The sequence below is a fragment of the Paraburkholderia sp. CNPSo 3272 genome (assembly GCF_024206495.1).
GTDB lineage: Bacteria > Pseudomonadota > Gammaproteobacteria > Burkholderiales > Burkholderiaceae > Paraburkholderia.
Genome location: NZ_JAMBPQ010000017.1, coordinates 56,280 through 148,037, shown reverse-complemented (window position 1 = coordinate 148,037; position 91,758 = coordinate 56,280). Strand labels below are relative to the sequence as shown.

Here is a 91,758-nt window from a genome sequence, read left to right as displayed (position 1 = left end):
GCCACATCGTGCGGCGCGCTCTCTACATGGCGTGCGTCGCAGCTCAACGGGCCAATCCCCAGATCAAGGCGTTTTGCGATCAGTTACGCGCCAGAGGCAAAAAGACCAAGGTCGCATTCATCGCCGGCATGCGCAAGCTGCTCACCCAACTCAACGCCATGATGCGGGATGCCATTCCCTGGAATCCCCCCAAAGCGTGATTTCTTGGGGCTTGCCCCTTGACCTTCAATACAGTTGCTTTCTTTGCCGTGCGCCCCGAAGGAAGTCCCCTTGGGGGACAAAGAAAGTAGGTGCCGCCCCGCACAGGGGCAACGCATGCATACCGACGCGAACACAAGGAACCGCCGAAAGCAGCCAGAAACCGCGCGCAGCGCCCATCACCTGACCTTCACAGCCACAAAGCTCCTCGCATTGTTCCGCTGAATCAGCAGCGACATGCTCTTCGTCGCCTTCGCCTCAAGCGCCACAGCTTGCTCCTGCGATTCCACCAGCGTGTCATCGAGCGACAGCACGACGTCTCCTGCGCGCACACCCGCGCTCGCAGCGGGTCCAGTCGAGGCTTCCACCATCAAACCAAGCGGTAACCCGGTCGAGCGCTTTTCCTCGGCGCTCAGCGCATGCGCGATCAGACCAAGGCGGTCTGCGGCATGGCGCTGGGCCTGCGCTGTCGCGGCGGCGGGCTGCGCGGCCGGGTCCGTCATCACCGTTTTGACGGCGTGCACGTCAGACGGTGGCGCCTTGCTCACCGGGTCTGCTACGGCGGGCGCGACTGGCGCGTCGGTCTTCTCCGCCGCCTGTGCGGCTTCGGTTGCCTGTGCCGCAGTCGCCCCGGCGGTCCCTGCTGCTGCCGTCGCTCCCGCGGCCGCCGCAGTCGCATCCGCATCCGCCGCCTTCGCCGCGAACGCCGTGTTCGAGAAGCCCGCCACCGCGGGCTGGCGGTTGCGGATCACCTTCAGCGACGCCGGCGTGGCCGGCGGCACGGCAGCGAGCGCGGCGGCGAGCGTCGCGGCCCGGTCGACAGGCTTGCTGCCGACCTGCACGATCACGTCGCCGGTCCGGATGCCCGCTTTGCCGATGGGTGAGCCAGGATCGACGGCGTCGACGAGCGCGCCGCCCGCATGCGGCAAGCCGAGCGCCGCCGCAAGCCCGGGACTCACGTCCTCGACCTGCATGCCGAACGTGCGGATCGTGCCGCCACTGCCCGCACTCGCTGCGTTAGCCGCAGTGGCGCTGCCGGCGGGCGCCGCCTTGCGCGCCTGCAACTGGGCGCGGAACTGGTTGGCGGCGTCGATCGGAATCGCGAAGGTCAGGCCCTGGTAGCGGCCGCCGTCCGCATAAATCTGCACGCCGATGCCGATCACCTCGCCCGCGCGATTGAAGATCGGGCCGCCGGAATTGTCGGGGTTGACCGCGACGTCGGTCTGCAGGAACGGGAACGCGTTGCCGTCGGGCAGCGTGCGCGAGGTCGCGCTGAGGATGCCCGTCGTCACGGTGTTCTGGTAGCTGTCCGGCGACCCGATCGACAGCACCGGCTCGCCGGCGTGCACCTTCGCCGTTTCGGCGAGCTTCACGAATGGCAGATCGTGGCCCTCGATCTGCAGCACGGCAACGTCGCTTTGCGGGTCGACGGCGACGACCTCCGCCTTGAACTCGCGCTTGTCCGTGAGCCGCACGGTCACTTGCTCGGCGTTGTCGACGATATGCGCCGTGGTGAGCACGACGCCATCGGGGCTGACGATGAAGCCCGAGCCCGCGCCCGTCATCACGCGCGGTCCGCCGGCCTCGGCGTCAGATGCCGGCTTCGGCGCGCGCCGGAAGAACGCGAAGAAAGGATCGGCATCGTCGATGGCTTCCTGCTCGGGCGGCGCGGACGGGTCGTCGGTGCTGCGCGCGATCACGTGCACGACGGCCGGGCCGTAGCGCTCGGCGAGCGAGAAGAAGTCGGGCGCGGCCACGGCCGCCGGCGCGGTCGCCTCGGCGGTGGCCTTCGGCGCAGCGGCTTTGTCGCCAGCCGCCTTGTCGCCAGCCGCCTTGTCGCTAGCTGCCGTATCGCTAGCCGCCTTGTCGTGAGCGGCCTTGTCGTTAGCCGCCTTATTGGCGGCGGCTTTGTTGGCAGGCGCTTTGGCGGCGGCCGGAGGCGGCGTTGCGGCGTTCGCCTCGTAACAGAAAGCGCTGGCGAGCGCGAGGGCAAGCGCCGCCGCAGGGCGCGAAGTGCGGGCGAAGATCAGGCGGAGCACAGCACACCTCCCAGTGGTCATCGTGCTGGCGGGCGGAACGCGAACGCGGATAGCAAACGAGTGCCGACGACCATAGTGTAGTCACGCCACAAGACAATTGGGGGGCAGGGTTTGTCCTGTAGCGCACGCAAATCGGCACGCACGCGTCACAGTGGATGCGCGGCGCATCGAACATGGCGCCTGGCCGACTTTGCGGCTGGTCAGGACGATCACGGAAGGGAGGGCGCGGCGCAGAGAAAGGCGCGCGAGACGCCCCGCTCGTCGCGAGCGGGGCGTTCGGCGGTGGCGGGGGGCAGCGGGATCCGGCGATCGATTTCAGCTACCCGAATACAAGTTGCAGAAGCTCACCGGCCCGACACATGTCGTCGTGTGGGGTGCGCCGGCGTCGCTCGTGCCCTGCATGGGTGCGCCCATGCCGCTGGGTTCCTGCTGTTGATGCTGTGCCTTCGCACGCGCGACTTGTTGCGCTGAGATGGGGCTCACGTCGGGATACGAGCTATCGGTCACGAATTGCGAACCGTTGGCCTGCGCTTCGATCAACTGTTCGCGCACCTGGGCACGCGTGAGTCCCTGCGCTGATGCGGTGGATGCGGCGCCGATGCAAGCGGTCACGGCGAGCAAGGCGAAAAGCGGGCGGCGGATGATCATTTCGAACTCCTGATTAAATGGCATGGTTCGGCGACCGGCTGAAGCACGGTCGAATCAACGGAGACTGCAATGGGTATACTGCCGCGGGCGAGCTGTTATTCCCGTGGAGTTGTCGCCGAGGGGAGTTTTTCTATGTGAGCTGCACCTGGAGCCAATGCGGCAGACCCACGTCGATCAGGCTGACGCCAAAGAGCGCGAGCGCACCGCCAAACAGCAGAACGAGCGGACTGACCCGAGTTCTGAGCAGCGCGCAAAGCGACACGACGGCAATGGCCTTCGCGGGCAGGCCGCCGTTGAGCGACTTGAGCAGCACCCAGCCCGCCGCGAGCATCATGCCGGCCGCGATGGGCCGCAGGCCGCGCTCGAGCGCCAATTGCCACGCCGCGCCCTGATATCGGCCCCAGATATGCGTGACGCCGTAGATGAGGATAGCGGTTGGCAGCAGGAGCGCGGCGGTCGCCACGAGCGCGCCCCAGAACCCGGCAACCTGCCAGCCGATCAACGTGACGAGCAGCGAGCCCGGGCCCGGCGCCATGCGCGAAATCGCGAAGTCGGCGGCGAATTGCGAATGCGTCATCCACGGATGCACGTCCACGACCTGGCGCTGGATTTCGGCGATGATCGCCTGGCCGCCGCCGATCGTCACGAGCGAAAGTGGCGCGAAAATGGCGGCTAGCTGACCGAGCAGGCGTGCCTTCATCGCGCACTTCGGCGGATCGCCACGTATTCGTAGAGCACGCTCACGGTGCCGCCTGCCACGACCACCCACACCAGCGACATACGCAGAATGCCGATCGCAACAAAGGTCGCTGCCATCAGCAGCAGCGGAAGCACCTGCCGCCGCACGCGCCGTGCGGTGACGACACCCATCGACAGCGACAAGCCCGTGGCCGCCGCGGCGGCGCCTGCGATGAGAATCTGGGTGAGCGGATGGAAGATGAGCGCGCCGACCACGCTGCCGATCACGACGATCAGGCATGCGGGCGGCACGACGATGCCTGTTACGGCCACGGCGGCGCCGCGCCAGCCCAGCAACCGGTGCCCGATCCAGATCGCCATGTTTTTCACGTTGATACCGGGCAGCGCCTGCGAGATGGCGAGCCCGTTGAGAAAGTCCTCTTCGCTGATCCAGTTGCGATCCTGAACGAATTCGCGCAACAGCCAGCCGCTCAAACCGCCGCCAAAGCTCGTCATGCCAATGCGGCTGAAAATCAGAAAGAGTCCGAACAGCGTGGGGCGCGGGGAGGCGTTTGGCGTGGAAGCAGTCACGGGGATGACGGAAGGCGGGTCATGCCGAACGGTTCGGCGATCGTCTCGTGCGGCGGTGGCCGAAATTATAGCGCCGCAACACGCGTGACGCCGTGCACCTGGCGGTGCGTGGTCACGCAAAACTCAGGACGACGCCGGGGCCGTTATGATGGTCGGACTCGCAGCGGCTCCATCGCTGTGATCGCTGTGATCGCTGTGATCGCTGTAACTGCGCTGTCCGCCGTGTGCCGCCTGGCGTGACGTGAACAAAACGCCTTGCCGCCATTGCTCATGCCCAGGAAAAAGACCAGCGTCTGGTTCAAAGGTCTCGAACTGCTCACCCGCATGAGCGCACCGCGACCGAAGAAAAAGGTCGCCGTACGCAAAACGGCGCCGGCCAAGGCCGCGCAGGTCGCGAGGCCGGCAGCCAAACCGGCGAAGCGCGCCGGGAAGGCGCACGTGGGGCGTGCGCAGCCGGCGGGTACGGCCGGCAGATGGATCCGCTCCTATCATTCCGCGCCGCCCAGGGCCGGGCATCTCGTCAACCATCTCGCCTATGCGCTCTATTTGCCCGCGGGCGCGGCTCGTGGCACGGGCCTGCCGCTCGTGGTCATGCTGCACGGCTGCAAGCAGACGGCGGAGTCGTTCGCCGCGGGCACGCGGGTTTGCCGGCTGGCGGATCGCGCAGGCTTCGCCGTGCTGCTTCCCGAGCAGGCGAAAACGGCGCACGCACAGCGATGCTGGCACTGGCACGGCGATCATGCGCAGTCGGAGGCGCCGGCGGTTGCCTCGCTCGTCGATGCCATCGCGCGCGAGCACGGATTCGATCGCGAGCGCGTCTACCTTGCCGGCATCTCGGCGGGGGCGGGTCTCGCGTCCGTGCTCGCGATGCGCCATCCGTTGCGCTTCGCGGCCGTGGGCCTGCATTCGGGCCCGGTTTTCGGCGCGGCCAGTTCCACCATGACCGCGATGAGCGTCATGCGCCACGGCAGCCGCGAAGACCCGGTGCATCTGGTCGATGCCGCTCTCGACGTCGCCGCCCATCCCGGTGTGCCGGCCTTCATCGTGCAGGGCGAAATCGACGCGGTCGTGGCGAGGCGCAACGCCGTGCAGCTCGGCATGCAGTTCGCGCGTATCAACCGGCTGCTCGACGCGCAGGGCGAATTGCGCGTCGGCGAGATCCGGACCCATAGCCGTGACGCGGTGGCGTACACCGACTATGTCAAGTCGGGCAGGCTCGTCGTGCGTGTGTGCGTGGTTCGCGGTCTCGGGCACGCATGGAGCGGCGGCGATCCGCGCGAAGCGTTTCATTCGGACCGGGGCCCCGACGCAATGGCGATGATGTGGCAGTTCTTCCGGCGGCAACACCGAAGCGCGGCAGATGAAATGGTGTGAGCGGGGCGTTAGCCCTCGCTTGCGCGGCGCACTCTCGCCGGTAGCAGCATGGCCGCCGCGAAGCACAGTAGATGCAGGCCGCAGAGCGCCGCGAACGCCAGCAGGAATTGCCGCGGTTCGGCAGCGGAGGAACTCGGCACGGCCAGGGAAACGGCGATGGAAACTAGCGTCGTTGCGACCGGGCCACCCATTCTCTGGGCGATATTCAACGCGGTGTTCGCCACCGGAAGCCGTGCTTTCGGCATGCGGGCATACGCGGCCGAAATCGAAGGAATGCTAATGGTTCCCTGACCGACACCGGCGATAAAGAGGCTGGCCATCGCGAGGCCGGTGAAGAGCGCATGGCCGCTCATCCACAGGAACGGCAGAGTGGCGACGAGCGCCAGCAGCGCGCCGCCCGCCGCGAGCGCGCGGCAGCCCAGCCGCTCGGTGAGAAACCCCATGCAGGCGAACGAGGCCATCATGCCCGCGCCCGTCGCCGCGAGCAGCCAGCCCGCGTGCGCGGCGCTCAGGCCGCAGCCCGCTATCAGGTAGAGCGGCACGGCAAGCTGCCGTCCATACATGATGCCGTTGGCGAAGAACTGCGTGATGGCGGGAACCGCGAACATTCGGTCCGCAAAGAGGCGTACGTCGATTAGCGCCGACGTTGGCCGGCGTAGCGAGTGCCACACGAATCCCGCGAGGAGCGCGGTGCCGGCTAGCAGAATCCCCGCGCCTCCGGCGTGCATGGCGCTCTGGAATCCATAGACGAGTGCGGCGAGCCCCGGCGAAATCAAAGCGAAGCCCGCGAAATCGAAGCGGCGTTTGTGGGGTTCACCGGCGTCGGGCTCGAGCAGGAGCACGGCCAGCGTGACGCCGAGTATGCCGACCGGCACGTTGATCAAGAAGAGCCAGGGCCAGGCGGCCCGCGCCAGCACGGCGCCGGCGAGCACCGGGCCGAGAATCGGCCCGAGCAGGATAGGCAGCGTGGCGTAGCCCATCACGCGCTCCATGTTCTTGCCCGCGACGCGTCCGATCATCATCTGCGCCATGGGTGCGAGCACCCCGGCCACCAAACCCTGAACGATGCGCGCGCCGATCAGTTCCCCCATGGTTTGCGCCGCGCCGCACAGCACGGAGGCGAGCGTGAAGGCCGTAAAGGCGAAGAGATAGAGCCGCTTCGCACCGACGCGGTCCACCAGCCAGCCGTTGAGCGCAAGCACGAGCGCCATCGCCAGCAGGTAGCCGCTCATGATCCACTGCGTCGTGGCAACGGGCGAGTGGAGCGCATGGCCGATGGCCGAGAGCGAGACGTTCACGAGCGTCGAATCCATCTGCGCCATGAAAGAGCCGATGGAGACGACGACGGCGACCTTCCAGACGGATGCGGGAATCCGCTTGTCGGGGGCGCTGGGCTCACGGGTGCCGGTCATCGTTCAGCCAGCCTTCTCATGATGTCGCCCGCCTTGAAAAGCGTGGCGCGCTCGTCTTCGTCGAGGGTCGCGATGGCTTGCGAGAGCCAGAGCTGTTTCGCGTCGCGGGTGCGCCTGCGTAGTTGCCTGCCCTTTTGCGTCAGCTCGATCACCAACTGACGGCCGTCGGTCGCGTGCGGCGTACGCGTGACGAGGGCCATTTGTTCGAGCGCCGCGACGGTGGCGCCCATCGACTGGGGCCGCATGCCTTCGGCGCGCGCGAGCGCGGCAATCGTGGCGGGGCCGTCGTTGGCGAGCCGCGACATGACGACGGACTCGGTCATCGAGAGCGATCCCGCATCAGACTCGTTGCGCGTGCGCCGCACGAGCATGCCGATCGCCTGCATGAGGTCGATGACGGCGGGTTCGGGGGATTTGGCAGACATGGCGACTCACGCGGATTCGGCTCGGGTACGTCATCGAATCATGAAGATAAACAGCCAGGCTTGCAAGGTTACCTGTTAAAAACTGAAGGGCGCGAAGAGAGCGATGCGAAACGGCTAACGCCAGACGCGCACCATTGAGGCGTATGCTTGCCGTCAAACGACGGCATTCAACCCCGATGGAGACACGCATGGCGGCACTTCAAATCGACGATGTCCCGGCCGCGATCCGGCAGGCCAAGCGCATGTTGCGCGCGCAACTGCCGAACTATCGCGAAGTGTTCGAGGAGGTCGCGCAGGCCATAGGCAAACAAGCGCGGCACATCGCCCGGCTGCGCGAGGCGGGCGAGGCCGTGATCCCGGAGATTGCGTTCGCCGACATCCAGGCGCAGCGCGTGAACCCCGAGGCGATCGCGCTCGTGAAAGCGCGCGGCGCCTGTGTGATCCGCCGTGTGTTCGAGCCGGAGCAGGCCGCGCGCTGGGACGCCGAAATTGCCGAGTACGTGGCGCGCAACGATCTCGACGCGCGTGCCGCCCAACGCGCGGCGCAACGCAACGCCCTCCCGCCGCAGGCGAGCCGCCCGTTGATCTACGGGCTCTACTGGTCGCGCCCGCAGGTGCAGGCACGCGAGTCCGCCGAACTGACGGCCGCGCGCGTGTTCCTGAACCGCCTCTGGCGCCATGAGAGCGAAGGGCGCGTGCATTTCGATCCTGATGTCGTACCCGCCTACGCGGACCGTCTGCGGCGCCGGCCGCCGGGAACGGCCGCGCCCGGCCTCGCCGCGCATTGCGACGGCGGCGCGGTCGAGCGCTGGGTCGACGAGAATTTTCGCCAGGTCTATCGCCACGTCTTCTCTGGCGACTGGCGGCGCTACGACCCGTTCGACGGCGCGTACCGCACGAACGCGAGCGAGATTCCCTCGCGCATCGCCTCTTCGATGTTCCGCACTTTCCAGGGCTGGACTGCGCTCACACCGCAGGGCCCCGGCGACGGCACGCTGCAGATCGTGCCCATCGCCAACGCCATGGCGTACGTCCTCTTGCGCGCGCTGCAGGACGACGTGGCCGAAGACGACCTGTGCGGCGCCCAGCCGGGCCGCGGGCTGCCGATTCGCCCCGAATGGCATGCGCCGCTGATCGATGCGTTGACATCGATTCCCCACATGCAGGCCGGCGACACCGTGTTCTGGCACTGCGACGTGATTCACTCAGTGGAAGACGAGCACCGAGGCAGCGGCTACAGCAACGTGATGTACATCCCGGCCACGCCGGGTTGCGCGAAGAACGACGCCTATTTACAGCGCCAGCTGCCGAGCTTTCTCGAAGGCCGAAGCCCGCCGGACTTTCCCGCCGAGCATATCGAGGCCGATCTGGCGGACCGGGCGGGCGTGGCCGATCTCACGCCGCTCGGCCGCACCCAGCTCGGCTTGCCCGGCGTTGCTTAACATGGGCACGTGACCCGCGCGTGTCGGCGCATCGATTCGCGCGCTTGCCTGTAAAAGCACGCGTATGGCATGCTGTGCGCCGATCAACCGGCCATGACGACCATGGATTTCGCTTCGTCCGTCGCAACGTATGGCGCCGACCTGTCGGGCCTCATTTGCGGTTTTCGCTTCACGCCCGGCCAGCCCGGCCAGCCCGTCACGTGCGACGATGTACTCGAGGCGCTGCGGCCCCCGCACGAGAGCGGCGAGCCGCAGGCCGCGCGCGACGACACGTTTTACTGGCTGCACTTCAATCTCGCCCACGCCGCGGCGCAACCGTGGATGCGCGCGCATCTCGATCTGCCCGACGCCTTCTTCGAGATGCTCGTGGAAGGCTCGCACTCCACGCGTATCGAACACGTGGACAACGGGCTCTTCGCCGTGGTCAACGACGTGATGTTCGATTTCGAACTCACGCCTTCGCAGATCGCGACGCTCTGGTCGTACACGCACGAGCGCGTTCTCATCACGGCGCGCCTGAAGCCGCTGCGCTCCATCGACCGTCTGCGCGGCTATGTGCGCAACGGCGAGACCTTCCGCTCGCCGGCCGAGCTGCTGATCCATCTAATGCGCGACCAGGCCGACCTCATGGTGGAGATCGTGCGCCGCACGAGCGTCGACGTCGATCGCGCCGAGGACCAGTTTCTCGCCTCGCGCCGCAACGCGAGCCGCCATGAACTCGCGGCCATGCGGCGCATCCTGGTGCGCCTGCAACGCATGCTCGCGCCGGAGCCAGGCTCGATTTTCCGTCTACTCGCGCGCCCGCCGCGCTGGCTGCTGACACCCGACATGCAGGACCTGCGCGAGGCGACCGAGGAGTTCTCGCTCGTGCTGGGCGACATGGCCGGACTCGTCGAGCGCATCAAGCTCCTGCAGGAAGAAATTGCCGCGCGGCTCGAAGAGCAGAACAACCGCACGCTCTTCACGCTCACGCTCGTCACCGTACTCGCGCTGCCCATCAATATCGTCGCGGGCTTCTTCGGCATGAACGTGGGCGGCATTCCGCTCGCGGAAAACCGCCATGGCTTCTGGCTCATGGTGGTGCTGGTCGCGACCTTCACGGCGCTGCTGGGCTGGTGGGTGTTCCGCCGGCGCGGCGACACCTGAGGCTTGCGGGGCAGCCGCAGGACTGCCGGCGCGCGCGATACAACCGACGGCCTCACGCGTCCGGGCATGATCGGCGCTCACGTTAGCTGACATTGGCGTGCGCCGGGCACCGCGCGCGTGCGCGGCGAGCACGTTGGTGTATGTTGGCGTCATACCGTAGCCGTCCCCATGACGGTCCTGGTGCGGAGGACGCCTTGCCCGAAGTCTCGCCCAACCCCGGCGCGGTCCGCTCGCGAGTCTGGCGTTTGCTCGTGCTGCTGGTCGTGGCGCTGATTCCGATCCTGCTGTGTGTGGTGCTCGGGCGTTACGAGGCCGAACGCATTGCGCAGCGCGAGGCGAGCCTCGCTTCCACGTTTATCGTCGGGCAGGTGGTCGCGATCGTCGAGACGGCGCAGAGCGCGGCGCGCTCGTTCGCGCCGCGTGCCAACGAAGCGTGCGACACGCTCTCGCGGGATCTCACGCGCAAGGCCGCCACCGTGCCCTATGTGCGCACGCTCAATATCCTTTACGAAGGCCGCGTCGACTGCTCGTCCGCGTACTCGCAACAGGCGGTTCCCAATGGAGGCTGGCTCACAGGCAGCGTGCCGGCCTCGCAGGACGAATGGCTCCTGATCGTCGAGGACACGCCGATGGTGCGCAACCGCCCCTCGCTGCTGGTGGGCGTGGCGGGTGAAGCGGGGCGCGCGGTCGTGGCCGTGGTGGACGTGCAGTACCTGCTGGATCTGCTGCATGGCGCGGCGCCGCTCGCGGTGTTTCGCCAGGCCGAGCTGAGGGTGGGCGAGGGCACCGTGCTGCGCGAAGCCATGGCGCTCGTGAACGTGCGCGGCGCGCCGTTGCTGGTCGAGGTGCAAAAGCGCATGGCGGGCGCCACGATCGATCTGAAGATCTACGGGCGGCCCGAGCGCATTCTGGAAAACTGGCGCGCCTTGTTGCTGCGCTACATGCCGTGGGCGGCTGCCCTCTCCGCGTGGCTCGTCTGGCTCGTGAGCCGCTTGCAGCAAAGCGGGCAGTCGCGCCGCGAACAACTGCTGCGAGCCATACGCGCGAACGAATTCCATGTCGAATATCAGCCGCTCTACGGCGTCGAAACGGGGCGCTGCGAGGGCGTGGAGGCGTTGCTGCGCTGGGTGCGGCCAGGCACGGGCGCGATCCGTCCGGACGAGTTCATTCAGGTAGCCGAAGAAGAGCACGTGATCGTGCCGCTCACGCAGCATCTGCTGAAGCTCATCGAGCGCGACGTCGCCACATGGGAGGTCGCGCCGGGCTTTCACCTCGGTGTCAACTTCGCGCCCGAGCATCTGTCGGGCGTACAGCTCGTGAGCGACGTGCAGGCGCTGCGCACGGCCGTGGCGCCGCACGGCGCGACGATCACGCTGGAGATCACCGAGCGTACGCTGGTGCGCAATACCGAGCAGGCGCGCAGCAATCTGGTGACCTTGCGGCGCGAGGGCGTGAGGGTCGCCATCGACGACTTCGGGATGGGATATTGCTCGCTCTCGTATCTCGAGAAATTTCCGTTCGATATCCTGAAGATCGATCGCGGCTTCGTGCTGACCATCGATGCCCAAGGCAGCAAGGCGGCCGTGCTCGACGCCATTATCGATCTCGCGCATAGCCTTGGCGCGCGGCTCGTCGCCGAGGGGGTGGAAACGCAGGTGCAGCGCGACTATCTGTGCGCGCGCGGCGTCACCTATATCCAGGGCTTTTTCTACGCGAGACCCATGCCCTCGGAGGCGTTCGTGCGCTGGTATCGCGCGAACGGGGCGCATATGTCGCCCAATCCGCACATGACGGCCGGCACATAGCGCGTGCGCGAAACACGCCCGCGTATTCCCGCCGGCGTGATTTGCTTAGCGCCAAACATCGGTTCTGCGAACGCGTGCGGCCGGGTAGCATCATCGCTTCGATGGCTGCGCCTGTGGGCGCATGCCCCACGCCAACACGGAAGCGCTGAACATGACTCGCCCCACGCCGCCCCGGCCCTATGGCCGCCGCCACTTCCTCGCCACGCTGGGCGCGACGCTTGCCGGCGCGGCGCTGCCCGCAACGGCGCTCGCCAAATATCAGCCCGACCAGTTCCGCATCGGCTACCAGAAGGCCGCGAGTACGCTCGTGCTGCTCAAGGCCAACGGCACGCTCGAAACGCGCCTCGCGCCGCTCGGCATCAAGGTGTCGTGGACCGAATTCCCGGCCGGCCCGCAATTGCTCGAAGGCCTGAACGTGGGCGCGATCGACTTCGGCTACGTGGGCGAGGCACCGCCCGTGTTTGCCCAGGCGGCGGGTGCGGACTTCGTCTACACGGCGTATGAGTTGCCCACGCCGCACGCGGAAGGCGTGGTGGTGGCGAAAAACTCGCCGATCCATGACGTGGCAGGACTGAAGGGCAGGAAGATCGGCCTGAATCGCGGCTCGGACGTGCACTGGTTTCTCGTTGCGCTGCTGCAGAAGCACGGCCTTTCGATCGGCGACGTGCAGCCGGTGTATCTGCCGCCCGCCGACGCGCGCGCGGCGCTGCAAAGCGGCGCCATCGATGCGTGGGCGATCTGGGACCCGTTCCTCGCGGCCGTGGAATCGCAGGACGGCGCACGCCTGCTTGCCGACGCCAGCGGCGTGGCGAGCCATCATCAGTTCTTCCTGAGCCAGCGCGAATTCGCGCAAAACCGCAAGGACGCGCTGGCGATCGCGCTGGACGAACTCGGCAAGACGGGGCAATGGGTGCGCGCCAACACGGCGGCAGCGGCCGCGAAACTCTCACCGATCCTGGGCCTCGATGCGGCGACGATCCAGACCGGCCTCACGCACTACGCGCATGAGTACCGGCCTATCGACGCCGCCGTGATCGCGCAGCAGCAGAAGATCGCGGACACGTTCTACGACCTGAAAATCATTCCGCGCCGCGTGGTGACGAAGGACGCCGTGCTTGCTTGACTGCATGAGCACGGGCGATCCCGTGCTCATGCAACGCCAGGGCTTAGTGCTGCGACGACCAGCCCTTGTAGCTGCCCACGTTGTCGCGCGTGACGAGCTGCGGCGTCATTTCGATCATCGGATTGGCAGGCTTCTTGCCGTTCATGATGTCGTAGCCCACCTGCACGGCCGTTTGCGCCATCTTCCACGGGTCCTGGCTGGCCGAAGCCTGCACCAGCGTATCGCTCTTGAGCGCCGTTTCGATATCGGGCGCGCCGTCCACTGACGTAATCACGATGTTGCTGCGATGCAGCTGCTTCGCGGCAAGGTCGCTGCCGATGGCTTGCGGATCGTTGATGGCGAACACGCCGGCGATCTTCGGAAAGCGCGTCAGGTAGCCCTGCATCACGTTCATGCCGCCTTCGCGCGAGCCCTTGGCGTCCTGATCGTCGGAGAGGATCTTGATGCCGGGCGTCTTGGCGAGCACCTGCTTGCAGCCGTTCACGCGGTCGATCACGGCCGAGACCTGCGGCCCGTTCTGGATGATCACGTTGCCGGTGTTGTTGATCTTCTTCGCGAGGTATTCGCACGAAATCGCGCCGGCCTTCACGTTGTCGGTCTGCACGGTGGCGTCGGCGCCCGCGGCGGCCACGTCCACGGCCATCACCACGATGCCAGCCGCCTGCGCCTTCTTCACCGCCGGCAAGATCGCCTTTGGATCGGTCGCGTTCAGGAGAATCATGTCGACGTGAGCCGAAATGAAGTTGTCGATCTGCGTGAACTGCTTGTTGAGGTCGTAGTCGGCGGAAACGGCCGTGACCTTGGCATTCGGGTTGATCTGTTTGGCCTTCGCTTCCGCACCCTGAACGATCGTCACGAAGTAGGGGTTGCCGAGCGAACCCACGGTGATGCCGATCGACTTGAGCTGCTTGTCGGCGGCATGCGCGCCTTGCAGTGCGAAACCGAACGTGAGGGCGGCAGCGGCGAGAACGACTTTTTTCTTGAACATGAGGTTGTCTCCTGAGGGGTCCTGTTTGGGTGCTTTCCGGGCGAGCGCAGCAGGACCGCCTGCGCTCGGCCTGTTTCCGGCTGATGCTGGTTCGAATCTACGCTTAGGTGCGGGCCGAGCCGCGCTGGCGGTAGCGGTCGAGGGCCACGGCGCCGACGATCACGAGGCCCTTGATGATGTACTGCCAGATGTCCGACACGCCGAGCAGCACGAGGCCATTGGTGAGGACGGCGATGATGAGCGCGCCGATCAGCGTGCCGATGATCGAGCCCACGCCGCCCACGAAGCTCGTGCCGCCCAGAATCACCGCGGCGATCGCGTCGAGTTCGTACGACTGGCCCAGTTGCAGGCCGTTGGCTGCGTAGAGACGGGCCGCCGACATCACCGCGCCGAGACCCGCGAGCAGGCCCGACACGGCATAGACGAACATCTCGATGCCCCACACCTTGATGCCCGAGAGGCGCGCCGCTTCCGGGTTGCCGCCCACCGAGTAGATGCGCAGGCCGAGCACGGTACGGCGCAGCACGAACCACGAGCCGGCCACCACCACGAGCGCGATGATCACGAGCCAGGGCACGCCGAGCACCGTGCCGTTGCCGATGAAGGCGAACGACAGTTGCGGGTTGAAGATCGTCGTGTCGTGACCCATGAGGCGCGCGATGCCGCGCACCGCCGTGAGCGAGCCGAGCGTGACGATGAACGGCGGCAGGCGCAGGAGCGCGATGAGCGCGCCGTTGATGAGGCCGAAGCCGAGGCCCACCGCGAGCGCCATGGGCACGCCGACCCAGCCCCAACCCGCGAAGTTCGATCCGATCATGGCGGCCATCGCAGCGGCAGCCAGCACCGAACCCACCGAAAGGTCGATGCCGCCCGTGAGGATCACGAAGGTCATACCGGCGGCGAGCACGATGTTGATCGACGCCTGCTGCGTGACGATCGAAAGATTCTCCAGCGTGAAGAAGCCATCGGTGAGCAGACCGAAGCCGATACACAGCAGCACCAGCACCGGCAGCATGCCGGCGGTGCGCACGAGCGATTTCATGCGCTGGCGATGACCGTCGACCGCGACGCTGCGAGCGGGTTGAGCGCCTTGCGCGGGCTGTGTGGGCGAGGCCGCGACACCGTGCCGGGGAAGAATGCTTTTCATGTCGTACTCCTGATGGACGTTTCTTGCGAAGTCGGTGAAGGTCAAGCGGCTTCGTCGAGCGGGTGCTGCGAGCCAGTGGCGAGTTCGATGATCGCCTCCTGGCTGATGGGTTTGCCGGTGTAGCCGCCAAGCTCGCCGGCGAACACGCCTTCGCGCATGACGAGCACGCGGTCGGCCACGCCGATGATCTCGGGCAGCTCGCTCGAAATCACGATGATGCCCACGCCGGTCTTGGCGAGGTCGTTGATGATGCGGTAGATCTCGGACTTGGCGCCGATATCGACGCCGCGCGTGGGCTCGTCGAGAATCAGCACGCGCGGCTTCGTTTCCAGCAGGCGCGAAAGCAGCACCTTCTGCTGGTTGCCGCCCGAGAGCGCGCCCACGTTCACGCGCGCGTTCGGCACGCGAATGGAGAGCGAGCGGATGGCTTCCTTCGCACGCTCGCCGCCGCGCGCGAGGTCGAGCACGCCCATGCGCGCGTCGCGCCCGGCCACGGCGACGTTGATGTTGTCGCGCACGCTCATGTCGAGAAAGAGGCCCTGATGCTTGCGGTCTTCGGTCAGGTAGACGAGGCCCGAGTTGATCGCGTCGCGCGGCGTGTGCACGTTGAGGGTCTTGCCGTCGATGGCGATCTCGCCGCGCACGCGCGGCTCCGCGCCGAAGATGAGGCGCGCAAGCTCGGTGCGGCCCGCGCCCACGAGGCCCGCAATGCCGAGCACTTCGCCCGCGTGCAGGTCGAGGCTGCAGCCGCGCACGCGCTTGTCGTCGGCCACATCGCGCACGGTCAGCACGACCTTGCCCGGATCGTAGGGCGCGTGCGCCTTTTTGTAGAAGCCCGAAATATCGCGGCCCACCATCATGCTCACCAGGCTCTCCGCGTTGAGCGCGTCGCGCATCAGCGTGCCCACGTAGCTGCCGTCGCGCAGCACGGAAACGCGGTCGGAGAGCTCGTACACCTCGGCCATGCGGTGACTGATGTAGATGATCGCAAGCCCTTCGTCGCGCAGCTGGTTGATAAGCTTGAAAAGACGTTCCGTTTCGCGCGAGGAAAGCGGCGTGGTGGGCTCGTCCATCACGATGATGCGTGCGTCGCTATGCACGGCGCGTGCGATTTCCACCAGCTGACGCTCGGCGATGGAAAGCGAGCCGACCAGCGTGGTGGGCCCGAAGCTCGCACCGAGGCGCTTGAGCACGTCTTCGCAGCCGCGCTCCATGGCGCGCCGGTCGACCGTGCCGAAGCGGCGGCCGCCCTTGCGCAGTTCGCGGCCCGCATGAATGTTCTCCGCAACGGAGAGATTGGGCGCGAGGCTCAGCTCCTGATAGATCACGGCCACGCCCAGCGCGCGCGACGCATGCGGCCCGTCGATCACGACCGGCTTGCCCTCGATGAGAATTTCGCCGCCGGGATCGGCCTGGTAGGCGCCCGAGAGAATCTTCATCAGCGTGGACTTGCCCGCGCCGTTCTCGCCCATGAGCGAGTGGACCTCGCCGGGGTAGACGGTGAGGCGCACATTGTCGAGTGCGCGCACGCCGGGGAAGGTCTTGGTGATGCCCCGCATTTCCAGCAGCGGCGGCGTGGACTCAGAGGGCGACATGGCTCTCCTCCTGCGCTTGTGCGTAAGTTTGTGCGCCGGCGCCCATGAGGATGCCCGCGCGCGGCGAAAAGTTGAAGAACATGGGGAGCGTGGCCGCGCCGAGCGCCCCCGCATCGGGACCGAAGGTGCCGCGCACCAGGGCCGGCGTGCCGCGCGCCTCGGGCGCGGTGGCTGCAACCGCGAGGCGCAGGCGCTGCATGAGCGTGTCGATGAGGCCCGCGTCCACGTCGGCGTCGAGCACCACGGCCGGCACGTCGAGCACGCAGAACGCCGAGCGCAGCGCGGGCGCGAGCGCATCGATGCAGTCGTCGAGCCATTCCTGCACGCCGGGGTGGCCGCGCGCGATGCATGCTTCCAGATCGGCGCGGCTGTCGATCGTCTCGCCGCAATACTGCAGATGGCGGCGCAGCGCGATGAGCGACGCGCGCGACAGCAGGATGTCCCACTGACCGGGCGGCTTGTGCGCCGAGGGCAGGCGGCTCGGCGGCACGGGCATCACCGCGAAATCGCCCGCGTTGCCGGTGAGGCCGCGCACGCAGTCGCCGTCGATGGCGATGCCGCCGCCGATCGCCGGGCCGAGAAACAGGTAGAGGAAGTCGTCGCGCTGGCGCCCACAGCCGTAGAAGATCTCGGCGATGGCGGCCGCGTTGCCGTCGTTTTCGCTGAACACGGGCAGCGCCGTGGCGCGAGCGAGTTCGCCTGCGAAATCGACGTCGTTCCACACGCGGAAGGTATCGGCTGGCAGGCCCAGTTCGCGCAGCCAGCTGCCGAGGTTGTACGGCTGCGCCACGCCGATGCCGGCGAGGCGGCTGCGTTCCTCGATCGTGAGGAGCCCCAATAGCTCGGCGATGTCGCGCTGCACGATCTCCTGCGCGACCGAAGGTTGCGGCAGCAGCATGTCGCGCGAGCGGCGCTCGATCATTTGCCCCGCGAAATCCACGAGCACGGTTTCGATGTTGGTCCGGTCGAGCCGCACGCCGATGGCGAACGCGCCGCGCGGCGAGAGGCGCAGGAGCGAGGCGGGCTGCCCGCGCTGGCCGTCGCGGCGGCCGCTCACCTCGATCAGGCCATTGGCCGTGAGCGACGTGATGATGGTGCCCACCGCCGTGCTGGTGAGATTCGCGAGACGCGCGAGATCGGCCTTCGACGCCTCGCCCGCGCGACGCAGCGCCTGAAGCAGCAGGCGTTCGTTGAAGCGGCGGACGTTGGCGGAATTGCTGCCCTGACCGACATGCGGACTTCTCACGTGTCTCCTCCGGTCCCGTTGCAAAACTGAAGAGGTCGGCGCGGTTGAAGTGCGTGGCCGACTAAATAAATCAAGTTGATTTATTTAATGCCAAAAATCGGGAGCTGTCAGCCTGGGGAAATCCCGTTATGGATAAAGGGGCGGGATGTTGGGGCCGCGTACGATGCGGTCCCCGATGCAAAAGCTTAGGAGACTTTTGCCGCGAAGGGGAAGAAGCGGGGAGCGAGCAGCAGGCGTGCCCGCGCGTTCGGCTGGCGCGCGGGCTGTCGAGGCGTGGGGCCAGTGTTACGAGCGCGCTTCGCTCGCGTCGCGGCAAGCAAACCACCGGCGCGCCGTGCGCGGCGGCTCTGCGCTTTCCGCCACCTCGCGCCACCAGCGCTCCCCACGATGCGGCTCGACCAGATCGAGCCGCTCCCCCATGCGCGGCGTGGAGAGCGTCACGCCGCGTGCGAGCGCGAGGCCGGTCACGCGTTCGAACGGGTCCTGCCAGCGATGCATTGCGAGATCGAACGTGCCGTTGTGGATCGGCACGAGCCACTCGCCGCGCAAATCCACGTGCGCCTGCACCGTTTCCTCGGGCTGCATGTGGACGTAGGGCCATTGCGGGTCGTACGCGCCGGTCTCGATGAAGGTTGCGTCGAACGGGCCGAGCCGCTCGCCGATCGTGCGAAAGCCGTCGAAGTAGCCGGTGTCGCCGCTGAAGAACACGCGCAAGTCGGCGTCGGCGATCACCCACGAAGCCCACAGCGTGCTGTTGCCGTCGAACAGGCTGCGCCCCGAGAAATGCTGCGCCGGGGTAGCGGTGAACTCGACGCCCTCGACATTCGCGCCTTGCCACCAGTCGAACTGGCGCACCTTCGCACCGTCGATGCCCCATTCGATCAGCCGGTCGCCCACGCCGAGCGGCGTGAGAAACACGCCCGTCGTGGCGGCGAGCGCGAGCACGGTTTCGCGGTCGAGGTGGTCGTAATGGTCGTGCGAGAGGATCACGCCGCGCAACGGCGGCAGATCGGCAAGCGCGATGGGCGGCGCATGAAAACGCTTCGGCCCGAGCTTGCGGAACGGCGAAGCGCGCTCGGCGAATACCGGGTCGGTGAGCCAGAAGTGGCCGCGCAGCTTGAAGAGCAGCGTGGAATGGCCGAGCCGGTAGACGCTGCGGTCGGGCGCGGCCTCGAGCTCCTCGCGCGTGAGCGCCTGAACGGGCAGCGCGCTAGCGGGCATGGTGCCGCCCGGCTTGTGGAAGATCATGTTCCACATGATCTTCAGCGTCTTGCCAAGCCCCTCGGCCGGCCGCGGACGCACATTGCGAAAGCGCTCGCCATCGTGTTGCGGCGAGGTGGACGAGAGCTCGCGGCCGCGTTGTGCGGCGCTCAGGCCCAAGGTACGGCTCAGCGATGCGAAAGGCGAGGTCATGTCGGCGGCTGCCTTTGGAACAGGAAGTAGACTGCACAGTGTAGTTTATTCGGGCGAAAAGTAAACTGTCTGGTGTAAGATTTGGGAATGGATTGCCTCTCAGCCACCCCTCAGCGCCTGACCGACCGCAAGCGCGCCGCCATCGTCGCGGCGGCCATCGACGAATTTCTGGCCTCGGGCTTCGACGCCACGAGCATGGACCGTATTGCGGCGCGCGCGAGCGTCTCGAAGCGCACGGTCTACAACCATTTCCCGAGCAAGGAGGCGCTGTTCGCGTCGATCCTCTGCCAGCTCTGGGACGCGAGCGCGACTGCCGACGCGCCGGCCTACCGCGCCGGCGAGCCGCTGCGCACGCAGCTCGTCGAGTTGCTGATGCGCAAGCTGCGGCTCCTGAACGACGAGGCGTTCTTCAAGCTCGCGCGCGTGGCGATCGCGGCGGGCATCCACTCGCCCGAGCGCGCGCGCGACATGGTGGCCCGCATTGGCGAGCGCGAAGAGGACCTGACCGTCTGGGTGCGCGCCGCCGCCGCCGATGGCCGCCTGAAAACGACCGACCCGGCATTCGCCTCGCAGCAGCTGCACGGCATCGTGAAGGCGTTCGCTTTCTGGCCGCAGGTTGCGATGGGGCAGCCCCCGCTCGACGACGCGCAGCAGCGTCAGGTCGCCGAGTCGTCCGCCGATCTCTTCCTCGCGCGTTACGCGTGAGCGCCTGACCGCGCGCGGCCCCAACGCGCAACGGTTCTTCTGGAATAGACTCTTGCCTTTCAGGATCGCGGGCTGACTGAGAGGACACCCACATGCCATTCATGCTGCTCATCGCCGAGCCGCGCGGCCAGCGCGACACGCGCGCGCCATCCGAAGGCGAGGCGCTTTACGCGCGCATGGTCGCGTTCGCCGAAGAACTCGCCGCCGAGGGCACGCTAATCGACGCGCACGCGCTCACATCCGACACCGGCGGCGCACGCGTGCAGGTGCGCGAAGGCCGCACGAGCATCGTCGACGGCCCGTTCGCCGAGGCGAAGGAGATGATCGGCGGCTTCTTCCTTGTCGATTGCGCAACGCGCGCCGAGGCGCTTGCCATTGCGCAGCGCTGTCCCGCGGCGCAATGGGCGAGCGTCGAAGTGCGCGAAACCGGTCCGTGTTTCCGCTGAGGCGGCGCCTCGCCAGGTAGTTTCCCCAGGCACGCAAAACATTTCGCTGTCCGTTGTCGATTTCCGTGCGCCCCGCGCGTCGTGTTCATGAGCGCATCAACCGGTGCCGCTTGCTTCGAACCACCCCGAACGCCACATTCAGGAGAAGACAATGCGATTCATGATCATGGTGCGCGCCAACGCGCTGACCGAAGCGGGCGAGCCGCCCGACGACGTGGAAGTATTCGCCGAGATGGCCCGCTATCACGAGGAACTGGCGAAGGCCGGCGTGCTGCTCGACGCCTCGGGCCTGCAGCCCAGCTCGCGTGGCTTTCGCGTGCACTATACGAACGGCAGGCCCACGATCCTCGACGGTCCGTTCGCCGACACGAAGGAGCTGATCGCCGGCTATACGCTGATCCAGGTCCGCTCGCGCGACGAAGCGCTCGAATGGGCGCGCCGGTTCCCGTCGCCGTTCGGCAAGCAGACCGAAGGCGAGGTCGAAGTGCGGCAGCTCTATGAGCTGGACGAACTTCCGCAGTGCGAGGGCGTCGAGAGTTTTCGCCAGCTGCAGGAACAACGTAAGGCGTCCTGAGCATTTAATCGATCATCGTGAGGCTTCAAAACATGCATAAGCACATCTTCGTCAATCTGGGCGTGCGCGATCTCAAGCGCTCGATGGACTTCTTCGGCCAGCTCGGCTTTAAGTTCGACCCGAAATTCACCAATGACCAGGCCGCCTGCATGGTGCTGGGCGAGAACATCTACGCCATGCTGCTCACCCTCGATTTCATGCGCGGCTTCACCGACAAGGCGCTCGTGGACGCCCGCGAAAGCACCGAGGTGCTGACCTGTCTTTCGTGCGTGTCGCGCGAGGAAGTGGACGGGCTCGTCGACAAGGCACTCGCGGCGGGCGGCACCTCGAAGCGTCCGCCGATGGAGTGCGGCACCGACATGTACGGCCGCAGCTTCGAAGACCCCGACGGCCACATCTGGGAACTGATGTACATGTCGCCGGCGGCGATCAAAAAGGGCGCACACGGTTCGTGACGCAAACGCGCGACCCTCACGACCCATTCACGGCAACGCGCCGCGCGGTCGAGGCCGTGTGGCGCATCGAGTCGGCGAAGGTGATCGCCCACGCCGCGCGCATCGTGCGCGACGTGGGCGTGGCCGAGGAAATCGCGCAGGACGCGTTCGTCGCCGCGCTGGAAAGCTGGCCCGCGAGCGGCATTCCCGAGAACCCCGGAGCGTGGCTCATGACCGCCGCGAAACATCGCGCGCTCGACCGGCTGCGTCGCGCGGCCTCGCATGCCCGCGCGCACGAGGCGCTGGGCGCGGATCTCGAAGCGCTCGAAGCGCACTTCGCGCCCGACTTCGTGGAGGCGCTCGACGCCGCGCGCGAGGACGAGATCGGCGACGATCTGCTGCGGCTCGTGTTCGTGGCGTGCCATCCGGTGTTGCCGAAGGAGGGACGCGCCGCGCTCACGCTGCGTCTGCTGGGCGGCCTCACCACGGCTGAGATCGGGCGCGCGTTCCTCGTGCCCGAGGCAACCGTCGCGCAGCGCATCGTGCGGGCCAAGCGCACGCTCGCGGCGGCGAAGGTTCCGTTCGAAGTGCCGCGCGTGGCCGACCTCGAACCGCGACTTGCTTCGGTATTCGAAGTAATTTATCTGATCTTCAACGAGGGCTATGCAGCCACGGCGGGCCCGGACTGGACACGGCCCGCGCTGTGCGAAGAAGCGCTGCGCCTTGGCCGCATGCTGGCGGAACTCGTTCCGCTCGAGGGCGAGGCGCACGGCCTCGTCGCGTTGATGGAGCTGCAGGCTTCACGCCTGCCCGCGCGGGTGGACCGCGCCGGGCGCGCCGTGCTGCTCGCCGACCAGGACCGCAGCCGCTGGGACGCGCTACTGATTCGGCGCGGGCTTGCCGCGATCGCGCGCGGTGCTGCCTGCGCCGGTGCGCCGGGCACGTACGCGCTGCAGGCGGCGCTGGCGGCTTGCCATGCGTGCGCGCCGAGCGCGGCGGCGACCGACTGGGCGCAGATCGTCTCGATCTACGACGTGCTGCTCGAACTCGACGCGTCGCCCGTCGTGCGACTGAATCGCGCCGTGGCGGTGGGGATGGCGCAGGGACCGCAAGCGGCGCTCGATCTCGTCGATGCGCTTTGCGCGGAACCCTCGCTGCGTCACTATCCGTGGCTGCCGGCCGCACGCGGCGATCTGCTCGCGAAACTGGCGCGCCATGGCGAAGCCCGCGCGGAATTCGAGCGCGCGGCCGCGCTCACGCAAAACGCGCGCGACCGCGAAGTGCTGCTGACGCGGGCGCAATCGTGCGCGCCGCGCGCTTGAGGGAGCGTCTTCGGAAGGGTCAACGCTTGCACTTCTGAAATATCGGGGCACAACGCTTGCTACCCGTGCGCGCTAACCATTCACTTTGCGCGGACCGGCGCGCAGGCTCCCGATGATTTCAAAAGCGACGATTCTGGCGGTTTCGTGCTCGGCCTTGCTGGGCACGGCGTGTGTGCATCTCGGTCCAACGCGCTTGCGCGCCGATCAGGTCGATTACGCAAGAGCACTCGGCGATGCAAAAAAACGCGGAATACTCGCGGCCGTGATCGGTTTGCGTTACGGCGACGCGCCCGCCTTTCTCACGGTGAGTTCGATCATCGCCGCGTATCAATTCGATTCGACGGCGGGCGTCACGGGCAATATCGGCTCAGGCGCGCAGCCGGACTATGCGCTTGCAACCGGTAATATCTCCTGGTCGAATCGCCCGACTTTCACGTTCACCCCAACCACGGGCGAAGCGTTCGCCTCGGCGTACATCCGGCCGCTCGCGCCGGAACTCATGATGCCTCTCGCCGAAGGCGGCATGCCGGTCGATCTGCTGCTGCGTATCGGCGCGCAATCGATCGGCGGACTGCAGAATGGCAGCGCACTAGGCGGAGAGGGCAGCGCGGGCTCGGCGGGTTTCTTCCAGTTGCTGCAGGCGCTGCGCCGCCTGCAACTGGCTGGCGAACTGAACGTGGAGTCGCGCAGCGAGAACGGCAAGAACACGGTGTTTCTCGCGCTCGGCGCGACGAACAGCGCGCAGTCGCCGCAAGTTTCGGCGGACCTGGCTCGCGTGCGCGAACTGCTGCATCTCGCGGCGGACACGCGTACTTACGAGATCGTCTATGGGCCTTCGGCGCAGGGCGGCAATCGCATTCCCATGGTGACGCGCTCGGTGCTCGGCATCCTCACGAATATCGGCGCGCAGGTGCAGGTGCCTGACGCCCAGGTGCAGAGCGGCGCGACGAAACCGACCGTCGGGCTGATTGGGGGCGAAACGCGGCCAATCATCATCGTGCACCAGGGGCCGAAGGCGCCCGCGGACGCCTATGTCGCGATCGAGTACGAGGGCACCGCGTATTGGGTCGAGCGCGCCGACTTCGACTCGAAATACGCGTTCACGGTCCTGCAGAACCTGATGGCGCTCGCGGAGGCCGACACGAGCAGCAAGGCGCCGGTCGTGACGATTCCCGCGAACTAGGCTTGCGCTTCCTCGCTACGCAAAGCGCTTGCGCGCGAACATCGCAAGGTCGATGCGGCTTTCGCCTTGCGTGATGCGCTCGGCCAGCGCCTCGCCGATCGCGCTGGCGAACTTGAAACCATGTCCGGAAAAACCGGTCGCCACGTGCACGTTCGGGCAGGTGAGCACGCGGTCGATGATGAAATGCTCGTCCGGCGTCATGTCGTATTCGCAGGCGCGGCCCACGCTCAGCTTGCCCGCGCCCGGCAAGTAGCGATCCAGGAAGGCTTGCAGATCGCCGAGATCGCTCGGCTCGGCGCCGAATGGCGCAAGCGGTGCGTCCGCCGCGATGGGCTTGCCGGTGTCGTGGCGGCCCAGTTTGAGGCCGCTGCCGTCGAGATCCGGAAACCCGTAATAGCCGCCCGCTTCCGAGGCGACGAAAAAGCCCGGGAAGCGCTCCGGCGCAAAGAGGCCGGGCTCGCCCTCGAACCACGCGAAACACTTGCGCACGCGCGTGACCGGAACCTCGAGGCCCAGCGGCGCGAGTAGATCGGGAGTCGATTTGCCGGCGCACACGATCAAGTCGCGCGCGGTGAATTTTTCGTTCCTGTCGGTCCAGACGTTGACGCTTTCCCGCCCGTGACACTCGATGCGCGTGACGCGCGTATTCGTGCCCAGCGTTGCGCCGAGCGCAGTCGCGAGCTGGCGGTAAGTGCTGATGGCGCGCTCGCAATAGAGCACGCCCGCGCCGGGTTCGAAGTTCGCGATCTGCTCTGGCCGCAACCGCCACGCGGGCCAGCGTTTGCCGGCAGCGGCGGCGTCGAGCGTTTCCAGCGGGATGCCGTGGCTGGCGGCGCTCGCCTGCACCTCGCGCATGAACGCGTCGTCGGGCGAGCCGATATTGACGACGCCCGTGCGCACGAAAAGGGCAGTCTGCGTTTGCTGCTCGAGGTCTTCCCAAAGCTGCTGGGCGCGCAAGGCGAGCGGCACGTAAGCGGCGCCTTCGCCATAGGCGTGGCGAATGAGGCGCGTCGCGCCGTGATGCGCACCCTGATCGTGCGGTGGATCGCCGGCGTCGAGCACCAGTACCTTGTTGCCCAGACGGCTCAGGTAATAGCCAGCCGCCATGCCCATCGAACCTGCACCGACGATGAGCGTGTCGAAATGTCGATTGCTTGCGTTTGTGTCCTGCATGTAGTGCCCCGTGCGCGCCGCGGCGCGCGAACGTGTGTGCGTGTCGCGCGCCCGCAGAGCGGGACGGGCGCAACGTAAGGGCATTCATTGTCGGCGCTTCGCCCGCACCTGTCGAGCGAGGCCCGGCGCGCGCAGGGTCAGGCCCGGGCGCGCCGCTTGCGCGGCCCCGTGGACATGCGCGTAATGAGCTCGGGCGGCGGCCCGAGCACCATGGGCGGCTGCTGCTCCGGTTCGTCGATCAGCCGGATCAGGCTGCGGATCGACAGTTCGGCCACGGCCTCGGTCTGGATCGCGACCGTGGTGAGGGCGGGACGCATCTGGTGGGCGAGCTGAATGTCGGTGATGCCGATCACGGACACGTCGTCGGGCACGGCGCGCCCCATGCTGACCAATGCCTGAATCGCACCGATCGCGAGCAGGTCGTTGGTCGCGAAGATCGCGCTCACGCGCGGGTGCTGCGAGAGCAATTGCTGGCAGGCCGCGTAGCCGGAGTCGATCGAGTCGCGCACCTGCATCTGCGCCACGTTCGCGGGATCTACGCCGCCTTCGCGCAAGGCCGTTCGGAATCCTTCCGAACGGGCGTCCTGCAGGCCGCCGCAGCCGTCGCCGATCAGCATGGAAATATTTCGGTGTCCCAACTCAAGCAGATGCTGCGCCGCGAGTGCGCCTGCGCGCGCGAAGTCCACGGCCACGCACGGCAGCACGGGCGGATTCTCGGGATGCTCCCACATCGCCAGCAGAATGGGGCCGTTGTGCATGGCCGAGATGCACAGTTCGTTCATGGCGATGTCGGTGTTCATCACGAGCACCCCGTCCGCGAAGGTGCCCGCGATCTGGTTCAGGTAGGCGCGGCCGATTTGTGCGTCGTCGTCGGTGTTGCAGACCATCAGGAAGTGGCCCGCCTTGCGCGCGGCGCGCTCGGCCGCGAGGACGAACTCGGGATAGAACGGGTTGGAGATGTTCGAGAGCATGAGCGCGAGCGTGGACGAGCGCCCCTGCGCGAGCGCGCGCGCGTTGAGGTTGGGCCGGTAGCCCAGTTCGGCGATGGCCTGCAGCACACGCTCGGCCGTCTCGGGACGAACCTTCTCGCGGTTGCGCAGCACGTTCGAAACGGTAGCCGCCGTGACGCGTGCGCGCCGCGCGACTTCTGACAAGGTGACCATGTCGGACCTTTCCCACATTCAGGGAAGATGATTCAGATGTTGCAATGCTGCGGCCGGGTTTGCTACTTTTCTCCCACAACATCAACGGAGACAACGAATGCGCGATTATGCCGGATTCGAATTTAAGCGGTTAAATGGCCGCCGCGCAAGGGCTACGGGAAGTTTTCCGCGTAAAAATTTAAGCGCTTAAATTCGAGGCGAGAACATGGCGACGATACAGCTTTCGGGCGTCGGCAAACGCTACGGCGATCATCCGCCCGTGGTGCGGCGTGTCGACCTCGACATCGGGAATCACGAGTTTTGCGTGTTCCTCGGGCCTTCCGGCTGCGGCAAGTCCACCCTGCTGCGCATGATCGCGGGCCTCGAAGAATTGAGCGAAGGCGAACTGCGCATCGGTTCGCGCCTGGTGACGGACGTGCCCGCGGCCGAGCGCGGCGTGGCGATGGTGTTCCAGAGCTACGCGCTCTTTCCGCACATGACGGTGTTCGACAACATCGCGTTCGGCCTGAAGATCGCCAAGGTGCCGAAAGCCGAGATCGAGCGGCGCGTGCGCGACGCCGCGCGCAGCCTGCAACTGGAGGCGCTGCTTGACCGGCATCCCAAGGCGTTGTCGGGCGGGCAGCGGCAGCGCGTCGCCATCGGCCGCGCTATCGTGCGCGAGCCCGGGGTGTTCCTGTTCGACGAACCGCTTTCCAATCTCGACGCCGCGTTGCGCAGCCATACGCGCATCGAGATCGCGCGCCTGCACCAGCGCTTCACGGATGCGAGCGTCGTGTATGTCACGCACGACCAGGTGGAGGCGATGACGCTCGCCGACCGTATCGTGCTGCTGCACGCGGGCGCCGACATGGAGCGCCACGGCAGCGTGGCGCAAAGCGGCGCGCCGCTCGATCTCTATCACCACCCGAAGTCACGCTTCGTGGCCGGGTTCATCGGCTCGCCGCGCATGAACTTCATCGACGCGACTGTCGATTCGGCGGATGAAGAGGGCGTGCGCGTCACGCTCGAAGGCGGGCAGACGCTGCTCGCCTGCGTGGACGGCCGCGCATTGCAGCGCGGCCAGCCGGTCACGCTTGGCGTGCGGCCCGAGCATCTGCGGTTGACTGGCGACGATCAATCGATTGCGTGCGCAACGGTGCTTGCCGAGCGCCTGGGCGAACATAGCTATCTGCATGCGGACCATGCGGCGGGTACGCTCGTGGCGAAGGCGCCGGGAGATTCGCCTGTTGGCGTGGGCGAACGCATTCGCGTGCATGTGCCACCGCAGGCGTGCCATCTGTTCGACGGCGAAGGCGCAGCTTTGCGCCGGCTCGCGGCAGCGCACGCGCCGGCGCTGGGCTGATTTCGTTATACCCCGCCGGCAGAGCGGGTCACCAGGTCTGGCGGCGCGAGTGCCGTCAGTCGACAAAGGCAGTCCAACAGCATGTTGGATGGATCGACACAGGAGACAACAGATGTTTTCCAATCGCTTGAAAACGTTCGGTTCGCTGGCCCGCGCCTCGGCCGCCGTTGCGATCGCGGCGGCGACAGCGTTCACGAGCATGGCTGCCGACGCCGGGACGCTCACCGTCAACGTATCGGCGCGCGCCAACCAGCGCTCGACGTGGCAAGACGCCTTCGACCAGTTCAAGAAAGCCAATCCCGACGTCGACCTCAAGGTCTCCTATATAACAGAGGAGGCCTACAAGGTGCAGATGGGCGGCTGGCTCGCGACCGATCCGCCCGATGTGGTGTCGTGGCACGACGGCGAGCGCATGGCTTATTACGCCGAGCGCGGCCTGCTGGAAGACCTCTCCCCGGACTGGGCCAAAAACGGCTGGAACGACCAGTACGCATCGGTGAAAAGTGCGTCCACCTGGAACGGCAAGCAGTATGCCGCGCCGCTGGGCTATGACGCGTATGGCTTCTTCTATCGCAAGGACCTGTTCGCCAAGGCCGGCATCAAGTCCGAGCCGAAGACCTTCGACGAATTGCTGGAAAGTTGCAAGAAGCTCAACGCCATCGGTGTGCAGCCCATCGCCGTTGCCGCGCGCGACAGCTGGACACTCGCGGCCTGGTTCGACTATCTGGACCTGCGCATCAACGGCAACGAGTTCCACCAGAAGCTGATGGCCGGCCAGATTCCTTATACGGATCCGCGCGTGAAGAAGGTGTACACCACGTGGAAGACGCTGATGGACAACCATTGCTTCATGGAGAACGCGCTGTCCTACGACGTGGACTCGATCGCGCCGGTGCTCGTGAACGGCAAGGCGGCGATGATGCTGATGGGTACGTTCTTCTCGGCCAGCTTTCCGGAGAACATGAAGCAGAACGTGGGCTTCTTCCGCTTCCCGATCATCGACGCCAATGTGCCGACGGCCGAAGACGGTCCCGTGAACGTGCTGCTCATTCCTGCAAAGGCCAGGAACAAGGCCGATGCGCGCCGACTGCTCGCCTTCATGGAAACGCCCGCGATCAACGCAGAACTCGCGCACGGCTGGGGGCAGCTGCCTTCGAACAACAAGTCGGCCGAGCCTGACGATCCCATCTCCAAGGTGGGCTTCCAGACGCTCGCGAGCACGCGCGGCGGCATTGCGCAGTTCTACGACCGCGACATGCAGAAGGAAATGGCCGACGAAGGCATGAAGGCCATGCAGCAGTTCTACAGCGATCCGTCGCAACTCGATACGCTGCTTGCGCGCCTCGAAACGACGCGTCAGCGCATCTATCACAAGTAAAGCCGCGGTGCGACCGGTGCATTACGCCGCCGGCCGCACCTTCTTCGATCACCGGCGAGACTTCACCATGTCCGATACCTTGGCGCGCCCCGTTGGGGCGGCGCGGCCGCGTCGCGTCTCAACTGTGCGGCGGCAGCAGAATCGCGCCGCGCTGTTTTTCCTGCTGCCGGGCTGCGCGCTCTTCACGCTGTGCGTCGTCTACCCGATCATCAGCAGCATTACGCTCAGCTTCTATAACTGGGACGGCATGACCGCGAAGACGTTCGTCGGCCTCGCCAATTACGTCGAGCTGTTCCAGACCGATACGTTCTATACCGCGCTCAAGAACAATCTGCTGTGGCTCGTGTTCTTCCTGATCGCGCCGCCGCTCGGTCTCGTATTCGCGCTCTATCTGAACCAGCATGTGCGCGGCATACGCGCAGTGAAGTCGCTGTTCTTCGCGCCTTTCGTGCTTTCGGGTGTGGTGGTCGGTCTCGTGTTTTCGTGGTTTTACGATCCGACCTTCGGCTTGCTCAAGATGATCGTCGGACACGGCATTCCCGTGCTGGGCGACCCGAAGCTCGTGACGTTCGGCATTATCTTCGCCGCGCTCTGGCCGCAAACGCCGTTCTGCATGATCCTGTATCTCACGGGCCTCACGGGTATCAACCCGGAGATTGTGGAAGCCGCGCGCATGGAAGGCGCGAAGGGCTGGCGGCTCTTCTGGCACGTAGTGCTCCCGCAGCTTCGCCCGGCCACGTTCATGGCCATCGTGCTCACGGTGATCGGCGCGCTGCGCAGCTTCGACCTGATCGCCGTGATGAGCGGCGGCGGCCCGTTCGACAGCTCCACCGTGCTCGCGTACTTCATGTACGACCAGGCAATCAAATACTACCGCGAAGGCTATTCGGCTGCGATTGCCGTTGTGCTGTTCGCCATCATGCTCGTTTATATCGTGTTCCATTTGCGCCGCATGCTGCGCGAAGAACGCTGAATTACCCGTCGATTTCTCGTCGCTGTTCACGGAGTCGCTGCCCATGTATCCGCTTCCCGTCGATCGCTGGAAACCCGCGAATCGCGCGCTTTACAAAATCTCGTTGCCCATTGCGCTCGTCATCTGGCTGCTGCCCATGCTCGCCGTGCTCGTCACGTCGATCCGGTCTACCGAGGAACTGCAGCAGGGCGACTACTGGGGCTGGCCGAAGCACTTCGCCCTGCTTGAAAACTATGGCGCGGCGCTCACGCAAACACCCATGCTCCATTACTTCGCGAACAGCGTGCTGATCACGGTGCCTTCGGTGATCGGCGCGATCGCACTGGCTTCGATGGCGGGCTTCGCGCTCTCCACGTATCGCTTTCGCGGCAATACGGCGGTGCTGTTCGCCTTCGTCGCCGGGAACTTCGTGCCGATCCAGATTCTCATGATCCCGGTGCGCGATATGGCGCTGCGCGTGGGGCTCTACAACACCGTGTGGGCGCTCATCATCTTTCACGTGTCGTTCCAGACCGGATTTTGCACGCTGTTCCTGCGCAATTTCATCAAACAACTGCCGTTCGAGCTGATCGAGGCCGCACGCGTGGAAGGCGCGAGCGAATGGGCCATTTACTGGCGCATCGTCATGCCGCTCGTGCGGCCGGCGCTCGCCGCGCTCGGCATACTCGTCTTCACGTTCGTCTGGAACGACTACTTCTGGGCGCTCTGTCTCACCCAGGGGGACGACGCCGCGCCGATCACGGTGGGCGTGGCCGCGCTCAAGGGGCAGTGGACCACGGCGTGGAATCTCGTGGCGGCGGGCTCGGTGCTTGCAGCGCTGCCTTCGGTGCTGATGTTCTTCGCCATGCAGAAACACTTTGTCGCGGGGCTTACCTTCGGCGCGAGCAAGGGCTGATCGAGCCCGGCCGCAGCCGAAGGCCCTTTTTTTAACTAATTCGTATTACTGATGTTATTCCGAGGCGGATTGTCACTCATGCAAATCGGTGTCTGCTACTACCCCGAACAATGGCCGCAAACGATGTGGGCCGACGACGCGCGCCGCATGGCCGAACTCGGCATTACGCACGTGCGCATTGGCGAATTCGCCTGGAGCCGCATGGAGCCGCGCGCGGGGATGTATGAATGGGCATGGCTCGACGACGCGATCGAAACGCTCGCGGTCCGCGGCCTGAAAGTCGTGCTCGGCACGCCCACGGCCTCGCCGCCAAAGTGGCTCGTCGACGCGACGCCCGACATTCTCCCCGTGCGCGCCGACGGCACGCCCTGGAACTACGGCTCGCGCCGCCACTACGACATTGCGAGCGAGGCCTATCGCGCGCATTGCGTGCGGATTACGGAGGCGATGGCGCAGCGCTACGGCGCGCATCCGGCTGTGGTCGCATGGCAGACCGACAACGAACTCGGCTGCCACGACACCGTGCCGAGCTGGTCAAGCGCCGCGCAGCGCCGCTTCCAGACGTGGCTCGCGAAGCGCTACGACACGATCGAGGCGCTCAACGAGGCATGGGGCAACGTGTTCTGGAGCATGGAGTACCCATCGTTTGAGGCGGTGGGGTTGCCCGTGCGCACGCCGACCGACGCCAATCCGGCGCATCACCTGGACTTTCGGCGCTACATGTCGGACGAAGTCGCGAGCTTTCATCGCGAGCAGGCGGACGTACTGCGCCGCCATGCGCCGAACGCCGACGTGCTGCACAACTTCATGGGCTTCTTCACGACCTTCGACCACTACCGGTTCGCAGCGGACAAGGCCATCGACGTGGCGACCTGGGACAGCTATCCGATCGCGCGCACCGAAGTGATCGGCTTGCCCGAAGCGCAAAAGGCTCGCTACGCACGCACCGCGCACCCGGACGTCTCGTCGTTCGACCACGACCGGTACCGCACGATCGGCGGCGGACGCTTCTGGGTGATGGAGCAGCAGGCCGGGCCGGTGAACTGGGCGCCGTGGAACCCGGCGCCCGCGCCGGGCATGGTCCGCCTGTGGGCCTATGAAGCGTTCGCGCACGGCGCTGAACTCGTCTCGTACTTCCGCTGGCGGCAGTGCCCGTATGCACAGGAGCAGATGCATTCGGGCCTCAATCTGCCGAATAACGAGCTGTCTCCGGGCGGCCGCGAGGTGGAGCAGGCCGCGCGCGAGATCGCGGCGAGCGATGTGCTGCGCACGCTCGCGCCGGCGGGGCGTGCCGAGGTGGCGCTCGTATTCGACTACGAAACGCAGTGGATGTTCGAGATCCAGCGCCACGGCGCGAGCTTCGACTATCAGACACTCGCGTTTGACTACTACAGCGCGCTGCGCGAGCTTGGCCTCGATGTCGAAATCGTCTCGCGGCACGCGGATCTTTCGGCGTACCGGCTCGTGGTCGTGCCGTCGCTGGCCGTGATCGACGACGCCTTCGTCGATCAGATCGAGCGCAGCGACGGCCTGTGGGTGTTCGGGCCGCGCAGCGGCTCGAAGACCGCGCACTTCGCCATACCCGGCGACCTGCCGCCCGGCGCGTTGCAGCGCGTGCTGCCGTTGCAGGTGCTCGAGGCCGAATCGCTGCGGCCCACGCTCGCGCCGGCGGTCACGATCTCCGGCGTGCAGGGCGAGGCATTGCATTGGCGCGATCACGTGCGCGCCAACGGCGCCACGCGCGTTCACGCGCAATTCGAAGACGGCTGGCCTGCGTTGCTCTCACATGGCAGCGTGCGTTACGCCGCTGCGTGGTTTTCGCGCGAGCTGCATCTCGCCATGCTCGACGAAGCCGCGCGCGGCGCGGGCCTCGCAACGCAGCGCTTGCCCGAAGGCTTGCGCGTGAGCCGACGCGGTGGAATGTGCTTCGCCTTCAACTTTGGCGAGCAACGTGTGCAGGCGCCGGCCCCCGCCGGGGCGCAGTTCGTGTTGGGCGCGCGCGAGCTTGCGAGAGGCGACGTGTGCGCGTGGCGCGAAACTCGCTGAGCTGAGCCGCAGCTAGCCCGAGCAAGTGTTCCGCGTCGCGCTACGCGCGCGCCGCGGAACACTTGCGTGCATCAGAACAGATGCCGGATGCCGATGCTCGCGCCCACGGTCGAGCCGGAGACTTCGAAGAGCGCGTTGTTGATCGACAAGCCCGTATCCATGCGCCCATGGTTGTTCACGTAGCCGACCTGGCCATAGAGCGTCGTGCGCTTGGAGAGGAAGAACTGCAGGCCGCTCGACGCCAGCAGCGAGTGGTTGCTGCCGTCGTTGCCGTCCCGCGTGTACCAGACGCCCGCGTCGACGTCGAGGTAGGGCGTGATCATATAGCTGAGGCCGCCGGAGTAGACGCTGTTGTCGAACGACTGCGCAACCTTGTAAAGCGCATACGAAGCGGAGACCGTGAGCGAGTTCGGGAAGCGGTAGCTCGCGCCGATCGTGCGGCCCACGAACTCGACGGTGCTCGGCACCGGCGTGGCGGCTGCGCTGCCTCCGGCGTTGCCGCTATACAACGCGCCCGTGATCGTGAAGCCTGCGATGTGGTAGCGCAGGCTCGCCGAATACTGGCGTCCCGCCTGGAAGTTGCCCGCTGCGCCGCCCATGGCGAACATGCCCATCGCCTGGATGCCGGCGATTTCCGGCGACGTGTACGTAATCGCGTTGCTGTTGAAGAGGCCGGTCACATAGACGTTGTTCACGTAGCTCACGAGACCGCTGCCGAAGTACGACATGCCGCGCGGATCCGTCTGGTAGAGCGACAGGAAGAACGGTGAGTACTGCAGACCAGCCTTCACCGTACCGTAGGGGCTTTCCATGCCGACCCACGCCTGGCGCCCGAAGAAGTTGCCGTTGGAATTGCCGAACTGGCCGTTCGCGATGCTGATGCCGCTCTCGAGCGCGAATACCGCTCGCATCCCGCCGCCCAGGTCCTCGGCGCCGCGCATGCCGAAGTTCGAGCCGGACATGCCGCTGTCCGTGAAGGAGAACTGGTGACCGGCGTTCTGGCCCGTCCGCGTGTTCAGCGTATGGCTCGTGTAGAGGATCGACCCGTCGACGATGCCGTACAGGGTGACGCTGCTCTGTGCGCTTGCGACACCCGCTGTGCCCATCAGACCGGCCGCCGCCAGGCAGCGGACCAGCCATTTCATGCCGAGATTGTCGCGTTGTAACATTTCGTCATCCTTAATGTTATTTATGGATTGAGATTGATGTGACAGGGTGTTGCGCACGCTTCGGGCCATGCTCCAGGCAAAGCCGCCGATAAAGTTTCGGGCAAAAGGGGGCCGGGGTTCCTCGCGGAACCGCACGAAACGGAATGCTGGGAGTGCTGCTCGGGGTCCTACGCGGAGTACTGCGCGTACTCCTGTGGTCTGGCGCAGCGGCCGGGGTCCTCTCGCGTGCGCAGGAGCGGCGTGGACGAGCGCGTGGTCATCGTGGGCCTGCGGCTAGGCATGAGCCGGATTGAATGCGCGTTCACCGATCGCTTCTCCCCTGACGAGAGGTGTGCAACGTTGACGGAATGCTACGTTCGATGGGGGCTATTTTTGTACGACCGTGCGGAATCTGTCACCCTGGGAGAAACGATCACATTCGCGCATCAGTTTGTTGCATCCGGCGCATGATTCGGCGCGCGAGCGCCTCACTCATCCCGCTGGATTCTCCTCATCCTGCGCCGGCGGCGCGCTCCCCGCAGGCGCGCCCAGAATGCTGACCTGGAACACCGGCGTGCCCGCGAGCGATTCGAGGCCCGGGTCTTCGGGGTAGGCGAGCAGCAAGGGCAAGACGACCGAGCCGCCAATCACGGCGCGCCGGCTGTTGTCGGCGGGGCGCAGGCCCCACACGTCCTGATAAACGAGCGGCACCGTCTTGCCGTCGCGCTCCGTGTTGCCGAGGTAGAGCATCACGTGACCGCCTATATAGATGAGCGTGCGCATGGGCGCGCCGTGCTGCACGAGCCAGTCGAGGCGTTGCCCGGGCGTGGACGCCGAAAGATCGGTCATCGCCCCGGCGTTCATTTGCGTGGACGAATGGCGCGGCAGCCACACGCCGAACGCCGCGAAAATGCTCTGCAGTTCGGCCGAGCAGTCGTTGTCGAAGTTCGTGTTGCCCCAGCCGTAGGGGCGGCCGATCAGCGCCTTCATCAACTGCGCGAGATGGCGCGGCGTGGCCGCGAGCGGCGCGGGCACGATGGCGTTCGTATCGAGCGCCGCCGTGCGGATCGCCGCGCGGCCGTCCACGTCGCGGGCGGGCACGAGCACTACGCCCGGCTTTGCGCCCGAAGCGGGCCGCACCGGCAGCAGCGTGCCGGCGGGCGCGTCGAAGCGGAACACGCCGCCGTCGTCGCGCAGCGCGGCGCAAGCCACGACCACGACGCCGAGCGAGTGGTGCGCCGCCGCTCGCCACGTCGAAACGAAGGTTTCATCGACGCTCGCCACGCCGTCGCTGCGCACCCAGCCCTGCACGTCCGGCGTCTGCACGTAGCGCCAGGCGCCGTCGCCGCTCGTGCCGAGCACGTAGAGCGGCGTACCCGGCCGCACGGCGCTCACCTGCAGGTTGTCGAAGGGATAGCCTTCGCCTGCTATGCGATGTGAATAGAACGACGGGTCGATGGTGGGCAGCTCGCGCACGTACAGCGCCGTCGTGGCGATGGCGCGACGCGTGGCGTCGAAGCCGCCGGACTGTTCGAACTGGTTGACGTTGGCGTTGCGCTCGATGGCGTCGATCCACGCCTTCGTGTGCGGCCGGAAATTCATGCCGTAGCCAATGCGGCCTGGCGCCTTGCCGGTGTTGTCGAACTCGGCCAGGCGGCGCGTTTGCAGCGCGGCAATATCGCTGCCGCCGTCGCGATACACGCGCTGCTCGACAAACGCACGATTCCACGGCGAGGGATCGTTCGGACCTGCACCGAAATAGCGCGTGACGAGCGCATCGAATTGCGCGCGCTGGACGTCGGGCGAAAGGAAGGGCTTGTCGTAATCGGCGCTGGCCGGATCTATCCAGTGATCGACGTTCTGCTCGTAGTGCGCGATCGGGAAGAGCGTGACCGTGTCGGGCGGGAGTGCTTGCCCGGCCTGATTCTGCGAGGCCGGGCCGGTCGCGCATCCCGGCAGCACGCACGCGGCGGCTAGCGTCAGGGCGAGGAAGCGGGCGCGCGGAGCCCGGACGAAAGCGGAAAGGCGAAACGAAGAATCGAGGGCGGAGCGCATGGGCGAGCGGGCGGTTCGACAACGCGTGGATGATACAGGACGCGCCGGGCCCGCCGCCCTCGCCGATGCCCGAAAATCAAACGATCACTGCTCGATCTGCCGGTTCCAGCGCGAGTCCCACTGCGCGCGGTGCTCGTTGATCACGTCCCAGTCCACCACCGTCACCTTCTTCACGAGCTGGTCGAGATTGCCCAGGCTCTTTTGCATGTCGGCCGGCATGGTAGCGTTCTGGTTGGTCGGAATCTGCTTGCCGGCGACGGCCGCCTTGCTTTGCGCGGGCGCTGAAAGCAGGAACTGCGCGAGCTTTTGCGCGAGCTGCGGGTCGGGATTGTTCTTCACCACGCACAGGTCCACGAGCAGCAGCACGGCGCCTTCCTTCGGGTTGGCATAGGCCACGGGCAAGCCCTTGTCCTTCAGGTCGCCCACTGCCGTGGGCGTGAGTGGGAAGATGCCGGCTTCACCGGTCTGGATCATCTCCGAGAGCTTGGCCGAGTTGGGAATATATTCGACGACGTTCGGCCCCACCGTGCTCGCCCACTTGGTGAAACCCGGCTCGACGTTGTTCTCGCTGCCGCCCATCAGGCGGTTGATGGCGAGAAAGCCGTGCAGCCCGAAGGTGCTGCTCGAAGCCGACTGGAACACCACCTTGCCCTTGTATTTCGGATTGGCGAAATCGAGCCACGAAGTGGGCGGCGCCCAGCCTCTATCCGCGAACACCTTCGTGTTGTAGCCAATGCCGGTCATGCCGAGCTGCACGCCCGCGCCCATGTCGCCTTTCATGCGCGCAAACGGATACAGTTCCTTGAGCACCGGCGCATCGTCGAGCTTCTCGCACACGCCCATGCTCACGGCGCGCGCCATTACGCCGTCGTCGAGAAAGGCGACATGCATCTGCGGGCTGTTGCGGTTGGCGAGGAGCTTCGCGAGCACGTCGGAGGACGTGCCCGGCACGACCACCACCTTCACGTTGTTGGCCTTCTCGAAGTCGGGCAGGACCTGGCTCGTGTAGGCCTTCTCCATCGGGCCGCCGTTCATGCCGATGTAGATCGTCTTCGTTTGCGACCAGGCGCCTTGCGAGATGCCCAAGGCGACGAGTGCGGCTAGCGAGGCCAGGGTGCGTGTTAGTTTCATCGTGTGGACTCCTTATTTGATTGGGAGAGCGGCATGAACGGAAGACTGCGTGAAGCGGCCGATTGCGAACGCTTCGATGGGCGTGCTCGTCGCGCCTTCTGTGACGAGTTCGGCGAGGACTTCGCCCACGCCCGGCGCCAGCAGGAAGCCGCCGCCGGAAAAGCCGAAAGCGTGCAGGAGGCGCGGCGTGGTGTTGCTCAAACCGATGATCGGGTTGCTGTCCGGCGTCTCGCCCTCCACGCCGCTCCACGTGCGGATCAGCAGTGCGTCGCGCAGGCCGGGAACCAGCGCGCAGGCGTCGCGCATGACGGCGCGTGTGGTGGCGGTGGAAGGCTGTGCATACTCGCCGTCGCCATGCCCGCGACCGCCGCCGATCACGCAGTTGCCGCGCTCCACCTGGCGCGCGTAGACGCCGCCGCCGTACACGCCCAGGTTGTGCTGGATAAAGCGCGGCAGCGGCTCGGTCACCCACATGTTCGGGTAGATCGGCTTCATCGGCACGGTTTCGCCAAACGCGCCCGCCACCGTATTGGCCCAGGCGCCCGCCGAGTTGATCAGCCAGTCCGCGCTGACGCGCTCGTTGCCCGCTCGCATCTGGAAACGCTGGCCGTCGAAGCTCAGGTCGTCCAGCGCGGTCTGCTCCTGCACGTGCGCGCCCGCGCGCCGCGCCGCCGCCGCGAAGCCGGGCGAGACGAGACGCGGATTCGCCTGGCCGTCGCTCGCGCAGAGCGCCCCGCCAATGGCGGCCTTGCCGAGCCACGGGTAGCGGCGCCGAAACGCTTCGCCGCTCATGACGAGCGACTCCACGCCGAAATTACGCGCCATGGCGGACCATGCGTGGAGCGCCTCGAGATCGCTGTCGCGGCGCGCGAGGCGCAAGTGCCCCGACACGACGAATTCGCCGTCGCTGCCGATCAGTTCGGGCAAGCGGCTCCATACGCGCCGCGCGCGCACCGCAAGCGGCAGTTGCTCGGCGCTGCGGCCGTGGGTGCGCACGCCGCCGTAGTTCACGCCGCTCGCTTGCGCGCCGCAAAAGCGCCGCTCGAACAAGCCGACGCTCACACCCTTGCGGGCGAGCGCGAGCGCCGCCGATGCGCCAACGAGCCCGCCGCCCGCAATCACGACCTGGAAGTGGCGCGTGTCACTCATCGTGGGCTTCCTCTTCGATGACCTGCACGCCGTCGTCGAACAGCATCGGCGAAATGGGAACCGGCTTGATGGGCGCCTGGCTGCGCAAGCGGCCCACCTCGTGCAGCGGCTTGCCGGTCTCGGCACTGAGCAGCGCCATCGCGGATTCGCCGCACATGCGCCCCTGGCAGCGCCCCATGCCGATGCGCGTGAGCGCCTTCAGGCGGTTGACTTCGCTGGCGAAACCGTTGCGGATGCAGCTACGCAGCGTGCCCGCATCGACTTCCTCGCAGCGGCAGATGGTCAGATCGTCGGGCCAGCTGGCGGCGCAGTTGTCCGGCGGGGCGAACGCCTGCTCGATGCCCACACGAAAGCGCGTAATGCGTTCGAGGCGCTTCTCGATCGTTGCCGCGTCGGGCAAATGGGCATCGTGCTGTGGCGCTTCGATGCCGATGTCTTCGAGCACCGCGAGTGCGGCGCGGCGGCCCGCGAGTTCCGCGGCATCGGCGCCTGCGATACCCGCGCCGTCGCCGGCCAGATAGACGCCCGGCACGGAGCTGCGGCCCGCCGCATCGCGTTCGGGCAGCCAGCAGCGGTTGAGGGTGTCGAAGGCGAAGCGGCAGCCCGCGAGGTCCGCGAGCTGGGTTTCGGGCCGCAAGCCGTAGCCGAAGCCGACCGCATCGCACGCAATGGCGTGCTCCTTGCCGTCGGCCGCGCGCCAGCGGACATATTGCACCGCCGCCTCGCCTTCGATGGCCTCTAGCGAGACGCCATGCTCCATGCGCACGCCATGCGCCTTGAGCCACGCGACGTAATAAACGCCCTTGGCGAAGGTGCCCGGCTGGTTGAGCAGCTTCGGCGCGGCGGCGGCCTGGCGCGCGAACGGGCTCGTGTCGAGCACGGCGGCCACGTGCGCGCCCGCTCTCGCATACTGATACGCGACGAGGTAGAGCAGCGGCCCGGTGCCGGCGAACACGGTGCGCTGGCCAATTGCGCAGCCCTGGGCCTTCAGCGCGACTTGCGCGCCGCCGAGTGTATAGGCGCCTGGCAGCGTCCAGCCGGGCAGCGGCACGATGCGGTCGGTGGCGCCGCTCGCGATGATCAGATGCGACCACGGCACGCCCGCTTCGCGGCCCTCGCTCAAGGTGTCGAGCCGGCCCGGCTCGCACGACCAGGCCAGCGTGTCGGGCCGATAGTCAATTCTCGGCAGCAGTTCGGCCATGGCGCGATGGATGGCATCGGCTTTCTTCGCCTCGAAGCCGTAGAGCGCGGCTTTCGTGCGCGCGAAACCTGCACCGACCGCGGGCTGGCGATAGATCTGGCCGCCCCAGCGCGCGTTTTCGTCGATCACGGTGGGTCGCAGTCCCGCGGCCACGAGCGTTTGCGCGGTGCGAATGCCGGCCGGTCCCGCGCCCACGATGACGATGCAATCGGGCCTGGCCGCGCTCATCGCACACCTGCGTCATAAGTTTCGGTATCCGAAACGGTTCGCGTCAGCACACGCATGCCTTCGCGCAGCGGCGTGGAGCAGGCGCGCAGGCGCGTGCCGTCTTCGTTGCGCACCCAGCAGTCCTGGCAGGCGCCGATCAGGCAGAAGCCCGCGCGCGGTTCCGTGCTGAACTCGCTGTGGCGCACGTGCCGCTGATGCGTGAGGATCGCGGTGAGCAGTGTATCGCCCGCGAGCGCCTTGACTTCGACGCCGTCCAACACGAAGGAAATACTCGCGCGCGCGGTCTCGGCAACGCGGACGAACTGGGCAAGGGGAAGCGGCGTGACGGTGCTCATGGAAGGTCGGTGGCGCGGCAGCAGGAATCGAAAGAGGCGGGCGGCGGTCAGTGCTGCCCGATCAGAATGCGGTTGAGCCCGTACACGCGGTCGAGCAGGAACATCGCGCCCGCCGTGATGAAAATGACGAGCGCGGAAACGGACGCCATCATCGGGTCGATCGACTCGGTCGCGTACATATACATGCGCACGGGCAGCGTGACGGTTTGCGGCGAGGTCACGAAGATCGACATCGTCAGTTCATCGAAGCTGTTGATGAACGCGAGCAGCCAGCCGCCCGTGATGCCGGGCACGATCATTGGCAGCGTGACGCGGCGGAAGGTCGTCCAGGCGTTCGCGCCGAGCGACGCGGCCGCATGCTCGATGCTGCGGTCGAGGCCGCTCACTGAAGCGAGCACGAGCCGCATGACGAACGGCGTGATGATGATCATGTGCGCGAGGATCAGCCACGCGAACGAGCCGGTCGCGCCGATCAGCGCGAAGAAGCGCAGCAGCGCAATGCCCAGCACGAGCCCCGGTATCACGAGCGGCGAAAGCAGCAGCGCGTTGAGAAAGCCGCGGCCCGGAAAGCGCGCACGGCCGATAGCGAGTCCCGCGGGCAACGCGATGACGAGCGAGAGCGTGGCCGAGGCGAACGCAACCTTGAGGCTGTTGAAGAACGCGGTGATGAAGTCGGGGTAGTCGAGAATCGCGCGGAACCAGCGCAGCGAGAGGCCGTGCGTGGGGAGCGTCAAGGTTTCGTCGGGTGTGAAGGCCACGAGAATGACGATGACGAGCGGCGCCAGCACGAAAAGAATGACGAAGCTGTGGAACGTGAGGGCGAGCGGTCCGTTTTTGCGCATGATGTTGTGTCCCAGGGCCTTAGCCCATGCTGCGCGCGTAGCGCCGTTCGAGCACCCGGTAGTAGGTGAGCATCACCACGAGATTGGCGACGAGCAGCAGCACGGCGATGGTCGCGCCGAGCGGCCAGTTCATCGAGCTGAGGAACTGGTCGTACACGGCGGTGGCCGCCACCTTCAGGCGCCGGCCGCCCAGCAGGCCCGGAATCGCAAAGGCGCTCGCCGACAGGCCGAACACCATGAGGCTGCCCGAGAGAATGCCCGGCATGAGTTGCGGCAGCACGATGCGGCGCATGGTGGTGAACGGCGAGGCCATGAGCGAAAGCGCCGCGTTCCCGGTTTGCGGATCGAGCCTTTGCAGCGCGGTCCACACCGGAATCACCATGAACGGCAGCATCACGTGCACGAGCGCGATGACGATCGCGAAGGTCGTGTATTCGAGCTTGTAGGGCCCCGCGCCGAACAGGCCAAAGAACTGGTTCACGAGACCGTTCATGTTGAGCAGCATGCTCCAGCCGAACGCGCGCACCACCACGGAAACCAGCAGCGGCGCGAGGATCGCGAGCAGGAAGAGCGAACGCCACGGGTCGCGCATGCGCGAGAGGATGTACGCCTCGGGCGTGCCGATTACGACGCATAGCAGCGTGGTGAGCGCGGCAATGCCAAAGGTGCGCAGGAAGATCGTGTGAAAGTACGACGAGCCCAGCACTTCTATGTAGTTGTGCAGATCGAATGCGGCGATGGGGCCGCTCATCGGATCGAAGCGATAGAACGTGAGCGCGAAGGTCATGGCGAGCGGCACGAGCACGAGCGCGGCGAACAGCAGCAGCGCGGGCGCGCTCATGAGCCAGAGCGGCACGTAAGCCTGCCAGCCGGCGCGCACCGTGGCGTGGGGGGCAGGCTGCGAAGCGCGGAGCGTGCTAGACACGGGCGCCCTCCTGGTGAATGAAGCGGATCGCGTCGCTATGCCAGTCGATGCCCACCTGGTCGCCTTCGGCAAGCGGCTCGTTGCCCTCGTTCTGGCAGCACACGAGCATTTCGCCCGCGCGGCTGTCGAGCCGGTAGAGCCACTGGCTGCCGAGGAAGAAGCGGCTCGTCACGCGTCCGGCGAGTCGGCCCGAGCCGGTTGCGCACAGCTTGAGCTTTTCGGGGCGGATGCACAGCGTGATTGCGTCGCCCACCCCCACCGCGCGGCCGCGCTCGGGGAGTTGCGCCGTCGAGCCCGTTTCCGCGAGATCGTTGCCGAGATCCACGCGGATCGTGTCGCCCTCGCGCGCCACGATGCGGCCCGCGAGCATGTTGGCCTTGCCGATGAACTGCGAGACGAAGTCGTTCTCGGGCCGCTCATACGCGCGATAAGGCGTATCGACCTGGGTGATGCGGCCGCTTTCCATCACGACCACGCGGTCGCTGATCGAGAGCGCTTCTGACTGATCGTGCGTGACCATCAGCGTGGTCGTGCCGATCTTGCGCTGAATGGCGCGCAACTCGAACTGCATGTCTTCGCGCAGCTTGGCGTCGAGATTGGACATCGGCTCGTCGAGCAGCAGCACGGGCGGCGCAATCACAATGGCGCGTGCGATCGCCACGCGCTGGCGCTGGCCGCCCGAAAGCTCGCGCGGAAAGCGCTGCGCGTAGGCATCGAGGCGCACGAGCGAGAGCGCCTCGCGAATGCGATCCCGGCGCTCGGTTTTGTCCACGCCGCGCATTTCGAGGCCGAAGCTCACGTTCTGCTCCACGCTCATGTGCGGAAAGAGCGCATAGCTCTGGAACACGATGCCGAGGCCGCGCCTGTTTGGCGGCATGTGCGTGATGTCGCGCCCGTCGAGCGTGATGCGCCCGCGCGTGGTTTCCACGAAGCCGGCGATCATCTGCAGGGTTGTGGTTTTCCCGCAGCCCGAGGGGCCGAGCAGTGAGACGAACTCGCCTTTTTCCACCGATAAACTGACGCCGGCGACCGCCTGCAGGTCGCCGAACGATTTCGATACATCGGTCAGGGTGAGGAACGACATGGGGTGGCCTTCCAGTGCTTGGGTTGCGCCGGCAACCGCTGAGCGAATCGCGGTGCAGGGCGTTGAACCGACTGTAGCTAGCCAATTTTTTGGTCGTCAATTTAAAATTCCATCGGGCGATAGGAATCTGCTTTATATTCCGTTTGATGGAATGGGTTCGCGGCTGGCTTGTCGATTGTTTCACTCGGCGAACTTCGGGGAATCCCTGAATGAGCTGGCTGCAGGCACAAAGACATCCAGCGGCCCCACCCTTGGGGCAGCGCGTGCATTCAACCGCGCTCTCAGTGATATTCCGCTGAATGGAATTAATCGAGGTCGATATGACGTCTGTGGAAGAGAAAAGCGGAACGCCCGCCGACGACGCACGCGGCGCGGGTGTCCTGCAGCGCGCATTCGCGGTGATCCGCGCACTTGGGGCGAGTCAGGAGGAAGGCAGCCGCGTGACCGCGCTCGCCCGGGCGGTGGGCTTGACCCAGGCTACCGTGCATCGGCTGCTGCAGGGGCTGATCGCCGAAGGCGTGGTCGAGCAGGACGAAGGCACGAGGCGCTATCGGCTCAGCGTGGATTTTTTTGCGCTCGCGGCGCAGGCGGGCAATCCGAGCGGCATGCGCACGCTATGCCGGCCCGCATTGCTGCGCCTGTGCGCAAGCCTGGGCGACACCATTTTCCTGCTCGTGAAGAGCAGCTTCGACGCGGTTTGCCTCGACATGTGCGAAGGTCCGTTTCCGATCCGCTCGTTCACGGGCGATATCGGCGGGCGGGTGGCGCTCGGCGTGGGCCAAGGCAGTCTCGCCATCCTCGCGTTCCAGCCCGAGGCCGAGCGCGAAGAAATCATTCGTTTCAACGTGCCGCGCCTGCGCAGCTACGGCGTGCTGGACGAAGTGTACTTGCGCACCGAGATCGAGCGCGTGCGCAAGCTCGGCTACGCGGGGCGCAATACCGGCGTGCTCGAGGGCATGGCAGGCGTGGCCGTGCCGATTCTCGACCAGAACGGCTGCGCCGTGGGCGCACTGAGCGTAGGCACGCTGGCTGCTCGCCTCACCGAAGACCGGTTGCCGACGATCGTCGAACTGCTCAAGCGGCAGGCTGAAATCATCGGGCCGCAAACGAACCCGTTCGACGTTGCGGTGCGCCGTCCCATGCATGGGCTCACTCGGGCGATGACGACGCAACCATTGGCTTGAGCGATGACGGGCGGGGATTGATCCGGTCGAATGGAATCCTAACTAAATTTCCTGATCGCGAATCGTTCTCGTTAAGTGATCGATGTTCAGGCGTTCAGCAGATGCGCGCATTGCTGCATTGCGAAATCGAGCAGTATGGTCGGACGAAAATTGACCAGGGCATAACCTATCCGCATGCGTCTTGGTTTTGGCGTAAACGGGCAGGGGGCTGTTCGTAGACTGAAGTCCATGTACGAAACGGCAGCCCGCCGCCATGGAACTTTGCAATCCATTGCAGCGCGAGCAGGTGCCCCCGGAAACGAAAACAGAAGCGCCGAAGCGCCAGCTTGCATGTAGTCTTGCGAGACCCCGGAGGGACAAAACCATGCCGTGTGCACTGTCACATCGAGTACTTGCCGTTGCCACGGCGACGAGAAGTCATTGAGGAGCATGGGTGCTGGGGGAGGTGGAGCGCATGTGTGATCCCGCGGCGCTTGCAGTAAGAATATACCGGTGATCGATGACGACCATAAACGACCGGACGTTGCCCGTTCTCGAGGCACCGGCTGCTTCTGCTACGCCGGTGCCGGTACGCGCGGCGCCTTCGATCTTTCATGAGCGCTGGTGGCTCGACATCGCCACGCAAGGCGACTGGAAACTTGCGATGGTGAAGCAGAACGACGAGGTCATCGGCGAGATGCCGTACGCGATGCAGCGCACGCGACTGTGGCGTGTCTCGCACCTGCCGCCGCTCACGCGCACGCTCGGGCCGGTCATCAAGTCCGTGACGGGCAGCGAGGCCCGCCAACTGCATCATGAACTCGATGTCACCGGAAAGCTGATCGAGCAGTTGCCCGAGTGCGACAGCTTTTTCCAGGTGCTCGACCCGCGCATCGACGACGCGCTTGCGTTCGCACTGCACGGCTTTACGGTGACCGCGCGCTACACGTTCCGCATCGATCGGAACACGACGGCCGACGAAGCATGGAAGCGCCTGAACAGCAAGACGCGCAACGTGATCCGCAGCGCCTCCCGTGAATTGACCATTGTGCCGGACATTACGCCGGACGAGTTCATCGCGTTCTACGAAGCGAATCTCGCGGCGCGTTCGCGTACCAACGCGTATGGGGATGCGGTCATGCGCGACCTCGTCAACGCCTTCGTCGAGCGCAATGCGGGGATGCTGCTCGGCGCCTATGGGCAAGGCGGTAAGCTCGTGGCGGCGGTCGGCCTCGTCTGGGACCATCAGGCCATGTATTACCTGCTTTCGTCGCGGGCGCAGGACGCGCACAGCGGCTCGATCAGCCTGTTGCTGTGGAACGGCATCGGCCGCGCGCTGGAGCGCAAGCTTATCTTCGACTTCGACGGCTTTTCGAGCCCGTCGACATTCAGCTTTCTCAACGGATTCGGCGCGACGCTAACACAGCGGCTAGGCGTCGAGCGCCACGGCACGGTTTATTTGCTGATGCGTACGCTCAAGCGCAAGTTCGCGCCCGGGCGCGTGTTTGCCCCCCATCTCTGAGCGTTTGAACGGCGGGGCGTCGTGCGCGAACTATATCGCGCGCTAAACGAGTTCGTGCCGCGCGGGGTCGCTTGCGCGGCGGGTCGTGACCTCGGCAAGCTCCAGCGCGCTCGATGCGAAGAGCAAGGGCGTCCAGCGCCGGATCGTGCTTTGCGCGCCGGCGGCGAAGCGTTCGCGCAGCGCGGGCTCGCCGCCCAACTCGCCGATACGCTGCGCAAGCGTCGAGACGTCGCGCGGTTCGACCACGAAACCGTTCACGCCGTCTATCACCACTTCGCCAGCCACGCCGCAGGTGCGCGTGACGATGGCCGGGCACCCGGCCGCGAATGCTTCGTTCACGCACAGGCCCCATTGATCGAATTCGCTCGCGAGTACGACGAATTCAGCGAGCGCGTAGAGATTCGGCATTTCCTGGTTGGCGAGCGAGTTGAGTATCGTCACATGCGGCGTGAGGCCGAGCGACCCGATGCGCGCGCGCAGCTGGGCTTCGAGCGGACCCTGACCCACCAGCACGAGGCCGATATTTTCGTTGTACACGCCGGATTTGCGGTAGGCGTCGATCAGCACGTCGACGTTCTTGCGCGCGACGAAGCGGCTCACGCACAACACGTAGCGCTGCGGCAGGCCGAAGCGCGATCGCACGGCCTCGGGGTTATCGCTCGCGGCCTGCGCCAGATCCGAGAAATAGTCGACGTCGATCACATCGAAACCGATGCGGGATCGCTCCTTCGGTATGCCAAGCGATTGCGCGTATCGGCGATGCTTCTCGCCCGCGACGAGCGCGCCGTCGAAGCGGCTCACGATGAACCGCTTGAGCCGCTCCTTGGTGCGCTGGCGCAGTCCGTCGTCGGCCTTCGAGTCCGACATGTAGATGAGCTTGAAGCGTCGCGTGAGATGTCTGAGGAAGCAGAGCACCGCCGAATAGCCGGTGTTGTAGCCGAGCGTGATGACCACGTCGGGCTCGAAGTTGCGCACCTTCGCAATCAGGCGCGCGGTGTCGCGCGCGCCGAGGCCGTCGCTGTCGGCGCCGTTCTCGACCAGCGTTTCCGCCATGCGCGGCCGGTTCGCGAAGAATGCCGCGCGGCGTTCCTGGGGGAAGCCGTAGACGCCCGAGCGCGCGAAGACCTCGAGCAGCGCCACCTGATGGCCGCGACTGGAGGCCGCGCTGACGAGAGCCTCGTAGCGAGGGACGTGATAGTCGCCCAGGTTGCCGATGACGAAGAGGATGCGCATGGACAATGACGGCTCACGGTGGCGCTTGGTTGGGCAGGCAGCGCACCGCGGGTGCCTGGCCTGCATGAAATCCCGGACAGTCGTCCTGACCTGCCGGGCAGCGTTGGCCGCGCCACACCGCTCGCACATTCGCGGCGGGGACCCGCAGTCGCCGTTTGCTGCATCGTAACCCGATTAGGAGACGTTTTTACGCGATGTCGGCGATCAGCGAAAACTTGTCCGATATGGCGGAGTCGATGCAAAGCAGATGAAACCTGCTCGTCAATTCGCCTGAGGAATGCGCAAGGGGCAGGCACTTAATGACACATGATATGCACCCCCCGATCGATTAATACGATTTCCAGTGACGAAGGGGCGCACTTTGCCTCGCTTGTAATCGATTGTCGTCACAACGGACATCAATTGGCGCAGTGCGATGAAAACTGTCATATCAATGCGCCACACTGGAGGTTTGGCATGTTTCAATACGTCGGAAGAAGGGAAAGCGCTTAAGGTCAGCATCAGATTTTCGGCTTAATATCTCAGGGTTCACCCGTGGCGCTTAGTCCTTCAATTTGATAACAAACATGCAAACCGGAATGCAGATCGAATGCTTTACGTAATGCGTTTGGAGGGAATTGCGCGGTGCTGGACGCCGACCGTGCAAGCACGAGGCGCACGCGATCGCTAACCGGGTTTCATCCTACTGTGCGGACAATCGAGGAATATGAAAACGCTGTTTCTGCAGGCCCCGTCGTATGACGGCTTCGACGGTGGCGCGGGCTCGCGCTACCAGGCAAAGCGCGAGATCCGCTCGTTCTGGTATCCCACCTGGCTCGCGCAGCCCGCGGCCCTCGTGCCCGACAGCCGCGTGCTCGACGCGCCGGCCGACGGTCTGGGCGTGGAAGAGACGTTGAAGATTGCAGCCGCATACGACCTCGTCATCATCCACACGAGCACGCCGTCGTTCCCCACCGACGCGCTCTTTTGCGAAGACCTCAAGAAGCGCAAGCCGTCGATCGTCATCGGTCTGGTGGGCGCGAAGGTGCAGGTCGATCCGCACAATTCGCTGACCGCGAGCGAGGCGATCGATTTCGTCTGCCGCGAGGAATTCGACTTCACCTGCAAGGAAATCGCCGAAGGCATGCCGCTGGCCGAGGTCAAGGGCATCTCCTGGCGCGCGAAGGACGGCTCGATCGAGCACAACCCGGGGCGTCCGGTGCTGGAAGACATGGACTCGCTGCCGTTCGTCGCGCCGATCTACAAGCGCGACCTGAAGATCGAGAATTACTTCATCGGCTACCTGAACTACCCGTATGTATCGATCTACACGGGCCGGGGCTGCAAGTCGCGCTGCACGTTCTGCCTGTGGCCGCAGACCGTGAGCGGCCACGTCTACCGCACGCGCTCGGTCGAGAACGTCCTCGAGGAGGCGAAGTGGATCCGCGAGAACATGCCTGAAGTCAAGGAGCTCATGTTCGACGACGACACCTTCACCGACGACCTGCCGCGCGCCGAAGCGATCGCCATCGGTCTGGGCAAGCTCGGCATGACGTGGTCGTGCAACGCGAAGGCGAACGTGCCGTACAAGACGCTCAAGGTGATGAAGGAAAACGGCCTGCGCCTGCTGCTCGTGGGCTTCGAATCGGGCGACGACCAGATTCTCGTGAACATCAAGAAGGGCGTGCGTACGGACTTCGCGCGCCGCTTCAGCGCCGACTGCAAGAAGCTCGGCATCAAGGTTCACGGCACCTTCATCCTGGGGCTGCCGGGCGAGACGCAGGACACGATCAAGAAGACGATCGAGTACGCGAAGGAAATCAATCCGCATACGATTCAGGTGTCGCTGGCCGCGCCCTATCCGGGCACGACGCTCTACAAGCAGGCCGTGGAAAACGGCTGGATGGAAGAGAACAAGACCATCAACCTGGTGAGCAAGGAAGGCGTGCAACTGGCGGCGATCGGCTATGCGCATCTGTCGCGCGACGAGATCTATCACCACCTCGAACAGTTTTACCGGCAGTTCTATTTCCGGCCGTCGAAGATCTGGGAGATCGTGCGCGAGATGCTCACGAGCTGGGACATGATGAAGCGGCGTCTGCGCGAAGGCGTGGAGTTCTTCCGCTTCCTGCGCGCGCACGAGGCATGATGGACCGCTCGCATGCGACGGGGCGAACGGGCGCCATCGTTGCGATGGCCGTGACGGTGCTTGCGGTCGCTTCCGCGGCAATCGAAGTCATGCGTGCTGAATTGCCCGGCTTCTCGCATCTGCTCTTCGATTCGCTCGCGGTGCTGAGCGGCGTTTGCGCCGTGCTCGGCATTGTCTATACCTGCACGGCGAGCGCGCTGGTCGGCCGTTTCTTCGCGCGCGAGGTGGCGACGCCGCAGCACTTTCCGGCCATCACGCTCGCCAAGCCGCTGCACGGCGACGAATGGCACCTCGAGGAGCACCTCGCCAGCTTTTTCGAGCAGGACTATCCTGGACAAGTCCAGTATCTGTTCGGCGTGCACGATGCTCGTGATGAAGCGCTCAACGCCATCGAGCGGCTACGCGAGCGTTATCCCGATGCACACATCACGGTCGTCGCCGATGCGCGGCTATACGGTCCCAACCGCAAGATCGCGAATCTCGTGAACATGCTCGAAAAGGCCGAGCACGACGTGCTGTGCTTTGCCGATAGCGACGTGCTCGTCGACAAAAACTATCTGCGCCAGGTGGTCGGGGCGCTGCAGCAACCGGGCATCGGCCTCGTGACCGCGGTTTATCGGGGCCTGTGCGCGCCGGGATTCTGGCCGCGCGTGGCGTCTGCCTTGACGAACTATCATTTCCTGCCCGGCGTCGTCACGGGGCTCGCGATCGGGCGCGCGCGGCCGTGCTTTGGCCAGTCCATCGCCATGACACGCGAAATGCTCGATCGCATTGGGGGTCTGGCGCAATTCGCGCATCACCTCGCCGAAGACCATGCGATCGGTGAGGCCGTGCGCCGCGCCGGTGCGGAGGTTTCCGTTCCGCCCATTCTCGTGCGGCACGCGTGCGTGGAGAATACGTTCGCCCAACTCTTTGCGCACGAATTGCGCTGGAGCCGCACCGTCCGCGCGGCGGACCGCTCCGGACATCTGGGCGCCGTGCTGATGCATCCGTTCGCGCTCGCCATGCTTGCCGTGGCGTTGTCCGGCGGCGCAGCGCCTGCGTGGATACTGGCCGCCGTGGCGCTGTGCGCGCGCGCGTGGCTGATGTGGAGGACCGATCGCGCGACGGGCGACAAGTCCAGCGGACTGTTATGCTTACCCCTTTGGGAAATGGTCCAGTTCGCGATCTATGTCGCGAGCTTTTGTTCGTCTGGCGTCGTTTGGCGCGGCACGCGCTTTCGCGTCGACAGGAATGGCATGCTGTCGCCAGTCCACGAGACCTGAGCGTCACAGTAGATGGGGGGGCACAATGAGACGGGAGCATCCACTAGAGAGCACCCGCAGATGAAGCACATGGGACGTATCGCCGCCCTGGTCGGTCTTGCGATCGCCGCGTGGCTCGTTTGGCGCGAACATCCCGCGGCGGTGCTGCAACTGTTGCGCGGAGCGGGCATGGGCCTCGTGCTGGCCGCCATCGTGCATATCCTGCCGATGTGCGCGAATGCATGGGACTGGCGCAGCCTGATTCGCGCGGCGCAGCGTCCGTCGTTCACGACGATGCTCAAGCTCGTCTGGATTCGCGAGTCGATCAACGGCTTGCTGCCGGTGGCGCGCGTGGGCGGGGAACTCGTATCGTTCCGTCTGCTTGGCCGTGCGGGCGTACGGCCGGCCGCGGCGGTTGCGAGCCTCATCGCCGACATGCAGCTCACGCTGATCAGCCAGGTGCTCTTTGCGTTGCTCGCGGCCGGCTATCTGCTCGAGCATTCCTCTTCCGATACCGCGCGGTTCGTTGGCCGGCTCGCCTGGGGCCTCGCGGGCTTCATCCCGCTGCTCGTGCTGTTTGCACTCGTGCAGCATGCACGGCCGTTCGAGCGCGCGGCACGCACGCTCAACCGCGTCACGAGCGGCAAGGTCGTCGATCTCGTGGGCAAGTCCGCGCGCGTCGATTTATCCCTCAAGCTGATCTGGCGGCAGACCGGCGTGATCGTGCGCTATGTGCTCGTGTGGCAGACGCTGCAATGTCTCGGCTACGCGCTCGAAATCTGGATCGCGTTGCGCGTGCTCGGCACGGACGCGACGTTCGTGCAAGCGTTCGTGATCGAAGCCCTGATCCAGATGCTGAGCAGCATCGCGTTTCTCGTACCAGCCGGCCTTGGCGTGCAGGAGGGCGGCTTCGTCGTGATCGGCGGACTGCTGGGGTTCGATGCGCCCACCTGCCTCGCGCTCGCGGGCGCAAGACGCGTGCGCGATCTCATGTTCTATTTGCCGGGGCTGCTTGCCTGGCAGGCGGCCGAATATGGCTGGCCGTCACGACGCCGCACAGAGGGTACGGCCACGCGCGCCCGCACGGAATGATCCCGGAAGTGACCTGTCATTGAAGACAGGTCGCGGATTCCGAACGGGCGTTATCCGTGACTCGTGCGCAACTGAAAGCGCCAACGCTCGAGATTCGAGAGTTCATCCACGGTCTTTTTCTCGATGTCGCCGCGAATCAGATGATGAATCGTGAGCCGCCCCTGCTGTGTCTCCAGAATCTGCACTAGCCGCGCGCGCTCGCGCTGGCCCTCGAAGCCCAGATCGAAATAGATGACGCGGCGGCGCGTATCCCCGGTGACGAGGCTCAGCCCCCCGCCGCCTCCCGTCCCGCCAAGGATGCCCATTTGGGGAATGTCCCGTATGTGGAGATTCCAGCTGAAACCGTTGCGCGCAATCCACTTCTTTGCATCCTCCTCGCGCTTCATGGCCATCAGCGCGGCAGGCGGACGGTTGGTCACATCGGTCGCGATCGTATAACGCGACCTGTGCCAATTCCGGAAGGTATTCGACTCCCGATTGTGCGCATACATGTTCCGCACGATTTTGCCTTCGAAGTCCCATTGCTGTGTCGCGGTGTCGAACCTGAACCATTCGATGCACTCGTTCCACTCCAATAGAGGACATTCGATGTCATCGGCCAGCAGCTTGCCGAGCGTGGGCGCCTTTACCTCGGCGCGAAACGTCAGGTCGAATTGATGACCCGCGGTGCCGGTGGAAGAGCGCCCGCCAATGGGCTTGATCCGTTCCACGGGCACGGCAAGACTGGAAATCGTCATGCGGGCTTTCATGACATGGCTCCGTTCAATTGTGGATCCAGCCATAACAGCTGGACGTTTCCCGATATTCCCTCCCATGCCTGTCAACAGGCTGCAAAAACAGATGGAATACTTTCCCGCGCCGGGCTGTTGTGCAAGAGCGGATCGAACTGGGTCGACCCGTTGGGCTAAAGGAGCTTCTCCATGCATCGCCACTCACCCGGGAAGCATATTGCAATTGGGGCTGGGCTGATTTCGATGATGAGCGGACCGTCCGCACATGCGGAGTCGATCGATATATTGGACGCACAGCCTTTACTGACCACGACCGCAGCAGGGGTGCAGATCTACGCGTGCGAGTACGGTGCTGACCACACGCTCGGCTGGGTCTTTCAGCAGCCGCGCGCCACGCTCTACGACGCGCACGGGGCCGAGGTGATCGAGCATTCGGCCGGCCCGTCGTGGCAAGCGCGCGACGGTAGCCGCATCGAGGGAAAAGTCGTCGCGCAAAAGCCCAGTGATACGCCAGCCAGCGTGCCGCAACTGCTGCTCGAGGCGCACTCCGCCGGATCGCAGGGCATGCTCGCGCCCGTGCGCTATGTGCAACGCGTCAGGACGGTGGGCGGTGTAAAGCCGGCTGCGCCGTGCACAGTCGAGCACGAGTCGGGTAGTTCGCCTTATATCGCGACTTACATCTTCTATAAGTAAGAAGACCGTTTGCTGAGCGGTCTCTCCGGAAAACTGGATTGTCAATTAATTCGGAATGCAAAGTAAAACCATTCAACGTGCCATGACCATCGAATTCATCACGCATCGGGACTGGACCGCTTGGCTCGAACCAGTCACGCAGGCAGAACCGTGCGGCCCCGACCTCGAATATGACGCGCAATTCCGCGAACTCGAAGAAGCGGTCAGCGGGCGTCCCGAAGCCGAGTATGGCGACACGCTCGTGGCCGCGGTGCCGCCCGACTGGGAAGCCGCGGATGCGCTTGGCAGCGCATTGATGGCCCGCACGCGAGACCTGCGCGTGGTGATGCATCTGGCGCGGGCGCGCTGGGTTCGCGAGGGCGTTACCGGTCTTGCGGACGGCCTGATCTTGACTGCTGCACTGCTGGAACGCCACTGGGAGCACGTGCACCCGCAACTCGACGCCAGCGACGGCGACGACGCGACGGCCCGCATCAACGCGCTTGCCGCGTGGACGCAGGCGGGCAGCGTGCTCGCCGGTCTCATGGATAGCCCGCTGCTGCAAGGCCGTTCGCCGGTCACGCTGCGCGAGTGGTCGTATGCGAATGGCGAAGCCGCCGTACCGGAAGGGCAAACGGTGATGAGCCAGGCAGCGCTCGAAGCGTCGATCGCCCTGGCGCCTGATGCCGCGCGCAGCGCGAAGCGGGCGTTTGATGCCGCGTGTCAGAGCGTCCGCGCAATCGAAGCGATGCTTGCCGAACGTGTGGGCGCGACCCAATCGCTCGATTTCGCCGCGTTGACGGCGTTGCTGGAGCGCGCATCGTCGCTGCTTGCAACCGCCGTGGGCGCGCACCCGGACGAAGCGCAAATGCATAGCGATGCGACCGGTGTCGCGTCGCCCGCTGCCGCGATCGGCAACGCACCCTCCAACGCGATTGGCAACCGCGCCGACGTGGCCGCCACGCTGCAGCGGATCTGCGCCTGGTACGCGCAACACGAACCTGCCAGCCCCGTGCCGTTACTGCTCGAACGGGCGCGCGGCCTCGTCGGGAAGTCCTTTGTCGATCTCTTGCAGGACCTCGCGCCGGAAGGGCTCGTCCAACTTACCCAGGTAGTCGGTCCGGCTGCCGTCGAAACGCCGGTGGAATGATCGAAGCCGCACTGCAACGCAACTCAACCAGGAGAACGGTCAAATGGCCAAGGAGAGCAGTCAGAAGTTCATTGCGCGCAATCGGGCGCCGCGCGTGCAGATCGAGTACGACGTGGAAGTGTACGGCTCGGAAAGGAAGGTCAACTTGCCCTTCGTGATGGGCGTGCTGTCCGATCTCTCGGGGCAGCCGCAGGAAGCGCTGCCGCCCGTTGCGGAGCGCAAGTTTCTGGAGATCGACATCGACAACTTCGACGAACGGCTGCGCTCCATGAAGCCGCGTGTGGCGATGCAGGTCGACAACACGCTGACCGGCGAGGGCAAGATCGGCGTGGACATGACCTTCTCGAGCATGGACGACTTCGAGCCGGCCGCTATCGCGCGCAACGTCGAGCCGCTCGCGAGGTTACTCGAAACGCGCAGTCAGTTGCAGAACCTGCTGACCTATATGGACGGCAAGACCGACGCGGAAAAGCTCGTCGCCCGCTTGCTCGAGGACCCTGCGCTGATGAATGCGCTCGCCGCCGCGCCGAAGCCCGAGGGCGCGCCCGACACCGAATAAAGGACCCAAGATGGCAGACACCCAACTCGATCCATTCGCGTTCGCGCAGCCGCAAAGGCAGGAAGCTGACGCGGCGAGCCCATCCGGCGAGTTTCAACAACTCTTGCACAAGGCATTCCGCCCGCGCACGGAGAAAGCGCGCGAAGCGGTGGAAAGCGCCGTGCGCACGCTCGCGGAGCAGGCGCTGCTCGACACGCACCGCGTGTCCGACGACGCGCTCGCGACCATCGAAGCGCTGATCGCGCGCATCGACGAAAAGCTGAGCGCGCAAATCAACGTCATCCTGCATGCAGAGCCGTTCCAGCAACTCGAAAGCGCGTGGCGCGGGTTGCACTATCTCGTCACCAACACCGAGAGCGACGAAAGCCTCAAGCTGCGCGTGATGAATATTTCGAAGGCCGACCTGCACCGGTCGCTGCGCAAGTACAAGGGCGTGGCGTGGGACCAGAGCCCGCTCTTCAAGCGGCTATATGAGGAAGAGTACGGCCAGTTCGGCGGTGAGCCTTACGGCGCATTGGTGGCCGATTACTACTTCGACAACAGCGGCCCCGACGTCGATTTCCTCACGCAAATGGGCAAGATTTCCGCTGCCGCGCACGCACCTTTCATCGCGGGCGCGGACCCGGCAGTCATGCTGATGGACTCGTGGCAGGAACTGGCGAATCCGCGCGATCTCACGAAGATCTTCCAGACGCCCGAGCACGCCGCATGGCGCTCGCTGCGCGATTCCGAAGACTCGCGCTATATCGGCCTCGCCATGCCGCGCTTTCTCGCGCGCACGCCGTATGGCGCGAAAACGAGCCCCGTGGAGGAATTCGATTTCGAAGAAGACACCGCGGGCGCGGACGCGTCGAAGTACGCTTGGGCCAATGCGGCCTACGCGATGGCCGTGAACATCAACCGCTCCTTCAAGACGTGGGGATGGTGCTCGCGCATTCGCGGGATCGAGTCGGGCGGGGTGGTGGAGGATCTGCCGGTCCACGCGTTTCCCACCGACGACGGCGGCGTCGACATGAAGTGCCCGACGGAGATCGCGATCAGCGACCGCCGCGAGGCTGAGCTGGCGAAAAACGGCTTCATGCCGCTCGTCCACAAGAAGAATTCGGATATCGCGGCTTTCATCGGCGCACAGTCGCTCAACAAGCCGATCGAATACGAAGACCCGGACGCCACGGCGAACGCGAACCTCGCCGCGCGCCTGCCCTATCTGTTCGCCTGCAGCCGTTTCGCCCACTACCTCAAGTGCATCGCACGCGACAAGCTCGGCAGCTTCAAGGAGAAGGACGACATGCAGCGCTGGCTGCAGGACTGGATTCTTCAATACGTGGACGGCGACCCCGCCAACTCCTCGGAAGAGACCAAGTCGCGCCGGCCGCTCGCGGCGGCGGAGGTCGTGGTCGAGGAAGTGCAGGGCAATCCGGGCTACTACACCTCGAAGTTCTATCTGCGTCCGCATTATCAGCTCGAAGGCCTGACCGTCTCGTTGCGGCTCGTTTCGCGGCTGCCGTCGACCAAAGCGGCCTGAGCCGCGGCGGTTTTCAAATCTGCATTAACCCGATCAATAAGGAATCCAAATGGCAGTCGATATTTTTTTGAAACTTGGCACGGTCACGGGCGAGTCGCTGGATACGACTCACAAGGATGAAATCGACGTGCTCTCGTGGAGCTGGAGCATGGATCAGTCCGGCACGATGCACCTCGGCACGGGCGGTGGCGGCGGCAAGGTCGACGTGCACGATCTTTCGATCACCAAGTACACGGATCACGCAACGCCGGCCATCATGACCGCGTGCGTAACGGGCAAGCACTTCCCCACCGGAAAACTCACCGTGCGCAAGGCGGGCGGCAACAAACCGTTGGAGTACTACACGATCGACCTCGACAAAGTGCTCGTCACGAACTACGCGACAGGCGGATCGGACGGCGAAGACCGCTTCACCGAAACGGTGACGCTCAACTTCGAGAAATTCCACGTGACCTACCAGCAGCAGGATCCGACCACCGGTTCGGCGCTCGGCGGCGTGGTCGAGTGCAAGTGGAACATTCCGGCCAGCGCAACGGCGTAAGCGGATCATGCGCACGAGAAACGCCGAGCGCGTGCAGCCCTCGCTGCTGGAGCGGTTGACCGACCACGCGCCCGAAGCGACGAGCGAAGTCCGCGAGCATCGGGCCAGTTCGGCGCGCGCGCAGCGCTTGAGCGTCATGCGCGATATCGGCTGGCTCCTCAATGCGCGGGGCATCGCGTCGGCGCAGGAGATCGCGCGCTATCCGTGCGTGGCCGACTCGGTGCTCAATTTCGGCTTCGCGGAGCTGGCGGGCAAGAGCGCGTCGGAGGTGGAGCTCACGCGGATCGAACGGCTGATTGCCGAAGCCATTGGCGCGTTCGAGCCGCGCATCGTACGCGGCACCTTGCGCGTGCGCGCCATTCAGTCCGGCGGTGCGGCTATCGCGCACAACGCGCTGGCGTTCATCGTCGAAGGCGATCTCCATGCGCACCCGCTGCCCGAGCGGCTTTATTTGCGCACGGAACTCGATCTGGAAGCCGGCAAGGCAAACGTGTACGAAGAGGTGATGCCCAGATGAACCCCGACTTCCTCCAGTACTACAGTCGCGAATTGCAGCATGTTCGCGAGATGGGCGGCGAGTTCGCGAAGGCGTTTCCGAAGATCGCGGGGCGGCTGGGCCTCGAAGGTTTCGATTGCGCCGACCCCTATGTGGAGCGTTTGCTCGAAGGTTTCGGCTTTCTTGCCGCACGCGTGCAGATGAAAATCGACGCCGAGTTTCCTCGCTTCACGCAGCATCTCGCCGAACTGGTGTATCCGCACTATCTCGCGCCGACGCCCGCGATGACGGTCGTGCAACTGCAGCCCGACAAGACTCACCCTGCACTCGCGGACGGCGTGGCCGTGCCGCGAGGCACGCCGCTGCAGGGCCGGTTTGACGGCGAGCGTGCGACGCGTTGCGAGTTCCGCACGGCGCACGCGCTCACCTTGTCGCCGCTCGAACTGGTGGAAGCGCGGCTTTTCACTCACACCGGCGCGCTGTCCGGCGTCTGCGCCGCCGTGCCGCGTGGCGTGAAGGCAGGCTTGCGCCTCAAGCTGCGCGCACTCGGCGAACGATCGATTAACGACCTCGCCATCGATCATCTGCCCCTCTACCTGCGTGGCAGCGACGGAACGGCGGCAAAACTCCATGAACTTTTGGTCGGCTCGACGCTTGGCATCGCGACGCCCAGTGGCGTGCTGCCGCCTTCGTCGCTGCGCCCGCTCGGCTTCTCCGACGAAGAAGCCCTGCTGCCCGTGAGCGATCAATCGTTTCCGGGCTATCGGCTGCTGCAGGAGTATTTCGCATTCGCGCAGCGGTTCATGTTCGTCGGCATCGATGGATTGCGCACGCATTTCGCTCGCTGTGAAAGCCATGAGATCGAGCTTGTCGTCCTGCTTTCGAAGGGCGATACCGCACTCGAGCAACGGATCGACCACGAGAATTTTGCGCTCCATTGCACGCCTGCGATCAATCTCTTTGCGCGCCGCGCCGATCGTATCGCGGTGACGGGCGAGCAGTTCGAGCATCACGTCGTGGTGGACCGCACGCGGCCGCGCGACTTCGAAGTCTATCGCGTGCAAAGCGTGACGGGCCATCGCTCGGGTGGCAGTGCGCCGGTCGAATTTCAGCCGTTCTACCGCATGCGCGACCTCGGCGCAGGCGAGCCCGACACGGCGTTTTATCAGGTGCGGCGCGAAAAGCGTCTGCCGTCCGCCCGCGAGCAGGAGCGCGGCGCGCGTTCGTCGTATGCGGGCAGCGAAACCTGGATCGCGCTGGTGGATACGCACGAAGCACCGTATCCCGGCGATCTGCATCAACTCGGTGTCAGCGTGTTGTGCACCAACCGCGATCTCACGCTGACCCAGCCGCTCGGGCGCGGCGAAACCGACTTCACCCTGGAGCTCGAAGCGCCGGTTTCCGCAGTGCGCTGTGTCGCCGGGCCGAGCCGCCCGTTGCCATCCTATGCGCAAGGGGCAGTGGCGTGGCGTCTCCTGAGCCACCTGTCGCTCAACTACGCATCGCTCGTGGACGACGCGAACGGGAGCGGCGCCCGCGCCATGCGCGATCTGCTCGCGCTCTACGCGCCCGAAGGCGACGGCGCGGCCGCGCGGCAGATCGAAGCCCTGCGCTCCATCGGCTCGCGAGCGGTCACGCGGCGCCTGCCGTCGCGCGGGCCCATCGTGTTCGGGCGCGGCCTCGCGCTCGATGTGCTGCTCGATGAGAGCGGTTTTGAAGGTGCGAGCGCGTTTTTGTTCGGCGCGGTGCTCGCGCGCTTCTTCGAGCAATACGTGTCGATGAACGCGTTTACGGAAACCTGCGTGAGCTCGACCACACGCGGTGAAATCATGCGCTGGGCGCCGGGGAGCGGGCAATGCCGGACGCTGTGATGCTGTTCGAGCGCTTTTCCGCCGATGCCAACCGCTTCGACTTCTTTCAGGCCGTGCGGCTGGTGGAATGCGCGCATCGCGGGTTGCCGCGCGTGGGCGCTTCGCTGCGCCCACGCGACGACGCGGTGCGATTCGGTCAGGAACCCGAATTGATATTTTTTCCAGCGGCGCTGCGCAATTTCTCCAGCAAGCAGGATGCTGCGCCGAAGCTCGCCGTGAACTTCTTCGGTCTGCTCGGCCCGAATGGTCCGATGCCCACGCATCTGACCGAATACGTGCGTCACCGCGCGCGTAACGCGGGCGATCCCACTTTCGCGCGCTTTCTCGACGTGTTTCATCACCGCATGGCCTCGCTGCTCTATCGCGCGTGGGCCACTGCGCAGCCGGTGGTGAGCCTCGATCGCGACGACGACGACCGGTTCTCCGCCTATGTGGGCACCGTGTTCGGCCTCAACGAAGCGGCGCTGCGCAATCGCGACTCCGTGCCCGATTTCGCCAAGCTGCATTTCGCCGGGCTGCTTGCAGGACCCACGCGTCACGCGGCGGGTTTGCGGATCGTGCTGTCGCGCTTTTTCGGCTTGCCGGCGGAGGTCGTCCAAAACGTGGGGCACTGGATGAAGCTGCCAGATGCTGCGCTGACGCGCGTCGGCTTGCGCGACGAAAGCGCCCGCATGGGCGTCGGCACGATGCTCGGGGCGAGAGTGTTCGATCGGCAACACAAATTCCGCGTCGTGCTCGGACCGCTTTCGCTGGACGATTACGAGCGCTTCCTGCCGGGCGGCGCGAGTCTCGCGCGGCTCGCCGATTGGGTTCGCCTGTACGTGCGCGACCCACTGGAATGGGACGTGAACCTCCAATTGCGGCGCGCACAGGTGCCGCGTCTCGCGCTAGGGCGCAAGCAGCGCCTCGGCTACACGACGTGGCTGCACGCGCGCGCGGCCACCGCCGACGCGGCGCAACTCAAGCTGCGTCCGTTGACCCCCTCTCATGCAAAGGATTAGTTCAATGGCAGACATCAGCCGCGCCGTCCTGTTCGGCAAACTCGATACGCTCAGTTTCGGCGCGATGGAGAGCGCGACCACGTTCTGCCGCTTGCGCGGCAACGCGTATGTCGAGCTTGCGCACTGGCTGCATCAGATGCTGCAGTTGCCCGATTCGGACCTGCATCGCGTGATCCGCCACGCTCACATCGAGGCCGCCGCGCTCGCACGCGATATGACCGAGGCGCTCGACCGGCTGCCGCGCGGGGCGGCCTCGGTCAGCGATATCTCATCGCAGCTGGAAGAGGCCGTGGAGCGCGGCTGGGTCTATGCGTCGCTGCTCTTCGACGCGCAGAAGGTGCGCAGCGCACATGTGCTCGTCGGCATGTTGCAGACGCCCGTGCTGCGCAACGCATTGCGCGGCATTTCACGCGAGTTCGATCGCGTGAAGCTGGATGACCTCGTCGCCAACTTCGCCGATGTGCTCGACGGTTCGCCGGAAGCATCGACGCAAGCGCCTGTCGCGACGCAGGAGCCCGACACGCCGCACCGAACGGACGACGCCTTGCAGCGCTTCACCGTCGATCTCACGGCCCAGGCGCGTGAGGGCCGGCTCGATCCCGTGGTGGGCCGCGACGCGGAGATTCGTCAGGTCGTCGACATCCTCATGCGGCGCAGGCAAAACAATCCGATCCTCACGGGCGAGGCGGGCGTCGGCAAGACGGCCGTGGTCGAAGGCCTCGCGCTGCGCATCGTGGCGGGTGACGTGCCGCCCGCGCTGCGCGACGTGAGCCTGCGCGCGCTCGACGTGGCACTCCTGCAGGCCGGTGCGGGCGTGAAGGGCGAATTCGAGGCGCGTCTGCGCCAGGTGCTGGAAGCCGTGCAGGCGGCTCCCCATCCCGTCATTCTCTTCATCGACGAGGCGCACACGCTGATCGGCGCGGGCGGCGCGGCGGGCACCGGCGACGCGGCGAATCTGCTCAAGCCCGCGCTCGCGCGCGGCAGCGTGCGCACCATCGCGGCGACGACGTGGTCGGAGTACCGCAGGCACATCGAAAAAGATCCGGCGCTCACGCGGCGCTTTCAGGTCGTGCAGGTCCACGAGCCCGAGGAGGCGCGCGCGGTGACAATGATGCGCGGACTTGCCGCCGCGCTCGAAGCGCATCACGGCGTGCAGGTGCTCGACGAAGCGATCGAGGCGGCCGTGAAGCTATCGCATCGCTATCTGCCCGCGCGGCAATTGCCGGACAAGTCGGTGAGCCTGCTCGATACCGCATGCGCACGCGTTGCGGTGAGCCAGCACGCCACGCCTCCCGCCGTCGACGACGCGCAACGGCGGATCGATGCGCTCAACACGGAGCTGGAGGTGATCGGGCGCGAGGCGGCGATCGGCGTCGATACGGCGGCACGTCGCGAAGCCGCGGCGGCGGCGTTGCAAAGCGAAACCGCGCGCTTGGCCGACCTGCACGCGCGCTGGCACGCGGAGCGCGAAATGGTCGAAGACATCCTCGCGCGCCGCCAGGCGCTTCTGGCAGGCGCACCGCACGCCGATCTGTCCGCGTTGCGCGAACGCCAGGTGCAGCTCGCCGCGCACCAAGGCGACGCGCCGCTCGTGCTGCCAGGGGTAGACCGTCATGCGGTGGCGGCGGTCGTGCAGGACTGGACCGGCGTGCCCGTGCTCAACATGCTGAAGAACGAGATCGGCAATGTGTTGCGGCTTAACGAGGTGCTCGACCGCCGCATCATCGGCCAGCAACACGCTACGCAAATGATCGCGCGGCGCGTGCAGACTTCGCGCGCCGGTCTCGAGGATCCGAATAAGCCCGTCGGCGTGTTTCTGCTCGCGGGCACATCGGGCGTCGGCAAGACCGAGACGGCGCTCGCGCTCGCCGAGGCGCTCTACGGCGGCGAGCAGAACCTCATCACCATCAACATGAGCGAATACCAGGAAGCGCACACGGTATCGCTGCTCAAGGGCGCGCCGCCGGGCTACGTGGGATTCGGCGAGGGCGGCGTGCTGACCGAAGCCGTGCGCCGGCGTCCGCACAGCGTCGTGCTGCTCGACGAAGTGGAGAAGGCGCATCCCGACGTGCACGAGCTGTTCTTTCAGGTCTTCGACAAAGGCCGCATGGACGACAGCGAAGGCCGTTCCATCGACTTTCGCAATACGCTCATTCTGCTCACGACCAACGCGGGCACGGAATGCATTGCGCAGTTGTGCCGCGATCCACGAACGAGCCCACCGATGGAGGTGATTGAACGCGAGCTCCACACGCAATTGCTGGAGACGTTCCCGCCCGCTTTGCTCGGGCGCATGGTGACCATTCCGTATTACCCGCTCTCCAATGAGATGCTGAGCGCCATCATCCGGCTGCAACTCGGCCGCGTGGCCGAGCGTGTGACGCTCACGCACGGCGTGCCGTTCACCTATGACGAGAGCGTGGTGACGCAAATCGCCCAGCGTTGCACGCGCATGGAAAGCGGTGGTCGAATGATCGACGCCATTCTCACGAACAGCGTGCTGCCGCGTATCAGCACGGCGTTTCTTTCGCGCGTGATGGACGGCAAAACGCTTGCGCGCGTGCACGTGGGCGTCGAGGGCGAGGAGTTCAGTTATGCCTTCGACTAGTCGCCATGTGCGCATGACCTGTGCGGCGCTCGGCGACGACGCGGTGTTTCTGCGTATGTCGGCGAGCGAGGCGCTGGGACGCCTGAGCCGCTTCGAGATCGCATTCCTGAGCCTGCACAACGACATCGACCCGGGCGCGGTGCTCGGGCAGAACCTTTCCGTGACGCTCGACTATCCGGCGGGCGGGTCGCGCGAGTTCAACGGCATCGTCACGACGCTGCGTCTGCTCGCGCCCGGCGACACCACGAAGAACCGCATGGCGCGCTACGAGGCGGTCGTGCATCCGCCCCTGTGGCTGCTCACGCGCGCCTCGCACCGGCGCTTCTTTCATCAGCGCACGGCGCCGCAAATCGTTGCGCAGGTGCTGGAGTCGTACGACATCGACTTTCGCAATACATGCACGGCGAGCTACCCGGCGCTTGACCATTGCGTGCAGTACCGCGAGACGGATTTCGACTTCGTGAGCCGCCTCATGGAGCGCGAGGGCATGCATTATTTTTTCGAGCACGCAGACGGCAAGCATACGCTCGTGCTGGCCGATTCGGGCGCCGAGCATCGGCCCATCGCGCACTACGAGTCGGTGCCGTTTCAGGGCTGGGACACGCCTGAACCCGACGAAGAATGCGTCTACCGCTGGCACGCGGGCGCGACGCTCGAAACGGGGCGCTACGAGGTCAACGACTACGACTTCGAAAAGGCCTCGGTGAGCAACAGCGAAGGGCTCGTTTCGCGCGCCACGCGCAGTGCGCCCTACGACCGGCCGCGCTATCTGATGCAGGAGCATCTGAGCGGACATCTGAAAGCGGGAGACGGCGAGCGCCTCGCGCGCATCAACGTGGAGATCCATCAAACGCAGAACGACGCGATGGAAGGGCGCACCACCGCGCGCGGCATCGCAGCAGGTGGGTTGTTCCGGCTGCGCGAGCATCCGGGCGGCGCGCAGAACCGCCAGTATCTGGTGATCGAGAATCAGAGCGAAATCGTATCGGACGCCTATGTATCGACGAGCGACCCCACGCAGCCGCTATTCGACTGCCATTTCAGGGCGATTCGCAGCGACAACACGTTCCGTTCGCCGCGCATCACGCCGGTTCCTCGCGCGGCGGGACCGCAGACAGCCGTCGTGATCGGGCCGCCGGGCGAGGAGATTCTCACGGACAAGTACGGGCGCGTGAAAGTGCAGTTCCATTGGGAGCAGCTTTCGCAGGCAGGCGGCGCGGATCGGCTCGATCGTTGCTGGGTGCGCGTGGCGCAGGGCTGGGCGAACCGGCGCTGGGGGGCGATGTGCCTGCCGCGCGTCGGCCAGGAGGTACTGGTGGATTTCATCGAAGGCGATCCGGACCGGCCTGTGATCGTGGGCGCGGTCTACAACTCGACCAACATGCCGCCGTACGACCTGCCCGCGCAAAGCGCGGTGTCCACGCTCAAGAGCCAGTCGACGAAGGGCGGCAACGGTTACAACGAAGTGCGCTTCGACGACCGCAAGGGCGGCGAGCAGATGTTCTTTCACGCCGAGCGCGATCACGAAACCTGGATCAAGCACGACGCGCTGATGAACGTCACGGGCGAGCGGCACCTGCGCATTGGCGGCGGGGAGTTTCGCGAGACGCGCGGCGCGCGCAACGATTCGGTGCTGGGCAGCAGTACGTCGCGCGTGCTTGGCAGCGTCTCGGCAGCGAGCATGACGACGCACGAGCAGTTCGTAGGCGAGGCGTATTCGCTCGACGCGGGCGCAGCCGTGCACATCAAGGCAGGCGCTGCCGTGGAGATCGAGGCTGGCGCAACCATCGCGCTGCGCGCGGGGGCGGCGTACATCCTCATCGGTCCCGAAACGATCGAGATGTCGAGCTTCCCGATTCCGCTCGGCCCGGGCGTGCCGCCGGTGCCGCTTTCCGTGCCCCCCGCGCCGCCCAGGCCGCCGCGCGACGCCGACGACGGCACGAGCAAGATTCGCAATCAGGAGGCCCCGTGAGATTGACGCTGACTGTCGAGGGCGGCGAAGCCGGCGAGCACGCCGCGCCACGCACGATAGAGATCGACGACCGCGCCACCATTGGCCGCGCGCCGGAAAGCACGGTGGTGCTTGGCGACGTGCAACGCGGTATTTCGCGCTTGCAGGCGAGCGTCGAACGCCGTGGGGACACTTACGTTCTGGTCGATGCCGGCAGCAATCCGACACTGCTGAACGGCGAGGCGCTGAACGGCGCGCACGAGGCGGTGCTGTCCCATGGCGACCAGATACGGATTGGCGCTTATACGCTCGCGGTTTCCATCGAAAAGGACGAGGAAAGCCGGGGGCCATTCGATCAAACGCTGATGACGCAACCCACGCCGCCTGCGCAGGCCCGCGCCGCGAGTTTGCCGGGCACGCCGGAGTTCGAGGCGCCGCCGGGCGCGCCGCTCATCCCCGACGACTGGGACGCACCACGCATTTGTGCTGCGCCGCGACCCCAGCGCGACGACGCGCCGTTCACGCCCGACCCGCTCGCCGCAATGCCGCTGCTGCGCGAGCCGGGCCATTTCGGCGGCGAAGCGAACCAGGCGCTACTGGACGTGCTGGGCTCCGCCGACCCGTTGCGCGACGCTCCCGCGCGGGTGGCGCGCGCACCTGCCGCGCCGTCACGCAGTTTCGAGCACGTGTCGCCGGAAAAAGCGCTGGCTGCGCTACCGGCGCACCGGTCCGATGACGCGCGCGCCGCGGCGCCGGAGACCCGCCCCGCAGCCCCGCGTGCGGAAGATTCCGCGGTGCTGGACGCATTGCTGGATGGCCTCGGAATCGCGATGGACGATGTCGCCCACCTGAGCGCGCCGGAACTCGCGCGCCTCACCGGTGCGCTGTTGCGCGAAGCCACGCAGGGCACGATGAGCGTGCTGCGCTCGCGCGCGATGGCGCGCCGCGAGGCCCGCATAGCGATGACGATGATCGAGGCGCGCGACAACAACCCGCTCAAATTCTTTCCCGACGCAGACCGCGCCTTGACGCAAATGCTGGGCGCGCGCGGGCGCGGCTATCTCGCGCCGGACGAAGCCTTGCGCGCCGCGTACCGCGATATCCAGGCGCACGAACTCGCGCTCGTCGCCGGCATGCGCGCCGCGTTCGAAGACGCCATGGCGCGCCTCGACCCTGCCGCTATCGAGGGCTCGCTCGACGCGCCCGCCGGCCTCGAAGCACTTGTCGGCAATCGCCGGGCGCGCCTGTGGCAGCGCTTCGTGAAGACGTGGGAGCACGTATCGCGCGACGCGGGCGACGACTTCCAGCAACGCTTCGGCGAACCGTTCAATCGAGCCTATCAGGCGCAGCTCGACGCGCTGCAAATTCCCAAGGATTGAGTCACAGCATGTACTGGAACAACAAAGTCATCTGGTCGGAGGGCATGTTCCTTCAGCCGCAGCATCTCCAGCAGCACGACCGGCACGTCGAGGCGCTGCTCTCGGGCCGCGTGAACGGCCTGCGCGCCTATGGCTGGGGCTTTACGACGCTGGAGATCGACGAGGCGCTGCTCAAGCTCGGCAAACTAGCGTTGCGCGCGGCGGCAGGCGTGCTGCCCGACGGCACGCCGTTCAACCTGCCCGCGGACGACGATCTGCCCGAACCGCTCGATGTTCCCGAAAACGCCGCGAACGTCACGGTGATGCTCGCGCTGCCCGTGCGCCGCGCGGGCGCGCCCGAATCGGGCGGCGACGGGCACGCCGACGATCTCGCGCGTTACGGCGCGGGAGATTTCGAAGTGCACGACAGCAACGACGCCGACGCGCCCAGCACGTTGCTGCAGATCGGCAAGCTGCGCCTGCGCCTCGCGCTCGCGCCCGACGTTGCCAATGCGCATGCGTGCGCGGGCGTCGCGCACGTGCTCGAGCGCCGTAGCGACGGCCGCGTCGTGCTCGACGACGACTACTGCGCGCCATGCCTCGATTATCGCGTGGCGGGGCGCCTCGCGCGCTTCTCGACGGAACTGGGCGGACTCCTTCAACAGCGCGGCGAAGCGCTCGCCGGGCGCCTCGGCCAGCCCGACGGCGCGGGCATGGCCGAAATCGCCGATTTCCTGCTGCTGCAGATCGTCAATCGCGCGCAGCCTCTCGTCACTCACTTCAATGCCATGGATGGTTTGCATCCCGAAGCGTTCTATCAAGCGTGCATCGCGCTGGCTGGCGAGCTTGCCACGTTCAGCCAGGCGGGGCGGCGGCCACCTACGTTCGCGGCTTACCGGCACGACCGGCTCAAGGAGACGTTCGAACCCGTGATCGACGCGCTGCGGCTCGCGCTGTCGCGTGTCGCCGATCCGCAGGTCGTGGCGATTGCGCTCGAAGAACGCAAGTATGGTTTGCGGGTGGCGCGGGTCGCGGACCGCACGCTCTTTACTGGCGCGACCTTCGTGCTCGCGGTGCGGGCGCAGGTGCCGGCCGGCACGCTGATCTCCGCGTTCATAAGCCAGGTGAAGATCGGCAGCATCGAGAAGATCCGCGATCTCGTGAACCTGCAGCTGCCAGGCATTGCGTTGCGCGCGCTGGCGGTCGCGCCGCGCCAGTTGCCGTTCCATGCGGGCTACAGCTATTTCGAACTCGACGACCAGAACGATGCGTGGGCAACCCTGCCGGCTTCGGCGGGCATGGCGCTGCACGTGGCGGGCGAGTTCCCCAGGCTCGCGATGGAACTCTGGGCCATCCGTCATTGAAGTCTCGCATAGAGGACCATTGCCATGACCGACAGCACGAACGCGCCGCTCGACGATGCGGACTATCTCGACGCGGCGCGCACGATCCGTATGCCGATGCCGGGGCGCAAGCGCGAACGCACGGCCGGCGCCGAAGCGCAAGCCACGCCGCAGCGCAAGCCGCAAGCCACCGAGCCCGCGCTCACGCCGCTCGATGCCTCGATCGCCGGGCGCAACCCGCTGCTGCGCGCGGCGAATCCGTTGCTCGAACTCGCGCTGCCGCTGCGCCGCCTGCCTGCCTACCCGGATCTCGACACGTTGCGCACGCAGCTGATCCAGATGGTGCGCCGCTTCGAGGCGGACGGCCGCGCGTTCGGCGTGCCCGACACGCAGCTCGGCCCGGCGCGCTATTGCCTGTGCACTTTCATCGACGAGGCCATTGCGGCGACGCCGTGGGGCGCGGGGGTCTGGGGCCGCAGGAGCCTGCTCGTGACGTTTCACAATGAGGCCTCCGGCGGCGAGCGGCTTTTCGTCATGTTGCAGCGGCTCGCCCAAACCCCCGCTGCCGACATCGACCTGCTCGAACTGATCTACGTGATGCTCGCGCTTGGCTTCGACGGGCGCTACCGGCTCATCGAAGGCGGCAAGCGGCAACTCGACGAGATTCGCGAACGCCTTGAACAGATGATTCGCGCGCAGCGCGGCCCGGTCGAGCGCACGCTGTCGCCGCACTGGCAACCCGCGGAGCACGCGCGCGAACGCACGCTGGGTTTCGTGCCGCTGTGGGTCGCGCTGGCGTTCGCGGCCCTAGTGTTGATGGCGGCAAGTCTCGTGCTCGGGCTGCGCATCAACGCGTTCTCCGACCCGGTGTTCGAGGCGATGCGCGGCATTCGCGTGGCGCCCGCGCCCGTGCTCGCGGCCAAGACGCAGGCTGCGCCGAAATTCGCGTCGGCGCTCGATGGCTTTCTCGCGCCCGAGATCGCGCAAGGGCTGGTCACGGTGGGCGAATCGGGGGACCGCACGACCGTGACCATCAACAACAGCGCCGAAGGCACGCAGATCTTCGCGTCGGGCAGCGCCGAACTCGATCCGCGTTTCGTGCCGCTCGTGCAGCGCATCGGCGAGGCGCTGGCGGACAAACCGGGCAATGTCGTCGTGATCGGGCACACGGACGATCAGCGCATCGTGTCGGCGCGCTTTCCATCCAACGTCGCGCTCTCGCAGGCGCGCGCGGAGACCGTGCGCGCGATTCTCGCGGCGCATCTCGCGGACCCTGTGCGCGTGAGCGCCGAAGGCCGCGGCGATACCGAGCCGGTCGCGTCGAACGATACCGCGGCGGGCCGCGCGCGCAACCGCCGCGTGACCATCGCCATTCTTGCGCCGGGAGCCGCGCCATGAAGTGGATACAGTGGTTCAAAAAGCCCACGGTCGTCACGTTCGCGGGCGTACTGGCGCTTTGCGCGCTGGTCTGGTTCGAAGGGCCGCTCGTGGCGTTCAACGGCACGGCGCCGCTCGAGAGCAGCGCCAGGCGTTGGAGCGTGATCGCGCTCATCCTCGCGTGCTGGGCGCTTTATTGGGGCGTCCGGTTTGCCAAGGCGCGCATTGCCAGTTCGACGTTCGTGCAGAGCCTCGTGGCCGATGCGCTCGATCCCGCGAAGCACGCACCGAACCCCGCGCGCGAGGCCGCCGACGCCGACGTCGCGGCACTGCGCACGCGCTTCGAAGGGGCGCTGAAGACACTGCGCGAGTCGCGCGCGTCTGCCGGCGGCGCGCACGGCATGCGGCGCATGTTTGCTTGGCTCGCTCCACGGCGCGAAACGCTCTACGACTTGCCGTGGTATCTCTTCGTCGGCGCGCCGGGCGCGGGCAAGACGACCGCGCTTGCGCACTCGGGGCTGCACTTCCCGCTCGCGGACCGGCTTGGCGCGCAGGCGGTGGGCGGCGTGGGCGGCACGCGCAACTGCGACTGGTGGTTCACGGACCACGCGGTGTTGCTCGACACGGCGGGGCGTTTCACCACGCAGGACAGCCACGAGCAGGCCGATCGCGGCGCGTGGCTCGGCTTTCTCGGGTTGCTGCGCAAGTACCGGCCGCGCCGTCCGCTCGACGGCGTGATGGCTGTGGTCTCGGCCGCCGACCTGCTGCAACAGTCCGATGCGGATCGCGCCACCTATGCTGCCGCGATCCGCGAGCGTCTTGCCGAACTGAACCAGCAACTTGGCGTGCACCTGCCGGTGTACGTCGTCGTGACGAAAACCGACATGCTCGCAGGCTTCTCCGAGTATTTCGACGACTTCGGGCGCGACGAGCGCGAGCAGGTGTGGGGCATGACGTTCCCGCTCGCATCGGAGAACGAGGCGGGCGAAGCCAGTGCGCCGCTCGCGCGGTTCTCCGAAGAGTTCGGCTTGTTGCACGCGCAACTACAAGGCCGCGTCCTGCAACGCATGCAGCAGGAAACCGACGCGCGGCGGCGCGCGCTGATCTATGCGTTCCCGCAGCAGTTCGCGGGCATCGAGCGTGCGTTGCGGCGGTTTCTCGAAGACGCATTCGGCGAGTCTCGTTTCGGACGCGCGCCGTCGCTGCGCGGCGTGTACTTCACGAGCGGCACGCAGAGCGGACGTCCGCTCGATCGCATGATGAGCGCGATGGCTGCATCGCTCGGCTTGAGCCGCGAGGTCGTGATGGCGGACGCGTCGAGCGGCCGCGCGTATTTCGTCAAGCGGCTGCTGCGCGACGTGATCTTTGCCGAACAGGGCATCGCGGGCAGCGATCCGCGCGCGGTGCGGCGGCGCGCGCGCTTTCAGCAGGCGACGATCGCAGGCATCGCCGTGTTGCTGGCGGCGGGACTGATCGCGCTGATCGCGAGCGATCGCGCAAATCGCCGCTTCGTCGATGAAAGCCGTCAGCAGATCGCCGTGCTCGCCGAGCTTGCGAAGAAAACCAGTGCGGGCGATAGTCCGCTTGCGGTCCTGCCGCTGCTCGACGCCGCGCGCGATTTGCCCGGCGGCGAAGCGGAGCGCGCTTCGCGTGACACGCCGTGGTGGGCGGGCCTGGGCCTCGATCAGCGTCAGAAGCTCGGCCTGGAAGCGCAGCGCCTGTATCAGCGCCTGTTGCGTCAGACCTTGCTGCCGATCGTCGTGCAACGCATGGAGGACGAGCTTCGCCGCGGCAGCACGGAAGACCCCGCCACGCTCTACGAAGCCCTGCGCGCCTACCTGATGCTGGGCGACCCGACGCATTTCGACCCGGACGCGCTGCAGGTCTGGGCGCTGCGTACCTGGCGAACGGGTTCGATGAAAGATGCGAGCGACGCGCAGCGCGCGGACATCGAGCAGCATTTGCAGGCGCTGTTCCGGCGTGGCGAGTTCGATTCGAACTTGCCGCTCGATCAGAACCTGATCGCGCAGGCGCGCGCCGTGCTCAATCGCGTGCCGCTCGCGCAGCGCCTGAACGGCCGTATCGATCAGCAACTCGCGCAACTGCGCTTGCCGGATTTCACCGTGGCGAAGGCGGCGGGGCCGAGCGGGCAAATCGTGTTCGTGAGACGGAGCGGCGCTCCGCTCACGCAAGGTATAGAGGGCGCCAACACGCGTGCGGGGTTCGACGCTTTCGTGCGTTTGCGCGAAGAGGCGCTCGCCAATCTGTCGAAGGACGACTGGGTGCTCGGCGCGGGTCAGACGCATACGGATGCGCAAAGCACCGACGCATTGCGCGCGGCGCTCACGCGGCTCTACAGCGAGGAGGCGATCCGCCAGTGGGACGCGCTGCTTGCCGATATCGCCGTCGTGCCGTTCAGCGCGCCGGATCAGGGCGCGCGCATCGCGAACCTGCTCGGCTCGCCGACTTCGCCGTTGCGCGCGCTCATCCAGGGCGCCGCGCGCGAAACGACTTTCACGCCGCCCGCCGCCGCGCCCGACAAGCTCGACGCGCTCAAGAACCGCATCGGTGCGCAGGCGGAGCAGCCCGCCGCGCCGACGCCCGTCGATACGCATTTTCAGGCGCTGCACGATCTCGCTGGCGCGGCGCTCGACGAATACATCAACGCGCTCAGGGACGCGGCAGCGACCCTGCAGGCGGAAGACACGGCGCGCAGGCAGTCGCTGCCGCCGCCCGCCACGGGCCCGCTCGACCGCCTGAAGTTGCTCTCGCAGAACGCGCCCGCGCCACTCGCGGCGGTGCTGCAAGGCGTAGCGGGCAACGCCGATACCGTGCAGATCCAGGGCCAGCGTGCGCAGTTGCAGACACTGTGGGCCACGACCGTCGCGCCCGCCTGCAAGCAGGCGCTCGACGGTCGTTACCCGCTCGTGAGGACTTCGACGCGCGACGCCGCGCCCGACGACTTCGCGCGCGTGCTGGCGCCTGGCGGCTTGATCGACGCGTTCTTCCAGAAGAATTTGCAGAATCGGGTGGATACGTCCGGCGCGGTGTGGAGGTGGCGGCCCGAAGCGAAAGCCCTCGGCATGTCCGACGATGTGCCGGTGGCGTTCCAGCGTGCGGCGACGTTGCGGGACGCTTTGTTTCGCGACGGCGGCCACGACGTTTCCGTGCATTTCTCGGCGAAGGTGGTTTCGCTCGATCCTTCGCTGAAGCGCTTCGTGCTTGATATCGACGGCACCCAACTGAGCGCGACGAGCGACGCGCCCAACGCCACCGCCGCGTTCCAGTGGCCGAGCGGGAAGGGCACGGGGCAGGCGCATGTCGAACTCGACCCCGCGGCTGCGCCGCCGCCTCGCGCGGACGGACCCTGGGCGCTGTTCCATCTGCTCGACGCCGCGCGCATCGAGCAGGCCGGACAGGCCGATCATTTCAACGCCATGTTCGACGGCGGCAAGGTCAAGCTCGCGGTTGTCGCCGGCAGCGTGCAAAATCCGTTGCGCGCGGGCGTGCTCACTGGCTTTCGTTGCCCGGCCTCACTATGAACGCAGTATCTCGAATCGACGCCGGTTTTTACGGCAAGGTCCGCACGCATGGCGATTTCGTCGGACGCGGCCTTTCCGTGGCTTTCGTCGGCCGTTGGGACGCGTGGCTGCAACGCGGTCTGCTGGCCGCGCGCGAACGCCATGCCGCAGGCTGGCTCGAGCGTTATCTGCAGATGCCCGTGTGGCGCTTTTCGGCTCCACCCTCCGTTATCGACGACTGCGCGTGCACCGGCGCGCTCATGCCCGGCATCGACGCCGTGGGGCGCTATTTTCCATTCGTGATCGCGCGGCAAATCGAAGGCGCAGCGCGTGCCGTCGATTCGCGCTGGCACGGCGAGGCATGTGCGCTTGCCCTCTCCACGCTGGCGCCTTCGTTTTCGCTGAAGGCGTTCGAATCGAACCTGGCTGCGCTGCGCGAGCAGCCAGTCGCGTTGGCATCGTGCGAAGGCGCCAGCGTGTGGTGGACTCACGAGGATGGCGTGACGCATCGGCACGAGGGGCCGCTCGATGCGCGCGTGTTCCTGGATCTGCTCGAAGCGCACGACAGCGTGGACTAGTCGCCGTCGATGCCCCATTCGCGGCGCAGCGCTTCGCGGTGCGGTTCCGGCACGGCGTCGAGCAGTTGCGCGTGGAAGGTGCGCAGATCGGTGGCCTGGGTTGCGGCACGGCGCGCCACGATACGGGCGATGGGGCCCAGCAGCGTCGAGAGGCGCGAGGCGGCTTCGCTCACGCTTTCGGCGCTAATGGTCTGCGCGCCGATCGTGCGCGGCGCGCCCGCGCCCACCGGAATCAACAGCGAATCGAAGTCGCGCCGCGCATCGTCGGTGGGCAAGTGAGCGCTGAGGCGTTCGCGCAGCATATCGATGTTCGTCGCGCTTGCGCACGCACGCCGTACCAGCAGCGACGCCACGGGCCCGACATGGCTCGCGAGGCGCTTCTCCAGGTGCGCGATGAGTTCGGGGTCGAGTGGGATCTGCGTTGGCGGCGCGGGGATCGGCGATTCAAAGGCCGCATGCGCGAGCACGGTTCGTTCGGCATCCTCATGGACATCGGCAGCGAGTGTCGCCAGCAGCTTGTCGCGCCATTCGCGCGCGCCGGCGTAGCGCATTGGGGGGCGCTTCTCCATGCCCTTCATCACCAGTGCGTCGACATACGCAGGCAAGCCGGGCACGACTGCGGAAGGGGGCGGCGGCATCTCGTCGAGAATCTTGCGCATCACAGCGCCCGGCGTTCCCGTGAACGGGCACACGCCGGTGAGCATTTCGTAGAGCACGACGGCGGCGCTAAAGAGATCGGAGCGTGCATCGACAGCGTCGCCGGTGAACTGCTCCGGCGACATATAGCTGGGTGTGCCGAGCAGCGTGCCGGTTTGCGTGAGCGTGGACGTGTCGAGCTGCGCGATGCCGAAGTCCGCGACCTTGCATTCTCCGCGCGGCGAGATCAGCAGATTGGCTGGCTTGATGTCGCGGTGAACGATGCCTGCGCCGTGCGCGTAGTCGAGTGCATCGAGCAGTTGCGCGAACCAGCGCAGGGCGGCCAGCGGATTCATCTGCGTGCCCGCGCGCGCGTGCTGCGCGACACGCGCTGCGAGGGTTTCGCCGTGCACGTATTCCATCGTGATGAAGGCGGTGTCGCCCGTTTCGCCATAGTCGTACACCGCAACGATGTGCGGATGCGCGAGACGTCCCGCGGCGCGCGCTTCGTTCAAAAAGCGCGCGGTGAGTTCATGATCCGATTCGCTGCCTGCGGGCCGCTCGATGGTCTTGAGCGCAACCTTGCGCTCGATGCGCGGGTCGAACGCGAGATACACCACACCCATCGCGCCGCGCCCGAGCACGCGCTCGATCACGTAGCGGTCGAATGTCGTGGGGATGTCGGCGGAGTGGGACATCGCTTACGTCTGCTCTTCGTCGAGAATGCGGAACGCTTCGATGAGGCTGGTCTGCATGCGTCCGAAGGACACCGCAAGCGAGGCGATTTCGTCCGATCCGCCCGTTTGCAGCGTTGTCGCATCGAGCTTGCCGAGGCTCATTTCGTCGGCGGCGCGCGACAGCGCACGTATGGGGCGCGTGATCAGCACGTGCATCATCACGTTCATGACGATCAGCACGACCGCGAACACGGCGGAGAGCGAAAGCATGAACGTGCGCCAAACAGCCCGCCCGCGCGCAATGGGCTGCGCCATCGGCACGGACACGAACTCCGCGCCGATCACCTCGTTCATGGTCCAGCCGAAGCCGTTCGAGGTGCCGTACTTCTCGATCATCGTCGCGGGCGCGGCATTCGGCGTGCTATGACACTGCATGCAGGCGGTGTCGGTAATGCTGCTGGGTCGCGCGAGGAAGAACGAACGGCCGCCCGGCGCATCGCGCTGGCCGGTCAGTTCCTTGAGTTCCGGATGATCGTGTAGATGGCGGATGACGTCGGTTTCCCAGTCAGTCGGGCGGTCGCGCGGATTGGTCGGGTTGAGCATGGTGGCGTTGTACGAGAAGTTCGGGAAGTCTTTTCCCAGCAGCCTGAGCATCTCGATGGCCGAAAACGCGGGGATCGATTCGGGCACGAAGCTGTACTTGATCTGCGTGGCGAGCAGCGGCGTGACGTGCGCGGCGGTGTAGCTCTGCATCGACGATGCGGCGCTCGCGAGGATGTTAGCGTCGTGCGCGGTCTCTTCGAGCGCCTGCTTTTGCAGCAGACGGTCGGAGACCGCGCCCACCACCACCAGCGCGATCGAGAAGATGATCAGGAATACCAGGTTGAATTTGACGCTGAGCGAGAGTCCGGGCTTCATGGCAGTGAAGGGTCGAGCCTTATGGATAGCGCACGTTGTGAACGCCCGGGCGCGCCGGCGGATAGAGCAGGGCGCGCCAGTCGGGCAGGACGTTCAGATGCGCCTGAACGTCGTGGCGAAACGCACGGTCGGTCAAACGCGAGCGAAAGCGTGCGGGAAAGCTCTTGCGCGCGGGCAGCTTGCTGTCCAGCCACGGCGCGATGTCGTCGTAAGTCGCGGCGTGCGAGGGCGGCGCAATGTGTGCGGGTCGGGCGACGGCGAGCGGCTGCAAAGCGTCGCGAAACGCGACCGGCATGGTCGTGACGAAAGCGTCTGTGGGGCGCGCCGAAAATTGCACACGGCCGGTGCTGTCGAAACTCGCGAAACGGCCGCTGCGTATCGACGTGGGCGGGTTGGTCGGTAAAGTCTGTGTGCCGGTCTCGCTGAATACGTCGACCGTTTGCGTGTTAACGTGCGCTGCGATGATCGCAGCCGCGCTCGATCCAACATCGAGCGCTCCGGATTCCGTGTCCACGCGCACCTGGGCGCAGGGCGCGGTGGCGCACGCGGCAGCGGCGATCTTCAGCCAGCCGCTGAGCAAGGCGACACGGGCGTCGGCCATGAGCATCGCGCGAGTTTGCGGACCGAGCGCGACGAGCGTGCCGTGCTCGTCCTGCAGATGCGCTACGCCTTCGCGTGATTCGAGCAGGTCGCCGCCGCGCAAGGTGTCGCCCGCCGCTGCCGAGGTCACGTTCGCGCCGCGCACGACGCCGACGGGTGCATCGCTGCTCGCGAGCCGCCAGGCGGCGTGCGCGGGCGAAGCGAGCGCCGCCGCAATGACGATGCCCGCTGTCCAGAGGTGCAATCGATGAGTCATGCCGAGCCATTGGTCGAGGTTCCCTCAACACAACAGCCCGGCGGCGAAATTATTCCGCGCCGGCCTTGGCGCTTATCCGTTATGCGGCGGTACGGCTTCCTGCGCCTCGCTGAATAGCGCGGCCGTATCGAGGTTGGAGATGCGCTTGCCGAGCGCGGCGAGATCGACATCGCCCGCCTGCCCGATGAGCGCGTAGGTCAGCTCGTTCTGCCGCCATGTGGTGACGCCCATCGAATCGACGGTGCGCGACGCGACCGCTTCGTCCGGGCGCGCGTCCTTCATCACGCACAACGCGATGGGCGGCCCGCTGCGCGGCAGATAAACGATCTGCACGAGCGGCTTGTTGCGAAAGCGCAGGCGCTGCACCGACTTGAAGGTGAGCCCGGCGCTGCTCAGGTCGGGCACACGCAGCGCTAGACGGTCGTCGCGGCGAATGTCTTCGACGACCCTGGCGGCGAGCGCGGGATCGTCCTGCCGGTACGCGACGGTTTCTCGCGTATAGAGCTTCTGGTAGCTGACCGCCGCCTTCACCCACGGCGACAGGTCCGATGCGCTCGCAAGTTGCGAGGCACCGGTGCCCTGACCGCCAGCCCCGGACAGCGAGTCGAAGCGCACGAACTGGCCGGCTACGAACGCGCCTACCACGCAGGCCGCCGCGAGCCAGACCGGCACGCGGCGCAGGCGCGATCTCACGGGCGCGGAAGGTTGTTGCTCCTCGGCTGGTATCGCCGCGTCGTTCGCGCTCGAAGAAGGTTGCGCGGGTTTCGCGGGTTCTGGGCTTTGGGCAGCTTGCGCGGTTTGCGCGCGCACCATTTCCTCGATGCCAAGGCGCAGCGATTCGGGCACGTGCGGCAGCGTTTGCTGGGCGAAGGCGCCGGCGAAATCGACCTGCGAGGCGCGCAGCAGCGTGACCTTCTTGCGCGCCTCGGCGGACTCGCGCAACTGCGCTTCGATCGCGGCGCGCTCGTCCGGCGACAGGCGGCCGTCCACATAGGCGAGTAACTGGGCGTCGTCGGCAATCATGCGAGTGAGTCCTTGTGCTGCGGGGCGGGCGGCGCCTTGGGCGCTGCACCGCTGAACATGGCGCCGACCGATTGCCGCGCTCGCGAGAGCCGGCTCATCACGGTGCCAATGGGTACCTTGAGCACGTCGGCGGCCTGCTGATACGTCATGCCTTCGACCGCGACGAGCAGCATCACCACACGCTGCGCTTCGGGCAGGCGCTCGACCGCTTCGATGATCTGGCTGTGCATGAGTTGCGTTTCGGGGCCATTATCGACGGGATCGGGGAGATTTTCGAGGAAATCGTCGTCCCATTCGAAGCTCGCGCGCTTGCGCACGCTACGGGCTCGCAGCTCGTTGATCCATGTGGAATGCAAGATGGAGTACATCCAGCTCAGCGGAGCCGTGTCGGGTTGAAGCTGATGCGCGCGTTCGAGCCCGCGCAGGCAGGCGCGCTGCACGAGGTCTTCGGCGTCGTGCTGGTCCCCGGACAGGCGCAGCGCAAACGCCCACAGCCGCGGAATCATGGCGGGTAGCATCCCCGGTAAGTCTGTACCGCTCATCGAAGGGTTTTCTCCACGATCCCCGTTCAATCCGGACCGGCGTGCGCTGCGGTCGTGTACGACCGTCTGGTCAAGGGCGCGGCTCGGGCCATTTCTGGTGAACTGGAAGCGAAACACCTGGCCGGTGGGCTTTATTCCATGCTTTCGTTCGGGTTGCGCCCGCGCGGCCTTCACTGACCTTCAGCGGGTTTTCACGCCGGCGTGCGCTTCTTCGCTCGTGCGCCGGTCGAACGACACCGCGTAAGCGGCCGCGCGCGCGGCGAGCAGCGGGTCGTCAGAGGGCGCGATGCCCACGGGCAGCACCGTCGGGTCGAAATTGATGTCGCGGCAGGGGCCGTCGATCTGCGACTGTGCATGCTCGATGACGATGGTACCCGCATCGACGCGATGCTGCTCGCGTTCGGCGGGCCACGCGCGGGTGGCGTCGTCCACCGTGTCGCCCGCGCCCGCGGGCGTCAGCATGAGGTGCCAGCGCACTGGAGCCGATTCCAATTGCACTTTCAGGTCGTGGGCGAGAAAGTCGGGGTCTCTCGCGTTCGAAGTCCGGGTGTCCAGCGGCGCGTAAGGCACATCGGGCACGACACTCCAGCGCACGAATCGCATGTTGCCGCTTGCGTCAGTGAAGCGAAACGCATCGATGCTGTAATAGCTCGCGTTATAGAACGCGGAGGACGGCGGATGCGCCGCGAGCCAGTCGCGCAGCGCGTTGGTTTCGGGGTGGCGCGCAAAGAACGCGTCGAGTCTCGCGGGGTCGGGACGGCCCGTGCGCTTATCGTGCTCCATTGCCTGTTGCAGTTCGTACACCGCCTGTGGCGTGCGCACCGCGAATACGGGCGCGGAATTCATGCCGGTGCGCCATTGCTCGCCGTCGCGCATCGCGAAGCGCAGCGCAAAGCTGCGCACGGTCGTGTCCGCGTCGTCTTCGCCGGGATTGCCGCCGGGCGCGGAGAAGCGGCCAATCAGCGGGGTGCGGCCGCGCTCGAATACGCTCGCGCGGGAAAGCGCCGTGCCGTTGCCGTTGCTGTCGAAATAGCCGCTCACGCAGATGCCTTTCGCATGGTTGCGGCGAAATCCGGGATGCTTGCCGGCACTGCGTTCGAATGCGTCGATGAGCCGGTCGGGCGTGAGCGCGGCCTGGGCGCCGGGCCAGTGTATCCAGCCCGCGGTCCATGCGAACGCCGCGGCAAAGGCCGCGAGCGTGATCGCGATGAATGCGTATCGGACGAGAAGTTGCGAAAGCGAAAGACGGGACATAAATCAGCGCAGGGGCCTCATACAGCCGCTGATGCGTGGAAAGGCCCTCTATGAATCTCGTGCGTTGCCGTCGTGCGGCGAGGTCGTTATGGTAATCCGCTTGCCGCTATTCAGTGTGCGCTGAACGATGAAGGTATACCTACGTATGGGACTCGCACTATGGCATACGCGTACGTCAGGTCGCACCGCTCGCGCTCGATCATGTGCGCGCCGCTGATCAAGCAAGGTGAACTCACTGGCTTGCTATATCTGGAGAACAGCCGGATTTCAGGCACGTTTACACTCGCCCGCTTGCGCATTCTCGAAGTGCTCGCCTCGCAGGCGGCTATCTCGCTCGAAAACGCGAAGCTCGACCGCAATATCAAGTCCGAGCACGAACGGCGCGCAGCGGCGGAACGGCATCTCCGCGATACGCAAGGCAAGCTGGACCGCGCCGCGAATCTCATGGCGCTCAGCGAGCTGGTTGCGTTTATCGTTCACGAGGTCAGTCAGCACCGTTAGTGCAATCGGTATGAGTTCGATCGCCGCCATGCAATGGCTTCAACGCGATGTGCCAAATCTGGACGAGGCGATCAAAATGCTCGGCACGGCGGACAGATCGAAGCGGCTTCGCTGGAGGGGAAAGGGGCGTGCTTCCGGTTTTCGCTGCCTCAGGGCAGTGGCAGTCTCGCCCCGACGCTGCGCTGATCGCAGGCGGATGGCCTGCGTGGATGCTGGAGCGGGAGACGAGTCTCGAACTCGCGACCTCAACCTTGGCAAGGTTGCGCTCTACCAACTGAGCTACTCCCGCATGTCTGGCTCCCCGACCTGGGCTCGAACCAGGGACCTACGGATTAACAGTCCGGCGCTCTACCGACTGAGCTATCGGGGAATCAAGGAGGCCGGATTGTACAGGAGATTTTTGGGTCTTGCAGCTTTTTCCTGGCAGATCATGGTGAGGCCGATTGGGAGAAATAACGTTGGAAACTTAACGGTTTACGATGTATTACCTACGGTAGATCTCCTCCCGGCAACATCGTGGCTCTACGACGCAACGCAAGTCTGGATCTACCCATGGGGCCACGGCTTGTCTATCGTAAGCGGCATCTCAACCCGTACCCTGGAGGAACCAAACGATGTCCTTCGCCGATGCCGTCAACGAAGCCGCCCTCGACACCAGCGCGGCACCTTCGCAACGCACGCGCGTGCGCCGGGTCGCGCAGCGCGCCCACTACGACGCGGCGACACTGCACGCGATTCTTGACGAAGCCTACGTCTGCCACGTCGCTTTCGCCGACGAGCACGGCGTGCATTGCATCCCCACCGCGTGCTGGCGCGAGGGCGATCATCTCTACATTCACGGTTCGAACGGCAGCCGGATGCTGCGGCTCGCGGCCGATGGCGCCGAGGTTTGCGTGACCGTTACGCATCTCGATGGTCTCGTGCTCGCGCGCTCGGCGTTCAATCATTCGATGAACTATCGTTCCGCCGTGATCTACGGCGTGTTCGAGGTGGTGACAGAGGAGCACAAGGCGGCGGTGCTCGATGCCTTCATGGAGCACATCGCACCGGGCCGCCGGCATGAAGTGCGTGCGGGTAACCGCAAGGAACTGGCAGCGACCACGGTGATGCGCATTGCGCTCGCGGAGTCCGTGACGAAGATCCGCACGGGCGGCCCGAAGGACGACGAGGAGGACATGGATCGGCCTGTCTGGGCAGGTGTGCTGCCGCTGACGCTCGCACCGTTGCCGCCCGTGGCCGACATCGCAACGCCGGAGCGCGAGGCTCCGGCTTATGTGAAGACCTGGTCAGACCGGCAGGGCGGCTGAACGCGGATTACAGCGTTCACCGCGCCGACGTAAGGGCGCGCAGCTTCGCCCGCAGCGGGTCGATGGCGAACTCGCGCGCTCTGCGCAATACGCGTCGAAGCTGCTCCGCGGCAAGGGGAAACTCGACGAGCCTGCCGCGCCAGGTGAGTATGACGAAATGCGACTCGTACCAGCTTTTATGATTTGACCAACGCTCCTTATAACTCGAGAAGTATGGGCGGAAGTCGAAATCACGGCCGTTCTCGAGCGCCCATCGCGCCATGCTGTCGACCAGCAGGTTGCCGACGGAGCGGGCGGCATAAGCTTCGTCATACGTCGTGATGAAATACTCCAGTCTGCGCGGCCCGGTCAGATTGACGGATGCCGCAATGGGGGCGCCGTCCAGTTTGACGAACGAGACCAGTGGAGTCGTGACGAGATCGGTCCGCCCGGCGAGTTCGATGAAGAAGTCGCGCACGTCGTCATTCATCAAATAGGGGGCGTCGAGGCCGCGAGCCAGCACCCAGTTGCGCTTCGTCGCAAAGAGCCACGTGAGTACCGCTCGGGCGTCGTCGACGTCCTTGCACCAGCCGTATTCAACCGCGCCGTCCTCCGAAAGCCGCCTTGCGAGGCGTCGCAATGGGCGACGCAGCGAGTCGGGCCTCGTGGCGATGAAGGCGTCGAAGGTGGGGAACCGGGACAGCTCCATGGCGTACCCGGAAAGCAGGCGCCAGCGCTCAGGAAGCGCGCGCTGGACCCACGACAAAGGCGCACGCGAGAGCGCCTCGTGAAGCGGCCCGTTGCTTTCGACGAAGCGTATCTCCAGTACGTCGGCGTTGACGCTGCGCAGCGCATCGACGGCGGCCTCGTAGAAGCGCGCGTCGCCACGATCGGATACGAGCGGGCCACCATATTCCTCGTTACTGCCGCAGCCGAGTGCCCGCGCGACCCGGCACGCGCCTTCGCGCGCAATGGACAGCGGCCAGAGTGCGACGAGCGCGGCGCCGTCGTAGACCAGCGCCACACTCACCGCCGCGCCGCGCGCGAATGCTTTGGCCGCCGCAAGTTCGCAGTATGTAAACTCGAGGGTCGCCGGGCACGCCGTGCAGACGGCCTCCCAGGAGGAGCGCAGTTTCAGGAAGTCCGCGTGGGTGTTGCATACGCGTATCTCGTGGCGAAGACTACCCGTGTTCGCGCGCGCGGCGACGTCGGGAAGGAAAGCAGTCTCGGTCGGTGAGTTTCGCATCATGTTGTCCCGGTAGTCCGATTCGGCGGAGCGTCAATCTCACGTTTTATCGATATGGACTCCGAATGAGATACATATGAAGATCGGAGGCATATCCATATGATCCATCGAAATAACCCGCTCAGCGCGGAAAAGTATTCCGATTGCTGGAAATTGGCGGCGGACGACTAATACGCGGGCGAAGCGTGGTAGGAGGAATGCGGGCTTGCGGTAAAACGCACTGCACCATTGCATGAATGCGGTTGACCTTCGGCACGAGTTGCCGCTCGATTAGTCGGTTGATTCATCAACCAGGTGGAGTTCCGACCGACGACGAACACGGCGATTGCCGAGCCCGCAGATTTGTGTGTATTGGACGCGGTTGGTTCTGATCAGGCAATGGCGGACCAAAGCATGCTGGCGATCGCGACCAGGTAGAACACTGCCGTGATGGTTGCCGCCACGCGCAGCGGCCGGCCGACTGCCGAACCGCTGCTGATAATGACCAGGCTTATCCCGATACCGATGAGGGCGAGCACGAAGAGTCGCGGCAGCAGACTCCAGCCATCCAGCCCGACCTTGAAGATCGACCAGCCGAGGGCGGCGGCGAACATGCCGAAATACCACCACAGTCCCGCTGAGCGGTTCCATAGCATGAGGATGCCAGCGCCAATGAGTGCAACGCCGGCAACGAAGTAGTAAGGGGCGTGGCCCATCCAGGGTATCCACCCGCCCAGCACTGCGAAAGCTGCGCCGACGAGGATGATCCATTCTGCGGTCTCGGCAGGAGACGTCCAGCGGCGGTAAGACATAAAAGTCCCCCCAATGACAAACCGGACTTTGCAGCGAGCGATGCCGAGATCTGAAACTGACTTATCGACGCATCGATGAAAAAGCTCAAAGCAAAGTCCCACACTGATCCTAAGCAGCCGATGTGCCCAGGTCAAGGGTGATAACACCTTGAATTTGTAAGAACTCAGAAACCCATTCGCATTCCTTTATCTCGCGAAAGAAATGCACGTCGACGGGATTGGCCAAAGTCGACATTACCGGGAGAATGCGATTTCGCGGCAAGAGTTGCAGTGCGAGGCCGCATGCCAAGAAGAATGCGTCAACATTACTTGCGGCACAGAGGCGTACGCCGCGGCGGCAGCGCGCCCTCGTCCATATCGCGGCCAGCGCTTTCGATCTGAAAAATACTTGGTTCCTTCGCACTCGTCATGCGGATAGGCTGCGTACTTCGCCAGCGCCAAGGTCAGCGGCAGCGCAAAGGCAACGAGAAAAGAAGGAAAACCGATAATGAAAAGCAGCATCTGGGGCGCAGTGCCAGGCGCACTGTTGACGGCGCTTCTGGTCGTAGCATCGACGTCCGCCCATGCGGATCGTCTTGACGACATCAAGCGGGCGGGCGTGTTGCGCGTCGCTGCATTCGACAGCAATCCGCCGTTCGGTTTCGTCGATCCAAAAGATAATCAGATCGTTGGCCTCGACGTGGACTATGCGCGCGCCGTCGCCAAAAACCTGGGTGTGAAACTCGAAGTTCAACCCACCAATCCCGCCAATCGCATCGCATTTCTGAAGTCGGGCAAGGTCGATCTGGTATTCGCCAACTTTACGATTACCGACGATCGCAGGAAGGAAGTGGATTTCAGCACGCCATATTTCGCGTCCGGCACCCAGTTCATTGCGAAGAAGGGCGTGCTGAAGTCTTCGGAACAGCTCAATGGTCTGCGTATCGGCGCGGATAAAGGAACGACCAACGAGCAACAGGTGCGTGCGAAATTCCCGGGCGCAACCATCATTGCTTACGATGACACGCCTTTCGCTTTCGCTGCGCTGCGCACGGGCAACGTGCAGGCCATCACGCAGGACGGCCCGAAGCTCGTCGCGCTGCTGGCACGCGCACCGGACAAGGCGAGCTACGAGATCTCCCCGTTCACGATCTCGAACGACTACGAAGGCGTTGGCGTGCCCAAAGGCGAGACGCGTCTGCTCGATGCGGTGAACGGCACGCTGACGCACCTGGAAAGCGACGGCGAGGCCGGGCAGATTTACGACAAGTGGTTCGGCCCGAAGAGTGCGGCGCCGCTGCCCCGTCTCTTCAAGATCGGCGACCCGCAAAAGAACAGTTGAGCGCGGCGCCCGATTCATGCATAGCTGGCTCGAACCGAAGTACCTCGCGTGGCTTGAACAAGGTTTCTTCGTCACACTGATGCTCTCCGCCTGCGCGGCGTCGTGCGCGACGCCCCTGGGATTTTTGCTGGCGGTTGCGCGCACGGCCCGCACTTGCGCGATTGCGCGCGCTGCTGCGCTCTACGTGTTCGTCTTCCGCAATTCTCCGCTGCTCGTTCAATTGCTGTTCTGGTACTTCGGCGTTGCAGCCGTGCTGCCGTCCGGCTGGATGAGTTGGCTCAACACCCCGCATCTCGCAACGTTTGGGCCGCTCACGCTGCGCTGGCCGAGTTTCGAACTGTTCGCCGGCTGGGTCGGATTGACCTGCTACACCACGGCGTTCATCGGCGAAGAGTTTCTGGCCGGCCTGCGCGGCGTGAACCACGCCCAATGGCAGGCGGCCGCGGCGCTTGGAATGCGCCGTTACACGACCCTGCGCTACGTGATCCTGCCGCAGGCGTTGCGCATCGCGACGCCGCCGCTCGCCGGCCAATACATGAACGTGATCAAAAACTCGTCGCTGACGATGGCGATAGGCGTCGGCGAACTGTCGTACATGTCGCGGCAGGTCGATACCGAGAGCTTCAGGACCTTCCAGGCATTCGGCACCGCGACGGTCTTCTATGTGCTGGCGATCGCCGTGATCGAGGTCGCGCTGGTGCTCTGGCAACGCGCCGGCCTGGACGGTTTGCAGCGAGGCCGTGCGTGAACGGGTTCGCGTGGTGGCCGGCTTTGCGTTATTTGCTGATCGGCGCGTTTCCGGCGGGACCGCTGGGAGGCGTTGCGCTGACCATCGCGCTCTCCGTGGTGTCGGCGCTGCTCTCGGCCCTGATCGGATTCGCGCTTGGCGTCGCGCTCGCCATGACGCGCGGATTCGTCCGTCTCGCGCTGACCGCGACGGTCGCGTTCTTTCGCGCGATTCCCGTGCTGATGCTGATTTTCTGGACCTTCTTCCTGATACCGATCCTGCTGCACATCGATGTTCCAGGTCTTGCGACGGTTGTGTGCGCGCTGGCGCTGATCGGCGGCGCATATCTGTCGCATTCGGTCTATGCAGGCATCGCGTCGATCGGCGCAGGGCAGCGGCAGGCAGCGCTATCGCTTGGCCTGACGCGCTGGCAGGCGCTACGCGAGGTCATCCTGCCGCAAGCCGTGCGGGTGATGATGCCGTCGTTCATCAATCAGTGGGTGGCGTTGATCAAGGATACGTCGCTCGCCTATATCGTCGGCGTGCCGGAATTCACGTTTCTCGCCAATCAGCTCAATAACCGTCTGCTCGTGTACCCGGCGCAAATCTTCCTGTTCGTCGGGCTCGTCTATCTGCTGCTGTGCGGTGCGATGCAATGGGGCGCCAATGCGCTGCTCGCGCGACGCATTCAAATGGATACGCATCCTCGACCGTTGCCGGCAGGCCGGAACACGATACGATGAAAGCGTCTTTCTAAACGCGTTGGACCTGCACCCGCCCGATCAGGGGGCAATCCAGCTGTGGGTCCAGCTGTCACCGTCACGGACAAACAGCGCGCGCTGATTTTCCGAAAGGTCTAGCCAATCCAGGCGCGCCGGTCGCAACTCCACGACGCCGAAATGCTTAAGGCCCTCGTCGGGGCCGGGAATACCGTGTGCCGCGTCGAACGCATCACCCGAATGACTCATGCGGGTTCCCGGTGGCAGGCGCGTGCGGTAAACAATTAGATCGTGGTCGGGACTGGTCCTCCATGCATCGATTCGCGCTTGCCCGTCGCGAAGGATTCGGGTTTTGCCATATATGCGGACTTGCAGGTTGTGGACGGGATCGCAACCGACGAGCGCGATGCGAGGTTCCCGGGTGAGTTCGGCAATCTTGGGCGAGCGCAGGTCGGTATGGAAAGTGAGCCGGTTCCCGACTTCATTGGCGCTGCGAAGCAGTACGGTGCGCACATTCGGGGAACCATCAAGGCCGATCGTCGCGGCCTGCATCACCTTGAACGGCTGACTATCTTCGCGTACCGCGGCAGCGAGGCAATCCCAGATTCGGGCATAAATCTGACCGAGACTCATCGAGTTTATTCCTGCAGACTGACATCGCCTGATGAAGGATGGAATCAGAAGAGAAGCGCACGCTCGATGCCCGGGAACGTGCCCTGCGGGGCGGGGTGCACTCCGCACGTCTATGCACTCTTCCCGATGAAAGCCGGCTTGAGCCTCCGTTTTCGACGCGAGCATGCCAATCGAAGCGAACTCCCGGCGCACGCCTGGGCGGCGGACATTGGCCCGGGTCTCGGTACGGTCGCAACGGACAATGATCCCGGCGGCATCCTCACGTATTCGCTGGCCGGCGCGCAATATGGTTTCGATCTGCTCTGGGTGTGTGTTCTTTCATACCCGTCGATGGTAGCGCTCCAGCTGATCGCCACGCGCGTCGCCGCGGTCACGGGCAAGGGCCTCACGGAGAACATGCGCGAGCACTATGCGCGCTGGATCTTCCTGATCGCTGTCGCGCGCTTTCTGGGTGCGAATACCGTGAACATGGCTGCCGACATGCTTGCGATGGGGGAAGCCGCGCGCTTGATGTTCCGAGGGCCCGTCGCGCCATTCATCATCCTTTTTGCCGGCGCGTCAATCGCGCTTCAATGGTGGATTCCATATGCGCGCTACGCTAACGTGCTCAAGTGGCTAGCGCTCTCGCTGTTCGCGTATGCCGGCGTGATGTTCGTGACCGACGTGCCGTGGCGCACCGTGGCGTGGCATGCCCTGGTGCCACGTTTCACCTGGTCCGAAGATTACTTCGGGATGCTGCTTGCGGTGCTCGGCACCACGGTCAGCCCGTACCTGCTGTTTTCGCAGGCGGAACAGGAGGTCGAAGAGCGTACGCGCACGGGGGAAAGCCCCGAAAGCCGTAACGAAGACCCCCCGCAGCTAAAAAAGACGCGACGCGATACGCTCGTGCGGACGCTGTTTTCCAACGCCTGCGGGGCGCTTGTTCTCGTCGCGGCTGCCGTTACGCTCCACGCCGCGCACCAGCCGGTCAGCAGTACCCAGGCCGCCGCACTTGCGATCGCTCCGGTCGCGCATGGATACGCGTCGCCTGTACTCGGCCTCGCGCTCCTCGGCACCGCGCTGCTTGCGCTCCCGCCTCTGGCGGGTTCGGCGGCGCACGCGGCCGCGAGTTCATTCGGATGGCCGCAGGGTGAGCGGCGAGACCGCCGCATCGCCGGCGTCCTCGTTGTGCTCATGGTGGTGAGTCTGGCCATTGCGCTGCTATTCCATGTATCCGGGGTCGATCCGGTCAAGGCCTGTTATTGGAGTGCCTTGGCCAACGGCATGACCGTCGCGCCCGTCCTCGTCCTGCTGTTGCTGTTGAGCCGGCGCCGCGAGGCCGTGGGCGAGATGAAGGCGCACGCGATCACTCGCGCACTATGCTGGCTGGCCACGCTCGCTACGGGCGCGGCATTGGCAGTGCATACCGTTTTGGAGTTCACATGAGAGCCCACGAACGGCGAAGCGCTCGTGCAATCAAAACCCCAGAATTTCGCGCGCCGCGTCCATGGACAGGGGCCTAGCCCGTGGCGTTGAGGGCTGCGCGCTCCGGTATCGGGCGGTGGGCGCAGGCATCCGGCGTGCGCATGCACAGAAACCAGACTGTGCCGCTCGTGCGCGAAGTACGCGAGCGGGGCGGTCTGGCCTTTGCTGCGTACGCCACGATCGCACTTCGGGTGGCATGACGCAATGTCACGCCAATACCATGGAGTTCGAATGATCGGGGTCATTATTCCTGCGCACAACGAAGCGGGCCTGATCGCCGCGTGTCTTGCCTCGGTGCGGTGCGCCGCGGCGCATCCTTCGCTGCGAGGCGAAGCGGTTCGGCCGCTCGTGGTGCTCGACGCCTGCACGGATGCATCGGCTGCAATCGTCTCGGACTTCGGGTTCGAGGCCCTATGCATAGAAGCGCGCAACGTTGGCGTCGCCCGCGCTGCCGGCGCCGAGGCTTTGCTCGCCTACGGCGCCCGCTGGCTGGCCTTCACCGACGCCGACAGCCACGTCGCGCCCGACTGGCTTGCCGCCCAGCTCGCGCTTGCCGCGGACGCCGTGTGCGGGCCCGTGAGCGTGGACGACTGGAGCGCGCTGGCGCCTTGCGCCCGCGCGACCTGGGAACGGCGCTACCGCGATGCAGACGGGCATCGCCACATTCATGGCGCAAATCTGGGCGTCTCGGCGCACGCGTATTTGCGCGCTGGAGGTTTTCCGCCGCTTGCCTGCAGCGAAGACGTCGCGCTGGTCGACCTGCTGATCGCGACAGGCGCCACGCTCGCGTGGAGCGCGGCGCCGCGCGTGGTGACGAGCGGGCGGCGCGACGCGCGTGCGCGCGGCGGCTTCGGCGACACGCTCGCCGCGTGGGCGGACGGCGTGGACGATAGCGAGCAGTCGGTTGTGCCTTGAGTCCCAGGGTGTCTTCACGCGCTTTCGCGGCGCGCGACACTGAGCCGATCGCGGCTCCAGACATCGAGGAGAAAATCCGTATCTTCGATCTGAACCACGGCCTCCAGCGCGGCGTTTGCCGCCGCCTGCGCGAAGATGCCGTGCACCTGGGCGCTTTGCAGCATCCAGGGCTCGCCGCCGTGACGCCAGTGGCAGCACGCCAGCGTGCCATCGGCGGCGAGCGAGGAGGCGGCTAGCGTGGCGAGCGAAGTGCAGTCGCTTGCATTCAGGTAGTACGCGAATTCGCTCATCACGATCAAGTCGAACTGGCCGGGGGGCCAGTCGCGCGGCATGGCGAGCGACTGCACGTCCACGTTCGAGAACGCGGCAAGGCGCTCTTGTGCCGCGGCGACGGCGCGAGGCGAGAAGTCCGCGCAAAGCAGATGCTCGCAACGCCGCACCAGTTCGGCGGAGAGGGCCCCGATCGCGCAACCCGGCTCGAACGCAGTGCGATAACGCTCGCGCGGCAGCGACGCGAGCAGCAGCGCGCGCTTGCGCGCCTCGTACCAGCTGTCGCGATAGCGCCATGGATCGGGGCTCGCCGCGAACTTGCTGTCGAAATAGCTGGCGAGCGATGCGGGGGGACGGTCCATCGTTATCCTTGCGATCACGGGTTTTAGAGCCGCCAGTCTTCGCCCGACTCGAGCACCGCGCCGGCGAGCGCGGCAAGATCGGCTTCCGCATGGCTCTGGCGCACGAAGACCGGCAGGTCCGCGCTCATGCGCGCGAACCAGCGGTCGCGGCACAGAGGCGCCGCGCCCATGCCGCGTGCGCAGGCACGCAGCGTACTGTCTACTGCGCTTTCCACGGCGCAGCGCGCGCGCAAAGCGTGGCGCATGGCGTCCGCGAGCGGCGCGGCGTCGATGGTGGACGCGCACTCGCGCAGGCACGCGCGCGCGCCGGCGAGCGCGACGTCCGCGGCGCCCAGGTGTGCACGCAAATGAGGATTGTCGCGGCGCTGCGCCGCGTCGCGCAGTCTCGCCGCGAGCGCCGAAGCGGCACCGTACCAGCAAGCCGCGATACCCGCGCCGCCGTGCCAGAAGCCGGGCCGGCGCACATACGCCCCAGCGTTGCCGACGAGCGTTGCGCGCGCATCGGAAAAGTCCACTTCCACGCTTTGAGTGGCGTCCATGCCGACCGCTTCCCACCCGCGCGCGCTGACCGTTACGCCTGGCTGGTCGAGGGATACGGCCGCGAGCCAGTCGCTCCCGTCTGTATCGACGCAGGTCACGAGCGCGTGGGTAACGAAGCGCGCGCCCGAACACCATGCCTTGGTGCCGGCGAGCTTGACGTGCCTGCCATCGCGCGAAGCAAAGCTTAGTTCGTTGCCCGGCGAGCGAGCGGCCCAGACGGCCCAGACCGGCTGTCCGGCAAGGGAAGGGGCTTCGAGGCGCGTAGCCGGCGCGAGTTCGGCCAGGATCGCGCGGGCGTCGGCGTGCGCTTCATAAATCTTGACTAGCGAAAGGTCGCGCGCGGCTACCTCCGCGAGAAATTGCCAGCGCGCGAGTGTGTCGGCCGCGCCGGGCGTCGGCAGGACGGGAAACGCCGCCACCAGACGCGCAGTCGCGCCGGCGAGCGTCGCCGCGTCGAGCGGCATGGATTCGCTGGCCATCAAGGCATGGAGTTCCGCTTGCCAGTGTGTGGGTAAATCGGACATGGTGGACTCCCATGTGAATTGCTCAACGTGAGCAAGCGGCATGCCATCGCCAGTATGAGCGGGGCTCGCGGCAGCGCGAGCATGCTGTCGCCAATGCCCGGAAGCCCGCCGCTCCACATGACCGAGTAGGCAATCCGTCCGCGTTCGACGTCGAGCACGATGTGATTGATCTTGCCGAGCCCTTCGTTATCCGAACTGAAGACGGCCGCAACCCGCGCCCGCGTCGCCACGCCATGGCGGCGGCCCGAGCCGGAACGCCAATTGCGCGTTTGTGACGTTCGACGAGCTTTTCGACAAGGAATTCATCATGAAAGAGAAGGCGGCGGAAATACGCACGCCGCAGGTGCGAAAAGGACAGATGACGCAAGGTCTGTCGCGCGAGGCGTTTCGGGCGCGCTTTATGGCCCGCTATCACGATCCCGCGTTTCGAGCCGAAGACGCCGCGCTCGCGCGCCTCGAAACGATTGCCTGGGATGCCTATAGCGAAGGACGCAAGGCGCCGCTGACCACGAAGGCGGGGGAGGGTTATGCCGATCCCGATTATGACCTCTCCACCGAATGGCGCTTGACCCACGAGCGCCTCGAAGCCGCGCAGCGGCGCCAGCAGGAGAGCGGTACGCGCTCCCGCGTGATCGTGGTGAATGCGTCGTCGCGCAATGACTATACGTGCCCGGGAGAGATGTCGAAGAGTTTTCGGCTCGCGCAGATCTGCGAGCATGAACTCACACAGGCCGGCATCGAAGCCGACATGCTCGACCTCTCGCGCCTCGCCGCCGAACCCGACCTCCACATTTATCCGTGCAAGGGCTGTGTCTCCACGGCAATGCCGCTATGCCACTGGCCATGCAGCTGCTATCCGAACCATTCGCTCGGTCAGGTCAACGACTGGATGGCGGAGATTTACGAGCGCTTCACGGCCTGCCACGGCGCGATTTTCGTGACCCCGGTGTATTGGTATCAGGTGAGTAGCCCGCTCAAGCTGATGATGGACCGGCTCGTATGCGCGGACGGCGGCAATCCCGATCCTTCCTCGACGCACGGCAAGCATCCGGACGAAGCGAAGGCGCTTGAACTGGCGGGCTGGCATTATCCCAAGCATCTTGCGGGGCGTGCGTACGGCGCGATCGTGCATGGCGATGTGGCAGGCATCGAGGACACGCGCCGCGCGCTTGCCGACTGGCTCGACTGGATGGGATGGGTCGACGCGGGTGCGTCGGCGCGCATCGATCGCATGGTGGGCTACTACGAACCCTACGCGAGCTCACATGACACGCTCGACGCCGACGTGCGCTTCCAGCAGGAGGTGGCCAACGTCGCCCGCGCGGTGGGGAAAGCGGTGCTCGCGCTCCGCGCAGGCAAGCTGCATCGCGCCGACGAAGGTATCGAACCGCCGCGTCCGAAATGAATCTGGTCTGCATTGCACAGCAATGTGCAGTTGTAGAAGCTACGCGCAAGCGCTGCAAGCCGTACGATTTGGGGCCCCCGCGCCATTTCGCGTGCATGCCATTGAGCCTCTGAAGCCCAAAAGGAGAGACGATGTCGATTGCTTTGCCTCACGACATGAGCGACGGCGCGCCGCGGCTGATCGTGGTTTCGCCGCATCTGGACGACGCCGTGCTCGGCTGCGCCGGTCTCATCGCAAGGTGCCCTGGTTCGATCGTTTGCACGGTGTTCGCGGGCGAGCCCGCCGCGCCGATGCATACGCAATGGGATGAAGCCAGCGGCTTTGCCGATGCGCACGAAGCCGTGCGCGCGCGCAAGCAGGAGGACGAGCGAGCGCTTGCGCTGTGTGGCGCCACACCGTTGTGGCTGGATTTTCTGGATGGACAGTATGGTGCGACGCCCGACGTCGAAGACGTTGCGCACACGTTGGCCGAGCAGTTCGCG

General features: G+C 65.7%; 81 protein-coding genes, 2 tRNA genes and 2 pseudogenes (1 of these 85 cut by a window edge). 46 read left to right on the top strand and 39 right to left on the bottom strand.

The genetic code is table 11. The features are described from left to right. Nucleotides 1-200, top strand: a pseudogene (locus M3I53_RS21495) (IS110 family transposase); the annotation flags it as partial. A 177-nt stretch (nt 201-377) separates the two neighbouring features. On the opposite strand, the gene M3I53_RS21490 reads toward M3I53_RS21495, so the two are convergent. From M3I53_RS21490 to M3I53_RS21475, 4 genes are all read right to left on the bottom strand, one after another. Next, nucleotides 378-2,237: a trypsin-like peptidase domain-containing protein gene (locus M3I53_RS21490; RefSeq protein ID WP_254317858.1), complete on the bottom strand. Its 1,860-nt coding sequence runs from the start codon at nt 2,235-2,237 to the stop codon at nt 378-380. A 315-nt stretch (nt 2,238-2,552) separates the two neighbouring features. Further along, a complete protein-coding gene (locus tag M3I53_RS21485; RefSeq protein ID WP_254317857.1) occupies nt 2,553-2,885 on the bottom strand; it encodes a DUF4148 domain-containing protein in 333 nt (110 codons plus the stop codon). A gap of 130 nt (nt 2,886-3,015) precedes the next feature. After that, nucleotides 3,016-3,585 (bottom strand): chromate transporter, encoded by a 570-nt coding sequence (locus tag M3I53_RS21480; RefSeq protein ID WP_254317856.1) that lies wholly within the window; start codon nt 3,583-3,585, stop codon nt 3,016-3,018. Further along, on the bottom strand, nt 3,582-4,154 hold the full coding sequence (locus M3I53_RS21475) for a chromate transporter (protein WP_254317855.1): 573 nt from the start codon (nt 4,152-4,154) through the stop codon (nt 3,582-3,584). The genes M3I53_RS21480 and M3I53_RS21475 overlap by 4 nt, the downstream gene beginning before the upstream one ends. A 270-nt stretch (nt 4,155-4,424) precedes the next feature. On the opposite strand from M3I53_RS21475, the gene M3I53_RS21470 reads away from it, so the two are divergent. After that, nucleotides 4,425-5,528, top strand: a complete 1,104-nt coding sequence (locus tag M3I53_RS21470) for a PHB depolymerase family esterase (RefSeq protein ID WP_254317854.1) — start codon at nt 4,425-4,427, stop codon at nt 5,526-5,528. Nucleotides 5,529-5,536: 8 nt separating this feature from the next. On the opposite strand, the gene M3I53_RS21465 is transcribed toward M3I53_RS21470, so the two are convergent. After that, nucleotides 5,537-6,940, bottom strand: a complete 1,404-nt coding sequence (locus tag M3I53_RS21465) for a DHA2 family efflux MFS transporter permease subunit (RefSeq protein ID WP_254317853.1) — start codon at nt 6,938-6,940, stop codon at nt 5,537-5,539. Next, the gene (locus M3I53_RS21460; protein ID WP_254317852.1) at nt 6,937-7,365 is read right to left on the bottom strand and encodes a MarR family winged helix-turn-helix transcriptional regulator; all 429 of its coding nucleotides are present in this window, start codon (nt 7,363-7,365) and stop codon (nt 6,937-6,939) included. The genes M3I53_RS21465 and M3I53_RS21460 overlap by 4 nt, the downstream gene beginning before the upstream one ends. Before the next feature lie 188 nt (nt 7,366-7,553). Here M3I53_RS21460 and M3I53_RS21455 point away from each other — a divergent pair, with 188 nt between their 5' ends. From M3I53_RS21455 to M3I53_RS21440, 4 genes are all read left to right on the top strand, one after another. Beyond that, complete coding sequence (locus M3I53_RS21455) at nt 7,554-8,807, top strand: DUF1479 domain-containing protein (RefSeq protein WP_254317851.1); 1,254 nt, start codon at nt 7,554-7,556, stop codon at nt 8,805-8,807. 102 nt (nt 8,808-8,909) lie between these two features. Further along, the gene (locus tag M3I53_RS21450; protein WP_254317865.1) at nt 8,910-9,953 is read left to right on the top strand and encodes a transporter; all 1,044 of its coding nucleotides are present in this window, start codon (nt 8,910-8,912) and stop codon (nt 9,951-9,953) included. A 194-nt stretch (nt 9,954-10,147) separates the two neighbouring features. Continuing rightward, complete coding sequence (locus M3I53_RS21445) at nt 10,148-11,758, top strand: EAL domain-containing protein (RefSeq protein ID WP_254317850.1); 1,611 nt, start codon at nt 10,148-10,150, stop codon at nt 11,756-11,758. Between the two features lie 151 nt (nt 11,759-11,909). Beyond that, a complete protein-coding gene (locus M3I53_RS21440) occupies nt 11,910-12,881 on the top strand; it encodes a sulfonate ABC transporter substrate-binding protein (protein ID WP_254317849.1) in 972 nt (323 codons plus the stop codon). A gap of 43 nt (nt 12,882-12,924) precedes the next feature. On the opposite strand, the gene M3I53_RS21435 is transcribed toward M3I53_RS21440, so the two are convergent. The 5 genes from M3I53_RS21435 to M3I53_RS21415 all read right to left on the bottom strand — a co-directional run bounded on the left by M3I53_RS21435 (nt 12,925) and on the right by M3I53_RS21415 (nt 19,270). Further along, nucleotides 12,925-13,869 carry an ABC transporter substrate-binding protein gene (locus M3I53_RS21435; protein WP_254317848.1) on the bottom strand — a complete coding sequence of 315 codons (945 nt, stop codon included), beginning with the start codon at nt 13,867-13,869 and terminating at the stop codon, nt 12,925-12,927. 103 nt (nt 13,870-13,972) lie between these two features. Then, on the bottom strand, nt 13,973-15,016 hold the full coding sequence (locus M3I53_RS21430) for a hypothetical protein (protein WP_069269055.1): 1,044 nt from the start codon (nt 15,014-15,016) through the stop codon (nt 13,973-13,975). A gap of 41 nt (nt 15,017-15,057) precedes the next feature. Further along, nucleotides 15,058-16,611, bottom strand: a complete 1,554-nt coding sequence (locus tag M3I53_RS21425) for a sugar ABC transporter ATP-binding protein (RefSeq protein ID WP_254317847.1) — start codon at nt 16,609-16,611, stop codon at nt 15,058-15,060. Then, entirely contained in the window at nt 16,598-17,857 is a 1,260-nt protein-coding gene (locus tag M3I53_RS21420; RefSeq protein ID WP_254317846.1) for an ROK family transcriptional regulator, read from the bottom strand. The genes M3I53_RS21425 and M3I53_RS21420 overlap by 14 nt, the downstream gene beginning before the upstream one ends. Before the next feature lie 285 nt (nt 17,858-18,142). Continuing rightward, nucleotides 18,143-19,270 carry an MBL fold metallo-hydrolase gene (locus M3I53_RS21415; protein ID WP_254317845.1) on the bottom strand — a complete coding sequence of 376 codons (1,128 nt, stop codon included), beginning with the start codon at nt 19,268-19,270 and terminating at the stop codon, nt 18,143-18,145. A gap of 87 nt (nt 19,271-19,357) precedes the next feature. Here M3I53_RS21415 and M3I53_RS21410 point away from each other — a divergent pair, with 87 nt between their 5' ends. The 6 genes from M3I53_RS21410 (at nt 19,358) to M3I53_RS21385 (ending at nt 23,934) form a co-directional block, all read left to right on the top strand. Then, nucleotides 19,358-19,975: a TetR/AcrR family transcriptional regulator gene (locus M3I53_RS21410; protein ID WP_254317844.1), complete on the top strand. Its 618-nt coding sequence runs from the start codon at nt 19,358-19,360 to the stop codon at nt 19,973-19,975. A gap of 92 nt (nt 19,976-20,067) precedes the next feature. After that, nucleotides 20,068-20,421 carry a YciI family protein gene (locus tag M3I53_RS21405; RefSeq protein WP_254317843.1) on the top strand — a complete coding sequence of 118 codons (354 nt, stop codon included), beginning with the start codon at nt 20,068-20,070 and terminating at the stop codon, nt 20,419-20,421. A gap of 151 nt (nt 20,422-20,572) precedes the next feature. After that, nucleotides 20,573-20,995, top strand: a complete 423-nt coding sequence (locus M3I53_RS21400) for a YciI family protein (protein ID WP_254317842.1) — start codon at nt 20,573-20,575, stop codon at nt 20,993-20,995. Nucleotides 20,996-21,027: 32 nt separating this feature from the next. Next, a complete protein-coding gene (locus M3I53_RS21395; RefSeq protein ID WP_254317841.1) occupies nt 21,028-21,450 on the top strand; it encodes a VOC family protein in 423 nt (140 codons plus the stop codon). Beyond that, on the top strand, nt 21,447-22,751 hold the full coding sequence (locus M3I53_RS21390) for a sigma-70 family RNA polymerase sigma factor (protein WP_254317840.1): 1,305 nt from the start codon (nt 21,447-21,449) through the stop codon (nt 22,749-22,751). The genes M3I53_RS21395 and M3I53_RS21390 overlap by 4 nt, the downstream gene beginning before the upstream one ends. 112 nt (nt 22,752-22,863) lie before the next feature. Next, nucleotides 22,864-23,934, top strand: a complete 1,071-nt coding sequence (locus M3I53_RS21385; protein WP_254317839.1) for a hypothetical protein — start codon at nt 22,864-22,866, stop codon at nt 23,932-23,934. 15 nt (nt 23,935-23,949) lie between these two features. Here M3I53_RS21385 and solA read toward each other — a convergent pair whose 3' ends face one another. Together solA and M3I53_RS21375 are read right to left on the bottom strand one after the other, a co-directional pair. Continuing rightward, a complete protein-coding gene (gene solA / locus M3I53_RS21380) occupies nt 23,950-25,107 on the bottom strand; it encodes an N-methyl-L-tryptophan oxidase (RefSeq protein ID WP_254317838.1) in 1,158 nt (385 codons plus the stop codon). Nucleotides 25,108-25,244: 137 nt separating this feature from the next. After that, the gene (locus M3I53_RS21375; RefSeq protein ID WP_254317837.1) at nt 25,245-26,270 is read right to left on the bottom strand and encodes a LacI family DNA-binding transcriptional regulator; all 1,026 of its coding nucleotides are present in this window, start codon (nt 26,268-26,270) and stop codon (nt 25,245-25,247) included. Between the two features lie 205 nt (nt 26,271-26,475). Here M3I53_RS21375 and M3I53_RS21370 point away from each other — a divergent pair, with 205 nt between their 5' ends. The 5 genes from M3I53_RS21370 to M3I53_RS21350 all read left to right on the top strand — a co-directional run bounded on the left by M3I53_RS21370 (nt 26,476) and on the right by M3I53_RS21350 (nt 32,904). Continuing rightward, the gene (locus M3I53_RS21370; protein ID WP_254317836.1) at nt 26,476-27,612 is read left to right on the top strand and encodes an ABC transporter ATP-binding protein; all 1,137 of its coding nucleotides are present in this window, start codon (nt 26,476-26,478) and stop codon (nt 27,610-27,612) included. Between the two features lie 112 nt (nt 27,613-27,724). Further along, nucleotides 27,725-28,990: an ABC transporter substrate-binding protein gene (locus M3I53_RS21365; protein ID WP_254317835.1), complete on the top strand. Its 1,266-nt coding sequence runs from the start codon at nt 27,725-27,727 to the stop codon at nt 28,988-28,990. 67 nt (nt 28,991-29,057) lie between these two features. Further along, nucleotides 29,058-29,963, top strand: coding sequence for a carbohydrate ABC transporter permease (locus tag M3I53_RS21360; protein WP_254317834.1), 906 nt, complete (start codon nt 29,058-29,060; stop codon nt 29,961-29,963). Nucleotides 29,964-30,006: 43 nt separating this feature from the next. Beyond that, nucleotides 30,007-30,858 (top strand): carbohydrate ABC transporter permease, encoded by an 852-nt coding sequence (locus M3I53_RS21355; protein ID WP_133187218.1) that lies wholly within the window; start codon nt 30,007-30,009, stop codon nt 30,856-30,858. Between the two features lie 78 nt (nt 30,859-30,936). Then, complete coding sequence (locus M3I53_RS21350) at nt 30,937-32,904, top strand: beta-galactosidase (protein WP_254317833.1); 1,968 nt, start codon at nt 30,937-30,939, stop codon at nt 32,902-32,904. A 71-nt stretch (nt 32,905-32,975) separates the two neighbouring features. On the opposite strand, the gene M3I53_RS21345 is transcribed toward M3I53_RS21350, so the two are convergent. The 9 genes from M3I53_RS21345 to M3I53_RS21305 all read right to left on the bottom strand — a co-directional run bounded on the left by M3I53_RS21345 (nt 32,976) and on the right by M3I53_RS21305 (nt 43,002). Beyond that, on the bottom strand, nt 32,976-34,049 hold the full coding sequence (locus M3I53_RS21345; RefSeq protein ID WP_254317864.1) for a porin: 1,074 nt from the start codon (nt 34,047-34,049) through the stop codon (nt 32,976-32,978). A gap of 495 nt (nt 34,050-34,544) precedes the next feature. Further along, entirely contained in the window at nt 34,545-36,107 is a 1,563-nt protein-coding gene (locus M3I53_RS21340) for an SH3 domain-containing C40 family peptidase (protein ID WP_254317832.1), read from the bottom strand. Between the two features lie 84 nt (nt 36,108-36,191). Beyond that, nucleotides 36,192-37,238 (bottom strand): ABC transporter substrate-binding protein, encoded by a 1,047-nt coding sequence (locus M3I53_RS21335; RefSeq protein WP_254317831.1) that lies wholly within the window; start codon nt 37,236-37,238, stop codon nt 36,192-36,194. Nucleotides 37,239-37,250: 12 nt separating this feature from the next. Continuing rightward, the gene (locus M3I53_RS21330) at nt 37,251-38,387 is read right to left on the bottom strand and encodes an FAD-binding oxidoreductase (RefSeq protein ID WP_254317830.1); all 1,137 of its coding nucleotides are present in this window, start codon (nt 38,385-38,387) and stop codon (nt 37,251-37,253) included. Further along, the gene (locus tag M3I53_RS21325) at nt 38,380-39,816 is read right to left on the bottom strand and encodes an NAD(P)/FAD-dependent oxidoreductase (RefSeq protein ID WP_254317829.1); all 1,437 of its coding nucleotides are present in this window, start codon (nt 39,814-39,816) and stop codon (nt 38,380-38,382) included. Before M3I53_RS21325 ends, M3I53_RS21330 begins: the two co-directional genes overlap by 8 nt. Further along, a complete protein-coding gene (locus tag M3I53_RS21320) occupies nt 39,813-40,151 on the bottom strand; it encodes a (2Fe-2S)-binding protein (protein ID WP_254317828.1) in 339 nt (112 codons plus the stop codon). Before M3I53_RS21320 ends, M3I53_RS21325 begins: the two co-directional genes overlap by 4 nt. Nucleotides 40,152-40,198: 47 nt before the next feature. After that, complete coding sequence (locus M3I53_RS21315; protein WP_254317827.1) at nt 40,199-40,993, bottom strand: ABC transporter permease; 795 nt, start codon at nt 40,991-40,993, stop codon at nt 40,199-40,201. A 19-nt stretch (nt 40,994-41,012) separates the two neighbouring features. After that, nucleotides 41,013-41,918: an ABC transporter permease gene (locus tag M3I53_RS21310; RefSeq protein ID WP_254317826.1), complete on the bottom strand. Its 906-nt coding sequence runs from the start codon at nt 41,916-41,918 to the stop codon at nt 41,013-41,015. Next, nucleotides 41,911-43,002, bottom strand: coding sequence for an ABC transporter ATP-binding protein (locus M3I53_RS21305; RefSeq protein ID WP_254317825.1), 1,092 nt, complete (start codon nt 43,000-43,002; stop codon nt 41,911-41,913). Before M3I53_RS21305 ends, M3I53_RS21310 begins: the two co-directional genes overlap by 8 nt. 320 nt (nt 43,003-43,322) lie before the next feature. Between M3I53_RS21305 and M3I53_RS21300 the strand changes: the two genes are divergently transcribed. After that, entirely contained in the window at nt 43,323-44,186 is an 864-nt protein-coding gene (locus tag M3I53_RS21300; protein WP_254317824.1) for an IclR family transcriptional regulator, read from the top strand. Nucleotides 44,187-44,685: 499 nt separating this feature from the next. Then, entirely contained in the window at nt 44,686-45,687 is a 1,002-nt protein-coding gene (locus tag M3I53_RS21295) for a GNAT family N-acetyltransferase (RefSeq protein WP_254317823.1), read from the top strand. 42 nt (nt 45,688-45,729) lie between these two features. On the opposite strand, the gene M3I53_RS21290 is transcribed toward M3I53_RS21295, so the two are convergent. After that, nucleotides 45,730-46,920: a glycosyltransferase family 4 protein gene (locus M3I53_RS21290; protein ID WP_254317863.1), complete on the bottom strand. Its 1,191-nt coding sequence runs from the start codon at nt 46,918-46,920 to the stop codon at nt 45,730-45,732. A gap of 261 nt (nt 46,921-47,181) precedes the next feature. Then, nucleotides 47,182-47,421, bottom strand: a complete 240-nt coding sequence (locus M3I53_RS21285; RefSeq protein WP_254317822.1) for a hypothetical protein — start codon at nt 47,419-47,421, stop codon at nt 47,182-47,184. 205 nt (nt 47,422-47,626) lie between these two features. Between M3I53_RS21285 and hpnJ the strand changes: the two genes are divergently transcribed. From hpnJ to M3I53_RS21270, 3 genes are read left to right on the top strand one after another with little or no spacing between them, the layout of a single operon-like run. After that, nucleotides 47,627-49,048: a hopanoid biosynthesis associated radical SAM protein HpnJ gene (gene hpnJ, locus M3I53_RS21280; RefSeq protein ID WP_133190451.1), complete on the top strand. Its 1,422-nt coding sequence runs from the start codon at nt 47,627-47,629 to the stop codon at nt 49,046-49,048. Further along, nucleotides 49,048-50,313 carry a bacteriohopanetetrol glucosamine biosynthesis glycosyltransferase HpnI gene (gene hpnI, locus M3I53_RS21275; RefSeq protein ID WP_375542563.1) on the top strand — a complete coding sequence of 422 codons (1,266 nt, stop codon included), beginning with the start codon at nt 49,048-49,050 and terminating at the stop codon, nt 50,311-50,313. The genes hpnJ and hpnI overlap by 1 nt, the downstream gene beginning before the upstream one ends. A gap of 60 nt (nt 50,314-50,373) precedes the next feature. Next, nucleotides 50,374-51,384 carry a lysylphosphatidylglycerol synthase domain-containing protein gene (locus tag M3I53_RS21270; RefSeq protein WP_254317821.1) on the top strand — a complete coding sequence of 337 codons (1,011 nt, stop codon included), beginning with the start codon at nt 50,374-50,376 and terminating at the stop codon, nt 51,382-51,384. 50 nt (nt 51,385-51,434) lie between these two features. On the opposite strand, the gene M3I53_RS21265 is transcribed toward M3I53_RS21270, so the two are convergent. Continuing rightward, the gene (locus M3I53_RS21265) at nt 51,435-52,094 is read right to left on the bottom strand and encodes a hypothetical protein (RefSeq protein WP_254317820.1); all 660 of its coding nucleotides are present in this window, start codon (nt 52,092-52,094) and stop codon (nt 51,435-51,437) included. Between the two features lie 210 nt (nt 52,095-52,304). Here M3I53_RS21265 and M3I53_RS21260 point away from each other — a divergent pair, with 210 nt between their 5' ends. From M3I53_RS21260 to tagF, 15 genes are all read left to right on the top strand, one after another. Continuing rightward, nucleotides 52,305-52,808 carry a DUF3455 domain-containing protein gene (locus M3I53_RS21260; RefSeq protein WP_375542562.1) on the top strand — a complete coding sequence of 168 codons (504 nt, stop codon included), beginning with the start codon at nt 52,305-52,307 and terminating at the stop codon, nt 52,806-52,808. 82 nt (nt 52,809-52,890) lie between these two features. Continuing rightward, the gene (gene tssA / locus M3I53_RS21255) at nt 52,891-53,937 is read left to right on the top strand and encodes a type VI secretion system protein TssA (protein ID WP_254317819.1); all 1,047 of its coding nucleotides are present in this window, start codon (nt 52,891-52,893) and stop codon (nt 53,935-53,937) included. A 43-nt stretch (nt 53,938-53,980) separates the two neighbouring features. Further along, nucleotides 53,981-54,496: a type VI secretion system contractile sheath small subunit gene (tssB, locus tag M3I53_RS21250; protein ID WP_254317818.1), complete on the top strand. Its 516-nt coding sequence runs from the start codon at nt 53,981-53,983 to the stop codon at nt 54,494-54,496. A 10-nt stretch (nt 54,497-54,506) separates the two neighbouring features. Continuing rightward, on the top strand, nt 54,507-56,021 hold the full coding sequence (gene tssC / locus M3I53_RS21245; RefSeq protein ID WP_254317817.1) for a type VI secretion system contractile sheath large subunit: 1,515 nt from the start codon (nt 54,507-54,509) through the stop codon (nt 56,019-56,021). Nucleotides 56,022-56,070: 49 nt separating this feature from the next. Beyond that, entirely contained in the window at nt 56,071-56,562 is a 492-nt protein-coding gene (locus M3I53_RS21240) for a type VI secretion system tube protein Hcp (RefSeq protein WP_254317816.1), read from the top strand. Between the two features lie 7 nt (nt 56,563-56,569). Beyond that, complete coding sequence (gene tssE / locus M3I53_RS21235) at nt 56,570-57,079, top strand: type VI secretion system baseplate subunit TssE (protein WP_254317815.1); 510 nt, start codon at nt 56,570-56,572, stop codon at nt 57,077-57,079. Continuing rightward, nucleotides 57,076-58,929, top strand: coding sequence for a type VI secretion system baseplate subunit TssF (gene tssF / locus M3I53_RS21230; RefSeq protein WP_254317814.1), 1,854 nt, complete (start codon nt 57,076-57,078; stop codon nt 58,927-58,929). Before tssE ends, tssF begins: the two co-directional genes overlap by 4 nt. Continuing rightward, the gene (gene tssG / locus M3I53_RS21225) at nt 58,914-59,930 is read left to right on the top strand and encodes a type VI secretion system baseplate subunit TssG (RefSeq protein WP_254317813.1); all 1,017 of its coding nucleotides are present in this window, start codon (nt 58,914-58,916) and stop codon (nt 59,928-59,930) included. The genes tssF and tssG overlap by 16 nt, the downstream gene beginning before the upstream one ends. A 4-nt stretch (nt 59,931-59,934) precedes the next feature. After that, nucleotides 59,935-62,538: a type VI secretion system ATPase TssH gene (gene tssH, locus M3I53_RS21220; protein ID WP_254317812.1), complete on the top strand. Its 2,604-nt coding sequence runs from the start codon at nt 59,935-59,937 to the stop codon at nt 62,536-62,538. Then, nucleotides 62,525-64,510 (top strand): type VI secretion system Vgr family protein, encoded by a 1,986-nt coding sequence (locus tag M3I53_RS21215; protein WP_254317811.1) that lies wholly within the window; start codon nt 62,525-62,527, stop codon nt 64,508-64,510. The genes tssH and M3I53_RS21215 overlap by 14 nt, the downstream gene beginning before the upstream one ends. Next, on the top strand, nt 64,507-65,868 hold the full coding sequence (gene tagH / locus M3I53_RS21210) for a type VI secretion system-associated FHA domain protein TagH (RefSeq protein ID WP_254317810.1): 1,362 nt from the start codon (nt 64,507-64,509) through the stop codon (nt 65,866-65,868). Before M3I53_RS21215 ends, tagH begins: the two co-directional genes overlap by 4 nt. Nucleotides 65,869-65,876: 8 nt before the next feature. Continuing rightward, nucleotides 65,877-67,211, top strand: coding sequence for a type VI secretion system baseplate subunit TssK (gene tssK / locus M3I53_RS21205; RefSeq protein ID WP_254317809.1), 1,335 nt, complete (start codon nt 65,877-65,879; stop codon nt 67,209-67,211). A 24-nt stretch (nt 67,212-67,235) separates the two neighbouring features. Then, complete coding sequence (gene tssL, locus M3I53_RS21200) at nt 67,236-68,588, top strand: type VI secretion system protein TssL, long form (protein ID WP_254317808.1); 1,353 nt, start codon at nt 67,236-67,238, stop codon at nt 68,586-68,588. Further along, on the top strand, nt 68,585-72,109 hold the full coding sequence (gene tssM, locus M3I53_RS21195; protein WP_254317807.1) for a type VI secretion system membrane subunit TssM: 3,525 nt from the start codon (nt 68,585-68,587) through the stop codon (nt 72,107-72,109). The genes tssL and tssM overlap by 4 nt, the downstream gene beginning before the upstream one ends. Further along, nucleotides 72,106-72,666 carry a type VI secretion system-associated protein TagF gene (gene tagF / locus M3I53_RS21190; RefSeq protein WP_254317806.1) on the top strand — a complete coding sequence of 187 codons (561 nt, stop codon included), beginning with the start codon at nt 72,106-72,108 and terminating at the stop codon, nt 72,664-72,666. The genes tssM and tagF overlap by 4 nt, the downstream gene beginning before the upstream one ends. On the opposite strand, the gene M3I53_RS21185 is transcribed toward tagF, so the two are convergent. The 6 genes from M3I53_RS21185 to M3I53_RS21160 form a co-directional block, all read right to left on the bottom strand. Further along, nucleotides 72,663-74,000: a serine/threonine-protein kinase gene (locus tag M3I53_RS21185; RefSeq protein ID WP_254317805.1), complete on the bottom strand. Its 1,338-nt coding sequence runs from the start codon at nt 73,998-74,000 to the stop codon at nt 72,663-72,665. The two genes, tagF and M3I53_RS21185, sit on opposite strands and share 4 nt — an antisense overlap. A gap of 3 nt (nt 74,001-74,003) precedes the next feature. After that, the gene (locus M3I53_RS21180; RefSeq protein ID WP_254317804.1) at nt 74,004-74,897 is read right to left on the bottom strand and encodes a DUF3365 domain-containing protein; all 894 of its coding nucleotides are present in this window, start codon (nt 74,895-74,897) and stop codon (nt 74,004-74,006) included. Nucleotides 74,898-74,916: 19 nt separating this feature from the next. Next, nucleotides 74,917-75,753, bottom strand: coding sequence for a hypothetical protein (locus tag M3I53_RS21175; protein WP_254317803.1), 837 nt, complete (start codon nt 75,751-75,753; stop codon nt 74,917-74,919). A 72-nt stretch (nt 75,754-75,825) separates the two neighbouring features. After that, nucleotides 75,826-76,776: an anti-sigma factor gene (locus M3I53_RS21170; protein WP_254317802.1), complete on the bottom strand. Its 951-nt coding sequence runs from the start codon at nt 76,774-76,776 to the stop codon at nt 75,826-75,828. Further along, nucleotides 76,773-77,318, bottom strand: coding sequence for an RNA polymerase sigma factor (locus M3I53_RS21165; protein WP_254317801.1), 546 nt, complete (start codon nt 77,316-77,318; stop codon nt 76,773-76,775). The genes M3I53_RS21170 and M3I53_RS21165 overlap by 4 nt, the downstream gene beginning before the upstream one ends. A 180-nt stretch (nt 77,319-77,498) precedes the next feature. Further along, nucleotides 77,499-78,572 (bottom strand): catalase family peroxidase, encoded by a 1,074-nt coding sequence (locus tag M3I53_RS21160; RefSeq protein WP_254317800.1) that lies wholly within the window; start codon nt 78,570-78,572, stop codon nt 77,499-77,501. Between the two features lie 72 nt (nt 78,573-78,644). On the opposite strand from M3I53_RS21160, the gene M3I53_RS21155 reads away from it, so the two are divergent. Next, nucleotides 78,645-79,073, top strand: coding sequence for a GAF domain-containing protein (locus M3I53_RS21155; RefSeq protein WP_375542561.1), 429 nt, complete (start codon nt 78,645-78,647; stop codon nt 79,071-79,073). Nucleotides 79,074-79,286: 213 nt separating this feature from the next. On the opposite strand, the gene M3I53_RS21150 is transcribed toward M3I53_RS21155, so the two are convergent. Next, nucleotides 79,287-79,362, bottom strand: a tRNA-Gly gene (locus tag M3I53_RS21150). A gap of 5 nt (nt 79,363-79,367) precedes the next feature. Further along, nucleotides 79,368-79,443, bottom strand: a tRNA-Asn gene (locus tag M3I53_RS21145). A 244-nt stretch (nt 79,444-79,687) separates the two neighbouring features. Here M3I53_RS21145 and M3I53_RS21140 point away from each other — a divergent pair. Continuing rightward, complete coding sequence (locus M3I53_RS21140) at nt 79,688-80,380, top strand: pyridoxamine 5'-phosphate oxidase family protein (protein ID WP_254317798.1); 693 nt, start codon at nt 79,688-79,690, stop codon at nt 80,378-80,380. Between the two features lie 16 nt (nt 80,381-80,396). On the opposite strand, the gene M3I53_RS21135 is transcribed toward M3I53_RS21140, so the two are convergent. Together M3I53_RS21135 and M3I53_RS21130 are read right to left on the bottom strand one after the other, a co-directional pair. Further along, entirely contained in the window at nt 80,397-81,608 is a 1,212-nt protein-coding gene (locus M3I53_RS21135) for a GNAT family N-acetyltransferase (RefSeq protein WP_254317797.1), read from the bottom strand. A gap of 368 nt (nt 81,609-81,976) precedes the next feature. Next, nucleotides 81,977-82,396, bottom strand: a complete 420-nt coding sequence (locus tag M3I53_RS21130) for a hypothetical protein (protein WP_254317796.1) — start codon at nt 82,394-82,396, stop codon at nt 81,977-81,979. A 487-nt stretch (nt 82,397-82,883) separates the two neighbouring features. On the opposite strand from M3I53_RS21130, the gene M3I53_RS21125 reads away from it, so the two are divergent. The 3 genes from M3I53_RS21125 to M3I53_RS21115 are packed head-to-tail and all read left to right on the top strand — an operon-like array spanning nt 82,884 to nt 85,187. Then, nucleotides 82,884-83,717 (top strand): ABC transporter substrate-binding protein, encoded by an 834-nt coding sequence (locus M3I53_RS21125; protein ID WP_254317795.1) that lies wholly within the window; start codon nt 82,884-82,886, stop codon nt 83,715-83,717. Nucleotides 83,718-83,733: 16 nt separating this feature from the next. Beyond that, a complete protein-coding gene (locus M3I53_RS21120) occupies nt 83,734-84,465 on the top strand; it encodes an amino acid ABC transporter permease (protein ID WP_254317794.1) in 732 nt (243 codons plus the stop codon). Then, nucleotides 84,462-85,187, top strand: coding sequence for an amino acid ABC transporter permease (locus M3I53_RS21115; RefSeq protein WP_254317793.1), 726 nt, complete (start codon nt 84,462-84,464; stop codon nt 85,185-85,187). Before M3I53_RS21120 ends, M3I53_RS21115 begins: the two co-directional genes overlap by 4 nt. A gap of 39 nt (nt 85,188-85,226) precedes the next feature. On the opposite strand, the gene M3I53_RS21110 is transcribed toward M3I53_RS21115, so the two are convergent. Beyond that, nucleotides 85,227-85,412 carry a hypothetical protein gene (locus tag M3I53_RS21110; RefSeq protein ID WP_254317866.1) on the bottom strand — a complete coding sequence of 62 codons (186 nt, stop codon included), beginning with the start codon at nt 85,410-85,412 and terminating at the stop codon, nt 85,227-85,229. A gap of 138 nt (nt 85,413-85,550) precedes the next feature. After that, nucleotides 85,551-85,715, bottom strand: a pseudogene (locus M3I53_RS21105) (pyridoxamine 5'-phosphate oxidase family protein); the annotation flags it as partial. A 147-nt stretch (nt 85,716-85,862) separates the two neighbouring features. Between M3I53_RS21105 and M3I53_RS21100 the strand changes: the two are divergent. Next, the gene (locus M3I53_RS21100) at nt 85,863-87,221 is read left to right on the top strand and encodes a divalent metal cation transporter (RefSeq protein WP_309249541.1); all 1,359 of its coding nucleotides are present in this window, start codon (nt 85,863-85,865) and stop codon (nt 87,219-87,221) included. Nucleotides 87,222-87,491: 270 nt separating this feature from the next. After that, entirely contained in the window at nt 87,492-88,175 is a 684-nt protein-coding gene (locus M3I53_RS21095; RefSeq protein WP_254317791.1) for a glycosyltransferase family 2 protein, read from the top strand. Nucleotides 88,176-88,189: 14 nt separating this feature from the next. On the opposite strand, the gene M3I53_RS21090 is transcribed toward M3I53_RS21095, so the two are convergent. Together M3I53_RS21090 and M3I53_RS21085 are read right to left on the bottom strand one after the other, a co-directional pair. Further along, the gene (locus tag M3I53_RS21090; protein WP_254317790.1) at nt 88,190-88,807 is read right to left on the bottom strand and encodes an SAM-dependent methyltransferase; all 618 of its coding nucleotides are present in this window, start codon (nt 88,805-88,807) and stop codon (nt 88,190-88,192) included. 23 nt (nt 88,808-88,830) lie between these two features. Then, entirely contained in the window at nt 88,831-89,871 is a 1,041-nt protein-coding gene (locus tag M3I53_RS21085) for an acyl-CoA dehydrogenase family protein (protein ID WP_254317789.1), read from the bottom strand. A 370-nt stretch (nt 89,872-90,241) separates the two neighbouring features. Between M3I53_RS21085 and M3I53_RS21080 the strand changes: the two genes are divergently transcribed. Together M3I53_RS21080 and M3I53_RS21075 are read left to right on the top strand one after the other, a co-directional pair. Further along, nucleotides 90,242-91,276: a flavodoxin family protein gene (locus tag M3I53_RS21080; protein ID WP_309249542.1), complete on the top strand. Its 1,035-nt coding sequence runs from the start codon at nt 90,242-90,244 to the stop codon at nt 91,274-91,276. A 131-nt stretch (nt 91,277-91,407) separates the two neighbouring features. Further along, nucleotides 91,408-91,758, top strand: partial view of a PIG-L deacetylase family protein gene (locus M3I53_RS21075; protein WP_254317787.1) — the start only. Its footprint extends 372 nt past the window's final position; only the first 351 of its 723 coding nucleotides appear in the window; its start codon is at nt 91,408-91,410; its stop codon lies beyond the right edge, outside the window.

What these genes read in the sequence shown, in the direction of transcription:
- M3I53_RS21485 (WP_254317857.1), bottom strand. Translation starts at nt 2,885, where the DNA reads ATGATCATCCGCCGCCCGCTTTTCGCCTTGCTCGCCGTGACCGCTTGC.
- M3I53_RS21480 (WP_254317856.1), bottom strand. Translation starts at nt 3,585, where the DNA reads ATGAAGGCACGCCTGCTCGGTCAGCTAGCCGCCATTTTCGCGCCACTT.
- M3I53_RS21470 (WP_254317854.1), top strand. Translation starts at nt 4,425, where the DNA reads ATGCCCAGGAAAAAGACCAGCGTCTGGTTCAAAGGTCTCGAACTGCTC.
- M3I53_RS21465 (WP_254317853.1), bottom strand. Translation starts at nt 6,940, where the DNA reads ATGACCGGCACCCGTGAGCCCAGCGCCCCCGACAAGCGGATTCCCGCA.
- M3I53_RS21460 (WP_254317852.1), bottom strand. Translation starts at nt 7,365, where the DNA reads ATGTCTGCCAAATCCCCCGAACCCGCCGTCATCGACCTCATGCAGGCG.
- M3I53_RS21455 (WP_254317851.1), top strand. Translation starts at nt 7,554, where the DNA reads ATGGCGGCACTTCAAATCGACGATGTCCCGGCCGCGATCCGGCAGGCC.
- M3I53_RS21450 (WP_254317865.1), top strand. Translation starts at nt 8,910, where the DNA reads ATGGATTTCGCTTCGTCCGTCGCAACGTATGGCGCCGACCTGTCGGGC.
- M3I53_RS21440 (WP_254317849.1), top strand. Translation starts at nt 11,910, where the DNA reads ATGACTCGCCCCACGCCGCCCCGGCCCTATGGCCGCCGCCACTTCCTC.
- M3I53_RS21435 (WP_254317848.1), bottom strand. Translation starts at nt 13,869, where the DNA reads ATGTTCAAGAAAAAAGTCGTTCTCGCCGCTGCCGCCCTCACGTTCGGT.
- M3I53_RS21430 (WP_069269055.1), bottom strand. Translation starts at nt 15,016, where the DNA reads ATGAAAAGCATTCTTCCCCGGCACGGTGTCGCGGCCTCGCCCACACAG.
- M3I53_RS21425 (WP_254317847.1), bottom strand. Translation starts at nt 16,611, where the DNA reads ATGTCGCCCTCTGAGTCCACGCCGCCGCTGCTGGAAATGCGGGGCATC.
- M3I53_RS21415 (WP_254317845.1), bottom strand. Translation starts at nt 19,270, where the DNA reads ATGACCTCGCCTTTCGCATCGCTGAGCCGTACCTTGGGCCTGAGCGCC.
- M3I53_RS21410 (WP_254317844.1), top strand. Translation starts at nt 19,358, where the DNA reads ATGGATTGCCTCTCAGCCACCCCTCAGCGCCTGACCGACCGCAAGCGC.
- M3I53_RS21405 (WP_254317843.1), top strand. Translation starts at nt 20,068, where the DNA reads ATGCCATTCATGCTGCTCATCGCCGAGCCGCGCGGCCAGCGCGACACG.
- M3I53_RS21400 (WP_254317842.1), top strand. Translation starts at nt 20,573, where the DNA reads ATGCGATTCATGATCATGGTGCGCGCCAACGCGCTGACCGAAGCGGGC.
- M3I53_RS21395 (WP_254317841.1), top strand. Translation starts at nt 21,028, where the DNA reads ATGCATAAGCACATCTTCGTCAATCTGGGCGTGCGCGATCTCAAGCGC.
- M3I53_RS21385 (WP_254317839.1), top strand. Translation starts at nt 22,864, where the DNA reads ATGATTTCAAAAGCGACGATTCTGGCGGTTTCGTGCTCGGCCTTGCTG.
- solA (WP_254317838.1), bottom strand. Translation starts at nt 25,107, where the DNA reads ATGCAGGACACAAACGCAAGCAATCGACATTTCGACACGCTCATCGTC.
- M3I53_RS21375 (WP_254317837.1), bottom strand. Translation starts at nt 26,270, where the DNA reads ATGGTCACCTTGTCAGAAGTCGCGCGGCGCGCACGCGTCACGGCGGCT.
- M3I53_RS21370 (WP_254317836.1), top strand. Translation starts at nt 26,476, where the DNA reads ATGGCGACGATACAGCTTTCGGGCGTCGGCAAACGCTACGGCGATCAT.
- M3I53_RS21365 (WP_254317835.1), top strand. Translation starts at nt 27,725, where the DNA reads ATGTTTTCCAATCGCTTGAAAACGTTCGGTTCGCTGGCCCGCGCCTCG.
- M3I53_RS21360 (WP_254317834.1), top strand. Translation starts at nt 29,058, where the DNA reads ATGTCCGATACCTTGGCGCGCCCCGTTGGGGCGGCGCGGCCGCGTCGC.
- M3I53_RS21355 (WP_133187218.1), top strand. Translation starts at nt 30,007, where the DNA reads ATGTATCCGCTTCCCGTCGATCGCTGGAAACCCGCGAATCGCGCGCTT.
- M3I53_RS21350 (WP_254317833.1), top strand. Translation starts at nt 30,937, where the DNA reads ATGCAAATCGGTGTCTGCTACTACCCCGAACAATGGCCGCAAACGATG.
- M3I53_RS21345 (WP_254317864.1), bottom strand. Translation starts at nt 34,049, where the DNA reads ATGAAATGGCTGGTCCGCTGCCTGGCGGCGGCCGGTCTGATGGGCACA.
- M3I53_RS21340 (WP_254317832.1), bottom strand. Translation starts at nt 36,107, where the DNA reads ATGCGCTCCGCCCTCGATTCTTCGTTTCGCCTTTCCGCTTTCGTCCGG.
- M3I53_RS21335 (WP_254317831.1), bottom strand. Translation starts at nt 37,238, where the DNA reads ATGAAACTAACACGCACCCTGGCCTCGCTAGCCGCACTCGTCGCCTTG.
- M3I53_RS21330 (WP_254317830.1), bottom strand. Translation starts at nt 38,387, where the DNA reads ATGAGTGACACGCGCCACTTCCAGGTCGTGATTGCGGGCGGCGGGCTC.
- M3I53_RS21325 (WP_254317829.1), bottom strand. Translation starts at nt 39,816, where the DNA reads ATGAGCGCGGCCAGGCCCGATTGCATCGTCATCGTGGGCGCGGGACCG.
- M3I53_RS21320 (WP_254317828.1), bottom strand. Translation starts at nt 40,151, where the DNA reads ATGAGCACCGTCACGCCGCTTCCCCTTGCCCAGTTCGTCCGCGTTGCC.
- M3I53_RS21315 (WP_254317827.1), bottom strand. Translation starts at nt 40,993, where the DNA reads ATGCGCAAAAACGGACCGCTCGCCCTCACGTTCCACAGCTTCGTCATT.
- M3I53_RS21305 (WP_254317825.1), bottom strand. Translation starts at nt 43,002, where the DNA reads ATGTCGTTCCTCACCCTGACCGATGTATCGAAATCGTTCGGCGACCTG.
- M3I53_RS21300 (WP_254317824.1), top strand. Translation starts at nt 43,323, where the DNA reads ATGACGTCTGTGGAAGAGAAAAGCGGAACGCCCGCCGACGACGCACGC.
- M3I53_RS21295 (WP_254317823.1), top strand. Translation starts at nt 44,686, where the DNA reads ATGACGACCATAAACGACCGGACGTTGCCCGTTCTCGAGGCACCGGCT.
- M3I53_RS21290 (WP_254317863.1), bottom strand. Translation starts at nt 46,920, where the DNA reads ATGCGCATCCTCTTCGTCATCGGCAACCTGGGCGACTATCACGTCCCT.
- M3I53_RS21285 (WP_254317822.1), bottom strand. Translation starts at nt 47,421, where the DNA reads ATGCTGACCTTAAGCGCTTTCCCTTCTTCCGACGTATTGAAACATGCC.
- hpnJ (WP_133190451.1), top strand. Translation starts at nt 47,627, where the DNA reads ATGAAAACGCTGTTTCTGCAGGCCCCGTCGTATGACGGCTTCGACGGT.
- hpnI (WP_375542563.1), top strand. Translation starts at nt 49,048, where the DNA reads ATGGACCGCTCGCATGCGACGGGGCGAACGGGCGCCATCGTTGCGATG.
- M3I53_RS21270 (WP_254317821.1), top strand. Translation starts at nt 50,374, where the DNA reads ATGAAGCACATGGGACGTATCGCCGCCCTGGTCGGTCTTGCGATCGCC.
- M3I53_RS21260 (WP_375542562.1), top strand. Translation starts at nt 52,305, where the DNA reads ATGCATCGCCACTCACCCGGGAAGCATATTGCAATTGGGGCTGGGCTG.
- tssA (WP_254317819.1), top strand. Translation starts at nt 52,891, where the DNA reads ATGACCATCGAATTCATCACGCATCGGGACTGGACCGCTTGGCTCGAA.
- tssB (WP_254317818.1), top strand. Translation starts at nt 53,981, where the DNA reads ATGGCCAAGGAGAGCAGTCAGAAGTTCATTGCGCGCAATCGGGCGCCG.
- tssC (WP_254317817.1), top strand. Translation starts at nt 54,507, where the DNA reads ATGGCAGACACCCAACTCGATCCATTCGCGTTCGCGCAGCCGCAAAGG.
- M3I53_RS21240 (WP_254317816.1), top strand. Translation starts at nt 56,071, where the DNA reads ATGGCAGTCGATATTTTTTTGAAACTTGGCACGGTCACGGGCGAGTCG.
- tssE (WP_254317815.1), top strand. Translation starts at nt 56,570, where the DNA reads ATGCGCACGAGAAACGCCGAGCGCGTGCAGCCCTCGCTGCTGGAGCGG.
- tssF (WP_254317814.1), top strand. Translation starts at nt 57,076, where the DNA reads ATGAACCCCGACTTCCTCCAGTACTACAGTCGCGAATTGCAGCATGTT.
- tssG (WP_254317813.1), top strand. Translation starts at nt 58,914, where the DNA reads ATGCCGGACGCTGTGATGCTGTTCGAGCGCTTTTCCGCCGATGCCAAC.
- tssH (WP_254317812.1), top strand. Translation starts at nt 59,935, where the DNA reads ATGGCAGACATCAGCCGCGCCGTCCTGTTCGGCAAACTCGATACGCTC.
- M3I53_RS21215 (WP_254317811.1), top strand. Translation starts at nt 62,525, where the DNA reads ATGCCTTCGACTAGTCGCCATGTGCGCATGACCTGTGCGGCGCTCGGC.
- tssK (WP_254317809.1), top strand. Translation starts at nt 65,877, where the DNA reads ATGTACTGGAACAACAAAGTCATCTGGTCGGAGGGCATGTTCCTTCAG.
- tssL (WP_254317808.1), top strand. Translation starts at nt 67,236, where the DNA reads ATGACCGACAGCACGAACGCGCCGCTCGACGATGCGGACTATCTCGAC.
- tssM (WP_254317807.1), top strand. Translation starts at nt 68,585, where the DNA reads ATGAAGTGGATACAGTGGTTCAAAAAGCCCACGGTCGTCACGTTCGCG.
- tagF (WP_254317806.1), top strand. Translation starts at nt 72,106, where the DNA reads ATGAACGCAGTATCTCGAATCGACGCCGGTTTTTACGGCAAGGTCCGC.
- M3I53_RS21185 (WP_254317805.1), bottom strand. Translation starts at nt 74,000, where the DNA reads ATGTCCCACTCCGCCGACATCCCCACGACATTCGACCGCTACGTGATC.
- M3I53_RS21180 (WP_254317804.1), bottom strand. Translation starts at nt 74,897, where the DNA reads ATGAAGCCCGGACTCTCGCTCAGCGTCAAATTCAACCTGGTATTCCTG.
- M3I53_RS21175 (WP_254317803.1), bottom strand. Translation starts at nt 75,753, where the DNA reads ATGACTCATCGATTGCACCTCTGGACAGCGGGCATCGTCATTGCGGCG.
- M3I53_RS21170 (WP_254317802.1), bottom strand. Translation starts at nt 76,776, where the DNA reads ATGATTGCCGACGACGCCCAGTTACTCGCCTATGTGGACGGCCGCCTG.
- M3I53_RS21165 (WP_254317801.1), bottom strand. Translation starts at nt 77,318, where the DNA reads ATGAGCGGTACAGACTTACCGGGGATGCTACCCGCCATGATTCCGCGG.
- M3I53_RS21160 (WP_254317800.1), bottom strand. Translation starts at nt 78,572, where the DNA reads ATGTCCCGTCTTTCGCTTTCGCAACTTCTCGTCCGATACGCATTCATC.
- M3I53_RS21140 (WP_254317798.1), top strand. Translation starts at nt 79,688, where the DNA reads ATGTCCTTCGCCGATGCCGTCAACGAAGCCGCCCTCGACACCAGCGCG.
- M3I53_RS21135 (WP_254317797.1), bottom strand. Translation starts at nt 81,608, where the DNA reads ATGATGCGAAACTCACCGACCGAGACTGCTTTCCTTCCCGACGTCGCC.
- M3I53_RS21130 (WP_254317796.1), bottom strand. Translation starts at nt 82,396, where the DNA reads ATGTCTTACCGCCGCTGGACGTCTCCTGCCGAGACCGCAGAATGGATC.
- M3I53_RS21125 (WP_254317795.1), top strand. Translation starts at nt 82,884, where the DNA reads ATGAAAAGCAGCATCTGGGGCGCAGTGCCAGGCGCACTGTTGACGGCG.
- M3I53_RS21120 (WP_254317794.1), top strand. Translation starts at nt 83,734, where the DNA reads ATGCATAGCTGGCTCGAACCGAAGTACCTCGCGTGGCTTGAACAAGGT.
- M3I53_RS21110 (WP_254317866.1), bottom strand. Translation starts at nt 85,412, where the DNA reads ATGAGTCATTCGGGTGATGCGTTCGACGCGGCACACGGTATTCCCGGC.
- M3I53_RS21100 (WP_309249541.1), top strand. Translation starts at nt 85,863, where the DNA reads ATGCCCGGGAACGTGCCCTGCGGGGCGGGGTGCACTCCGCACGTCTAT.
- M3I53_RS21095 (WP_254317791.1), top strand. Translation starts at nt 87,492, where the DNA reads ATGATCGGGGTCATTATTCCTGCGCACAACGAAGCGGGCCTGATCGCC.
- M3I53_RS21090 (WP_254317790.1), bottom strand. Translation starts at nt 88,807, where the DNA reads ATGGACCGTCCCCCCGCATCGCTCGCCAGCTATTTCGACAGCAAGTTC.
- M3I53_RS21085 (WP_254317789.1), bottom strand. Translation starts at nt 89,871, where the DNA reads ATGTCCGATTTACCCACACACTGGCAAGCGGAACTCCATGCCTTGATG.